Origin of the sequence: Acinetobacter lactucae (assembly GCF_013122135.1) — a bacterium.
Classification (GTDB): Bacteria; Pseudomonadota; Gammaproteobacteria; order Pseudomonadales; family Moraxellaceae; genus Acinetobacter; species Acinetobacter lactucae.
Genome location: NZ_CP053391.1, coordinates 3,229,259 through 3,344,601, shown reverse-complemented (window position 1 = coordinate 3,344,601; position 115,343 = coordinate 3,229,259). Strand labels below are relative to the sequence as shown.

Below are 115,343 nucleotides of genomic sequence, written 5' to 3'. Positions count from 1 at the left end.
AACAGTGGTTAAAATTGACGAGCTATTGTGAAGGGGACGTGCTCAATACATGGTTTATTTATTTGCGTTGGCTCGTACTAAAAGGCCAATTGAATGCAGATGAACATGACCACTGGATTAGTTCGAGTATTGAATATTTACAGACTATGCCACAGCAGGCCGATTTCCTTGAAGTATGGGAACGTACTTCGAAACATACTGAATTTACTTCTCACTATTTTAATTCTTCAGATTTTTAGGTTCATCCTTTGAAACAACAAGCCAAATCTCGCAACCTGCCACAGCCCGAATATATTTTTCAGGTTGAAACACTTTCTCATGAGGGGCGGGGAATTGCGCATTATGGTTCTCATCCTGAGCATCCAGCAGATAAGCATGGTAAGAAAGTTTTTATTCGCTATGCATTGCCCGGAGAAACTGTAAAGGCTCGAATTACCCATCAAGCCAAGCGCCTTGAAGAGGCTGAGATGTTGCAGTTGTTAGGAGAACCTTCAGCACATCGTATCGAGGCAATTTGTCCTCACTATGGTATCTGTGGTGGATGTAGCATGCAGCATATCCATCCTGATGAGCAAATCCGTTTAAAGCAAAATGTACTCCAATCACATTTACAGCATTTCGCAGGTATTCAACCTGAACAGTGGCTAGAGCCGATTCGATCTTCACAAAGTGATTATCGTCGCCGAGCTCGAATAGGCGTGCGCTATTTGCCAAAACCAGATCGCTTAATTATGGGGTTTCGCGAACATCATAGTAATCGATTAACTTCGATCCATAGTTGTAGTGTTTTGGATAAAAATTTATCAAATAGTCTGCCTGAGTTACGCACTTTACTCCAAAGTCTAAAAGGCAAAGCACACATTGGTCATGTAGAATTAGCAAAAGGTGATAATGAAGTTTCTTTATTGGTTCGTCATGTAGAAAAATTAAACAATTCTGATGTCAACCAATTAAAGCAATTTGCGTTACACAAAGGGTGGCAGTTGTATTTGCAACCTAAGGGGCCTGAAAGCATTCATCGTATTGATGATGAACAAGGGGCTTTACGTTTACACTATGCCTTGGAGAGGTTTAATGTAAATTTTGCTTTTTCGCCATTGGATTTTACTCAGGTCAATGCCACAGTAAATGAACAGATGGTTCAATTGGCATGTGAATTGCTTCAATTGCAATCAGGTGAAAAGGTACTTGATTTATTTTGCGGTTTGGGCAATTTCTCACTCCCGTTAGCACGATGTGTTGGTGCGAGTGGTCAGGTTGTCGGGGTCGAAGGGAGTGAAGAAATGGTGCAGCGAGCAACAGCTAATGCGAAATGCAATGGTTTGGTGCAAGCAACCTTCTTTTCACAAGATTTAACAAAAGATTTTTCGCATCATTCTTGGGCAAATCAAGGATTTGATGCATTATTGATTGATCCTCCTCGTGCTGGTGCATATGAAATTATGCAGTATGTATCAAATTTTGGAGCAAAAAGAATCGTTTATGTATCATGTAATCCAGCTACACTGGCAAGGGATGCGGGTGTTTTGGTCCAATATGGTTACCAGTTAAAAAAAGCAGCGGTGATGGACATGTTTACGCATACCGAACATGTTGAATCCATTGCATTATTTGAAAAAATTCAAGAGATAAACGATTAAAAACATGAGTTACATATTGAGGAGAATGGTATGGTCACAGTACGTGAACAGTTACCTGAACAACTAACCGAGTTGTCAGAGGAAACGACTGTAGAGCATGCCGCCGAAACGCAAATCGGTTTAGCCTCATGGTTGGATCGGGTGCGTGAAATATTAGATGGGGCGGAGCTTGAACAACTTGAAAAAGTCGCTCATTTAACCCTGCAAAAAGAGTTAGATTCAACGGTTAATCATCGTTCCAATACTTTTGCTACAGGCGTTGGAATGGCCGATATTCTGGCACATCTGCATGTAGATGAAGATACTTTATCAGCAGCGATGCTTTATCGTAGTGTGCGTGAAGGCATTACCGATATAGAAGAAGTAAAACAGAAATTCGGGGAGCAAGTTTACAACCTTGTCAAAGGTACTTTGGCAATGGGTAAACTCTCAGAACTTATTGAGAAAAATAAACGGTTAGAAGATCACTTTAATAATAATCAACGAGAACATCTAAGTGGCATTTATAAAATGCTGATTTCGGTGACAGAAGATGTTCGTGTTGTTTTAATTAAACTTGCTGAACGTACTTATTCTTTGCGAGAGCTTGCAAATTCCTCTCGCGAACGCCAAGAACGTGTAGCACGTGAAATTCTTACTATTTATTCGCCACTTGCACATCGACTCGGTATTGCTCAGCTTAAATGGGAACTTGAAGATCTAGCATTTCGCTATTTGGCTCCAGATCGCTATAAAGAGATTGCTTCATTACTCAATGAAAAGCGTTTAGAGCGTGAGCATTATATTCAGTTCGTCATTGACCGTTTGAAAAATGAGTTAGCGTCTTACGGCATTGAAGCTGAAATTACAGGGCGTGCAAAACACATTTATTCGATTTATCGAAAAATGAAGAGCAAAAACCTGAGCTTCGACCAACTTTATGATATTCGTGCTTTGCGTGTGTTAGTCAATAGTGTGCCAGAGTGTTACCACTCTTTAGGTATCGTACATCAAATCTGGCGTCATATTCCGCATCAGTTTGATGACTATATTACTAACCCGAAAGCCAATGGTTACCGTTCTTTGCATACAGCTGTAATTGCTGAAAACAAATCTCTTGAAGTACAAATTCGTACTCACGAGATGCATGATGAAGCAGAGCTAGGCGTATGTTCGCACTTTAACTATAAAGAAGGTTCAAAGAATACCGATCATTCCTTTAATCATCGTTTGCATTCGTTGCGTGCTGTTTTAGAACACTATCAAGAACGTAATGAAACGACGGTACATCAAAACGAAGATGAAACAGAAGGCTTTGAACAGTTACAAGACTTTGAAGGCTTTGAGAAGATTTATGTTTTCAGTCGTGATGGTGATATTAAGGAATTGCCGCGTGGCTCAACAGTTTTAGATTTTGCCTATCATGTGCATACAGAAGTAGGGAATAAGTGTTATGCAGCGCGGGTCAACCAGCGTTATGTGCCACTTACCTATACTTTAAAAACGGGTGAACAGGTTGAAATTTTAACTAAAAAAGATCGTGAACCGAACCGTGACTGGTTGGTGAACTCTCTAGGTTATATTAAAACTTCTCGTGCACGTGACAAGTTGCGTCATTGGTTTAGACAGCAAGACCGTAGTAAGAATCTTGAAGTAGGCCGTGAACTGCTTAATAAAGAATTAGCTCGTCTTGCGATTCATCCAAAAAGTATCGACCTAAACGATTACTCTTCACACTTTAATGTGAAGACAGGCGACGACATTTTGGTGAATCTGGTCAGTGGCGATATTAGCTTACATGCCCTGATTAATCAGGTGAACCGCCAAATGCATCTAGATCAGGATGAGCCTGAGCTAGTACTTAAACCAACGTTAAATCCGCGTGCCAGCCATACGCTATCAGCACATGGCATTTTAATTGATGGTTTAGATAATGTAGAGCTGCACATCGCGCAGTGTTGTCAGCCGGTGCATGGTGAATCAATCGCTGGATATATTACTTTGAACCGTGGTGTCAGTATCCATAAAGTCATTTGTTCTGACTATCAGCGTATGATTAAGCAAGAGCCAGAGCGTGCTGTTGAAGCTGATTGGGAAATGCAGCCAACACGTGGTCAAAGCGTTCAGATTGTGGTGGAAGCTTATGATCGTCGTGGTCTGCTTAAAGACCTAACTCAAGTGATTTTCTCTGACCAAATCAATATTCGTCAGGTTAATACAATTTCTGAGGCAGATGGTATTGCCAATATGAAGTTGCTCATTGAGGTTAAAGGTTTAGCGCAGCTTTCTCGCTTATTGGCTCGCCTAGAGCAACAACCGGGAATTATTAGTGCTCGACGCATGATTCAAGGCGTTTAATAAATTGAGTAAAAAGGCTGTCAAATGACAGCCTTTTTTTATTTTGGATTATTTTCTCGATAAATAAATATTGGTAAGTCGGTTTAAAAACTGAGGGCTTAATGTTGAGAGCTGATAAAGCAGTTTGGTTTTTATACCCACTGGAGTATGGGTAGGCGTCCAAAAATGAGCTTTTTTCTCGACAAGTGTAAGCACCTGCTGAGCAATATCATTTGGAGTTAAATCTATCCCCATATTTTGAATGGTGCCTGCATCCATATTGTTAACCATTGCAGTCTGCACAAATAGCGGCATCACATCTAAAACACGAATACCATATTTTTTCCATTCCACATCTAAACCTTCAGTAATTCCGCGAACAGCAAATTTACTGGCTGAATAAGAGATTAAATCAGCTTGCCCATAAATTGCAGAAGCTGAAGATAGGTTGATAACGCGTGCAAAAGACGCTTGCTTTAAATAGGGTAGAGCAGCGTGACAGCCATTGATGACACCGTTTACATTAATATTTATTGTTCTTTGATGAGCTTTAATATCAGTCGTTTCAAACGCGCCAGAATACAAAATACCGGCATTATTTATCAATATGTTAAGTTCACCCGCCCAGTCAGTAAATTCTTTTAATCTATGTTGCCATTGGTCGTAATCACTTACATCTAGATAGCCGGCACGGGCATTTGCCCCTAAGTCATTTGCCAATTCTTGAGCAAGCGATTCATTAATATCATAAATGCCTACTTTATATCCTTGTTTGTAGAATACTCGTGCAATTTCAGCCCCAATACCTTGAGCGGCACCACTAATCAGAATACTGTATCCCATATTTTTTCTCTTTCTCAGTACAATAGTGCGACTGATTTAATCGCTTTGATTTTGATCATAGCAAATTAAAATCTTAGTTTGACTGACCGATTTTTAAAACTTGAGGGTTACCATGGATAAATTGCTTAAAATTATGCAAGAGTTACGTGAAAGATGTCCGTGGGATCAAGAACAAACCCCAATGTCACTGACTAAATATGCAATTGAAGAGGCATATGAAGTCGAGGCGGCTATTCGTCAGGGCGATATTAACGAGATTCGAAGTGAGCTAGGCGATTTGTTATTGCAAGTTGTATTTCAATCACAGATGTTTAGTGAGCAAGGTGCTTTTAACTTTCAAGATGTTGTTGAGGCAATAAGTGAAAAGTTAATTCGCCGTCATCCACATGTTTTTCAGGCAGATCAATTTAATAACTTAACACCAGAACAAGTCAGTGAATTATGGAAACAAATTAAACAGCAAGAGAAGCAAGGAAAGCCGCAATCAAGATTAGATGAAATAAAGCATGGACCAGCGCTATTGCAGGCACAAGAAATTCAAGCAAATGTCGCTAAGGTTGGCTTTGATTTTGAAACAGTAGAAGATGCTTATGAAAAACTAGAAGAAGAGTTGGATGAGTTTAAGCAGGCCCTTAAAAATCAAAATATTGATGAAATTCAAGATGAATTTGGAGATTGCTTGTTTTCATTAGTCAATGTTGGACGTAAACTTGCGATTTCAAGTGAAACATCACTTTTATCAACAATACATAAATTTAGAAGTCGTTTTGCTTTTATTGAAGATCAAGCGCGAAAACAGCAAAGAACATTAGAGGACATGACCTTGTCTGAAATGGATGAATTGTGGAATCAGGCAAAGCGGCAGTTAAAGTCAGGGGAAAAAACACATGCAGCTCAGCATGAATCTTTGGAAGAATAAACACTATATTTTTATTACTCTATTTTGGAGCCTGATTTCATCAAGCTTTGTTCAGGCTCAATCTTTTGATCAAAATTTTAGGGAGTGGAAGGCTAAGCAACAGATATACGATCAGAAGTTGAGTATGCAACATTCCTCTCATTCTAGTGTTTCAAAAAGCTCAGCTATGACTGATTCGTCAGGGCAAATTCACTTGAATCAAGCTAATCTTGATGAGCTGCAAAAGCTAAAAGGTATTGGTGAGAAAAAGGCTCAGGCGATTGTGGAATACCGTCAAAAGAATGGTGGCTTTAAAAATATTGATGAATTTAAAAACGTAAAGGGCATTGGTCCAGCCATTTTTGAAAAGAATAAAGCACGTTTGACTTTATAAATTATCTGTCTGTCAATTGTCATTTCATGCGCAAACTACAGAGAATCAAATTGCCCTTTGTGTGCGTTAGAGCTATGATTAGCGACAACTTGTTATTTACGTCCTGACGTAGGAGACAGCGTCTTTTGCAAACCTTGCGAGCGTCAAAATGTGGTTTGTCCACAGCCCAACTTCCTTCTTCGATTTTAGATGTGATCGATAGCCTGACTAAAGCTGGCTATGAAGCTTATATTGTTGGGGGTGGTGTCCGTGATTTAATGCTAGGGCTTAATCCTAAAGATTTCGATGCAGTCACTAATGCAACACCTTCCCAAATTAAAGAAGTTTTTGGTCGACGTTGTCGAATCATTGGCCGTCGATTTGAATTAGCACATGTCTATTCAGGACGTGAGCTTATTGAAGTTGCTACTTTCCGTGCTCCTCCTAAAAAAGCAGTCACCAGTGCTTCAGGCATGATTTTACGTGACAATAACTGGGGTACTATCGAACAAGACTTTGCTCGCCGTGACTTTTCAATCAATACGCTATATTACCAACCGCGTAAGGCTATTGTGCTCGATTTCTGCAAAGCAATTGACGATGTAAAAAATAAAACCTTACGTTTATTGGGTGATCCGGCACAGCGCTTTGAAGAAGACCCGGTGCGTATGCTGCGAACTCTACGTTTTGCAGCTAAATTAAATTTCAAAATTGATTCAGATATTCTCGATATATTTGATGCAGAGATGACGCAGCTCTTGCGTGATGTTTCTCCGCATCGTTTATATGATGAATCTCAGAAGCTCTTTACAATGGGGCATTTGGCGCGTGTTTTGCCAATGTTGATTGAGTTTGGTGTCTGGAAACAACTTTTTGCAGATATCCAGCCGAACCTCACTCCGTTTATTCTAAGAGCAGCAAAGAATACAGATCAGCGTATCCAAGTGGGTAAAACAATTAACCCAGCATTTTTCTATGCAGTCTTATTGTGGCAACCATTTTTAGAGCGTTGTGAATTTTATTTCTCTAAAGGTGTTGTACCAGCAGAAGCGCGTGCACAAGCTGGTCTAGATGTATTAAAGCGTCAAGCAACACGCACAGTGATTCCGCGTTTTGCAGAAACTTTTATTCGTGAAGTTTGGGAAATGCAGACTCGTTTGCTTAATCCGAAACCACAGCAAATTGAAGCATTGGCTGGACATGCGCGTTTCCGTGCTGGTTTTGACTTCTTATTACTTCGTGAAAAGTCAGGTGATGACACAACACAAGGGATGGGAAGCTGGTGGGAAGCCTACCAAGAAATGTCGAATGACGAAAAAGAAGCTGCAATTAGCCAGTACAATCGTCAGAAAGCTAGAAACCGTCGTAAAGTCGCTGCTGAACCTATTGAAAATAATAAAGTCGAGACGGAAATTGAACCTTTGGTTGATATTCCTGAACCACGCAGCCGTCGTGGGAAAAAAGAACGTGTTCGACAAGAACAATCGATGGGGCGTTTCGTTGAAAAAGCCACTGCTTCAGAAACAGGAGTGATGGGCGACCATCCGATTTTGAAGCGTAAGCGAGTTCAACGCGATTTAAGCCAAGTTATTTTTGGGCCAACGCAATGACAACGAAGACCTATATTGGTTTAGGAAGTAATTTGGGCGATTCACGCCAAATCTTATCTGAAGCCATTGCTAAGCTTAAAACTTTAGGTGGAGTAAAAGTTTCTAAACTTTATCAAAGTCCACCCATGGGGCCTCAAGATCAACCAAATTATTTAAATGCAGTTGTAGAGCTAAACACGGATCTCACGCCTTTAGATTTACTAGACCAGTTACAGCAATTTGAGAAAGAAGCTGGTCGTGTACGCCTTCGTCGTTGGGGTGAGCGAACGTTAGATCTGGATTTGCTTATATATGGCAATGAAAAAATTCAAAATGAGCGCTTAACGGTGCCGCACATTGGAATTCTAGAGCGAGATTTCGTTGTAATTCCTTTATTAGATTTAGACGCTGATTTACATATTAATGATCAGCCACTTAAAAATTTAGAACTGATACAGCAGCCGACGCTGACTGTACTTGCTGATGAGTCTTGGGCTTAAAACCTGACTTATTACGTTCTGCAAACTCCTGTAGAGGATACCATCATGATTAGTCTAAGTGACTTAAGAAAATTTAAAGCCGAAGGACGTAAGTTCTCTTGTCTAACTTGTTACGATGCGAGTATGGCAAAAGCAATGGAACTTGCTGAAATTGATACAATCTTAATTGGTGATTCTCTTGGAATGGCAATTCAAGGTCGTGACTCAACTTTACCTGTAACTGTTGAGGACATGGCTTATCATACGGCGGCGGTGCGTCGTGGTAACCAGCATGCTTTGATTATGACTGACTTACCATTTATGAGTTATGCAACCTTAAATGATGCTTTGCAAAATGCAAGAACAGTCATGCAAGCTGGTGCCCAGATGATCAAAATCGAAGGTGGCGCGTGGCTAAGTGAAACTGTACAAGTTTTAACACGTAATGGTGTACCTGTATGCGTACATTTAGGTTTAACTCCTCAATCTGTACATGTATTTGGTGGTTATAAATTACAAGCTAAAACGCGTGAAGCTGCAGATCAGCTTATTGCTGACTGTACCGCTGTGGTTGAGGCTGGTGCGGCAGTTCTATTACTTGAGTGTGTTCCTGCTCAGTTGGGACAAGAAATTGCTGAGTTATTCCCAAATACACCTGTGATTGGTATTGGCGCGGGTAATGCGACTGATGGCCAAGTACTTGTAGTACAAGATATGTTGGGTTTAACTTTTGGTCGAGTTGCGCGTTTTGTCCGTAACTTTATGAAAGAGCAATCTGGTGAAACTGCCATTTTAGACGCTTTTAAAGCTTTTCATGCTGCTGTGCAGGATCAGTCATTTCCAGCCAAAGAACATACTTTCCACGTTGAGCTGTAATTCATGAAAACAGAAACCACCATACAAGGTCTTGCAGCTTCTTTAAATCCTGCTAGAGCTACACGTAAAATTATTGGTTTTGTCCCAACAATGGGAAATCTACATGAAGGACATCTCACACTTGTTCGTGAAGCGAAAAAGTTATGTGATGTTGTGGTTGTTAGCATCTTCGTAAATCCAACTCAATTTGGACCGGGTGAAGATTTTGATAACTATCCTCGTACTTTAGAACAAGATAGTCGTCTATTAGCTGATGTAGGCTGTGACATTATTTTTGCACCATCAGTTGAGCAAATGTACGGTACTCAGCCACGTTTAACCAACATAAGTGTTAGTCAAATTACTGATGCTTTATGTGGTAGTTCACGTCCTGGACATTTTGATGGGGTGGCTTTGGTGGTCACCAAACTCTTTAATATTGTGCAACCTAACTATGCTTTCTTTGGTCAAAAAGATTATCAACAGTTAGCAGTGATTCGCCAGTTTGTACAAGACTTAAATATCCCACTAGAAGTCATTGGCGTACCAATTGTTCGTGCAGCCGATGGCTTGGCTCTGAGTTCAAGAAATGGTTATTTAAGTCCTGAGCAACGTCAAGTCGCTCCGGTTATTTATCAAAGTTTGAAACAAGCTGAACAGCAGTTACATCAAGGTAAAGATCTACAACAAGTTTTAGAAGATATCAAAACTCAGTTGACAGATAATGGGTTTGTTGTGGATTATGTCGAAGCTCGTCAGTCAAATCTGTTACCTGCTACTCAGTTTGATCGTGATATTGTGTTGTTTATCGCGGCAAAATTGGGTGCAACTCGTTTGATTGATAATTTAGAAGTTGCCTTTACACCTCAATAAACAGATCAAAGGACAGCCATGCCATGAAGCGTATACTTATCGTGACAGGACAGTCTGGTTCAGGAAAATCTTCGGCTCTTCAAGTGTTAGAAGATTTGGGCTATTACTGTATTGATAATTTGCCTTTGGCATTGCTGCCCGAAATTGTGGCAAAGCTAGATCATGAAAATAATCTAGAGCAGTTGGCATTAGGTGTGGATGTTCGAAGCACTCGTGCAGATATGCAAGAGTTCGATCATGTTTTTGAGCAATTACAAAAACATGGCACAGTTGATGTGATTTATCTCACTACGCAAGATCAGGATTTGATCGCACGTTTTAGTGCATCGCGTCGTCCACATCCTTTGGCCAATCGTTTTAAAAGTCTGTTGCAATGTATTCATGAAGAAAAGCAGTTACTGCTCCCAATTCAGTTCCGTGCTACGGTTCATATCGATACAACAGATAAAAGTGTTCATGATTTAAAGCATATTTTACTGTCTAAATTGGGGCAGTCAGATAAGCTTATTGTCATATTGCAGTCATTTGGATATAAACATGGCATTCCTTTAGATGCTGATTATGTTTTTGATGTACGGCATTTACCAAATCCACATTGGGATTTAGAATTACGACGTTTTTCTGGTTTGGATGAGCCAGTAAGACAATTTTTAGAAGCAAGTCCACAAGCAAACGAAATGTTTGATGATATTCTTCACTTCTTAAAAAAATGGCTTCCAGCATTTGCTGAAGGACATCGTCACTATATGACGATTTCTATTGGTTGCACTGGTGGTCAACATCGTTCCGTTTATATCGTAGATAGACTAAAACAAGCACTTGAGGCAGAATGGTCTGTTCAGGTCTTACACAGAGAAATGAAGCACTGGTCATGATAGACACAACTGTTGATGTAATTAATAAACTCGGTTTACATGCTCGTGCATCAGGAAAACTGATAGAGGTCACTACAAAATTTCGTTCGTCGATCCAAATTGGAAAAGGCGATCATTTAGTAGATGCAAAAAATATTATGTCTTTGCTGATGTTAGGTGCAGGTAAAGGGACCACTTTGCGATTGGTCATTGATGGTACCGACGAAGAGCAGGCATTAAATGAAGTACAGGCGTTATTCGCCGCAAAATTTTATGAGGCAGATTAATCGTGGCACGTCGTCCCCAACGTTATACTGAAGAAGATTTTGGCTCTTTAGAAGGACGTGCAAGTAAGACAGAACAGAAAAAAGCAGTTCAACGTATGGCTGCTTTAGGCGAGCAGTTAGCACAACTTTCTATTAAACAGATTCAAAAACTCCCAGTAGATGAACGTTTAATTGATGCGTTAATGGAAGTACAGAACATTAGTTCTTTTGAAGCTCGTCGTCGTCAGTTTCAACGTATTGGTAAATTATTGCGCAATGAAGATGAGACCGTTATTTTGTCTTATTTAACTCCGCAGCAAGGTGCAAAAAAGCAGGCTCAATTGATGCGTTGGGTTGATCGTATGATCGAACAAGGTGACCCTGCAATTAATGAATTTAGTAAAATTTATAATGCATCGGAACGCCACACCTTGCGTCAGCATGTGTTGAGAATCAAGCGTGATAAAACTCAAGAAGTGAGTGAAGCAGAGCTTGAAGCATCAAAAGGTAAATTTGTGAACTATGTGCAGCAAATTGCTTTATTGTCTGATCAAGGCTAAATGCGCTTAAATAAAAAAAGCGACGCTCAAGGCGTCGCTTTTTTATTTATATATTTTCAGCACGTTCTTTTGCCCATTCGCGCAAAATGAATTTCTGTAATTTGCCAGTCGATGTCTTTGGAATTTCTGTAATAACCACATCTTTAGGCACTTTAAAGCGCGCTAACTCTTTTTGGCAATGTGCAATAATTTCTTCAGGTGTTGCCGTAGTACCCATCTTTAATTCAATAAACGCACATGGTACTTCTTGCCAACGTGCATCGGGTTTAGCAACGACTGCAGCGGTTAATACAGCAGGGTGTTTATATAAAACATCTTCTACTTCTAAAGATGAAATATTTTCTCCACCAGAAATAATGATGTCTTTTGAACGATCAGTAATTTTTGCATAACCATCTGGATGACAAACGGCTAAGTCGCCCGTATGGAACCATCCACCTGCAAATGCTTCTTGAGTTGCTTGAGGATTCTTTAAATAACCTTTCATGACAATATTGCCACGGAACATAATTTCTCCCATGGTTTGTCCATCATTCGGGACAGGCTGCATTGTTTCGGGATCTAACACACGCATACTATCTTGTAATGGGTAGGGTACGCCTTGGCGGGAATGAAGCTGGGCTTGTTCAGCAATTGATAACTCATTCCATCCAGATTGAGAGGCGCATAGTGCAGAAGGTCCATAAGTTTCTGTTAAGCCATATACATGGTTTACGTTAATCCCCATGTTTCGCATCCCTTCAATAATGGCAACAGGAGGAGCTGCTCCAGCAACCATAACTTCAACATGATGATCAAAGCTGGTTTGTTTTTCTTTAGGTAAATTAAGAATCATTGAAAGAACAATAGGCGCACCACAGAAATAATCAACTTTATGTGCAGCAATCAATTGCATGACTAATTCTGGATCGACTTTGCGTAAACAAATATTGGTTCCACCACTTGCTGCGATACTCCATGCAAAACACCAGCCATTACAATGAAAGAGGGGTAGTGTCCATAAATACACAGCACGCGGTTTCATTCCACAAGCCAAGATATTACTCGCAGCATTAAGATAAGCCCCACGATGATGATAGACCACACCTTTAGGATTACCTGTAGTTCCAGATGTGTAATTTAAGCTAATCGCATCCCATTCATCTTCTGGTAAATGCCAAGAGAAGTTAATATCGCCTTGAGCGATCCATTCTTCATATTCAAAAGAACCTAAAAACTGGTTTTCACCTTCGTATTCCGTATCAGCTACATCAATTACAATAATGTGTTGGTTAGGAATCAGTGAGAGGGCTTCTCTTGCCAAATTTACAAATTCAGGGTCAACCAACAGTACTTTACTTTCTGCATGTTCCAACATGAAAGCGATTGTTTTTGCATCTAAACGTGTATTGAGGGTGTTGAGTACCGCACCAGCCATAGGAACTGCAAAATGCGCTTCAATCATGGCTGGAATATTTGGCAATAAGACAGATACCGTATCATTTTTTTCAATTCCCAATTGCTTGAGCTGAGATGCAAATTGGCAACAACGTTGGTAAGTTTCTTTCCATGATATTTGGCGCTTACCATGAATAATCGAAGCTTGATCTGGGTAAATATAAGCTGCACGCTCTAAGTAGCGTAGAGGTGATAATGCAACAAAGTTTGCGGGGGTGCGTGGTAACTCGTCATAAGCACTAACCATGTGAAACAACTCCGTGTTCTATTTTTAATTCATTCTTTGAAAATATGACTTAATATTAATCAAAGCATTTATGCTTTAGTCTTAAAGGGCGATACCTTCCAGTCAAAAAATGAGCAGAAATGCTATTTTCTTCATCTTAAACCACTTGTGCTAAATATATTTAAAAATCGCCTCAATATATTTTTTAAGTCATTTATTGCTGTTTACCTGATAAGCAAAATGTATTTATGATTTTATGGACTCAAAGGTTTTCACATTGCTTGAACAAGTGTAAAATCTTTCAGGTTTTTTAACTTTGATTTACACCGTTTTTATATTTTGAGGTTCGCCTCGATCATAATCTCGCGGTGAAATGCTCCTTCGTATAGGGCATCACTCCTTAAGGATTTTTTTATGCCAATTATCACATTGCCAAATGGCGATCAAAAGAGTTTTGATCACGCTGTATCTGTTATGGAAGTTGCCCAAAGTATCGGGCCTGGTCTAGCAAAAAATACTGTTGCTGGCCGTGTAAATGATCGCTTAGTTGATGCATGTGACTTAATTACCGAAGATTCGACCTTACAAATTATCACTCCAAAAGATGAAGAAGGTCTTGAAATCATTCGCCATTCTTGTGCACACCTTGTAGGACATGCTGTTAAACAGCTTTTCCCTGAAGCTAAGATGGTGATTGGTCCAGTCATTGAAGAAGGTTTTTACTACGACATCTGGATGCCACGTCCTTTTACATTAGATGATATGGCAGCGATCGAAGAGCGTATGAAGAAGCTCATCGATCAAGATTACGATGTCGTTAAAAAAATGACACCGCGTGATGAAGTTATTGCTGAATTCACTGCGCGTGGCGAAGAATACAAATTGCGCTTGATTGCAGACATGCCTGAAGAAACACAAATGGGCTTGTACTACCATCAAGATTATTTGGATATGTGTCGTGGTCCACACGTACCGAATACTAAATTCTTAAAATCATTCAAGCTCACTAAAATCTCTGGTGCATACTGGCGTGGTGATGCGAAGAACGAACAGCTTCAACGTATTTATGGTACAGCTTGGGCAGACAAGAAACAGCTCGCTGCGTACATCAAACGTATTGAAGAAGCTGAAAAGCGCGACCACCGTAAAATTGGTAAAGCTTTAGACTTGTTCCATATGCAAGAAGAAGCACCGGGTATGGTGTTCTGGCATCCAAATGGCTGGACTATTTATCAAGTACTTGAACAATACATGCGTAAAGTTCAGCAAGACAACGGTTACCTTGAGATTAAAACACCACAAATTGTAGACTTTACATTGTGGGAAAAATCAGGTCATGCGGCGAATTATGCTGACAACATGTTTACGACTCATTCTGAAAATCGTAACTATGCGGTCAAGCCAATGAACTGCCCATGTCACGTGCAAGTGTTCAACCAAGGTTTGAAGTCTTACCGTGATTTACCAATCCGTTTGGCTGAGTTCGGTTCTTGTCATCGTAACGAACCATCAGGTTCTTTACACGGTATTATGCGTGTACGTGGCTTTACACAAGATGATGCGCATATCTTCTGTACTAAAGAACAGATCGGTCAGGAAGTTGCAGACTTTATTAAACTGACTTTAGATGTTTATAAAGATTTTGGCTTTGAAGAAGTGCAAATGAAACTTTCTACACGTCCAGAAAAACGTGTGGGTGATGATGCGCTTTGGGATATGGCTGAAAAATCTTTAGCAGATGCTTTAGATGCAGCGGGTCTAGAATGGGAATTACAACCAGGCGAAGGTGCGTTCTACGGTCCGAAAATTGAATTCTCATTGAAAGACTGTCTCGGACGTGTATGGCAATGTGGTACTATTCAGTGTGACTTCAACTTACCAGAACGTTTAGATGCGTCTTATGTGACTGAAGACAATGATCGTGATCAGCCTGTTATGTTGCATCGTGCAATTCTTGGCAGTTTTGAGCGTTTTATTGGTATACTAATTGAACACTACGCTGGTTTCATGCCACCTTGGTTGTCGCCGTTACAAGCATGTGTCATGAATATTACGGACTCTCAAGCTGAAGCTTGTGAGAACGTCGTAGCAAAACTCAAAGAAAATGGCCTTCGTGCTATTTCTGACTTGAGAAATGAAAAAATCGGATTTAAGATTCGTGAGCGTACTCTAGAGCGTATTCCTTACCTGTTAGTTCTTGGTGACCGAGAAGTTGAAGAAGGTACAGTGAATGTGCGTACTCGCTCAGGAAAAAATTTAGGTACTATGTCAGTAGATGCATTCATTGACTTAGTGAAGTCTGCCGTCGCCGAACGTGGCCGGTATATTGTGGAGTAAGAAAGATTAAACAGCCTGACCGTAACCAACAACAAGGTGCAAAAAGCAACCGCCCAGCAATTAACGACGAGATCCGTGCAAAAGAAGTACGCCTCGTTGGTGCTGACGGTGAGCAAAAAGGAATTGTTTCATTAAATGAAGCACTGCGCGCTGCTGAAGAGGCAGATCTTGACCTAGTTGAGATCGTTGCAAACGCCGAGCCGCCTGTTTGTAAAATTATGGATTACAACAAGCACTTGTTTGACCTTAAGCAGAAGCAAAAAGATGCGAAGAAAAAACAGCATCAAGTGCAAGTGAAGGAAATCAAACTGCGCCCTGCAACTGATGTTGGTGATTATCAAGTTAAGCTTCGTGCTATTTTGAAATTCCTTGAAGAAGGAAACAAAGTGAAAATCACCTTACGTTTCCGTGGTCGTGAAATGGCTCACCAACAACTTGGCTTAGCTCAATTACAAAAGATTGAAGCTGATGTTGCTGAGTTTGGGGTTGTGGAACAAGCACCTAAAATGGAAGGCCGTCAAATGGGTATGTTACTTGGACCGAAAAAGAAAAAGTAATACTCAAAAAAAGCACTGCTAAAGCAGTGCTTTTTTATATCCTTATCATAATAAAAAAGATGATTTAATTTTCTCTGTTCAGTTTTCTTTAAGACAATTACTATATCTTTTAAAAGAAATTCAATTCTTGAATTTTATGTATTTTTTTAGTGTTGGAAATTTCATCGTCCCTCTTAAAACATGCTATAACGCAAGACGCAGTCATGATAACGATGAATAGGAAAATAGAATGATTGATCTATATTATTGGGGAACTCCCAATGGACATAAAATCACAATTGCCTTAGAAGAAATGGGACTGGATTATACTCTTTATCCAATTAATATTTTAGAAAATGATCAATTTCAACCAGACTTTCTGAGAATTTCTCCAAATAATAAAATTCCTGCGATTGTTGACCAAGATGGACCTCGTGGTGAGCCAATTTCAATATTTGAATCAGGTGCTATCTTGCAATATTTAGGTCGGAAAACTGGATTATTTTATCCAACTGATGAGCAAGAGCGAGTTGAAGTTGAACAATGGCTCATGTGGCAAATGGGTGGGCTAGGGCCTATGCTTGGGCAGAATCATCATTTTAACCGCTTTGCACCAGAAAAAATCCCATATGCGATAGACCGCTATGTAAATGAAACTAAACGTTTATATGGTGTGCTGAACAAACAGCTGATTGGACAGAAGTTTGTTGCAGGTGAATACTCGATTGCTGATATGGCAATTTTACCTTGGATATTGCGCTATGAATGGCAGGGTATTCAATTAGAAGATTATCCTTACGTACAAGAATATATTGTTCGCTTGACGGCACGTCCTGCGATACAAAAAGCATTATCAATTAAAGTTATCTAATTCTTGTTGATACCGTAATGAATAAAGTGAAAGGTGATTTGGTCTAATTTAATATGCTAAGTTACTTTTTACTTTTTTTGAGTGCGTTCGGGGCGGCCACATTATTACCGTTACAATCCGAATCTGTGCTCGCCACCTTGTTATTAAAAAAAGAACATTCTGCTTTCCTTCTAATTTCTATCGCCACTTTCGGAAATGTACTGGGCTCGTGTGTCAACTGGTGGCTAGGTTTAAAAATAGAGCAGTTTAAACACAAAAAGTGGTTCCCGGTTTCTGAAAAACGTTTAGAACAAGCTCAACGTTTTTATCATAAGTATGGATTTTATTCGCTGCTTCTAAGTTGGACACCTGTGATTGGAGATCCAATTACTTTAGTTGCTGGTTTATTCAAAGAAAATTTTTGGCGCTTTTTAATTATCGTTTTGATTGCGAAGGCGGGGCGTTATATTTTTATCTATTGGGTGATTACAGACATTATTTAAAATAAAAGCATCCGAAGATGCTTAAATTAAAATGATTTCATTAGTCTTCTGAGCTTTTAGTAATATCGACTTTAAATAAGTCATTGGTTTTTAGCCAACAGAAAGTAACAACGACCAAAGTCATACAACCACCAAAAATAGTTGCTGTAATCGTTCCCAAATATTTTGCCGCCAAACCTGATTCAAATGCACCAAGCTCATTACTTGATGAAACGAACATTCCGTTTACAGCCGCAACGCGACCACGCATATTTTCTGGCGGGAAAATTTGCAAAATAGTTTGTCTAACTACAACCGAAATACTGTCACAAGCGCCTGTCATCGCCAGTGCAAATAGAGATAACCACATATTTTTCGAGAAGGCGAATAAAATAGTGAATACTCCAAAACCGGCTACGGCAAGTAACATGTTACGCCATGCATGCTGAGTTGGCGGGAATCGAGTCAAAGCAATCATAGTAACGAGAGCACCAATAGAAGGCGCCGCACGCAAATATCCAAGTCCTTCTGGACCAACTTTTAAGATATCTTCTGCGAAAATTGGTAATAACGCGATGACTCCACCAAATAAAACAGAAGCTAAATCAAGAGAAATTGCCCAAAGAACAATTTTGGTTTTCCAGATAAAACGGAAACCATCTCCTAAACTTTCTAAAACATTCGCAGTTTCAATTTTAGGGAAACTACGCTTATGCAATAGGTTAATTAAGATAAAACAAATACCAAGTAAAACAGCAACACTAAATAGACTTGTTTCTCGGCCTAAATAGGCAAGCATGAAACCACCAAGCATTGGCCCGATAATTACACCACTTTGCCAACCGATCGTCGTCCATGTTGCACCATTTGCATACAGTTCACGAGGAATCAAAAATGGTTTTAAAGACGTTGCAGAGGGATTATAAAACCCACGTATAGTACCTAATCCAAAAATGACTGCATAAATACCCCAAGAAAGGAAATTTACGCTGATATGACCTAAACCATGTAGATGGAACAGTGACCACAGAACTAAAGGGAGAGGAACCGAGAAAAATAAACAGATTTTCATAATAATCTGTTTATTAAATCTATCTGCAAAATAGCCACCCCAAAGGGAAAGGGTAATAAAAGGAATGGCTTCTGCGAGTCCAATTAAACCTAGAGTCAGAGGGTCTTTGGTGATTCGATAGAGTGAGTAAGCAACAATAATTTCTTGAATCAGAATTGCTAAAGTTAAGCAAAATTGATTAATCGTAACGATTGAGAAATCTCTGTAGCGTAAGGCAGCAAATGCATCGTGTTTCTGCATTAGGAATATCGTATGTTGATAATTTGATCATATTATAAATGGAAAAAAGGACAACTACTTTATTTATTATTGGTATCGCTGCCACAGTTAAAATCGAAAAGTCTTTCTTTGCACCCATAAAAACAGTAACTAATAGTTTTAATTTTAGTCAGCATGCTATAAAATACGCGCTTCCTTACCTGCAGGTCGATTTTGCAATGGTGCAATCGCGCCGAACAGGTGCCTAAAAGAGGTTACTATGGCTAAGTTAAAAACTCGCCGTGGTGCAGCTAAACGCTTCAAAGCGACTGCAAACGGTTTTAAGCGTAAACAAGCGTTCAAGCGCCACATCTTGACCAAAAAATCTGCTAAACGTATCCGTCAATTACGCGGCTGTGTAATGGTTCATGTTTCTGACATGAATTCAGTTCGTCGTATGTGCCCATACATCTAAGGAGATTATAAATGGCTCGTGTAAAACGTGGTGTAGTGGCTCATCGTCGTCACAAAAAAATTCTTGCTCGCGCTAAAGGTTACTATGGTGCTCGTTCACGCGTTTACCGCGTAGCGTTCCAAGCGGTAATCAAAGCTGGTCAATACGCTTACCGTGACCGCCGTCAAAAGAAACGTCAATTCCGTGCTCTATGGATTGCGCGTATCAATGCTGGTGCTCGTCAAAACGGTTTGTCTTACAGCCGTATGATCGATGGCTTGAAAAAAGCTCAAGTGATCATCGACCGTCGCGTATTAGCTGACATCGCTATGCATGATGCAGTAGCATTTGCTGCTTTAGCTGAAAAAGCTAAAGGCGCATTAGCTGCATAAGCTTAGAGATTCAAAAAAAGACCGCTTTTTAGCGGTCTTTTTTATTATCAGGAATATTATATTTTTCAGATAGTGTCGTAGACAGCTCTTGTACTCTAGAATTAGCTTGTGTGCATTGTTGTTTTAAGTCCATATTAATTGCATTTAAAGCGGTATTTGTTAATTCATTCTGAAAATATTGCATACATATTTGATTACGTTCTAAATAAAGTTTCTTTAAAGATAGGCCTTGTTCTGTTTTAATGTCTAACTGCGCTAGATTTATATTATTTTCTTTTAATAGACTAATTCTCATTTCATTAAGTTCTTGTTTAAGTTTTTTTGTTTTATCCAATTGCTTTTGTAATAATTCAAAATTTTCTTTTATTAATTGTGTTTTATTATTAAGCGGTGAAAATATAAAATCGTTAATTCTGGAGTTATTTTCAGACCATTGTTGAGCTAAGGCTGAATACTGGGGGTGCTCTTGATTTTCAATGGACTGTAATTGTTTTAATTCTTGTTGAATCTGACTCAGTGTAAATTCTATTACAGGGAAATTAATGGAACTTTTTTCTTGGTTTGAAATAGTTTGTTGTGCATATGCGTTAATGGAACATAATGCAATGAGCGTTAGGAGTAATCTTTTATATATCATTTTCATATATTCCTGTGGTTAAAGCCCAAAATAATAAGCCAGAGCACAAATAATAATCGTTAGAATAATCAGCTTAATAACGCCTGAACCAGTGCTTTTATGATGATGAGATTTCAAATGTTGTGGATTTTCATTTGATTGCTCGAATGGGGAGGCTTTAATTACAGGTACAATCTGAGCTGTTTGGTAGTGATTTGCAGTCTTAACAATAAGTTTGGCAAACAAATCATCAGTTTTTTGCGTAAAGTTTCTTAAATTGATGAGTTGCTCTTGGTCTAGCTCGTCTCCTAAAGGATCATTTGCAATATGTTTCTTTTGTTCTAAATAGTCGGTTAATGCTTGAGTACGAGATAAAAGTTGATGAGCATAATCTGCGGGATAACTTTCAGGAATTAATGCAAGTTTTTGCTCTAAGCTTTTAATATTTGTACCATCAAAAAGAACATTTTGAAGTTCTGGTTCTTCAAAGCCTGCTGCATATTTACTACGAAATAATTCACTATCCATAAAGTCGGCTATTTCTTGCCATGGCGGATTTTTTAAATCAGCTTCAATTTTTTTTGATAATTTTTCATTGAGCTCAAAACGCCAGAAAGTTTCTAAACGAAGCTCACAGGTTTGTGAGGCAGGGGCTTCAAACTCATTATCATTGTTATACCATTCGGCAAGCTCATGGCCAAAAATCCAAGCAAATTTCTTATCATTTTGATGACTCACAATAAAATGAGTATAAGGTAGGAGCTCGACATTACTGTTTGGATTTTGCTCTTCATTGAGAAGGCTTGATAAATGTAAGCTGAGCTTTGAGGTACCTTGTTTTTTTAATGCTTCTAGCCAGACTTGGAAGTGTTGAGCCAATAAATGTTGAGAAGTTAAGTCACGAAACTGAAAACTATGATGGTCGAAAATATGATGTTGTCGCCATTGGTTAAAGCTTAAATTCTGACGGAGGTATTCATTACCGTATGTCACAAGCGTAAGTTGTTGTTTCCAAATCTGATTAAGCGCCATAATAGTTGATCTCATTGACGATGCTATTATCTTATACGTTTTATCTTTTTGTTGCCTAATACATTTTTCATGATGGATAAACTTCATCAATTCGATGAAAAACTGTTAGAATGCAGTGTTTTATTATATTTTTTAAATTTGTTGCTTTGAGAGTTAATATGTCACTGGAAGCCCTGACCACAGAAGCGCTTGCTGCCATTGCAGCAGCTCAAGACCTTGTTGCACTTGATCAGGTGCGTGTGCAATTTACAGGGAAAAAAAGCCAGCTTGCAGAACAATCGAAAGCATTAGGGAAAATGGACCCTGAAGAACGCAAAGTACAAGGTGCTGCGATTCATGCTGTTCGAGAAACAATTAATACTGCATTAACAGAACGTCAAACTGCATTACAACAGGCTGCACTTGCGCAAAAGCTAGCAAGTGAAACGATTGATATTACATTGCCGGGCCGTGGTCAACGTATTGGTACAGTCCATCCTGTTACTCAGGTACAAGAGCGAATTTGTCAGTTCTTCACTAAAGCTGGTTTTACAGTGGCGACTGGTCCAGAAGTTGAAGATGACTATCACAATTTTGAAGCATTAAATATTCCTGGTCACCATCCAGCACGTGCTATGCACGATACATTCTACTTTGATGCCACTCACTTACTACGTACGCATACCTCTGGGGTGCAGATTCGTACAATGGAAACAAGTGAGCCACCAATTCGTATCGTGTGTCCAGGCCGTGTTTACCGTTGTGATTCAGATCAAACGCATTCACCTATGTTCCATCAGATTGAAGGTTTATACGTTGCTGAGAACACCAGCTTTGCTGAATTAAAAGGTTTATTGATTAACCTGCTTAATGAATTTTTTGAGAAAGATTTAAAAGTACGTTTCCGCCCATCATATTTCCCATTTACAGAGCCTAGTGCAGAAGTAGATATCATGGATGAGCGTGGACGTTGGTTAGAAGTATTAGGCTGTGGCATGGTACATCCAAATGTATTGCGTGCTGCGGGTATTGATCCTGATAAATACAAAGGCTTTGCTTTTGGTTTAGGGGTAGAGCGTTTTGCAATGTTGCGTTATGGCATTAATGATTTGCGTATGTTCTATCAAAATGATGTGCGTTTCTTACGCCAATTTGCCTAACAGTTTTTCAGGATTAAAAAAGGTTTATAAAGATGAAGATTAGCGAAAATTGGCTACGCACATGGGTTAACCCAGCAATTGATAGTGAGACATTGTCTGATCAGCTAACTATGCTTGGTCTTGAAGTTGATGAACTTGCACCTGTTGCCAAGCCATTTATTGGTGTTGTGGTCGGCGAAGTTTTAACAGTTGAGCAACACCCTGATGCAGACCGTCTGCGTGTAACAACAGTTAATATTGGTTCGGATGAGCCTTTACAAATTGTTTGTGGAGCACCGAATGTTCGCGCTGGCATGAAAGCGCCTGTGGCAACTATTGGCGCTGTGTTACCGGGTGATTTCAAAATCAAAAAAGGTAAACTTCGTGGAGTTGAGTCACAAGGCATGCTTTGTGGAGCTTCTGAAATTGATCTTGAAGATAAAATCGATGGTTTGCTTGAGTTACCTGCCGATGCTCCAGTAGGGGTAAACATCCGTGAATACTTAAAACTCGATGATAATGTCATCGATATCAGTATTACACCAAACCGTGGTGACTGTTTCAGTATCCGTGGTATCGCCCGTGAGATTGCAGTAATTAACCAACTGCAAATGAATGAGGCTGAAATCAAATCAGTTGATGCAACAGCTGCTGATGAAAAAGAAGTTGTGATTAGCACTGATGGTGCTCCACGCTACTTAGGACGTGTAGTTAAAAACGTTAATGTAAAAGCTGCAACACCAGAGTGGATGGAGCAGGCTTTAGCTCGTTCAGGAATTCGCACGCACAGTATTTTGGTTGATGTGACGAACTATGTCCTTATGGAACTGGGTCAGCCAATGCATGCTTTCGATTTAGCTAAAATCGAAGGAACTGTACATGTGCGTCAAGCTCAGCCACAAGAAAAGCTACAACTTCTTAATGATCAAGAAGTTGAGTTGCAAGAAGATATAATGGTTATTGCGGATGACCAGAAAGCTTTGGCAATCGCCGGAATTATGGGTGGTTTAGCATCTAGTGTAACCGATGATACAACTGACATTTTCTTAGAAAGTGCTTTCTTTGCGCCACTTGCTATTGCTGGACGTGCTCGCCGTTTTGGTTTACACACAGATTCTTCGCAGCGTTATGAACGCGGTGTGGATTTTGAATTACCATTAATTGCGATGAACCGTGCTTCTCAGCTTATTCAAGAGTTAGCAGGCGGTGAGTTTGGTCCAATTACTGTAGCTGAAAAAACTGATCTACTTCCTAAACGTGAAGCAATTGATCTTAAACAGACTCAGGTAGACCAATTGTTGGGATATCAAGTCGCTGGTGAGTTTATTGCGGATGCTTTAACTCGACTAGGCTGTGAGGTAACTGTTAAAGCTGAAGGTGAGTGGAGTGTAGTCCCTCCGTCACATCGCTATGACATGGCTATTTACCAAGACTTAATTGAAGAAGTAGCGCGTATAGATGGTTATGACAATATCCAAATTAGTTTACCAAGCATGGATGTTCAATTAGCTAAATATCAAGACCGCTTTGAAATTGCAGAGTTACGTCAAACTATCGTAAGTTTAGGTTATCAAGAAGCAATTAGCTTTAGTTTTGCCGATGCAAAACTTGAAAAGCAATTAAACCCGAAAGTAAATCCATTAATGCTGGCAAATCCAATTTCAAGTGATTTGGCTGCAATGCGTAGTACTCTACTTTCAAGTTTAATCCCTTGCGTACAATATAATCTCAACCGCCAGCAAAGCCGTGTTCGCTTCTTTGAATTAGGGCTACGTTTTGATTATCAAAATGCTAAAAGTATTGAAGATCTAAAACAGATTCCAACTTTAGCTTTGGTTGCAGTTGGCTCACAACAACCAGAATCTTGGCATGTTAAGCCTCAGCCAATGGATTTCTTCGACTTCAAAGGAGAGATTGAAGAGATTTTAGCTGCTGGTCGTGTCAAAGTTGAATATGTACGTTCTGAGCGTTCATGGTTGCACCCAGGGCAATCAGCTGAAATTTTAGTTGATGGACAATCAATTGGTTACTTAGGCCGTCTGCATCCATCTTTAGAAAATGAGCTAGATTTGAGCACGACTTGGGTAGCTGAACTTGATCAAACAGCTGTTTTGCAATCTTATGTATCTAATTTTACAGAATTATCACGTTTTCCTTCGATCAGACGTGATATTGCGCTTTTAATCTCTGATAATATAAATGTTAGAGATATTCAGCAGTTAATCGAAAAAACTGGTGGAGAGCTTTTAGACTCTACATGGTTATTCGATGTGTATACGGGGCAGGGTGTCGAAGAAGGTAAGCGCTCATTAGCGTTTGCGTTATTATGGCAACATCCTTCACGTACGCTTGAAGATGCTGAAATTAAATCTGGTATGGACAATATAATCCAAGTGTTGGAAAACACTTATCAAGCGACATTGAGGGCCTCATGACAGCATTAACTAAAGCAGACATGGCTGATCATTTAAGTGAGTTAACCAGCTTAAATCGCCGTGAAGCAAAACAAATGGTCGAGTTGTTCTTCGACGAAATTAGCCAAGCGCTTATTGCAGGAGAGCAAGTTAAGCTTTCTGGTTTTGGTAATTTTGAATTAAGAGATAAACGCGAACGCCCAGGACGTAATCCTAAAACAGGCGAGGAAATTCCAATTTCTGCACGCCGTGTAGTTACCTTCAGAGCGGGTCAGAAGTTTAGACAACGCGTTGGAAATGAGCAGATCGATTGATCTGCTTTTTTTTATTTATAATTTCAAATAAACCTAGAATAAATTTTGCTTATTATTAGAAAAGTATGGTTAGTCATTCATACATAAAATTTAGGGATAAAAAAAGAGGACAAAAGTCCTCTTTTTTTATCTAATCTAAAATATAGATTAGTGTGCAGCAGAAGCAGCAGCTTCAGAAGCAGCAGGTGCAGAAGCAGCAGCAGCAGAAGCAGCTTCAGATGCAGCAGCATCAACAGCTTGAGAAGCAGCAGTAGAAGCTTCAGAAGCAGCAGCAGTAGCTTCAGAAGCAGCAGCTACAGCTTCAGAAGCAGCAGCAGGAGCTTCTTCTTTCTTAGAACAACCAACGAAAGCTAAAGTAGCAGCAACGGCAGCAGCAACAGCAAATTTTTTGAATAACATGGCATCACTCTCACAAAAAAGATTTGAGATTAAAAAAACCTAAGTTGGACTGTTTTGCTTTTATTATTCCTAAAACGTAGCTAGGTAACAACGCATGGAGCAGTCTAACTGGTCTGCCGCTATGCTATCACTGCAAATGTTGAAATACTACTGCCGCCTATCAAAAAAACGTATGAAAAAGAGAAAAACAGACTGTTTTTTAACAGAAAAAAACAATTAACTAGCTCGGGTATATTGGAAAAGGTAGAGGTAAGCTACTAAAAAAACTGAGATTTTTTATGTAAAAATATTTATTATCAAAAACTTATAAATAATTTTACATAAAAATGAGCGAAATGTATTTTTGTGTAAAGCTTGTCAACCAAATAAAAAAGCCACTCAAAAGAGTGGCTTTTTTATTAAAGCTTTGATCAATTAAGTTGAAGCTTTGCGCTTCATTTGATCAAAGAAATCATCATTTGTTTTGGTTTCTTTCATACGGTCAAGTAAGAATTCCATTGCGGCCAACTCATCCATAGGGTGAAGGAGCTTACGGAGGATCCATACTTTACGTAATTTATCATCATCCATTAAACGCTCTTCACGACGTGTGCCAGATTTTTTGATGTTCATAGCAGGGAAGACACGTTTTTCAGCAATACGGCGATCAAGCGTAATCTCTTGGTTACCTGTACCTTTGAATTCTTCATAAATTACATCATCCATTTTACTGCCGGTTTCAATCAAAGCAGTTGAGATGATCGTAAGTGAGCCACCTTCTTCGATATTACGTGCAGCACCGAAGAAACGTTTAGGGCGCTCTAATGCATGAGCATCTACACCACCAGTTAATACTTTACCTGATGACGGAATAACAGTGTTATAAGCACGTGCAAGACGGGTAATAGAGTCAAGAAGAATCACAACATCTTTTTTATGTTCAACAAGACGTTTTGCTTTTTCAATGACCATTTCTGCAACTTGTACATGGCGAGCTGGAGCTTCATCAAATGTTGACGCAATAACTTCACCGCGAACAGTACGCTCCATTTCGGTTACTTCTTCTGGGCGTTCGTCAATTAGTAGAACGATCAAGAATACTTCTGGATTGTTTCTAACAATCGATTGAGCAATATTTTGAAGTAACATTGTTTTACCCGCTTTTGGCGGTGCAACAATAATAGAACGTTGGCCTTTACCAATTGGCGCAACTAAATCAACTACACGAGCAGTTAAATCTTCTGTCGTACCATTACCTAATTCCATAACCAATTGTTCGGTTGGGAAAAGGGGAGTTAAGTTTTCAAATAAAATTTTATTTCGAGAATTTTCTGGCGTGTCGTAGTTAATTTGGTTAACTTTGAGCAACGCAAAATAACGCTCACCTTCTTTTGGAGGGCGAATAGTACCTGTGATGGTATCACCTGTACGCAAGTTAAAGCGTCGGATTTGTGAAGGACTCACATAAATATCATCCGGACCTGCTAAATACGAACCTGCGGCAGAGCGCAAAAAACCAAAACCATCAGAGAGAATTTCGAGAACGCCATCACCAAAAATTTCTTCGCCATTCATCGCATGGCGTTTCAAAATGGCAAAGATAATATCTTGCTTTCTGTTACGAGCCATACCTTCCAGGCCCATAAATTCAGCAATTTTAATTAGTTCGCCGATTGGTTTTTTCTTGAGTTCAGTTAAATTCATAAGGGTCAGAATTAGGAAAGAGTAGAGTGTGGTTTAAAAAGAAGAAAAATCGCTCGCATACAAAAAAGATTATCGCAATTGTATTTACACAATAACAATTCAGAAGTCTGATTAATTGTTTCGAAGAGAAATGTGAAAAAACAATTTCTGTTGCCGAGTGGCGATCTTTATGTTTGTGTCTTGTAAGAAGCCGGACGAAGATGATTCCCTTCAGTGCCTCTTGAGCATGCAATATAAGCCAGCCTAGCTAATTTGTCAATTTATAGCCGAAAAAAATACGCTATAAAAAAGTATAGCGTATTTTCTTTTTTAGCATTTTGGCTTAAACGTTTTCATCAATAAAGCTAACAAGTTTCGAGCGAGGTACAGCACCAATTTGTTGAGCTACAACTTCACCATTTTTGAAAAGTAATAAAGCAGGAATATTGCGGATGTTGTATTTCACTGCAGTATCTTCGCAAGAAGTCACGTCAACTTTAACAATTTTTACTTTACCAGCATATTCGCTTGATAAGTCTTCAAGAACAGGTGCGATCGCTTTACAAGGTGCACACCATCCTGCCCAGAAGTCTACAAGTACAGGTGTTTCAGAATCTAAAACATCTGCTTGGAAGTTATCATCAGTTGTATTTACAATAGTCGCAGACATGGTACGGCTCCAATTTTTAGAAAAAAGTGCTATTACAGGAGAAAATTATCTCTATCAGTATTACATAGCTACTTAGTTCAATGTAAGGGTTTGATGCTATTATTCAAGGCTTATCTAAATTTGTCTAATGGATGCTCACGATATTCATCATCGACTTGTACAATCAACTTATAAATAGAAAAATTTAAATCACAGCTAATTGTTGATGAAAATGGCTTTTCAATTGCATTCTTGTGAATTACTCTAGGCGTGAATTGTTATGGGTTTAGTTCAATAATGTCTGACTTTCTGATTGATGAAGAATTACTTGCCGCCATAGATATGGGGTCGAACAGTTTTCACCTTGCAATTGCACGGGTAGACCATGGTGAAGTTAAAAAAGTTGCTTCGATGTCAGAAAAAGTACAGCTTGCAGCTGGTTTAGATGAGAATAAAAACTTAACAGAAGCGGCTCAGCAGCGTGGTTTAGCATGTTTAGCACGTTTTGTTGGAAGACTAAGTTCTGTTCAACCGAATCGCTTACGAATTGTGGCAACCAATGCTTTGCGTCAGGCAAAAAATGGTCATGAATTTATCCAAAAAGCAGCAGAGATTTTGCCTAAACCTATTGAGATTATTGCTGGGCGAGAAGAAGCGCGTCTGATTTATCTCGGTGTATCGCATACTATGGCAAATGGTGGTCGACGTTTAGTTGTAGATATTGGTGGTGGTTCTACTGAGTTCATTATTGGCGAAGAGTTCGAACCTATTTATACAGAGTCATTGCAAATGGGATGTGTGGCTTATACAAAAGCCTACTTTGCTGATGGTGAAATCACACAAAAAGCCTTTGATAAAGCAGTAGTTGCTGCGCGTAAAGAACTTTCAGCTATTGCAACAACTTATAAAATGGAAGGTTGGGATACTGTAGTTGGTTCTAGTGGAACCATTAAAGCTTGTCGCCAAATCATGGTGAATATGGGCTTGAGTGATGAACAAGAAAATGTCACTCGAGAGGGTTTATATAAACTCAAAGATAAGTTACTTAAGTTTAAAAATATTTCTGAAATTGATTTTGAAGGACTTCGAGAAGACCGACGAGCAGTTTTGCCAGCCGGATTGGCAATTTTGTACGCAGTTTTTGAAGTTTTAGAAATTGATCGTTTGGCATATTCTGATGGTGCATTACGTGAAGGAGTCATGTATGACCTATTAGGTCGTTTTAAACATGAAGACATCCGTGATCGTAGTGTACAGGCTTTAATGGGCCGTTATAATGCAGATCCAAAACAAGCAGAACGAGTTGTGAATACAGCACAACAATTATTTGATAGTGTTGCAGAGTCACTTAATTTAACCAGTGAAGACAGTGACTTACTGCGTCGATCTGCGTATTTGCACGAAATTGGTTTAGCAATTAGTCATGGTGGTTATCACCGTCATGGTGCTTATTTATTGCAGCATTCTGATATTCCAGGCTTCTCACAAATTGATCAAAACCATCTTTCACATTTGGTTGCTCACCACCGTCGTAAATTGCGAAATGATGTAAAAAACGAAATTTTGAAGGCTGGTGGAAATAAATTACTTTATCTATGTTTATTACTTCGCCTAGCAGTTTTACTCAACCATAGTCGAAGTGATCAGATGCTTCCTGCCATTGAACTGACCATCATAAATGATCAACAATGGCAGCTTAGTGTTTCTGGTGATGCCAAACAATGGCCATTGTTAGTTGCCGACTTGCATGATGAGCAAGAGCAGTTTAAGCATTGGGACATTGAATTGAATATTCAGTCGGAAAAATTTATCGATTAAAGGGATAATATTCGACCTATGAAAAAAGCTACTCAGTCCAAAGCGTGGACAACGGTTCAAATTGCACGTCATCCTGATCGTCCGCAGTTTCTAGATTATGTCGGTGAAATCTTTACAGAGTTTGATGCCTTGCATGGTGATCGTTTGTTTGGTGACGATGGTGCGATGGTAGGTGGTCTTGCTCGTTTTGATGGTCAGCCTGTGATGGTTATTGGCCAACACCGTGGTCGTAGTACCCGTGAAAAATTAAAGCACAACTTCGGTATGGCTAACCCAGAAGGTTACCGTAAATCTCAACGCCTATTAGATATGGCTGAACGTTTTAATCTTCCGGTTTTCACATTTATTGATACGATGGGTGCTTACCCGGGTGTTGGTGCTGAAGAGCGTGGACAAGCTGAAGCAATTGCTACGAGTCTTGCTCAACTTTCAAGTTTGAAAGTTCCTGTTGTTGCAACAGTACTCGGTGAAGGCGGTTCTGGTGGTGCTTTAGGTATTGGTGTTGCTGACCGAGTAATCATGTTGTCGCATAGTATTTATTCTGTGATTTCACCAGAAGGCTGTGCATCTATTTTGTGGAAAACTGCTGAAAAAGCAGCTCAAGCAAGCGAAGCTTTAGGTTTGACAGCAGATAAATTACAATCTCTAGGTATTGTTGAATATGTAGTAGATGAAGGTGAAGGGGCTCATTTAGACCCTGAGCAAGTCATGGAAAACCTAAAAGTAGTTTTGAAGCAAGCTTTGGAAGAGTTGCTACCAATGGATGCAAATGAACGATGCGAAGCACGTTATCAACGTTTAATGAAGTTTGGCAGCGAAAATTTAGGCATCACGTCTTAAAACAGGCTCAAGAGTCTTTAGAAAATAATACTTTTCTTATCGGATGTAGTGGCGGCATGGATTCAATGCTGCTGCTATATTTGATGTCTCAAATTTTCCCTCAAAAGATCCGAGTAATTTACATAGATCATCAACTGCAATCAAAAAGTGCAGAGTGGGGGGAACTTGTTGCTAAACAGGCTACGAGTTTAAATATTCCTTATATCATTCAAAAAGTTCAAGTTACTGATGGTAATTTGGAAGCTCAGGCACGTCAGGCGCGTTACCAAGCTTATCTACAACATTTACAAGCCAACGAAATTTTAGTGCTTGCTCATCATCAGCAGGACCAAGCTGAAACAGTGATGTTACGGTTATTATCGGGTGCAGGGGTTGATGGGCTGGCTGCTATGCAGTCTATTGATCATCGCGAAGATATGACAATTTGGCGACCTTTTTTAGATTTAACCCGTGAGCAAATTGTCGAATGGTCTGCTCAGCTTGAGATTGAGTATGTAGTTGACCCTACAAATTATGATATTCATTATGATCGGGCATGGTCGCGTGAAGAACTTTGGCCCTTATTACAAAACCGTTTTCCAAAAATGCAGCAAGCACTTAGTCGTACCAGCTATTTGATGCAAGATGCTTCTGAAATTTTAGAAGAAGTTTTAAAAATTGATTTGCAAAATTGTGGGACGGATGAATGTTTGGATTTAACTCAGCTATTAAAATTATCCTCTGCCCGTCAGCGTCAATTGCTTTCGGTTTGGATGAAAGGTGAGGGACAATATCGGCCTGCATTTGAAATGGTTGAGCGCTTAAAAAATGAAGTAATTGATTCAAAGTCTGATGCACAAGCAGCATTACACTGGAACCAGTTTTACTATGTACGTTATCAACATCATCTTTATAGGTTGAGCAAGCAAGTTTTTCTTGCTGAAAAATTAAACCCAATTGAAACCGAGACAGAGCATTATTTCCAAATGGGGGAAATAGTGGATTGCGCTTCAGGACATTTTCAAATTACACAAAAAAAAATGGGGTTATCTTCATCTTTATTGGCTAAAAAATTAAAAATAATTGGTCGTCAAGGTGGTGAAAAAATCCATTTATATGGTCGCGTTGGGCAATGGCCCTTAAAAAAAGCAATTCAAGAGGCACATATTTTGCCTTGGCTTCGTCATACAATTCAAATATTAGTCGTAGATAATGTTATGCTTGGGGTTTTTACACCGAAAGGATTTTGGTTGGCTCAGTCTCCGTATTGTGAGCAAGGAGGATGGCAACCAGATTTAATTTCTTATTCTTGTAATCTGGTAAATGGCGAATATGGTTATGACAAGTGCAGTAAATAGTAATATCTGTTTTATTGGTGGTGGGAATATGGCCCAAGCTTTGATTGGCGGGCTCATTTCAAGAGGTTTACCGCCAACACGTATTACCGTTTCAGATCCTGTTGAGCAAATCCGCCAATTATTGCAAGAAAAAGAAGTCCATGTGACACAAGATAATGTAGCTGCAATTAAAAATGCTGATGTTGTTGTACTGGCAGTAAAACCACAGGTTTTGGCAACTGTTTTACGTCCTTTAAAGGGTCTATTATCAGATAAATTGGTTATTTCAATTATTGCTGGTGCTGAAATCCAAACGATATCAAACTTAATTGATAGCAATCGAGTTGTTCGAGTTATGCCAAATACGCCAGCTCTAGTTCAGACGGGTGCGCATGGTATTTATGCAAATGAGATAGTTGGTACTTCGGATCGTGAATTAACAAGTCAGATTTTAGCAGCCACAGGCTTAACAATTTGGGTAAACTCCGAAGCTCAAATTGATGCGGTAACAGCGGTTTCTGGCTCAGGTCCTGCATATTTCTTTTATCTGATGGAAAGTATGATCCGTGCGGGTAAAAATTTAGGACTTGATGAAAAAGTTGCAACTGCGTTGACTCTTCAAACGGCATTAGGTGCAGCTCAAATGGCAATTACTAGTTCAAATACTCCTTCTGAACTTCGTAAGAATGTGACATCGCCAAATGGCACAACTCAAGCTGCACTTGAAGTTTTTGACCGTGCACAAATCTCCCAAAATATTCAATCTGCATTGGCTGCTGCACAGAAGCGTAGTCAAGAATTGGCTCAAGAATTGAGTGACAGTGCGAAATAGCTTAAATAGGATAAGACAACTATGGGTGCAAATTCTGCGCTAATTTTTGGAATTTTAATTAATGTCGCGATTTTATTGGTCTTTTTCCGTTTTTTAATGCAATTGGCGGCAGTAAGTCCTTATAATCCTGTGGTTTTATCGACTGTAAAGGCGACTAAAATTGTTGATATTTTTGGCCGAATTTTTCCGACGGTCGCAAAAGGCCGATTTAATTTGGCTGCGTTGGTTCTTTTAATTATTTTATATTTACTGAAAATTTTCGGTGTGATGTATCTTTCTGGTTCTATGCCAAATAGTCCAGTTCACTTAGTGATTCTGACATTTGTGACGATGATTCAAGATTTGATTCGTTTCTGCCGTTATTTAATTTTTGCAACAATCATTTTGAGTTGGGTGGTGATGTTCACTCAATCGCGTTCACCTTATATTGAAGTAATTCAAGATTTAGCTGAACCATTACTTGCACCATTCCGTCGTATATTACCTAATATGGGAATGATTGACCTATCTCCAATTTTAGCATTTTTGGCGCTTTATATTGCCGAGATTTTAATGAATGAAGTGGCTAAAGTTCTTTTAACTGGACTTTAAGTTAACGCAAGAAAAAAGGGCTGTATTTCACAGCCCTTTTTTTATTTCTGCTAATTAATGGGCGTCATCCCAGTTTTGCCCTTGCCCAACTTCAACAACTAAAGGCACAGAAATTCTTACTACTGATTCCATGACACTTGCGATTTGTTTTGAGAGTTCTTCGGCAATATTTTGATCTGCTTCAAATACTAATTCATCGTGTACTTGAAGAAGTAACTTAGCTTGATCTTTTGGCAAGATTTTATCAACCTCAATCATTGCAAGTTTAATGATATCAGCCGCACTACCTTGTAACGGTGCATTGATCGCAGCACGTTCAGCAGCTTTACGTACCATTACATTTCGGGCATCAATATCAGGCGTATAAAGGCGACGACCTAAAATGGTTTCAACAAAGCCTTGCTCTGATGCAACTTGACGTGTGCGTTGCATATATTCATAGATACCAGGGTAACGTTGGAAATATTGCTTAATATAGTTTTGCGATTCTTGACGTGTGAAACCTAACTGACGAATTAAACCAAACTCAGACATACCATACAGTAGGCCAAAGTTAACTGCTTTCGCTTGACGGCGTTGGTCATTGGTCACATCTTCAATTGCAATACCCAATACCTCGGCAGCAGTACGACGGTGAACATCTTGTCCATGCTGGAATGCATGTACTAAAGCATCATCTTGAGAAAAATGTGCCATTAAACGTAATTCAATTTGCGAGTAATCGGCAGCCAATAGTACTCGGCCTTCGGGTGCAATGAATGCTTTACGAATTTGACGACCAATTTGTCTACGAATTGGAATATTTTGTAAATTAGGATCAGAAGAGGAGAGGCGGCCTGTTGCTGTGAGTGCTTGATGATAACTCGTATGTACACGATGCGTATCGTTATGAGATTGCTCAACTAGACGATCTGTATAGGTACTTTTTAGCTTTGCTAAACCGCGATGCTCTAGAATAATTTCCGCTAAAGGATGTTCAATTTTTTCTAAAACACTTTCACTGGTGCTGTATTGTCCAGTTGCAGTTTTTTTACCGCCTTTAATTCCTAATTTATCAAATAGTATTTCGCCTACTTGTTTTGGAGATGCAATATTAAAAGTTTCATCTGCAATTTCCATCGCTTGATTTTCAAGCCCTTCCATCGTTTTTGCAAATTCAACGCTTAATTTATCTAAGAAAGCATGATCTAGACGAATACCATCTTCTTCCATACCCGATAAAATACGGGCAACTGGCATTTCGATGTTATATAAAATATTTTCTAGCTCAGGAAATGGCTTAAGTTTGTTTGAAAGCACTTCATACAAACGATAAGTCACATGTGCATCTTCTGCTGCATAGTGAGCAGCAACTTCAATCTCAATTTGATTGAAAGTCTTTTGTTTGGCACCCTTACCCGCAATTTGTTCAAAAGTGGTGGTTAAGTGGCTCAAGTAGACACGAGCTACATCATCCATGCCGTGACGAGTAGCAGCGGCATTTAGTACATAAGATGCCAGCATGCTATCGAAATACCAGCCTTTAAGTTCTATGCCATGATTGGCAAAGATATGGGCATCATATTTAAGGTGATGACCAATTTTTTTAACTGCTTCATTTTCTAGCACAGGCTTAATTTGAGCCAGAATTTGATCACGATCTAGTTGCTGCGGCGCATTTTCATAATTATGCGCTAATGGAACATAGTAGGCATCTTTCGCATCAAATGCGATTGAAAAACCGACCATCTCTGCAATACGATAGTCCAGACTTGTAGTTTCTGTATCAATAGCAAAATGATCGGCATTTTGCATGCATTGCCAGAGCTGATCCCATGCTTCTTGGGTTAAAACAGTGTGATAATTTGCTGTTCCAAGCTGGTCATCTTGACTAGTTAAGCTTGCTTGATCTTCAGTTTCTATAGATTCAGCAGGTTTAACTTCATTTTGAACAACAGTCTGTGAAGCTTGTTGTTTATAGCTCGAGCTATTTGGATTGTTGGGATGATCAAGCGACTGTAACTGATTTCTAAACTCGAGTTCAGTATAGAGATTGCGTAGAGCTTCTACGTTTGGATCGGTAAGCTTTAATTCATGCCAGTCGAGTTCTAAGGGAAGATCACAGACAATGCTAGCTAGCTGATGATCAAGCTTAATATTCTCTAAGTTATCTTTAATATTTTGACTAAGTTTGCCTTTAAGTTGGTCTGCATTGGCAATGATATTGTCTAAAGTGCCATATTCAGTTAGTAACTTAGCTGCTGTTTTTGCACCTACACCAGGCACACCCATGATGCCGTCAGATGCATCGCCCATGAGGGTTAAATAGTCGATAATTTGATTTGGCCAAACCCCAAATTTTTCAAATACACCGTCCGTGTCGAGTACGCGATCTTTAAAGCTATCTTCAAGTTTTACATGATCATTGACGAGCTGAGCCATGTCTTTATCTCCGGTTGAGATAAGTACATGATGGCCTTCGATTACGGCACGTTTAGCGAGCGTACCGATAATGTCATCTGCCTCTGCACCCGGAAGACTATATAAAGGAATTCCTTGCGCTTTAATCAATGCATGCAAATATGGAATCTGTTGAGATAACTCTTCCGGCATGGTTGGGCGATCGCCTTTATAAATAGGTGAAAGCTTATGGCGGAAAGTTGGCTCAGGCGTATCAAAAATGACAGCCATATGTGTTGGTTGCATACGACGCATCAATTTTTGAATGGCAGAAATTGCTCCACGTATTGCATTGGTATGTAACCCTGTAGAGGTCGTCAATGGTGGTAATGCATGATATGCACGAAATAAAAAATAGGACCCATCAACCAAGACAAATGGTGGCATTGAACAATTCCTTAATCTGAATTACGGGTATTTTACGTGAAAACGGCTATGAATGCAGGTTTATGATTTTTGCAGTATTTTGTATGTATAAATATACGCTTGTATTGGCTTGAAGTAAGATGACCTGTAATGAAGGTGTCATATTGCTAAGCCCATGTATAAAAAAGACAAACAGGGAATGATCATTGTTTTGATCGCTTTGACTTTGTTTTTAGCCATTTCAATTGGTTTTAAATTTCAGAGTGCTGTTGTTGCTTTATCTATTGCACTTACTGTCATTCTAGTTCAATTACTGTCAAATCTACATGAGCGCTTAACTCATTTAGAACAGCAGTTTTCTCATCAGAAAACGCCACTTTATTCTATTCACATGCAAAGAACAGTGATTTATGCAGCCGCCTTGGTTGCATTAGTTGCTTATATAAATCATTGGATGTGGATTGCTGGTGGGGCTTTACTGGTTTTATTGCTATGTTTAATTCAAACCATCAGCGCATTTCATACTCGACTGTTGTACCTCGAATCGGCAAAACAAACTGTTCATGCAAATGAGACCATACAGTCTGAAGTTATAAATCCAGCGCTAGAGCAGGTTGGCCTCAACAATACTGGCATGCTAGGCCCTGCCGAAACGGCAACTTTCAATCAAACAGAACAACCGACTCCTGTAAAAACTGCATGGTGGCAACCAGCTGTAGATTGGATGATTCATGGCAATCCAATTTTAAGAGTTGCTGTTGCTGTGCTTATGGTTGGGGTGGTGTTGTTATTACGTTTTGCAAGTGAGCACTGGCAACTTAGTTTGGGTGTCAAACTTGGTTTTATTGCCATTACTGGAGGTGTATTAACAGCATTTGGATATACTTTGCAAAAGAAAAACCAGCTTTTTGCTGTGGCCTTGCAAGGTGTTGGTTTAGCAGTTGTATTCTTAACGCTTGTGTTCTCTCATCATTTTGGTGTAATCGCCAACTTAACTACAGCGAGTATTCTGTTTGCGATTTTATTAGCTATTACGGTCTTCCTGAGTTTAAAACAACAAGCTATTTATTTAGCAATTTTAGCACTCGGTATGGCCTATGCGGCTCCTTTAGTTATTCCGCAATACCGCCCAGATGTAGTCTTCTTATTTAGCTACTATCTTGTTATTAATCTTGCGGTTGCCGCTGTTAATTTTATTCAGCCTTGGAAAATTTTAAATCAAATTTCTTTCTTTGCTACCATGTTTATTGGTGGTAGCGCAATCGCATTTTATGCAGAAGCAACAAAATTTGACACACTAGACTGGATCTTATGGCTTCATATAGCGCTGTTTATTTGGCTCAGTGTGCGTTATAGCCAAAATATATCTCGTGTTTCGGCACATGAAAAACAAGAGGGCATTCGTTTACCTCCACTATTAGATGTAGGCCTTATTTTTAGTGTTCCTGTACTGGGCTTTACATTACATGCCTATTTAGTACATGAGTCTACGCAAGCGTTGACGATTGGTGCTGCTGTTTTGGCTGGTACATATGCAATATTAACTTTCTGGATTAAAAAGACTCATCCTCAGCTTTCAGTTCTTGCAAAAAGCTTTTTCATTCTCGCGGTTGCATTTTTTGCCTTAATTTTCCCACTTGCAAAAGGAGCACACTGGACTGCCATTGGTTGGGTAGCTCAAGGTACGGCTTTAATTGTATGGGGAGTAACTGAACGCTACCGTTTAAGCCGATATATTGGTGTAGTTTTAGTCTTACTCAGCTCACTTGCACTGTTTTATCAGGTGTGGGCAAATGAAGAGTTCCCAACGCTAAGTACAAGCATATATGCACTTGCTCAATTTATTTCTGCCTTTTATTTATTGCAATACAACAGTAAAGAACAACGTTATTTTAGTGCCAGCATGATTAGTGGCATTTTCTTATGCTTAGGTATGTACGCGGGCGCCGTAGCTGGTGTAGAAATAATGACATGGCATCATCATGGTTTGAGTCCATATTTGATGTTTGCCACTGCTCTAATAGCAATATTTAGTGCAGTTGTTCACTATAAATTACGTGTGCAATGGCAAAGTTTGCAGTTAATTTTAATTAGCCTGTTACTGTTGTTAATTTTGGGTGAAGCCTTTACCAGCCAAGTATTCACGCTGTATAAATGGGCCGACATATTACGACAGGGTACTTTTCTTGTGAGTACCATTATTCTTAGTATTTTATTTATTATGGCTCAACCGCAGTCAGATGAATCTGGATACTTAAACGTCTGGGCTGGTTTAAGCTGGTTAGCATTAGCGATAGTTGGTTTGGCTATTTTTCCACAAATGCCAGTTGTTGCTCTGGCTTTCGTTCCTGTGGTTTATTCCCTATGGGCGTATAAAGCTTATAAAACGATACTGTTACATCAAATTCCAGTGTGGTGTTTGAGCCTACTGTGGTTGTTAGTCGTGAGTATTGATCGCCATTCTGCCGAATATCTTTATTTTGTTCCTTTGATTAACTTAACTGACTTTCTTTCAATTGTAGTATTTGCAGGTTTGCTCTTTATTATTTATCAACATACTTTTGATCAAGATAAGTCATTGGAATGGACTTTTAAAATCACAACCATTCTAGTGGGGTTATTGGTGTTTAGTAGTGTGGTTGTCAGGGGCTTGCACCATTACTGGGCGACGCCATTGTGGAGTGCTTCAATTTGGACAAATGGTGAAGTGCAGTTAAGTTTGACATTGCTTTGGGTTATTTTGGCATTTGTATTAACTACATTCTCTAGTCGTAAAATGATTCGTCAACTCTGGTTTGTAGGGGCTGCGCTTTTAGGTATTGTTGTATTAAAGCTAATTTTGCTTGATCTATCGCAAAGTGCGACATTAACTCGCGTCATCTCATTTATTGGAGCGGGTGGGGTAATGTTGATTATTGCTTATCTTGCGCCATTACCACCATCTTCTGTAGAGAAGAATCAAGAGCCTAAGCTTTAGGCTCTCGTTTTAATTCTTTTTGATTACTGTATTGATCGATATCATCTTCAGCAAAAGCGGTAGGTGGTCGATCAATTAAGCCCATTTTCGGTACAGGAATTTCAATTTGATTATCCAAAAATCCATTTCGGATACGTTCTTGCATTTCATCCCGAACTTTTAAAGAATTTTCTTGTCTACACCACATTGCAAATAAAAGTTCAATTGATGATTCTCTGAATGCCGTAACCGTAACAGCAGGTTTTGGGTCATCTAACACGAGCGGATAATTCGCTGCCACATTTAGTAGAACTTCGCGAACTTTAATAATGTCTTCGTGGAAGTTAATTGCAAGTGTAATTGGAATACGCCGTATCGGATATTTAGATAAGTTGTGTACGGGGGCACGAATGAGTTGTTCGTTTGGCAAACGAATATAGACATTGTCGAGTGTAAGTAACTTGACCGAAAGCAAATCAATGGAGATGACTTCGCCTTCAATTGTGTTGCCACGAATAAGGGTGATCTGAATCGTGTCACCGACTTCAAATGAACCTTCACCAATCAAAAATAAACCACTAATCAAGTTACTGGCAGATGTTTGCGATGCAAAACCGAGAGCTACAGTTAAAATCCCTGCTGCACCGAGGAATACACTAAGTTTGAACCCAGCTTCTTTCAAACTCGTCATGATGAAGAGTAAAAAAATAAAATAAAAAATACCACGGCGCCATACAAGGCGTTGGTGAGCATTAAAACGTGAGCCAATGGTTCTAATAAACGTATTCGAAATAATACGAGCAAGAACAAAGCCAATGAAACATAGTACAACAGCGACTAAAATTTCACTAATACGTTCGGTGTTGATATTGGTAAATATACTTTTGAGGCTATCAGCGATATCTTTTGGAATATTTGAATCGGCCATATAAACCTCTTAAAAGAATGAATCAAACATATTGAATAATGCTCCACCAGGTGAGCGTGGCGGGTGAACATAGGTCACTTCACCAGCAAGAGGTGGCGTACGATTTTCAATACGAATACGTGCAGGACGATCAGAACCCTCATAATAAACTTTAATTTGAGAAGTCCATAAACGACCAGTACTTTCACTATAAAAAAGAGGAAGAGCAGTAACTGGCACATTCATACGATCAAAGCGTAATTGATGATTACTTGTGTTGTGAAAGTCAATTGGAGTAACAGCACGGAAAGCGCGTGGTGTTAATAGATTTAAATCAGTACGTCCATCAACGGAAGTGGCATAACAGATTTCTCCTTGCTGCGCATTAGGACCAAACCACGTATCTTTAGGCTGAATTACAGGAATCTCAAACAAAGGTTCATGCTGACTTTCAACTAAGCCTGCAATCCATAATGGTGTACTTATATATAGAGTCCCACGTTGACCTGCTGGAATATAAATAGGATCAACAGGTTTAATAACCACAGAACGATCTGCCAGACGTGGCATCAGTAAAAATTCTGGGTTGGTCTTTCGAAACATGTAACGTTCTACTTGAACCGTATGCGGAAAGGCAAAATGTGGATCGGCAATTGGGTGCCAATCTTGTTCATTATCGTCTTGAAGAGAGGGACGATAATATTCGATGCGCCATTCTTTTATGCCACGTGTTAAACGAAAGAGCATTGAACCGAATTGCCATGCTTTGGACTGGTTAATTTCAAAGTGCTGTTCACCCCACCATTTTAAAGAATTCTGGGGGCGAGGCTGATATTCATTATTTTCAAACAAGACGCAAAATTCCTCTACCGAGTTGTTAAACAGACTTCACGCTGTAATCTGCTTAGAGTACACTCAAAATCATCTTACTCATCATTATAAATTGTGATGCAAATATTGAAACAAATACAAGTTCCATATAGTTTTGCCAAGCGTCATGGTGTTTTATTTCGTTATGACGGTGATCAGGTATTTATTATTAGACGTCAAAACACTGAAAAAATTGCATTGCAGGAAGCAAGACGTATCTTGGGTAAGCCAGCTCATTATCAATTATGTACTGAACAAGAATTTAATACGCTCTTAAGTACGAGTTATGCAGGTGATACAGGGGAATCACAACAAGTTGCAGCTGGTTTAGAAGACCATCCGGATTTATTGAGTTTGGCCGACCAGGTTCCCGAAACAGAAGATTTGATGGACCAAGAAGATGACGCACCTATTGTTCGTCTGATCAATGCACTACTCTCTGAGGCAATTCGAGTAGGGGCTTCTGATATTCATATTGAAGCTTTTGAAAAGAAACTATCTGTACGATTACGTGTAGATGGTCAACTACGTGAGATTGTACAACCACGCCGTGAGCTGGCGCCTCTACTGGTTTCGCGTATTAAAGTTATGGCGAAGCTCGATATTGCTGAAAAACGTGTACCACAAGATGGACGGATTTCTTTACGTCTTGCTGGTCGTGAAGTGGATGTGCGTGTTTCAACTTTGCCATCGTCACATGGTGAAAGGGTCGTTATGCGTTTGCTTGATAAACAAGCGGGCCGACTCAACATGACTCACTTGGGTTTAATGGCTAATGACTATGAGCGTTTAACTCAGTTAGTGCATCGTCCTCACGGTATTATTTTGGTCACAGGGCCTACTGGTTCGGGGAAAACGACCACCTTATACGCAGCTTTGTCTGATCTAAATGACAATACTCGTAATATCTTAACTGCTGAAGATCCAATCGAGTATCAACTCGAAGGTATTGGTCAAACACAAGTGAATACCAAAGTGGATATGACATTTGCTCGTGCTTTAAAAGCAATGTTACGTCAAGATCCTGATGTGGTAATGGTGGGGGAGATTCGTGATCTGGAAACGGCTGAAATTGCAGTTCAAGCATCTTTAACAGGACATTTGGTTTTATCAACACTACATACCAATACCGCTATTGGGGCTGTTACCCGACTTAAAGATATGGGAATTGAACCCTTTTTATTATCAAGTTCTTTAATTGGTGTGATTGCTCAACGTTTGGTTCGTACGTTATGTCCACATTGTATGACATGGCGTGAAGCCGATACTTTTGAGAAGCAGGTTTTTCAGCATATTCATAATGAACCGTTGTTGCAGTTACCTGAAGCCAAAGGGTGCGATCATTGCTCACATTTAGGTTTTAATGGACGTACAGCGATTTATGAAATCGTACCAGTTGATGAGCCCATGCGCCGTCTGATTCATGGTAATGCAGCTGAATATGAATTAGAAAATCATGCTCGTGAGTATTCAGGTTCTATTCGTGATGATGGTTTGCGCAAAGTACTTGCAGGTAAAACTACACTCGAAGAAGTGCTTCGTGTAACCAATGAAGCAAGTGAAGCATAATATTTAAGATGTAAAAAATGCCCGATTTGATTCGGGCATTTTTTAAATATCAAAACTTATTCAGTCACAATATTAAAGGTTACATCAATATTGTTGCGAGTTGCATTTGAATATGGGCAAACAATATGGGCTGCTGCAACTAACTTTTCAGCTTCTTCACGATCCATACCCACTAAGTAAACATTTAAAGTTACTTCGATGCTAAAACCTGTAGGAATTGGTCCAATACCTACTTCACCTTCTACATAAGCATCTTTACTAATATTAAATTTATCGCGGTTTGCAACAAATTTTAAAGCACCTAAAAAGCATGCTGAATAACCAGCTGCGAATAATTGCTCTGGATTTGTTACAGCACCACCAGCGCCACCCATTTCTTTAGGTACACCAAGTTGTACATCTAATACGCCGTCTGATGAAGTCGCACGGCCATCACGACCACCAGTTGCTTTAGCCTTTGCACGATAAACAACTTTTTCTAATGACATCTTTTTTATTCCTAAAATAAATTGAATACAAATATATCGTACACGACTTAATTATTTTGACAAGTCAATTTTGTAAAAAAATTGGTGATTATTTAGCTATATTTGTACGGAGTTTAGTAAGTTGATCTTTGAGGCCTATTAGCGTGGTCATATCACATGAACTTGCTTCTAGTACACCTGCCGGAATATGCATTGCTTGATCTTTTAATTTTTTTCCGTCATCACTCAACGTAATAATCACTTGTCTTTCATCTTGAGATGAACGGGTACGATGAAGCAAATGTTGGGCTTCTAATTTTTTCAAGATAGGGGTAAGGGTAGATGATTCTAAAAAAAGTTTAGCTCCAATTTCTGAAACAGTCACTTGATCCTGTTCCCACAACACTAACATCACTAAATATTGGGGATAGGTAATGCCCAAAGGCGCTAGAAGTTTTCTGTAGAGTTGATTAAGCGCTAAATTTGTTGAATAAATGAGGAAACATAATTGATTCTCAAGCTTTAAGTTTTGACAGTCTTGGTCCATATATTCCTCAAAGAAACTAATATTGCTTTTGTAGTATATCGCGTTCTATTCAGTTTCTTAAATGTTCATCAGAATAGGTTATGAATAAAACAAATTAACGCACATAAAAAATGGAATAATTACATCAATTATTCCATAAGATAAAAATATTCTAGATGAAAGTGTTTACCACAAATCTGCAATTTTTTTCATTAAACGCGCACGATATTTAGCGGTAGGATTATTTGCATTGCGTTGCTGCTCTTGTTCATAAAAGTCTTGCCATGCAGTAATCATTTCAAGCGTGGTGCCTTGTTTTTTAATCACAGAAACATCTGCAGGCTGAATATTTTCTAAACGTTGTCTTGCACCTTCTGCACCCGTACCCCAGCCAATAATTCTTTGGCCAAAAGCGGGTAAGGGGATATTTTTAGGAGTTGCTGGAAGAATATCTGAATTGAGTTGTGCAGCAGGCGAAACAAAATGATTTGTTGTACCAAACTCTGCATAACAATGAATATTTGCCCCCAAGCAAAAAATGCTAAATAAGTATTTCCACATGAATAATTAAACTTTTAATAATGAATCAATTTACGGTGAGTCATCAGAGGCATTGATGAGCGGGTGAGTTCTTGTGCTGTTAAATCAAAGGGGACAGTGATTAAACCACTCCCTTCATATCCAATCATACTTAAAATTTGGCCACGACTATCTGTTGCCCCAGAGTGTCCCCAAGTCTGTCGTTTTTCACCATGCCAGCCCTGTTGTGCTGCGCCTAAAACATAACATTGGCTATCCATTGCTCGAGCTTGTAGCAAAAGCTGCCAGTGCATTTGTCCAGTTGTATAGGTAAACGCAGCAGGAGCAGTAAGAATATGAGCGCCTTGTTGTCTCAGGGTGAGAGCAAGCTCTGGAAAACGTAAGTCATAACATACCATTAAGCCAATATTGCCAAAAGGGGTAGATGTGACTACTACGTCTGTTCCAGGTTCAAAGAAACGAGACTCTTGATAACCACCGACAGCATCACCCACTTGTACATCAAATAAATGGATCTTGTCATAACGTGCTTCTGTACGCTCAGGGCTGATACAAAGACTAACCGTCCGGACTCGACCATCTTGAATAGTAGATCCATCTGGACGAAATGGGCATGGTAAGGTGCCGGCCACAATCCAGATTTGATATTGATGCGCCAGTTTCTCAAGCCTTTGTTGAATAGACTCAAATTGCTTGGCTGTTTCGCGCTGTTTTCCAGCAGCAAAACATACAAAGTTTTCGGGGAAAACAATCAAGCTAGCATTTTGTGCCTTACTTTGTTGAATCAAAGACTCAATGACTTGAAAATTATTTTCAATATCATCTTGAGAGTTCATTTGAGCAACAGAAACAAGGGTCATATTCTAGTCCGGCTTAAAAATCAGGCATTTTGCTTGTCAGATACTTGTTCAAGCGTATCTTGTTCTTTCTGTAACTGCTTCACAAGTGGCTCAAACATGTTCTGATTGTTTGCATTGAGTTTCATCAATGTCTTATGTGCATCCAGAACAGTTCTTAGCATTGCATTATGAGTGATCTGTTCATCAGTTAACGTTAATGTGCAAACGTTAGGATCGCCACAGTAATTCAAAATGACAAAAACCTGCCCTAGCCCCATACTGTTGGCTAAGGTAGTGATATCTGGATTGGTAGATAGCATCACAGCTTGAATATGATGAGTTTGTTTAAGCTTTAAACCTAGCTTAGCCAGGATGCCTAATACCGTACTATCAATAAATGTTGTTTGGGTTAAATCAACGATTGCACCAACAACATTCTCTTGCTGTTCAATTCTGTTTAAAAGTTTGTCTAGACTTATACAAGAATGGGCTCGCACTTCACCAATAAGTTTGAAAATATGCGTTCCATTTAAACTTGCATATTCAACATGACCTGTTGACATATAAATGCCATTTTCAGAGAAGGATAGAAAAATTATCACATAGTGCCATCGCAGACTCAAGAGTCCTTAAGTCGTATATTATGTAATTAATTGATTCGTAAATTAATTCATTCGACAAAGACTAAAGATGGCAATGTCATCAGCTACATGATCGGGTGCTTGAAATGATTGATTTTGCAAATGATGAACCAATTGTTGGAACTGATCATTTAAGCCACCATCAAAAGGTTCAAGAGCTCCATCCGAGCAAACAATGAATCGTGATTGATGGTTTAATGTACAAACATGCTCTTCAACTTCGAGTTCATCAGTTAAGCCTAATGGAAAACTACTGGTTGTTAGAATTTTCGGAGCTTGATTAGGTTCAAAAATGATAGGAGGAGGGTAGTGCCCTGCACTTGACCAGCGAAGCGTATGTGTTTCTAGATTTAAAATACCGACCACAATGGTAATGTGCTTTTCAATATTCTCTTGAACCAACATCCCATTTAATTTTTTTATTAACTGTCTTGGTGTTTTAGAACGGCCATGGAAAGCTGCCATCCATGATGTTAATAAACTACTGGTTACGCCATGTCCTGAAACATCGGCAAGATAGAATAAAACTTCTTTATCATTTAATTTCCAGTAGTCATACCAGTCACCAGAAAGATAAGCTGAAGGCTGAAAAAAAGTTTCGACTTGATAATTTAATAGATCAATTGGATTGGGTAATAGTCTTTTTTGTAGTTCAGCAGCCGAAGGCAAATCACGACTATCTTGATTGCGTTTATATTGCGCATCAATTCTTGATAATGCTTTATTTAAATCGTTAGGTAATTGATTCCACACCCAACCTGCTAGAGCACCAGCCTCCCAAGCTTGAGCTAAAGCAGTACCTTCATGTTCAAAAGCAATCACAATTGTTGGTAAATTCCATTTATAAGTTAGGAAATCTTGTACATCTGCAATTGCAATGATGGTTGGATCATATAAATCTAAATCATCTATGTTAATGACTTGTAAGCCTGGCAATTTATCCAAAGCTTGCTCTAAATAAGGAATAGAGCGTGTCGGTTTAATAAAATACATAGAAGAGATGGTAGTCCTTTTATATGATCACTTTATTCATCATAGAGTATGTATGATCAAAATCAAGGTATTGCCAAACTCTTAATCCGAGCAATACCTTGATTTCATGTTTTAAGGGTTTTGATTCTCATCTGGTGTATCTTCTAAATCATCATCAATGAAAGATACATCAGCTGAGTCGCCCTTTTTTTCTGCAATTTGGAATGCTTTACGTTGGAGATATAAGTCTCGAATCATGGCATATTGATCACCCTGTAAGGTTTGATCTAAATCTAGATATTGAGCACGTGTATCAACAGCTTGTAACATATTACTTGACCAGTAAAGGCCGTCTTGATCATCCATAACATATTTCTGAGGACGAGCTTGGGCATCTACAGCTAAACCAAAACCATCACGTAAAGTACTTGGTCCAAAAAAAGGCAACATAAGAAATGGGCCAGAAGGAACACCATAGTAACCGAGCGTTACACCAAAATTCTCTTCTTCAGTCGGTAAACCTAAACGGCTTGCTGGGTCAGCTAAACCAAGAGTCGTTAATGTATTAATTGTAAAGCGACCTAAAGTTTTTGCTGCACGACCAGGACGACCTTGAATAAGCTGGTTAACTGCATTCCATGGTTCTCCAAGATTTTTACGGAACTGGCGATAAGAACCACGTACATCTTCTGGAGTTTTTTCTTTATATTGAACAGCAACAGGACGTAAAAAATTTCGATCCAACATATCATTAAATGAATAAATTGGACGATTTAATGATTGTAATGGATCTTTTACAGGATCTGGTTGTGCAGCATTTGCATTAATTTTTAAATCTTTAACTTTAATATTTTTTAAATCTTGAATAATTTGTGAGCGGTGATGAGTGGGCGCTGTATTTTCTAATGAGCTAGCATCAGAAGGGTCGCTTGTAGTAGTTTCTTGAGCATATATAGAGGTGCAAACACCTATAGATAACACGCTTAGTAAAATTAAATTAGAATAATTCATATAATTCCTTAACCGCCAGCCAGGCTAATACTTAATGTGCAGTTGGGTGGAGATATGTTTTAATACAAAATTGATAACCTATTATCAATGTAAAATTGATCAAATAATATAGATAAAATGCTAAAAAGCCTAAAAAGTATCCAGTTGATGATATTGATTTAAAAAAGGGGTTGCAAAGGAGTTAGGATGGTCTATAATGCACATCCATCGGCGGTGATGCAGATAGAAACTTGTTGAAAAACAGTTACTTGTGATTAGATTGGTTGCTTTAAGTGATGAATTTGATGAGAAGTTGGTTTAGAGGATAAGTTTTAAAAATATCGAAATTACCTGTTGACTTTTAAGAGATTAAGAGTAATATAGCCGACCTAGCTTGCTGGTGACGAACCAGTAAGAAGATCATTAAGAGAATTGAAGAACAACTTGTGTGGATTTTTACTGATTGATTAATCGAAATAATTTTCATTGATTGATTGGTTTAAATTACTCGAAGTTTATTTGAGCGAAATTTAAGTCAGTAATTGATGAGCCAGAATTGGCACCTTGTCTTTAATAAGGTGCAAAATGATTTTAACTGAAGAGTTTGATCATGGCTCAGATTGAACGCTGGCGGCAGGCTTAACACATGCAAGTCGAGCGGGGTGATGGTGCTTGCACTATCACCTAGCGGCGGACGGGTGAGTAATGCTTAGGAATCTGCCTATTAGTGGGGGACAACATTTCGAAAGGAATGCTAATACCGCATACGTCCTACGGGAGAAAGCAGGGGATCTTCGGACCTTGCGCTAATAGATGAGCCTAAGTCGGATTAGCTAGTTGGTGGGGTAAAGGCCTACCAAGGCGACGATCTGTAGCGGGTCTGAGAGGATGATCCGCCACACTGGGACTGAGACACGGCCCAGACTCCTACGGGAGGCAGCAGTGGGGAATATTGGACAATGGGCGCAAGCCTGATCCAGCCATGCCGCGTGTGTGAAGAAGGCCTTATGGTTGTAAAGCACTTTAAGCGAGGAGGAGGCTACTTTAGATAATACCTAGAGATAGTGGACGTTACTCGCAGAATAAGCACCGGCTAACTCTGTGCCAGCAGCCGCGGTAATACAGAGGGTGCAAGCGTTAATCGGATTTACTGGGCGTAAAGCGCGCGTAGGCGGCTAATTAAGTCAAATGTGAAATCCCCGAGCTTAACTTGGGAATTGCATTCGATACTGGTTAGCTAGAGTGTGGGAGAGGATGGTAGAATTCCAGGTGTAGCGGTGAAATGCGTAGAGATCTGGAGGAATACCGATGGCGAAGGCAGCCATCTGGCCTAACACTGACGCTGAGGTGCGAAAGCATGGGGAGCAAACAGGATTAGATACCCTGGTAGTCCATGCCGTAAACGATGTCTACTAGCCGTTGGGGCCTTTGAGGCTTTAGTGGCGCAGCTAACGCGATAAGTAGACCGCCTGGGGAGTACGGTCGCAAGACTAAAACTCAAATGAATTGACGGGGGCCCGCACAAGCGGTGGAGCATGTGGTTTAATTCGATGCAACGCGAAGAACCTTACCTGGCCTTGACATAGTAAGAACTTTCCAGAGATGGATTGGTGCCTTCGGGAACTTACATACAGGTGCTGCATGGCTGTCGTCAGCTCGTGTCGTGAGATGTTGGGTTAAGTCCCGCAACGAGCGCAACCCTTTTCCTTATTTGCCAGCGAGTAATGTCGGGAACTTTAAGGATACTGCCAGTGACAAACTGGAGGAAGGCGGGGACGATGTCAAGTCATCATGGCCCTTACGGCCAGGGCTACACACGTGCTACAATGGTCGGTACAAAGGGTTGCTACCTAGCGATAGGATGCTAATCTCAAAAAGCCGATCGTAGTCCGGATTGGAGTCTGCAACTCGACTCCATGAAGTCGGAATCGCTAGTAATCGCGGATCAGAATGCCGCGGTGAATACGTTCCCGGGCCTTGTACACACCGCCCGTCACACCATGGGAGTTTGTTGCACCAGAAGTAGCTAGCCTAACTGCAAAGAGGGCGGTTACCACGGTGTGGCCGATGACTGGGGTGAAGTCGTAACAAGGTAGCCGTAGGGGAACCTGCGGCTGGATCACCTCCTTAACGAAAGATTGACGATTGGTAAGAATCCACAACAAGTTGTTCTTCATAGATGTATCTGAGGGTCTGTAGCTCAGTTGGTTAGAGCACACGCTTGATAAGCGTGGGGTCACAAGTTCAAGTCTTGTCAGACCCACCATGACTTTGACTGGTTAAAGTTATAGATAAAAGATACATGACTGATGATGTAAGCTGGGGACTTAGCTTAGTTGGTAGAGCGCCTGCTTTGCACGCAGGAGGTCAGGAGTTCGACTCTCCTAGTCTCCACCAGAACTTAAGAGAAGTTCGGATTACAGAAATTAGTAAATAGAGATTTTAGGATCTTGGTTTATTAACTTCTGTGATTTAAGTATCACGGTATTAAGCATGACCTGACGAAGGCATGTTTATTCATTAACAGATTGGCAAAATTGAGTCTGAAATAAATTGTTCACTCAAGAGTTTAGATTAAGCAATTAATCTGAATGAATTGAGAACTAGCAAATTAACTGAATCAAGCGTTTTGGTATATGAATTTAGATTGAAGCTGTACAGTGTTTAAGTACACAGACAACAGATAGTAGCGATGAAGAATCGCACGGACAACACTCACTTGTAGGTGTTGACGACTGTTTGGGGTTGTATAGTCAAGTAATTAAGTGCATGTGGTGGATGCCTTGGCAGTCAGAGGCGATGAAAGACGTGATAGCCTGCGAAAAGCTCCGGGGAGGCGGCAAATATCCTTTGATCCGGAGATTTCTGAATGGGGGAACCCACCTACTTTAAGGTAGGTATTGCAACATGAATACATAGTGTTGCAAGGCGAACGAGGGGAAGTGAAACATCTCAGTACCCTTAGGAAAAGAAATCAATTGAGATTCCCTCAGTAGCGGCGAGCGAACGGGGATCAGCCCATTAAGTTATGTGTGTTTTAGTGGAACGCTCTGGGAAGTGCGAACGTAGAGGGTGATATTCCCGTACACGAAAGGGCACACATAATGATGACGAGTAGGGCGAGGCACGTGAAACCTTGTCTGAATATGGGGGGACCATCCTCCAAGGCTAAATACTCCTGACTGACCGATAGTGAACCAGTACCGTGAGGGAAAGGCGAAAAGAACCCCTGTGAGGGGAGTGAAATAGATCCTGAAACCGCATGCATACAAGCAGTGGGAGCCGACTTGTTCGGTGACTGCGTACCTTTTGTATAATGGGTCAGCGACTTATATTCAGTAGCGAGGTTAACCGTATAGGGGAGCCGTAGAGAAATCGAGTCTTAATAGGGCGTTTAGTTGCTGGGTATAGACCCGAAACCAGGCGATCTATCCATGAGCAGGTTGAAGGTTGGGTAACACTAACTGGAGGACCGAACCCACTGTCGTTGAAAAGCCAGGGGATGACTTGTGGATAGGGGTGAAAGGCTAATCAAGCCTGGTGATAGCTGGTTCTCCCCGAAAGCTATTTAGGTAGCGCCTCGGACGAATACCATAGGGGGTAGAGCACTGTTTCGGCTAGGGGGTCATCCCGACTTACCAAACCGATGCAAACTCCGAATACCTATGAGTACTATCCGGGAGACAGACTGCGGGTGCTAACGTCCGTAGTCAAGAGGAAAACAATCCAGACCGCCAGCTAAGGCCCCAAAATCATAGTTAAGTGGGAAACGATGTGGGAAGGCATAGACAGCTAGGAGGTTGGCTTAGAAGCAGCCACCCTTTAAAGAAAGCGTAATAGCTCACTAGTCGAGTCGGCCTGCGCGGAAGATGTAACGGGGCTAAAACTATGTGCCGAAGCTGCGGATTTGACATTAGTCAAGTGGTAGGGGAGCGTTCTGTAAGCCGATGAAGGTGTATTGAGAAGTATGCTGGAGGTATCAGAAGTGCGAATGCTGACGTGAGTAACGACAAAACGGGTGAAAAACCCGTTCGCCGAAAGACCAAGGGTTCCAGTCCAACGTTAATCGGGGCTGGGTGAGTCGACCCCTAAGGCGAGGCCGAAAGGCGTAGTCGATGGGAAATTGGTTAATATTCCAATACTTCTGTGTAATGCGATGAGAGGACGGAGAAGGTTAAGTCAGCCTGGCGTTGGTTGTCCAGGTGGAAGGATGTAGGTATGTATCTTAGGCAAATCCGGGGTACTCTATACTGAGATCCGATAGCAAGCTGTACTTGTACAGTGAAGTGGCTGATACCATGCTTCCAGGAAAAGTCTCTAAGCTTCAGTTACACAGGAATCGTACCCGAAACCGACACAGGTGGTCAGGTCGAGTAGACCAAGGCGCTTGAGAGAACTCTGCTGAAGGAACTAGGCAAAATGGTACCGTAACTTCGGGAGAAGGTACGCTGTTGTTGGTGATGGAACTTGCTTCCTGAGCTGACGACAGCCGCAGAAACCAGGCCGCTGCAACTGTTTATTAAAAACATAGCACTCTGCAAACACGAAAGTGGACGTATAGGGTGTGATGCCTGCCCGGTGCTGGAAGGTTAATTGATGGGGTTAGCGTAAGCGAAGCTCTTGATCGAAGCCCCAGTAAACGGCGGCCGTAACTATAACGGTCCTAAGGTAGCGAAATTCCTTGTCGGGTAAGTTCCGACCTGCACGAATGGCATAATGATGGCGGCGCTGTCTCCAGCAGAGGCTCAGTGAAATCGAAATCGCTGTGAAGATGCAGTGTACCCGCGGCTAGACGGAAAGACCCCGTGAACCTTTACTGCAGCTTGACACTGAACTTTGACCTTACTTGTGTAGGATAGGTGGGAGGCTTTGAAGTTGGAACGCTAGTTCCAATGGAGCCGTCCTTGAAATACCACCCTGGTAATGTTGAGGTTCTAACTCTGTCCCGTTATCCGGGACGAGGACCGTGTCTGGTGGGTAGTTTGACTGGGGCGGTCTCCTCCTAAAGAGTAACGGAGGAGTACGAAGGTGCGCTCAGCGTGGTCGGAAATCACGCGTAGAGTATAAAGGCAAAAGCGCGCTTAACTGCGAGACCCACAAGTCGAGCAGGTACGAAAGTAGGTCTTAGTGATCCGGTGGTTCTGTATGGAAGGGCCATCGCTCAACGGATAAAAGGTACTCTGGGGATAACAGGCTGATACCGCCCAAGAGTTCATATCGACGGCGGTGTTTGGCACCTCGATGTCGGCTCATCTCATCCTGGGGCTGAAGCAGGTCCCAAGGGTATGGCTGTTCGCCATTTAAAGAGGTACGCGAGCTGGGTTTAGAACGTCGTGAGACAGTTCGGTCCCTATCTACCGTGGGCGCTGGAAATTTGAGAGGATCTGCTCCTAGTACGAGAGGACCAGAGTGGACGAACCTCTGGTGTACCGGTTGTGACGCCAGTCGCATCGCCGGGTAGCTATGTTCGGAAGGGATAACCGCTGAAAGCATCTAAGCGGGAAGCCTACCTCAAGATAAGATTTCCCTAGGAATTTATTCCTCTAAAGAGCCGTTCGAGACTAGGACGTTGATAGGTTGGATGTGGAAGCATAGTGATATGTGAAGCTGACCAATACTAATTGCTCGTGAGGCTTGACTATACAACACCCAAGCAGTTGTATATGAAGCATCAATCGATTCATAAACATGCAAAGCAACTTGATTTAGTTATACTACTAGCTAAAATGAACAAATTCAGATTCAATCAGCCCGTCTGTCAAGATTTGGAAAACGCAACGTATCACACAGTGAATAAAACGAAGCAAGTATCCATACCAGTTGTGCTGGCGACCATAGCAAGAGTGAACCACCTGATCCCTTCCCGAACTCAGAAGTGAAACCTCTTAGCGCTGATGGTAGTGTGGGGTTACCCATGTGAGAGTAAGTCATCGCCAGCTCATTATTCAAACACCCCCACTCTTTGAGTGGGGGTGTTTTTTATTGCAGAAAGAAAAATAAAATAGAAACTATAGAACAGGAGGGTAATTAATTAAACAAAATTAAAAGAGAGCGAGTTCCTCCTAATTAACTTCTTATAACAAGATTTCATGTCTGACTTTTATGTGAACTATCTTTGATAGAATTAATTTAATAAGATTATTTTTATAATTGGAAAAACCTCTTTTTTCTTCTACAAATTTTAGTTGGATATGTATGACAAATGGAGACTATATGTTATAAATATTGAATAGGCATGATTTTTGCTTGTTTTATGGAAACTGAAATATATGAAATTATCTGTTGGATTGAAAGTTGCGAATTCTCTATCGTTAACACCTCAATTGCAGCAGGCGATTCGTTTATTGCAACTCTCTAGTTTAGAGCTTGAACAAGAAATTCAGATTCAATTAGATAGTAATCCTTTACTTGAAAAAATAGAAGAAGAGTCGTTAACGGAAAGTCTGTCTACATTAGAAAGTAAAGAATCAGATGATTTAACAACTGAACTAAATGCAGATCATTTACCTGATGATTTGCCCGTCGACACTGAGTGGGATGACGTATATACACATCAGTCAACGGCTTTAGCTACTCCAGAATTTGAAGAGCGAGAGGATAATCGCCAAGTTCAATTATCTTTAAAGGAACATATTTTAGAACAAGTTAATCTTTTGCATTTTTCTAAAATAGATCAATTAATTGCTTATTGTATTGTTGATGCATTAGATGACAAAGGTTTCTTAGATGCTGAAATAGAAGAAATAATTTTAGCAGCACAACAGTTGTTGAATGAAATGGATATTGAAGAAGAGATTGAAGAGGATGAAGTTTTAGTTGTTTTAAAATATATTCAACGACTTGATCCATTAGGAATTGGTTCGCGTAATTTAGCAGAATGTTTAAAGGTGCAGCTCGAATTTTTACCGAAAGATGTTGAATATTTAAGCGAGGCAAAAAGCTTATTGCAGTATTACGAACTTTTAATAGCAAATGACTTAAATAAATTACTTAAACAAACAGGTCTAACGAAAGAACAATTAAAGTTTGCAATCAATCTTTTAAAAACGTTGAAACCTTATCCAGGTATGGAATTTGATAAGCAAGAATCAGACTATCAAATTCCCGATGTAGTCGTTTCAAAAAAAGATTTACATTGGCAGGTTCAGCTAAACCCAGATGTGCTTCCTAAATTAAGAATTAATTCTTTTTATTCTAGTATGATTCGTAGAGCAGATCAGAGCGAAGATAATTTATATTTACGTAATCAGATGCTTGAGGCGAAAAATTTTATCAAAAGCATTGATGAAAGACATAAAACGTTATTAAAAGTAGCTTCATGTATTGTGGAACATCAAAAAGCCTTTTTGGAAATAGGACCTGAAGCAATGAAACCGCTAGTTCTTCGGGATGTGGCGGAAGAGGTCGAATTGCATGAATCTACAGTTTCTCGTGTAACTACAAATAAATACATGCTTACTCCACGTGGACTTTTTGAGTTGAAATATTTTTTCTCTAGTCATGTGGGAACAACTACGGGGGGAGAGGCTTCTTCTACAGCGATTCGTGCGATGATTAAGAAACTAGTCGCCAATGAAAATCCACGTAAACCCTTGTCAGATAATGTAATTGCTACATTATTAAAAGATGAAGGAATTGAAGTGGCTCGAAGAACGGTCGCAAAATATCGAGAATCGTTACATATTCCTTCATCGTCTGAAAGAAAAGTCTTGATCTGAAATTTGAAGTATGGCTATTCTAGAGATTCATTATGACGAAATAATGAAATTTCATTTTCACCAAGAGAGTAACTAAAATGGTTTAATTGTCCCAATTTTTCTTTTTGATCGCATTAAATCGTTTTAGTTCTTCTTTAGATAACCTAAAAAAGGTGAGGGATAGAATTATGCAAATAACGATTCGTGGACATCATTTAGCAATTACACCAGCTATAGAAGAAAATATTAAATCAAAATTTAATCAGTTAACGAAACATCTAGATCAGGTGAATAGTATGCAGATTAAATTAACAAAAGATCATCAAATTGATAAGCGCTCTCATAAAGGTAGTTCAAACCATGTTGCAGAGGCTATTATAAGATTGCCGGGAATTGAGTTGTTTGCTCAGGCAGCTGCTGATGACATGTATACTTCAATTAAAAAACTGACTGAAAAATTAAAAAAACAATTATTAAAATATCGGAAAATGCAGTGTACTTATTCACAAGTTGCTGTTTCTATTCAATAAGTTTTTTATAATTAAGAGGGGCTTGAAACATAGCCTCTTTTTTATTGATAAAATATAAACACGTACTGAATTCTTTGAAAAAGTTATAGTAAAATACTTCGTTTTACACCTTAGGTTGTGTCAGAGGTCTTTGCAATGAATAGTGAACAGCTCACTCAAATTTTAAAAGAAGCTTTCCCTGAAGCGGAAGTAGCGGTGAGCGGACAGGCCGGAAAATTTGACCTCCGTATTGTGGATGATCAATTTGACGGTAAGCGTACTGTTGCTCGTCAACAATTAGTTTATGCACCATTAAATACTTATATTGCAAGTGGCGAAGTTCACGCAGTAACAATTCGTGCAATGACCAAAGATGAATGGCGTAAAGCAAGCCTTTTCGGAGCTTAAATATTAATGGATAAATTTTTAATTACGGGTGGTGTTAAGCTCGACGGGGAAGTGCGCATTTCTGGTGCTAAAAATGCGGCTTTACCATTACTTGCTGCAACTATTCTTGCAGACTCTCCAATTACGATCACTAATGTTCCAAATCTTAAAGATGTAAATACTTTAGTCAAATTGATTGGTGGATTAGGGGTTACAATCGGCTATGAAAATGACACAGTAAAAGCTGATACCTCTACTTTAGATAATCAGTTTGCTCCTTATGAATTGGTAAAAACAATGCGTGCCTCAATTTTGGTTTTAGGGCCATTATTAGCACGTTATGGTAATGCAAAAGTTTCTTTGCCAGGTGGCTGTGCAATTGGATCACGTCCAGTTGATCAGCATTTAAAAGCTTTAGAAGCTTTAGGTGCGCATATTGAAGTTGAAAATGGTTATGTCCATGCTTCAGTTGAAGGGCGTTTAAAAGGTGGTGAAGTTGTTTTCGATATGGTTACCGTTGGTGGTACTGAAAACATCTTGATGGCTGCTGCGCTGGCTGATGGTGTTACGACTATTCGTAATGCAGCTCGTGAGCCTGAGATTACTGACCTTGCTCAAATGCTCATTAAAATGGGTGCTAAGATTGAAGGTCTTGATACCGATACTTTAGTTGTAACTGGTGTAGAAAGTTTACATGGCTGTGAATATGCTGTGGTAGCTGACCGTATCGAAACGGGCTCTTATTTGGCAGCTGCTGCAATTACGGGCGGTCGTGTCAAAACTACACATACTGACCCTGCATTGCTTGAATCTGTTTTGGATAAGTTTGAAGAAATGGGTGCTGAAGTCACTCGTGGTGATGACTGGATCGAACTTGATATGTTGGGTAAACGCCCTAAAGCAGTAAGTTTTAGAACTTTGCCACATCCGGAGTTTCCAACAGATATGCAAGCTCAGCTTATGGCTGTAAATGCTATTGGTCGTGGATTTGCAACGATTTCTGAAACGATTTTTGAAAATCGTTTTATGCATGTTCCTGAACTGTCACGCATGGGTGCTAATATTCAGGTTGAAGGTCACGATGCTGTCGTAACTGGTGTAGAAACTTTACAGGCAGCACCTGTAATGGCAACAGATTTACGTGCTTCGTTCTCTCTAGTTTTGGCTGCTTTAGTTGCAGAGGGAGATACCTTAATTGATCGTATCTACCATATTGACCGTGGTTATGAGCATGTCGAAGAGAAACTTCAAGGTTTAGGTGCCAAAATTAAGCGAGTAAGTTAATGAATGATGTAAGAAACGATGATCCTAATTTTGATGTGATGGGCAATTTTGATCATGGTTTGACCTTGGCACTCAGTAAAGGGCGTATTTTAAAAGAGACGTTACCTTTACTAGCTACAGCGGGTATTAATTTGCTCGAAGATCCGGAAAAGTCCCGTAAACTGATTTTTCCTACTACGCATAAGCAAGTACGTATTTTGATTTTACGTGCATCTGATGTGCCTACTTATGTAGAAAATGGCGCAGCAGATCTAGGTGTAGCAGGAAAAGATGTGTTGATGGAACACGGTGCTCAGCATGTATATGAGCTACTTGACCTGAAAATCGCTAAGTGTAAATTAATGACTGCTGGTAAAGTGGGAATGGAGCGTCCAAAAGGCCGTTTAAAAATTGCCACGAAATATGTCAATCTTACACGTCAGTATTATGCAAGCTTAGGTGAGCAAGTTGATGTAATTAAACTCTATGGTTCTATGGAGTTAGCGCCTTTGGTTGGGTTGGGTGATTACATTGTGGATGTGGTTGATACAGGTAATACGCTAAGAGCGAATGGTCTTGAGCCATTAGAGGAGATTTGCAAAGTCTCTTCACGTTTAATTGTAAATAAAGCTAGTTTTAAACGTAAGCAAGCTCTATTAAACCCAATCATTTCGCAGCTTGAACAAGCCGTTCAATCACGTTAAAAGCAATTTCCCATCATGCTTTTGTGATAGTTGCTTCAGATGATGCCCACAAGCGCTTAGAAAAAGAGTAAACTTGGTTTTTCTTTTTCGCCTTGTGGGTAAATTGATGCGACGTTTATCGACTCAAGATCAGAACTTCAAACAGGTTTTTGCTGAGCTTTTAGCATTTGAAACCGTAAATGATCTTAATTTAGTGCAAACAGTAGATCAAATTATTGCTGATGTTCGTCAGCATGGTGATGATCATGTTTTAAAGCTCACTCAACAGTTCGATCGACATCCAGCGCATCAATTCTCAGATTTAGAATTATCTCAACAACAACTTAAAACTGCTTTTGATAATTTAAATCCAGAAATTCGCGATGCTCTTCAGTTAGCAGCAGCTCGTATTCGTACATTTCATGAAGCTCAGAAACAAGATAGCTGGACTTATATAGATGATTTGGGCAATACCTTAGGGCAAAAAGTGACACCTCTAGACCGTGTAGGTATTTATGTACCAGGCGGTTTAGCCTCTTATCCATCTTCAGTTTTAATGAATGCTGTGCCAGCCCACGTTGCCGGTGTACCTGAAATTATCATGGTTGTTCCAGCACCTAATGGTGAACTGAATTCATTGGTCCTTGCCGCAGCTTATCTTGCTGGGGTTAGTCGAGTATTCACCATTGGTGGGGCTCAAGCTGTAGCAGCTTTAGCTTATGGTACTCAGACCATTCCACCTGTAGATAAAATTACTGGCCCTGGAAATCGTTTTGTGGCAGCTGCCAAACGCGCTGTATTTGGTCAAGTCGGCATTGATATGATTGCTGGACCTTCTGAAATTTTAGTATATGCAGAAGGCGAGAATAATGCAGATTGGCTAGCTATGGATGTTTTATCTCAAGCTGAACATGACACAGTTGCTCAAGCTATTTTTATTACTCCAGATGAAGCTTTGCTTAATGCAGTCGAGTTGGCAATTGAAAAGCATTTAAATGAATTGCCAAAGGCAGATATTGCTCGAACTTCAATTGAAAACCGTGGTGCTTTGGTATTAGTCAAAGACCGTGCAGAAGCAATTGAATTAATTAATCAGGTTGCGCCAGAGCATTTAGAACTTTGCTTAGATGATGCTGAAGCCATGAGCGAACATATTCGTCATGCTGGAGCAATTTTCATGGGGCGCTATACACCTGAAGCAATTGGTGACTATTGCGCGGGCCCAAATCATGTATTGCCGACATCTGGAACTGCTCGTTTTTCTTCTCCTTTAGGCGTTTATGATTTCCAAAAACGTTCGAGCTTAATTATGTGTTCGAAAGATGGAGTTAAAACGTTAGCTAAAACAGCCGACATATTAGCTGTACAAGAGAATTTAGATGCCCATGCACGCTCAGCTCGCTATCGTTATCAATAAGCTTATAAACCTTGTAGTGTTTTAATTATTACTCAGGGCTGATTTTCAGCCCTTTTTTGAGATAAGACCATGACTTTATCTACAGCACAAATGCGCTTTTGGAGTCCAGAAGTTCGTGAATTAGAGCCTTATGTTCCGGGTGAGCAGCCTAAAATTCAGAATTTATTGAAACTCAATACGAATGAAAATCCATATCCGCCATCGCCCAAAGTAGTTGAAGCAGTTCAAGCTGTTTTAACTCAGCAAGCTGATGCATTGCGTTTATATCCAGACCCAGATGCAACAGCTTTAAAGCAAGCAATTGCTAAACAACAGAATATTGAGGTGTCTCAAGTTTTTGTTGGTAATGGCTCCGATGAAGTACTTGCTCATATTTTTAAAGCATTTTTTCTTCAAGACGAACCGATTCTTTATCCAGATATTACTTATAGTTTTTATCCAGTTTATAGTCAGTTCTTTGGAACAAAAACTAAAGAAGTTCCACTCAATGATAATTTTGAGATAGAAGCTAAGGACTATATACAACCAAATGGTGGGGTTATTATTACAAACCCTAATGCACCCACAAGTATTGCCATGGGGTTGTCTGATATCGAGCAAATCTTAAAAGCTAACCCAGATCGAGTGGTTGTAATTGATGAGGCTTATGTTGATTTTGGTGCAGAATCCGCGGTGAGTTTAGTAAATCGCTATGAGAATCTAGTTGTATGCCAAACAACTTCAAAATCTCGTTCATTAGCTGGTTTGCGCGTTGGTTTTGCAATCGCTCAGCCACATTTAATTGCAGCGCTTGAAGCTGTCAAAAATAGTTTTAACTCATATCCTATTGACCGTTTTGCAATTGCAGCGGCAGTAGCCTCTTTTGAAGATCAGGCTTATTTTGAGGAACAATGTCAGAAAGTTATTTCTAGTCGTGAAAAGCTAGTAGATGATTTAACTGCTTTGGGCTTTAAAGTTTTACCTTCTAAAGCGAACTTTATTTTTGCTTCACATCCATCACATGATGCAGGTCAGCTTGCACAGCAATTACGTGAGCAGGGCATTATTGTGCGCTATTTCAATAAGCCTCGTATTAATCAATTCTTGCGAATTACTGTAGGAACTGATGAGCAAAATGAGCGTTTAGTACAGACCTTAAAAGAAGATATTCTCTAAATTTTACTCTGCTGTGCTGTTCATCAAGTTCAGCATAGCAGAGACTTTATCAAGACTTTCTTGATATTCTGCTTCAGCATTTGATGCAATCGTAATACCGCCACCAGCCCATAAAGAAAGCTGATTTTGATATTGTTGAAAACTACGGATAAGAATATTCCAGCGGCCAGTTCCATCAAAATTGAAGTAACCTAACGTCCCGCAATATGCACCTCTTGCTGATTCTTCTAACTCTTCAATGATTTGCATTGCCCGAATTTTGGGAGCTCCTGTGATTGAACCTCCTGGTAAGGCAGAGAGCAGCATTTGCATAGGATTAATATCATCTTTAAGCGTAGCGACAATCTCACTGACCATATGATGAACTTGATTAAAACTCTCAATTTCGAATAATTTTGTTGTTTTTACAGATCCTGTATTGGCATAAATGCTCAAATCATTACGTAATAAATCGACAATCATTACGTTTTCTGCTTGGTCTTTTTGAGAGTTTTTTAAGGTTTGTTTAGAAATAAAATCTTTTTCTATATTTTCATAACGAGGCATTGTGCCTTTAATTGGCCTAGTTTTAATTTGTTTATTTTGATTGAATTCGATGAAAAGCTCGGGCGAGCAACTTAATAATTCAAAATTATCTAATTTTAAATAACCTGCATATGGAGCATTTGTAAGTTGCCATAGGTCTTTAGCTTTATTTAATAAGGATCCTGAAAATTTAGCTTTAAACTCTTGGGTTAAATTAATTTGATAGCAATCCCCAGCCTTAATATATTCTTGTATTTTATAGAAAGCATCGAAATATTGTTTTTTAGACCATCTTGGTTGAATAGTGGTTTTTAAATCAAATGTATTTTTAGAATGACTATAAGTAGAATTGTTTATTTTATTTTCAATATATGAGAATAGACCGAGTGCATTTGATTCATCACTAAAAAAATACCAGTCATTATCTATATATTTTAAGAAAGATCGATATTGGCCTAAGAATAAAGAAGGTTGTATGTGATTTTCTATATCAATAAATTGATGTGCACTGAAATCGTAACTAATAAAGCCAATATATCCACCTGTAAAACTTGTTGTTGATTGAACATCTTTATTTAAATTTTTTTCTTTAAATTGAATAAAATCCAATAATTGACTTGATTTTAAGGTTTTTTTATATTCATTAATATTTTGATGTTGAAATTCTAAATAAATTTCATTTTGAATAATAATGTATTCTTGCGGAAGAAATCCGATAGTTGGGTTGTTGTTGTCATTTAAATAAATAAGCCCAGTTAAACCATCTAATTTTTTTAAAACATCGGCAGCATTTTTACTATGTAAAGAGATTTTTTTCTTTAACTGAGACATTTTTAAATAAGACAATGATTAATGAGAGAGTAATTAGTTTACTACAAGTTGCAGTTTGTCAGGAGGAAGTCTTTTAAGTAGTAAACTTTTTGCCGATAAAATGAACGAAACTCTAGCTTAGGTATGGTGTTTGGCAAAGTTTGTTTAGAAAAACTTGAGTGTACCGTTTGTCGGGTAGTTGGCAAAAAATGCACAACACTAGTTGAACAAAAAGTAACGTAGATGTAATTTAGTAATTGCTAAGCAAAACTACTCAAGGATTGGAAGTTTCGGTTGCCATATAAAGAAAAATGCAATTTGAGACAATGAGAGTGGTTAAAGTCAAAAAATAAATGCTCTTGGGAGAGTGCTCAATGAAAATGTTTACTAAACTTGCTTTAGTTTCTTCTTTAGCTATCAGCGCAAATGCAATGGCAATGCAGTCAATGGACGATGCTGCACTCAGTGCTGCTACAGGTCAAGATGGTATTAACATCGGTATCGCTTTAGGTTCTGGCGGTATTTCTATCGATAAAGTATTTATTCATGATAATGATGGTTTAAACCCTACTACAGGTATTGCTGGTGCTGCAGCAACTGCGGGTGCAATTGTAGTAAGCGGAGTAACAGTTAATCAAGTAGATCCAACAACGAATCTATTAGACCTTAAAATTGATAGCGTTGGTGCTTCAGGTACAAACGGCGCGTTTTTAAATGTTGCTGCAAATGTAGGTGCTGTTAATGTAAGTGTTGGTTCTATTGGTGTGGGTACTTCTGGTACTTTAAATACAACTACTGCTGTACGTGGTATTACTGAAACTGCTCCAACTGAAATTATCTCTGGTTTAGATTTGTCTCTAGGCGCAATTTCAGCGAATGTACAATTAGGTTCTACACCACAAGGTGCAATGATCAAAGTAAACTCAAGCTTACAAGGTGGTTTAACCTTATCTAACTTTGGTATTAAAGATGCTGCAGGTGGTGGTGAAATCTTCTTAGATAAAGTTATGGTTCGCGGTGCTGGTAATACGACTGGTGATTTAGATGTTGATGCTAACATTTCAGTTGTACCAACAGGCTTAAAAATTCAAAATAATAGTGCACAAGGCATGAATGTTTATGTACAGGGTGTACATTTAGGTGCCGCTGCTAATGCTTCAATTGGTGATGTTGAAATCCAAGGTTTAAATGTAGGAACTTCTACAATTACAATCTCAGGTCACTAATTTAAAATTAATAATTAAAAAAGCGCGTTTAATACGCGCTTTTTTAATTATTAATTCAGTCAATTTTGTTCTATAAAGTATATTTCTAATCGATAAAAATAAGCTATTAAATTAAAAATCGATTTAAATTAATCACACAAGTCTCTCTATTTTTATAAAACTAAACGTTCATCAAAAAAAATTAAAAAAAGGCTGTTTTTTTCAAAAAAAAAAGGTATCTTCAACACACAGGGATGTAGAGCTTTTGCTCTAAGAATAAAATGAATAAGGCCGGTTAGGCCACCATTTAGAACAAGTGCTTATGTTAGAGATTGCTTTGGGCTCAGCATTGATATATTACTTTGCGACAGAAGCCTTCGAAATAGAAAAAAAGCCACCGGGAACTGTCTATTATACAGAAACCGCCGATTCACGTAATTTATCTTTTCGCCGTAATCATATTGAACCAGTTCAGATTAAACCAGCTGTAGAAGATCAGTTTCGAGGTATCGTTCGACAAGCTTATGACTATAGCTGTGGTTCAGCAGCCCTCACTACACTTCTAAATGGTTACGTAGGGACTAGCTTGACTGAACAGCAGACGATGAGTGGTTTGCTACAGTATGGCGAATATCAACGTATTATTGAACGTCGAAGCTTTTCACTACTTGATATGAAGCGCTTTGTAACCGCAATTGGTTTAGAGAGTGGGGGGTATCGTGGAGAATTTTCTGATTTAGTTAATCTTGGACAACCTGCAATTGTTCCAATTTCTTATGCTGGTTTTAAACATTTTGTCGTATATAAAGCTTATAAAGATGGACGAGTCTATGTTGCTGATCCTGCATTAGGGAATATCAGCTTTGATGAAAATCGTTTTAAAGAGGTTTGGGATAATAATACATTATTTGTTGTTTCTGTTCCTGAATCTCAACGTAAAGACCTATTGGCCTTAAAAGACTCAGATATGCGTCATGTGGAAGATGCAACTGTTAACCGTTATGCCTTTGTGGATGTGCAATATCCAACATTCAATTATGACCGTTTAGCAAATAAAGCATCAACCATGCGCCGGGTACTGGATAAAGACCCAAATTCTGCAACCTATAATCAGCCAATTGAAACGTATATGCGTCTTTACTATAAGCGTAAATAATCAAATATGAATTGAGTAAAATAAATACATTAGGTGGGAAGAAATATGAATAATCGATGGATGAAAATGAGTGTGTTGGCATTAAGTATGAGTGCTATTACAGGCACACTTTATGCAAATGACCAAGTCGCACAAACTGAAGCTGAAGCACAAAACACCACTGTTGTTTCTGAAACGAGTACAGGATCGGTAGTAACATCAGCAACAGATTCAGTTCAAGAAGTGAGTACGCCCCCAACCGCAGATGTGGTCACTACTGAACCTGCGCCTGTTGTACCCGAAAATACTGGAGCTAATCAAGCTGCGACTGCCTTACAGAAAAAAGAAGGTGATGCGACTCAAGAAACAAATTTACAAGAAGTATTTACTTCAAATGAGCGCCAATATTCATTGATTAAAAGAGGCGTATTTTCAGCCTATTACGATCTCGATTATACCTATTATCGCGATACTCGAATTGATTTAGCTTTAGCTGATGATTCATCTCAACTCAACCGTTTACGTATTGAGGAAGATGCGAATCATACTTTGACGAATAGTTTTACTGTTCAATATGGTGTATTGGACAACTTAACATTATCTGCAACAGTTCCGTTCGTTGCTAAGTCTGAAATTGTTCGAGATACAACTGCAGCTGGTTTAGGTGATATTTCTTTAGGGGCACGCTGGGAACCTTTCCCATTAAAGCAAGGTCGTCTGCCATTAGTGTTGTTCGGTAACCTATCAACAAAAACTGGGGATAGCCCTTACGAAATTGGTTTAGATGAGCTTTCAACTGGTAAGGGTTATTACTCTGTTGGAGTGGGAGCAAGTACCCGTAAATATATTGATCCAGTGGTTTTATTTGCCTCGGCATCTGCCAATTATGGATTTAAAGAAACGGGTTTAAATCAGGCACGTGGTGGTGGGGCTAATGGTCCTCGTTATCTAGAGAGTTTTGATCCCGGTATTAGTGGTGGTTTCTCTTTCGGTTTTGCTTACTCATTTAACTATGACGTTTCATTAACAATGTCATATCAACAAAGCTTTAACATGGATGCTGAGTTTCAGTTTAAGAATGGTGAATCCTATCAGTCACCAGACCAAAGTAGTGCGATGTTGTCGTTTGCTTTAGGTGTACGTGTTTCACCTGAAACGATTGTTAATGGCACAGTGGGTATTGGTTTAACCGAAGATGCACCAGATGTTTCGCTTGGTCTGTCTTTCCCGCTAGATTTTATAGGCTTTGGCAAAAAAACAAAATAAGGAGATATGCAGGTGAGATATCCTAAATTATGTCCTTTAACGGCGGCAATTGTGATCTCCGGTTTTTCTAGCTTTGCCAATGCTCAATTAGGACAAAACCTAGCTGTTGATATTCGTTCACTATCAATGGGGAATGCTGTAACTGCAGATCCACCTGGTATTAGTGCAGTTCACTTTAACCCTGCGGCTTTAGCAAAAATTGATGGGTTACAGACAGATGTGCAAGGAATTTTAGCGAATTTTGATATTCAACGTGAGTTCTCTGCACCTCCTGGTTATAACGTGTTTGGCTACTCAGATGACCCTCTTGTTTGTAATGATGGTCCAGAAGTTGCAGCTAATATTTGTACTGATTTTAAGGGGCCTGTACGTGGTGATGTTGAATACGCTAGCTTATATGTGCCGATTCTAAAAAAAATGGTTGATTTAGGGGAGGGGTATCCACTCGCTGCTCCTACCGCAGGGATTGCCTATAAACCACCAGGTTCAAAGCTGACCTATGCTACTGCAATTTATGCACCTTTAATTGCAGGTTTTGGCGCTGAAAATGGTAACGCTGGAAACTTTATGGGGCAGCAGGTGGCTGTTGAGCGGATTACTTATTTGTCTCCATCTTTTGGTTATCAAGTAAATGACCATTTGTCGATCGGTGCGTCTGTGGGTATGTCTTATAACGCTCTTGCTATGAAAACCGATTTGCGATTTCCCAATGATATGATTGGGGTGTTGCGTATGGTTGATGACGTAGTATGTGGGCCTTTTAAAGATAATAACGATATGATTACTAATCTATTGTTATTTGGCTTATGTAATACTCAAGAAGGGATGGACCCTTTTAAGAAAATGGGATCACTTCAAGTTTCTATGGAGCAGTCTTTAAGCCCAAGCTATAACTTGGGATTAATGTGGGAACCAACGGACGATTTTGGCTTTGGTATGGTTTACCAAAGTGCAGCTAAAATGCGTATGAAAGGGAAATACCTAATTAATAATGCTAAGGCTCCTCAAGAATTAATTAAAGGCTTAAACTCATCAGCTACAGGTCAGGTTTTGGCGGCTATTCTCGGTTTACCAGGAAGTGTCCCAAACTCTGAATCTGGACTGGCGGCGATGGATCTTGAATATCCAGCACATTTCCAAGCAGGGATTAAATATAAAATATTCCCTGATTTGCAAGTTAATTTTGATGTGGGTTGGACTGACTATTCTGCTTGGGATAAGTTCAAATTTGAATTTGATCGGCAGATTACCTTACTCAAAGTCGCTAAACTTTTATCAAATGATGTTACAGATTCTTCACTAGGTTTACCTTTAAAGTTTACCTCGCCATGGAGTTGGGGGATTGGTTTAGAATATTCGGCAACAGATCGTTTGAAGTTACGGGCTGGTTATGAGCCGCGTGCTAGTGCTATTCCAAATGATAAACGTAATACCATGATTCCAATTAATAATGCGCAGTTATTTGGTTTAGGTATTGGATATCGATTTGATGCAGATACAGATCTGGATCTTTCAGTTGGATTCTTACGTAGTCGCGATAATATTCCAGCAGGGACTAGTACCTTATCTAATAAAACAGGAGTTGATAATATCCTGTTAAACCCTTATGCCGGTTTGGATGTTAAAACCAATACTAAAGTTACAGTACTCGGGTTAAATTATAGAACAAAATGGTAAAATTAAATTGCGAATGGATGTCTCGACCTAGGTTTGCTATTGCGATTTTTTTTGTTGCAATAGCAACTAACTCTGCTGTTTATGCGGATGGTTTCTATACAATTATTGGCCCTGATGGCCGTCCAATGATTGTTCCGAGTAAAAGGGTTGAACAAAATGTTAATCCGTCTAAGGTAGTAACAAATCCAGAGATAAAGGCGACTCGTCCAGAACAGCAGGTATTGCCAGAAACGTCTTTAAAATCAAAAGAATTGCCTAAAGTAATTACAAAATCGTCTAATACTGCACCAACTGCACCAACTGCACCAACTGCACCAACTGCACCAACTGCACCAACTGCACCAACTGCACCAACTGCACCAACTGCACCAACTGCACCAACTGCACCAACTGCACCAACTGCACCAACTGCACCAACTGCACCAACTGCACCAACTGCACCAACTGCACCAACTGCACCAACTGCACCAACTGCACCAACTGCACCAGTGCTAATGACAGAAAAATCTAATGACTCAAAACCGAGAAAAATAAGTAAAGAAAAGGCAGAAGTTATTGATCAAAAATCTACTTTAGAAACTAGTAAAGAAAAAACAGTAATAACGGATTCTGCTTCTCAACAAAGGAATGAAGAAAAAGTAAAGTCAAATCCAGATTCATCTTTGTCTAAGCAAGGGGTGACTTCATCAGCGACCACATCCAAAAAGGATGAGACGAAGTACACTACTATTGATGGTGTGGAATACGTCAATAATGAATATTTAGAAAATCAAGAATTTAATCTAGAAGGTAAAAAACGTTTTTATATTATGCCTGATGGGTTAGGCCGAACCGAATCTATTGAGCGCAAAAAAGGTGTTAGTCAGTCTATCCTCGATAATGTATTAAACCGATCACGAGAAGATCAAATCTCCCCTGTTGTATTGGCACCTACATATTTACGACTTTCACAACAAGAATTGGCAAATACTTTTGAAAATGATTTGTGTTTTATTAAAGGTTATAACAAATCAATTAAAAAATTGAGCCAGAATAAAGAAGTTGGGTTATGGCCCAGAAAACCTCTTAAAGAAAAGTTTGAATACGAAGTCGTAAAATTAGATTCTTCTATCAAAAATATACAAGTGGCTTCCTATGCTACAACTAATGATAAGCCTGTATATTATTGGCCACTGGCTGTTTTCTTGGATGAAAAGGGCTGTGTTTTAGAAGGTGCTAGTGGTTTTAAAAGTAAGTCGTATCCTGCGACGATTTTGCAACATGCATCGATTTTAGGTGTTTTACAAGTGCCAGAACGTACGCACTATATTATGTTAACGCCTTTATCTTCGGCCGTGGATATGCCGGATCAAGAACTATCTAATCAGGGACAAATTAAAATTTCAGTATTACGTTAAAAATAAATAGGAATGATGATGAGTAAAAAAATTTTATTACCTTTTGCATTATCCGCATTGGCAATTGTATTAAATGGGTGCGGCGGTGGTGGCTCAACAATTAATGAAGATCCTACACAAGGTGGAGGTGAGATTCCGACCACTAATTTGGATTGTAAAGCAACGGATGAGACATGTCTGAATTTTGAATTAAATTATCCAATAGCAGGATTGAATTTCGACTGTAGTTTATCTCCAAATCAGCGGTATATTACTAAATTGGTTGGTAACTCGGTTGGCGGTGCTTGTAGTATCAGCAGCAGTAAATCAGATGAAACAATTACGCTTTATCTACAAGGTACTAATACTCGCAAGATTGCGTTAGGTACTATAAAACTTGATACATTAGGAAAATATGGGACAACACATTTAACAGTTTTGGATATGGCTACCGCATTAACAGGCCAACCTCCTGCTTCAATGAGTAACGCTGATCCAACTATTAAAGTGGCTATGGCTTTAGTTAAGTTATTCCAAAGTATTGGTGTTGAACGTGGCGACAATGTGGTGGGTGATTTACAACCAACACAATTTACTCAAGATAAGAAAAATCTTTTAACTAGTTTGACACAAGATATAACCGCAACGGAATGGAAGAATGGACAATATGTAACTCTTCTAAAACCTTGGTTAGATGTAAGCAAAGTATCTGATGCACAAGCTTATGCACTCGTAGTTCAAGTAACGAATTTGGCAAACGCTGCATTATTCCAAGCAAATGAAGCAACTTATGCGGGTATTGTAGATTCTGCCAGTTCACCGTTACCACTCGGTTTTTATGGCTGTAATCAGGCATTAGCAGATTGCTTTAATAAATCTACCACTAATTTACGTCATATGATGGCTAACATGTTCATGTTGACTGACCGTGAAGGTTATGCAATGGGTTACGGTCTGCAATGGCGTGGTGATGCTACTTTATACAAAGATAAGGACGGAAACGTGACAGGCGTTGCTCCTCCAGTTTTATTGTGGACCAAAGCAAAACCAATGCAAATGCTGGTTGCTCCACAACAAAATGGTTGGCTTAACCCAATTTCAAAAGATATTCAATCGACTCAACCATTACGTTTAAGCGTTGATAACAATGCAAATAATGATTTGCAAATCTATCAAGGTAAGTTTATGAACGATTATGCTGTTGCGGGAAGTGAAGGTTTTTATAAACAGCTAACACGCTCGACAACAGGGAATATTCAGCATTATGGTTTATGGCGACAAACAGTAGGCACAGAAAACTATAAGGGTTCACTCGATATTATTAAAGCCAATCCAATTAGTTATCTTGGAAAAGAAATCTTTAAAACTGCAGCTAACGTGAGTTCTGGTCAGCGCTATGTCTTCCCATTATATGCAACTTTAACATTCAGATTTGATACTACAGGGATAGCTCCAATCGATTTAGGTATTGTTGTTAATGAAAAAGGAGATATTCGTACGGATATTAAACCAAATGCAACTGCAACAGATATGTCTGGTCAATGTGCAACAGTAGCGGACAATAGCTTAATTGATAGTAATGGAGTACAACAATATAGACTTGGTACTACGGGGGGAACAGAGTCATCTGATAATGATAGTTCTATTACTGTTCGTATGATTTTATCGAATCCACAGCTAGGTAACCTTAATGGGATCTTGATGGGACTTAACTCTGTAGTGAGACAGGATACTGATCCAGACGATAATGTAAATGATTCGATTTCAGTGGGTGGAGCCAAGATTAATCTCTATAACTTATTAGCAGGTCAAAACAGCAGTAATAGTATTAATTTAAGTGATTATGAGAACAAGACTGCGCGTTGGATTAATCTCTATGCTTTCTATCAAGCTGTCTATAATAATATTAAAGATATTAGTCCAGCACCAACTGATGAAGAAAAAGCTTTGGCCCAACGTCTGTCTGGAACAGTATCAATTAAACTAGCAAATCAGTCTATTCCAGCCTGTAATGCTATTAAGACTAAACCTTAAATAAAAGATAAATAAAAAAAGACCGCTTTCGCGGTCTTTTTTATTGTTTAACTGATTAACCTGTATGGTCTAAACGAGTCCCTAAAGTTTCCAGATGGGTTGGGAAAACTTGCTTCTTACGATCTTCAAAATAATGTCTTAACGTATGTTCGACACTAGGGAAAGCAAGCTCTCCCCATGGAATTTCATGTTCTTCAAACAGACGACTCTCGATACTTTCTTCACCTGCACCAAAAATGCCATCTTTCAGCTGCGCTTTGAAAAGAACATAAATTTGGCCAATACGAGGAATATTGTACATACAATAAAGTTGTTCTATTTCTATCTCGGCTTCTGCTTCTTCACGAGTTTCGCGTGCTGCACCTTGCTCCATGGTTTCGAACAATTCCATATATCCAGCGGGTAGTGTCCATAAACCATAACGAGGTTCAATCGCACGACGACAGAGTAATACTTTGTTTTCCCATAACGCTAAGGCACCGCAGATTACTTTGGGGTTTTCATAATGAATATTGCCACAATGAGTACAAACACGGCGTACTTTATGATCACCTAAAGGAATTTTTTGTTCGGTTTTATGCCCACACGCTACACAGAAACTCATAATTATCATCGAGTATAGAGATGCCTCAGCATAACTGAATTTTTAGACTTACGCATCAACTCTATTCCCTAACTTTGATTTTCAGATATGATGCAAAGAGAGACAGAATAATAGGTGAATGGTATGGAAGAGCACTTGCTAACACAAAAGTTACAGCAAAGATTGCGCTTTTCCACCCGCATACAAGAAGCACAAGCTGCAGTACTCATTGCCATTACGAATGAGAATGATCCTAAGGTACTGCTTACACGCCGTTCAATACATATGAACAACCATGCGGGGGAAGTCTCTTTTCCTGGGGGAAAGCGTGATCCTAGTGATACCAGTAACATTGTTGTAGCGTTAAGAGAAGCTCAAGAAGAGACAGCTTTAAACCCGTTTGATGTGCAGTTGTTAGGTGATTTGCCGATGCAACGTGCAAGAAGTGGCTTGTCTGTAAAACCGATCGTTGGGCTTATTCCTCCTGAGGTCACTTTAATACCTCAGCCTACCGAAATTGATCGAATTTTCTTTGTCCCGTTACAGCAACTTATTGAAACGCGTCCAATACCCTATGAAGTTCGATATGCTCATCAGTCTTTATATTTCCCAAGCCTACAGATTGATAATGAAATTATCTGGGGTTTAACTGCTCGTATGTTAGTTGCTCTGTTTAAATATGGATTAGGTTATCAAAAAGATTGGCCCTTTTTACTTAACTCACCAACCTTTGGAATGCCAAAGTTTTCTCATAAAAAATAAAGATCAGGATTGATAAATTATGATGTATAGCTATCAAGGTCAGCACCCAAAAGCCTTACATGAGCCATGGGATGGCTGGGTTGCTCCAACTGCAACGCTTATTGGGCAGGTAGAACTAGGCCGTCAGGTCAGTATTTGGTTTGGTGCTGTAGTGCGTGCTGATAACTGTGTAGTTCGAATTGGTGATTTTTCTAATATTCAAGAAAATTCGGTATTACATACCGATGCTGGACTTGAGCTAAATATTGGTGAATACGTCACGGTCGGTCATAAAGTCATGCTGCATGGTTGTACGATTGGTGATAATAGTTTGATTGGTATGAACGCCGTAATTTTAAATCGGGCTGTGATTGGTAAAAATTGTATTATCGGTGCGAATGCTTTAATTCCTGAAGGGAAGGTGATTCCAGATAATTCAGTGGTGATGGGCTCACCTGGCAAAATTGTCAAAACTTTAGATGACGATGGTGCCGCAAAAATACGTTTGAGTGCATTGCATTATGCTGAACACTTTAAGAACTATACGGATTTAAAAGAATTCCACTTTTAAAATTTGAGTAAGATATGTTCTATGCCAAGCACAAGCTTGACATTTTTATTTAGAGAGAGAACAACTCGCCTATCAGAGCCGAGTGGGGTATCATAACCCTCGTTTTTAATCTGATTTAATACTAAGGTTGTGCATGAAATTGCTGGCGTTGGAAACTGCAAATGAGCAGTGTTCTATTTCATTAGTCGATGAAACCCAAGAACTGTTTTTTCAGCTCGATACGCGGGCGAAAGCACAAACCCAGACCATTTTGCCCATGATCGAGCTAGGGCTACAACAAACAGGTCTTGAGGTTGCTGGTTTAGATGCAATTGCCTTTAGCCGTGGGCCGGGTTCTTTTAGTGGTGTTCGAATTAATGCTGCTGTTGCCCAAGCTTTAGCTTGGTCACAAGATTTACCTGTGGTTCCAGTTTCTACATTGCAAGCTTTAGCACAAGCGGCATACCGACTTGAAGGTTTGGAGCAGGTGACTGCGGTGCTCGATGCACGTATGAATGAAGTTTACATTGCAAGTTATATTTTAGATGAACAAGGAATTATGCAGTGTATTGATGAAGAAAAATTAATGAGCTATGAGCCAGCAGCTGCTTATGCAAAACATTGCTTAATTGGTTCGGGCGCCAAGCTACTTCAAGCTGATGCAGAGCATCAAACAATCACCGCAACTGCACAAGATATTGCTTCTATTGCACGTGTTTATGCAGAAGAAAAGCAGTGGGTTGATGCCGAACATGCTTTGCCAGTTTATTTACGTGATGATGCATGGAAAAAGATAGCGGATCAGGGTAAAGCAAAATAAAGGCAGTACTCATGCATATATATTTTGAAGAAGATTTTCAAGAACAAGCACAGCACTACCAAGCTGTGCTTTGTTCTAGAGGTGTGACTGTCGATTTACAGCCAATCGAAAAGCTGAATGCACGGTTTTTACGCTTCAATCCTGAAATTGCCCTTTGTGTAGATGAAAATGGATTATGGCTATCTGCAAATGGCATGAAAATGCAGCCCGACTGGAAAGCTGAAATTCCCCGTTTAAAGCGTGCAAGTCTTAAATCAGAAATGATTGCCCGTGCTTGTCAGTTAGGTGAAAAACCAATATTGGTTGATGCTACAGCAGGCTTAGGCCACGATAGCTTACTCATGGCTTACCTTGGCGCACAAATACAATTGGTTGAGCGCCATCCAATTTTATTTACCTTACTTGAAGATGCAAAAGCACAAGCTGAACAAGACAGCTTTTTAAGCCAGTTTATGGATCGGATTCAACTGATCTTTGCTGACTCTGCAAGTTATTTACAACAGTTACAGCAAACAGCTCAACTGGTTGATGTGGTTTATCTAGATCCGATGTTTCCACAGCGTGATCAAAACCATCAAGCAATCAAAAAACAAGCTCAAGTAAAAAAACAGATGCAGCTTTTACATCTTCTTTTACCCGAAGATGGTGAGATGGATCTGGGAGATAATTTGCTGGTTTTGGCACAGAAAGTTGCTAAACGTGTAGTCGTTAAACGACCGCGCCATGCTATTTTCTTGGCGAATCAAGAGCCAGCTCATCAATGGCAAGGAGATGCTTGTCGTTTTGATGCATATTTTCAGTAGGCTTATGTAAGGTTAGGTTTTATTGCTTGAATAATGCACAAATATATGTGATATAGTTCAAAAGCATGATTGCTAAAATTCTTAGCAGGCATACACTTAAGATGCCTGTCAAAAACGAAATTTTTGAAAACCTTCTATGATTGATCTTAAACCCTCCATTAACTTTTGGCATGATTTTAAAAGCAACCAAATTGCCGGAATGTGGCTGTTTTTGGGGTCAAGACGTTCTTTACAGATTGTGCATCCATCTATCCTTCAGCTCATTGTCTGGGGAATTTTAGGAGGGTGTACCAACTCTCTTTATAGCTGGCTTGTAGCAGGTCAAATCGGTGATTTCAATTCACAAGGTTTAATTGGTTATGCACTCTGGCCATTCATTGCTTTAATTGTCGGTATTTTCTTATCACAGCGAACCAATCAACCTCGCTTAATGCTAGTACCTGCTTTATTATGGTTGGTTCTAGATACGAATATCTTATTAATTCAATGTTTAATTCAATATTTGGGTTCTAACGGTTATCTCAACTTTATTCCCGATGCTATTTATAATGGAATTTTACCGAGCTTATTTGTAGCTTTGTTTGTATGGCAAAGTTTAGCGGTGATTTGGGTTTTCTCACGTGAACTCAAGTGGCCTTGGTGGGAACGTGCACTGGTTATGGTTGCGACTATTGCAACGATGGTGGTTTGGCAACTTTCTGTAAAAGACCAACCGATTTGGAAGGTCGAAGAGTCTGCTCCAACGTTTGCTGAAGATGCTTTTTATGCGCAAAGTAAACTATTAAATGATTCTTTAGAGCAAGTTCAATATGGTGAGCTCGCCAAAAGCCATTGGTATTTTTTAGGTGTTGCTGGCGATAGTTATCAAGATGTTTTTAAATCGGAAGTAGTCCGTATTAAAGAACAGTTTGATACACGTTTTGGAACAATTGGGCGCTCAATGATGCTGGTCAATAATCCAGACACCCGCACAGAAATTCCAATTGCCTCTAAAACCAGTATCGAGTTAGCCCTACGCCGTATGGGGCAGCAAATGAACCGTGATAGCGATGTCTTATTTCTATATATGACTTCACACGGTGAACAAAATCACTTTGAAATTGAAAATGCACCATTAGATTTAGGGCAAGTAGACCCTAAATGGTTGCGAGAAACACTTGATAAATCTGGTATTCGCTGGCGTGTGATTGTTATCTCAGCCTGTTATTCAGGAAGCTTTATTCCTGCTTTACAGTCTCCTGATACTTTAATTATTACTGCATCAGCCGCTGATAAAACTTCTTTTGGGTGTAATAACGAAGCTGACTATACCTATTTTGGACGAGCTTTCTTTGATTTGGCTATGCGAGAGCAATCGTCGATGAAAGATTCGTTTAACACAGCTAAGCAAACAGTCACCAAATGGGAAGTGGCTCAAGGTGTTGAACCTTCAGAGCCTCAGTGGATGATCGGTAAAAATATGGAACTTATGCTACCTCAGTTGGAAAAGTATCTATTTCCTCAACAAAATACGGGTAGTGTAGATATTGCTCAAACAAAAACAGAGGCTAAAAACGATGCAACTCCTGCAAAAAAACCGCTGCTTTGAGGGCGAGCAGCGTATATACCAATTTGAATCTTCTTATTTAAAAGGGCCAGCTAAGTTTGGTGTTTATTTACCACCAGCAGCTTTAGAAGGTAAAGCTTGCTCAACTTTGTTTTACTTAGCTGGGTTAACGTGTACTGAAGAAACTTTTGCCATTAAAGCCCATGCACAGCATATGGCAGCACAACTGAGCCTTATATTGATTACGCCTGATACTTCTCCTCGTGGAGAACAAGTCGCAGCAGGGGATCATTGGGATATTGGGCAAGGTGCGGGCTTTTATATTAATGCAACACAAACACCTTGGTCTGAGCATTATCAAATGGAAAGTTATTTAATAGATGAGTTATATCCACTCATTTTAAACAGCTTTCCTGTAAACGCTCAACAAGTCGGTATCTTTGGGCACTCAATGGGTGGCCACGGCGCATTAACTTTAGCGTTTAAATATCCAGAAAAATTTAAGTCGGTATCTGCTTTTGCTCCAATTTGTGCACCAACTGAATGTGCATGGGGCGACAAAGCCTTTAGCAATTATTTAGGTATAGACCGCGAAAGCTGGCTAGCTCATGATGCCACAGCGTTGGTCTCAAAAAATGGTGCAGTATTTGACGAAATTTTGGTTGATCAGGGATTAGATGACCAATTTTATGAACAACTTCACCCTGAAAAGTTTAAGCAAGCATGTTTAAAAGCAGGACAGCCTTTAACTTTAAGACAACATGCTGGCTATGACCATGGCTATTACTTTATTCAAACCTTTATGGATGAGCATTTACAGTTTCATGCGATCCAATTAGAAAAGGTCGCTGGCTAATTAGTGTTGCCATTCCACCTGAAATTCTTGTTGAGCCATACGGTTTAGATGATCAAGCACCACTTTTTCTAAGTGGTCGTGGTCATCTAATTGGCTATCAATAGCAACATTTAACTGCTCTGTTTCTGGTGCAAGTGTAATCGTTGCTGTAGGCATTAAAATTTTAAAATCTTGTTCAGTTTCTTGTACTTCGAACTTGTGTTTCCAATGATTAACCAGACGTTTTGCAATGCGTTTTCCATCGTTTGTTAATAGATGAGTTGTGCTTTTCATTATCAATCCTCACATTGGTTTAATGTACCTTAACAAATTCGTTTCGCCATTAGCATTCTATTGTTGCAACGTTACGTTGCAAGTTTGAAATGTTGTCATTTAAGCAAGGAAGGGCAGGCCAATTAGGTTCTTTTTTGTTATAATTTTCAGCCTCTCCTTAAATTTTTAGCCAGGTCATCCACCTATGTCCAAGCCTTACTTGATTGCTCCTTCTATTTTATCTGCCGATTTTGCTCGTTTAGGCGAAGATGTAGACAAAGTGTTAGCCGCAGGTGCAGATGTAGTGCATTTTGACGTGATGGATAACCACTATGTTCCAAATTTAACTTTTGGTGCAGGTGTATGTAAGGCTTTAAAAAATTATGGCATTACAGCTCCTGTTGATGTGCATCTAATGGTATCTCCAGTTGATCGTATTATTGGCGATTTCCTAGAAGCAGGCGCAGATATTATTACGTTCCACCCAGAAGCATCTCATCACATTGACCGTTCATTACAGTTGATTAAGTCTGGTGGTGCTAAAGCAGGGTTAGTTTTTAACCCTGCAACGCCATTGCATTATCTAGATTATGTACTTGATAAAGTTGATCAAATTTTAATAATGAGTGTAAACCCTGGTTTTGGTGGACAAAAGTTCATTCCAATGACTTTAGAAAAATTACGTGAAGCTCGTAAAATTATCGATACAAGTGGTCGTGATATTCGTTTAGAAGTTGACGGTGGCGTTGGCCCTGCAAATATCCGTGAAATTGCAGAAGCCGGTGCAGATATGTTTGTTGCAGGTTCAGCAATTTTTGGTCAACCAGATTATAAAGTTGTGATTGATCAAATGCGTGCAGAACTTGCAAAAGTAGGTAGCGTCGACGCTTAAAAAAGATATTTATCTGAGAATAAGCTTGTGGATAACTTTGTTTATAACTGTATGGATAACTGTGTTGATAACCGTATGGATAAGTTGTTGGTAAAATAAACAAAATTAGATCAACCGTTTATTCGCTAGACAAAAACGATGAAAAAAGAACGTTTTGGCGTTCTTTTTTTATGCGTGTTGAATAATTTATTAGCTGGTTTTTTATTAAGCTTTGCTAAAAAATAACCTGTGCAAAAAACGATGCAGCTCTGTGTAAAACTTTTTGTGCATACATACGTATAAAACTGTAAAAGTGTCATGAAAAATAAAGCTAAATTTGGTTTAATAAGTTTTTAGTAAGAGACCTTGATAATTAATGACAGTAAAAATTTTAGCGGTAGATATGGATGGGACTTTTCTTAATTCCAAAAAGCAGTACAACAAAGCACGTTTTTTAAAACAATACGAACAACTAAAACAAAATAATATTCATTTTGTGGTAGCCAGTGGTAATCAACTTGCAAAACTTGTTACCTATTTTCCAGAAATTAATCATGAGATTGCATTTATTGCAGAAAATGGCGCACATGTTGTAAATGCTGGGCAAGAATTAGCTTTTGCTCATTTAAGTCAGCAACAATACATTGAGATTTTAAAAACGATTGACCCCGTGTATACCTCAACAATGGTGATCTGTGGAAAACAAAGTGCTTACGTGCATAGCAGTATGAACGCAGAGGATTATGCCAAAGTTGCGAGATATTTTGAAAAGCTGACAGTTGTAGAGGACTTTTATGCACTAGATGACTTAGTGTGCAAAATTACTTTTACGGCTCAGGAAAATGAGAGCTTTGCAATTTTTGAGCATTTTCAGAAGCAAAGTTTTGTAGCAGATAAAGTTTTGGTACCTGTTTCAAGTGGTTTTAATTTTATCGATTTGATTCTTCCAGACCAACATAAAGCCCATGGTTTAAAGCTATTACTACAAAAATGGCAGGTTGAACCTGATCAGGTAGTCGCAATTGGTGATAACAATAATGATATTCAGATGATTAAAGCTGTGGGGTATGGGTTTGCAGTTGAAAATGCAGTAGATGCTTTAAAAGCTGTAGCTCCTTATGCAACTGTAAGTAATGAACAAGAAGGTGCATTAAAGGTGATAGATTTAGTACTCCAGCGTCAAACACCATTTTCTTAATCACTTAAAAACAAACAGTTAAGAATGAAAATTGTATCTGTTTTAAAACTTGGTTATGCTAATGGAATTAAGATTATTCATCGGCTCTAGGCTATAAACCACAATGGCTCTACAACACTTACGCAAGTATGCTTGGTTTGTGTTCCTAATGACTTTGGTCATTGGGTGGAGTGGTGTGTCTATTGCTCAGACGCCTATGCAGCATGATCTTCATGCTATGCCGTGTCATAGTGACAAAACTTCGCATAAGAATATGCATGTTCAAACAGATGATCAGACTGCATGTCATCAAAATATGACACAGTCTCTTCATTCGCATGGTGAACATTGTCAGGACTGTAACCCAGTCCATTGTCAAATTGTGAATTTGGCATTACAGCAAGCTGTACCAGATATTGACTCGCAATTCATTCCTATCTCGTCTCAATTTAGCAGTATTTATCAGGCTCAGCATTTAGCCGGATACTGGCAAGAAATTTTACGTCCTCCAAAAGCTTAATCCTTTCTTACTTATTTTTTTAGTTCAAAGGATTACAGCAATGCCTCATAAAACAATTAGCAGCTTCGTCGCTGTATTTGGTCTATTGGTTTCACCATGGACGCTTGCAGCAATTAAGGAATATCACCTTAATATTAATGAACAACAGGTCAATATTACGGGTCAGTCGCTCAAACGAATTACCGTAAATGGCAAGTTTACAGCACCACTCCTTGAGTTTGAGGAGGGAGATGAGGCTGTGATCCATGTTCATAATCAATTAAAGAATCAAGACACGTCTTTACACTGGCATGGTTTGTTATTGCCAGGATTAATGGATGGTGTACCTGGTTTCAATGGTTTTAAAGGAATCGCGCCAAACGGAGATTTTGTTTACCGTTTTAAGGTGAAACAAAACGGTACCTATTGGTATCACGCCCATAGTAAAGGCCAAGAGCAAGATGGTTTATATGGGCCGCTGGTGATTTACCCGAAAGGGAAAATACCCGTAGCTGCTCATGAAAAAACTGATCGTGATTATGTGGTGATGCTTTCAGATTTTCATAACTCTTCTAGCGATAGTATTATGAAGAATTTGAAGAAATCTCCTGAATATTATCAAAACCGCCGTGAAACTGTATCTGATGTCTGGAAGCAAGTTAAAGCACAAGGCTTAAAAGCAACTTGGCAAGATCGTTCGATGTGGAATCAGATGCGGATGTTAAAAACTGATATGTCTGATGTGACGGGCTATACCTTCTTAGTTAACGGCAAGACACCAGAGCAAAACTGGACAGGTAATTTTAAAGCGGGCGATAAGGTTCGATTACGATTTATTAACGCATCGGCAATGTCATTTTTTGATGTCAGAATTCCAAATTTGAAAATGACAGTTGTAAGTGCAGACGGACAGCCAGTTAAACCTGTGGCAATTGATGAGTTTCGTATTGGTACAGCCGAAACTTACGATGTGATTGTTGAACCTAAACAGCCAAATTATCAGATTGAAGCAGAGTCTATTGACCGCAGTGGTTTCGCTATCGGTACTTTGCACAATGAAAATACGCAAGCTGTGGGGCCAGTTCAAATGCCGCAGCCACGTCCACGTTCTTTGCTAACCATGGACGATATGGGCATGAGTCATGGCAATGGGGCGAGTGATGAACATGCTGGACATCAAATGAACATGCAACACGACATGTCGGCTATGCCTGAAATGAAAAAAGAAGAGAGCCAGACTAATCATGATCACACAATGATGAACATGAGCCATGACATGAAAAATATGTCATCTGAAGAACATAATCATTCTATGATGCAAATGAAGCATGACATGTCAGCAATGCCTGAAATGAAACATGATATGCAGGCAATGCCATCGAGCAAGCATGACCACGCTATGGTGAATATGAAGCATGAGATGCCTGCGCAATCTGAGAATAAAACTAAAAAAGATGAGCCTGTTTATGGCTGGGCAAATGCTTCGACACCAGAGGGTATGAAAGCGCTGCAATATAGTGATTTGCAATCTTTAACACCTCAGCCAGACACACGTGCGCCAGAACGAGAGCTTGTTATTCGTTTAGGCGGCAACATGGAGCGTTATATCTGGACCATTAATGGCAAGAAATTTAGCGAAGCTGAGCCATTGCAAGTTAAGTATGGCGAGCGTATTCGCTTGAAGTTCGTGAATGACAGCATGATGGCTCATCCAATGCATTTACATGGCATGTTCATGCAATTGGAAAATGGTCAGCAAGCTGAAAACTTGCCAAATAAACATACCGTTATTGTTCCACCAGGAAAGACAGTTACTGCGTTATTAACAGCCGATGCTTTAGGAGAATGGGCGATTCATTGCCATCTGCTTTATCACATGAGTGCAGGGATGATGAATAAGTTGATTGTGGCTCAAGTGAATGATGGAGCAGTAGATGTATCTCAAGCACCTGTTCAATCTGAAAATGAAAAAGGAGCTAGTCATGCGCATCACTAAGTTATTTTCTCAAATGATATGTTGCGGTGTTTTCTCTGGTGTATCAGTTCTTGCTTTGGCACAAGAGCCCTTAACGCATGATCATTTACGCGAACATGGTGGACAGATCTATCAAGCAACAAAAATTGATACTGGCTGGACTCAAAATGAAGAAGGAGAAGGTGGTTTTTCTTCTGAATTAGAAACTTGGGTGGGAACGGATGAAAATAAATTATTCATTAAAGCCCATGTTGATAAAGCCGAGTCAGAAGATGCTAATTACGGTGGTTCAGTACTTTATAGCCGAAATGTAGCTGATTATTGGGATGTACAGGCTGGGGTAAACTACGAGCGTTTACAGCGAGCAGACAACAAGCAAGATCGCTGGGCTGGTGTAGTAGGTTTACATGGCATGGCACCTTACTTTTTTGAAACCGATGCATATCTTTATGCAGGTGAAGACCAGCTATGGAAGTTAAGTTTAGAAACGGAAAGAGACTTACTCTTTACCCAAAAGTTAATTGGTAAACCTTATTTAAAAGCAGATGTTGTTTTGCAAGATGAATCTCGCTATGCCAGTAAAACAGGTTTATCAAGTTTACAAGTTGGTTTTCAAACCCGTTATGAAATCAACAAAAAGGTGATGCCATTTGTTGATGTGGGTTACGGCTATGAAAAAGGTTTAAAACAAACGGCTTGGCAAACTGGAACCGACTCTGAACATGGTTGGTATTATGGAGCAGGGTTAACACTTAAGTTCTAATTGCCGAACAAAAATTAAGCTTAATGACATGCCATTGGTTTATACTAATGGCATTGTTTTTTGTGTCAGTTATGGTGCACAGATGGCTTTAGAAAAACAACAGAATCAAATACATTTAAGTAAAACTAGTTCTAGCTGCGGGTGCTCAAGCGTACCGTCTCAGGAGTATTCCACTCCTAGTGAAGCTGTGCGTAAAAACAGCCAATGGGTAAGTTATTATCATATTCCTCGCATGGATTGTGCAGCCGAAGAGCAAATGGTGCGGATGGCTTTGGTCTCTTACGCTGACGATATTCAAGAGCTTCATTTTGACTTGCCAGCACGACATTTGGCGATTTATCACAGTGTTCAAGCTGAAATGATTACTCAAAGTCTACAGCGTTTAGGACTAGGGGCCGAACTACAACAAACACAGCCACATTATGAACCCGTTGAAAAACCAAAAAAGGTACGAGCCAGTTCTTCAAATGCAGCACAAAAGCAAGTTTTACAATGGTTGTTGCTGATTAATGGCGTCATGTTTGTCATTGAGTTGATGGCAGGCATTATTGCTTCATCGACAGGTTTAATTGCTGACTCGCTTGATATGTTTGCCGATGCTGCAATTTATGGCATTGCTTTATTTGTGGTAGGTAAAAATCTAAATGCACAATTAAGGGCTGCGCATCTTTCGGGTTGGTTGCAGTTTGGCTTAGCCATGGTTGTGTTAGTTGATGTACTGCGCCGTTTTATTTATGGCAGTGAACCAGTTTCAATTCTCATGATTTTAATTGGCGGATTAGCTCTTGCGGCCAACATTAGTTGTCTTTATTTAATGAGAGACCATAAGGAGAGCGGGGCACATATGAAGGCGAGTTATATCTTTTCTGCAAATGATGTCATCGTAAACTTAGGTGTGATTGTCGCGGGAATATTGGTTGCCATGACAGGCTCTCGTTATCCTGATTTGATTATTGGATTGATTATTGTTTTGTTTGTTTTAAATGGTGCACGAAAAATTTTACAGTTAAAAAATGAATAAGATTCTCTAAGACAGGTTTACTTCGAGTAGGGTTTGCCTTCATTTTTTATTTTAAAGTAAACTGAGTTCTTACATAAAGGAGGAACGACCTCCCCCATAATGGGTCATCATGTCGGGACGACCTGACGCTATAAAAATTAGTGAATGTTATGGCTTGGGCTATTTTAATTTTAGCAGGTGTATTCGAAATCATTTGGGCATATTCTATGAAAATGTCCGAAGGTTTTACCCGTTTAACCCCTAGTATTATTACCGTAGTTTTTATGATTTTGAGTGTAGTTCTACTTTCAATTTCAATGAAAACGTTACCCCTTGGCACTGCCTATACGGTTTGGACAGGAATTGGCGCAATTGGGTCATTTTTAGTCGGTATTTTCTTTCTTCATGAGCCTATTGGTGCTATGCGAATGATTGCCGCTGTCTTGATTGTGTCAGGTTTGGTTTTAATGAAAATTTCATCGCCGTCCTAAGAGAATGAACTATGTTGCTGTCTTATAAGTATATCAATTCGCCTGTTGGGCAATTAAAGCTGGTTGCGAATGAAAATGCTTTGGTGGCAGTACTTTGGGACAATGAAAATCCAAAACGTGTTCGGCTGGCCGAGCTGGTCGAACAACTTGAACATCCCGTTTTATTAAAGACCGAACAACAATTAGAAGAATATTTTGAAGGTAAGCGCCGTGAGTTTACATTGCCACTAGATTTTGAAGGAACCGCATTTCAAAAGCTGGTTTGGTCTGCTTTACTGACCATCCCTTATGGCGAAACAAGAAGTTATAAAGATATTGCTGTTCAAATTGGAAATGAAAAAGCGGTGAGAGCAGTGGGAGCGGCAAATGGCAAAAACCCGATTTCAATTATTGCACCTTGTCATCGAGTCATTGGTGCGGGTGGTGCTTTAGTGGGTTTTGCTGGCGGGCTTGATAAGAAAGATATTTTATTAAAACTAGAGCAACAATGAGCCGTTTTTGCGCTCGATTTTTTTAGACTTTTCTACTAAGCTGTCAATTATGATATTTCATAAGGCTGGTGCTTCATTGCATCGCTTTTTTTGAAATATTGATCTTATTCAACAAACTTTGGATGTTCTAAAAATGGCTGTCGGTGACGTAACAATGCCACAAATGCATGTGGTAAAAGGTGTAAAAATTGGCTCAACAGAAGCATATGTACGTTACCAAAACCGACGAGATTTAGTCATTTTTGAGTTTGCAGAAGGCTCAAATGTTGCTGGTGTATTTACTCAAAATGCATTTTGTGCAGCGCCTGTTCATGTTTCTAAAGCCCATCTTTCCGAAGGTAATCCTCGTTATTTAGTGATTAATACGGGTAATGCCAATGCGGGAACTGGGCCTACGGGTTTGAAAAACGCTCAAGATACTTGTGCGAAATTAGCGGAGATTGCTGGAGTTAACAGTTCTGAAGTACTTCCGTTTTCTACGGGTGTGATTGGTGAACAGCTTCCAATGGAGCGTTTACTTGCTGGGTTGCAGCCGACGTTAAATACTTTGCAAGATACGGCTTGGAACGATGCTGCATCTGGCATTATGACGACAGACACTGTGCCTAAAGGTGCATCTGAACAATTTGAGCTTGATGGCATTACCTATACCATGACAGGTATTAGTAAAGGCGCTGGAATGATCCGCCCAAACATGGCAACCATGTTGAGCTTTGTAGCAACAGACGCACCTATTCGCCGTGATTTAGTACAAAAGCTATTAAAGACCACGGTTGAGCATTCATTTAACCGTATTACGATTGATGGCGATACCTCAACAAATGACTCTTGTATTTTTGTAGCAACTGGTCAGGCGGGTGGCGCTGAAATTACATCAGACCACGATGCACGCTACACTAAAGTGCTAGAAGTACTTGCTCGTGTAATGAATCGTTTAGCACAGTTAATTGTCCGTGATGGTGAAGGTGCGACGAAATTTATTACTGTTGCTGTAGAAGGCGGCGCAAATACTCAAGAATGCTGTGACATTGCTTATAGCATTGCGCATTCACCACTTGTCAAAACTGCGCTTTTTGCATCGGACCCGAACTGGGGACGTATTTTAGCTGCGATTGGCTATGCAGGTGTTAAAGACCTAGACGTATCTAAAATTCAAGTGTGGTTAGACGACGTACAAATCTGTAAAGACGGCGGCGCAGCTGAGGACTATACCGAAGAAGCGGGCGCGCGTGTTATGGCTCAAACCGAAATTACCATTCGTGTTGATTTAGGGCGTGGTCAGGCCAAAGACACGGTATATACCTGTGACTTATCTTACGACTATGTCAAAATTAATGCTGATTACCGTTCTTAAATATCAGTTATAATCAAGCCTCGACAAAGAGGCTTTTTTATTAGCCCCATCTTTTGATATTAAATGATTCAATCCATAAATCATTTAAGCAGTAACGTTATATGCGAGCAGGTATGCCAGCATGAAGGATAGAGAAGACGTTTTATGAGTGATGCGACTTTAATTGCCAACGATGCAAAAAACATTGTACAAGCGCATTTAGACCGTTTAGGTGAGCCAAAAGACAATCGCTTAAGTGAAGAAGCAAAACAACAAAAGTTTGCACAGATCGAAGCAGAGCTCAAAAAACGTGATGCTGTCCTTGTTGCTCATTACTATTGCGACCCTGAAGTACAGGAGCTTGCCGAAAAAACAGGTGGATGCGTTTCTGACTCTTTAGAAATGGCTCGTTTCGGACGAGATCATGCAGCCTCTACACTGGTTGTGGCTGGTGTTAAGTTTATGGGAGAAACGGCTAAAATTCTGTCTCCTGAAAAAACAATTTTAATGCCGACACTTGAAGCAACCTGTTCACTCGACTTGGGCTGTCCAGTTGACGAGTTCACAGCATTTTGTGATCAGCACCCAGACCACACTGTAGTTGTTTATGCCAATACATCGGCTGCTGTTAAGGCACGTGCAGATTGGGTGGTAACTTCAAGCTGTGCTGTAGAAATTGTTGAGCATCTAGATAGCTTAGGCGAAAAAATTATTTGGGCACCAGATCAGCACTTAGGTCGCTATATTCAAAAGAAAACTGGTGCGGATATGTTGCTTTGGGATGGCGCATGTATTGTGCATGAAGAATTCCGTGCACGTGGCATTGCCAACATGAAAGCACTATACCCAGACGCTGCGGTATTAGTACATCCGGAGTCACCAGAGTCGGTTGTAGAAATTGCCGATGCGGTAGGTAGTACTTCTCAACTGATTAAAGCTGCGCAGACTCTACCAAATGAAAGACTCATTGTGGCAACAGACCGCGGTATTTTCTACAAAATGCAGCAAGCGGTGCCTAATAAGATTTTAGTTGAGGCACCAACAGCGGGTGAGGGGGCAACTTGTCGTTCATGTGCTCACTGTCCGTGGATGGCAATGAATGAACTCGACGGAATTTTAGAAGTTTTACAAAAAGGTGATCAGGAAATACACGTTGATCCAGCGCTTGCTGAACGTGCCAAAATGCCTTTAGATCGAATGTTAGCCTTTAGCGCATCGTTAAAACGTTAAAAAACCTCAAAATGCTTGTTAAATATACATTTGATAAGGATTTTTAACTTTTTTTGAGAATAGGTGTTGACGTCTGAGGGCGTCGCGCCTAGAATGCACACCGTACCGCACGATGTGCGATACAGCAAAAGCTGAGATAGATCGGAGCATAGCACAGCCTGGTAGTGCACCTGGTTTGGGACCAGGGGGTCGTAGGTTCGAATCCTACTGCTCCGACCACTTAAAATATTATTTTAAGATCGGCGAAGTATCGCATGATAAGCATCATCGGTTAAGCGCCTGTAGCTCAGTTGGATAGAGCATCCGCCTTCTAAGCGGATGGTCACAGGTTCGAATCCTGTCAGGCGCGCCATTCGGTAGCTTGGTACATAGAACTTATTTGATGGTGGATGTAGCTCAGTTGGTAGAGCCCTGGATTGTGATTCCAGTTGTCGCGGGTTCGAATCCCGTCATTCACCCCAATTTCGGAGCATAGCACAGCCTGGTAGTGCACCTGGTTTGGGACCAGGGGGTCGTAGGTTCGAATCCTACTGCTCCGACCATATTTAAAAGCGTTTAAGCTTTCTAAAATATCCCATATATTAAAATCATTTCTTCTTATCTTATAGATAGAAGGAATTTTTTTGTTTTCTATAATAAAATTTTTATTCCAAATTGCTCCAATATCTGAACTTATTTATATAAGCTCTGTTCTCTGTTCTCTGTTCTCTGTTCTCTGTTCTCTGTTCTCTGTTCTCTGTTCTCTGTTCTCTGTTCTCTGTTCTCTGTTCTCTGTTCTCTGTTCTCTGTTCTCTGTTCTCTGTTCTCTGTTCTCTGTTCTCTGTTCTCTGTTCTCTGTTCTCTGTTCTCTGTTCTCTGTTCTCTGTTCTCTGTTCTCTGTTCTCTGTTCTCTGTTCTCTGTTCTCTGTTCTCTGTTCTCTGTTCTCTGTTCTCTGTTCTCTGTTCTCTGTTCTCTGTTCTCTGTTCTCTGTTCTCTGCTATTGATATTTCTGTCTTAACTCATCTTTTTCTTGTTCTGATAAAAATGCGATTTTAAGTCCATTTTCTTGAGCTGTATAAATTTGCTCAGGACTTAAACCTGCTAATGGGGCAACAGTTAAATATTCATGCTGTATTTCAATGCCTTCTACCGCAGGGTCATCTGTATTAATAGTGGCAAGCACACCATGTTCTAAAAATGTCTTTAATGGGTGCTCTGCTAAAGAAGGCACTGTGTTAGTTTGAATATTTGAGGTGAGACAAGATTCAATACCAATCTGGTGTTTGGCCAAATAATCTAAAAGTCTTAAATCCTGAACTGCTTTAACACCATGTCCAATTCGTTCAGCGCCTAATTCTTCAATGGCTTGCCAAATACTTTCTGGGCCAGCAGCTTCTCCTGCATGTACCGTAATGTGCCAACCTGCATCACGCGCCTCTTTAAAGTGTTCAATAAATAAATTGCCCGGAAAACCAAGCTCATCTCCAGCGAGATCCAATGCTTTAATATCATTTTTATAGGCAAGTAGGGCATTTAATTCTTTTTCGCAGGCTTCTTGGCCAAAAGTACGACTCATAATGCCAATTAAATTCGCTTTTACCCCGTAAGCTTGACTGCCTTCTTTCACACCAGCAATAACTGCTTCAACAACACCTTCAAGGGGAAGTTGATGTGTCATTCCCATATAACCCGGTGAAAAACGCAGCTCTACATAGTCTAGCCCTTGTTGGGCAGCGTCTTGCATGTTTTCAAATGCAATACGTTTGCAGGCATCTAAACTTGCTAATACTTTTACGCCCCAATCCAGCTTCGATAAAAAACTTAATAAGTCGGGTTGGTTATCCATCACTTGTACGTGTGGTCGTAAAGATTCAATGTCGTAAGCAGGCAAATCTAAATTGTATTTTTGCCCCAATTCTAAAATGGTTTGAATGCGGATGTTGCCATCAAGATGACGGTGTATATCTGTAAGAGGGAGCGTTTTTGTAATCATAAATTTCTTCTTATCTGTTGCTACTAATTCATCATGCCTGTTTAAGACTGCTGATAAAAGTTTGGATTTGCTATGTTTTTGTGAAAAGCGTTGAGTTGAGTTTTTTGAACTTACTATATTTGTATAAGTTTTAATTTTGATGACATTGTTCTGGCCTACGAAGATAACGCAGTCTGTGTAAGATACAAGCATCAAGGTTTTTATTGTTTTTAATTTCGCTGAGCCTGTTTTGTTGACTCGTCAAGAGTGGATTGGCTGAAGAATGGTCATTGGTATTTTGCCTTTTACTTGTAAAGATGAATAAAGGCTTGCTAAAGACCAAACTGATAAAGCGATTAATTTATCTGTAGAAATCTATTTCTGGCAAGTAAATGAAAAAGAAGAAATAGGAAGCGCTCAAATGAAGTCGGTACTTTGTCATCAAGCAACATTGCAAGTCGTGGACCAACCGAACTTAACGCCTGCAAAAGGGCAGGTGTTATTGGAAGTGGTGCGATGCGGGATCTGTGGTTCTGATTTACATATGCAGCACCACTGTGACCACATGCATGATTTGGCTGCACGTGTTGGATTTAATGGTTTAGCGAAGTCTACAGACCCATTTGTATTGGGACATGAGTTCTGTGGCAAGGTTTTAGACTACGGCCCAAAAACACGTCATAAATTTAAAGCCGATACACTTGTTTGCGCAATGCCGCTTTTAAATGTGGATCAGCATGGTTATTTATCTACAGGGCTTTCTCCAAATGCATCTGGTGGTTATGCCGAGCAAGTACTGGCTCAGTCGAGCTTGATGTTTGAAGTACCGAATGGCTTAGATGCAGATAGTGCTGCCATGACTGAACCTATGGCGGTTGCATTGCATGCCGTTCGCCGTAGCCGTGTGAAAACCGGTGAGCCTGTGATTGTAATTGGCTGTGGTCCTGTCGGGTTAGGTGTCATATTAATGCTTAAAGCTGCTGGGGTTAAAACCGTAGTTGCCAGTGACTTTTCTCCAAACCGACGTAAGCTTGCCGAGCAATGCGGTGCCGATATTGTGGTAGACCCTAAAGAAACATCGCCATTTGCTAACTGGAAAGAGTTTGGTTTACTTGGCAATGTTTCTGACGCGATTAATATGGGTATGGGGCTGTTTGATAAGTTACAAGCGACTCGCTTACCGTGGTGGCATGGATGGCGTATGATTGATAAATTGGGCGCTCTGCCAAAACGTCCTGTTATTTTTGAGTGTGTGGGCGTACCGGGTGTTTTGCAGCAAATTATTGAAGGTGCACCTTTGTTTTCCCGAATTGTCGGGGTGGGTGTGTGTATGCAAAGTGACAAAATAGAACCAGCACTTGCGATTAATAAAGAGCTAGAAATTCAGTTTGTGTTAGGCTATACACCGCTTGAGTTTAGAGATGCGCTGCATATGATTGCAGAAGGTAAAGTGAACTGCTCACCGCTCATTACTGGTGTTGTCGGCTTAGAAGGTGTTACCAATGCATTTCAAGCATTACGTGACCCTGAACAGCATGCCAAAATCTTGATTGACCCTAAACGTAGCGGTTCTGATATTCAATTGATGAGTCATTAATTCAAAGATATTTATGCTTAACTAAAAGGTTGTGATCTCATCAATCACAATCTTTTTTTATGCGTATAGAACGCAATATATGGCATAAATCAAACTCGGTGGGCTAATTTGTATTGGTCTTTAGTTGTTCTAGTTCTTGGTAAATCCACTCAACAAATTTTTGAATAGTCGGTGATACATCTTGGCTTGAGTGAATGAGATAGTACTTTCGGCTGCCTTTTAGTTTTTTATTGGAAACAATCACCAGTTCTTTTTTTTGTAGTTCAGATTCAATCAACATTTGCGGAATTAGAGCCATTCCCATGTCGTGACTGGCAGCAACTGCAAGCATTGAAAATAACTCATGGCGTTGTCCATCAAAAGGTTTCGGGTGCTGCATGTGATGAGTCAAAAACCATTCTTGCCAAATGCTAGGCCGAGTGGTTTGTTGTAGTAGGGGAATTTTCAGCAAATCTTCCGAGCTTAGATCATAGGTATTTTCATTGATCATCACAGCATCTGGAAAATACTTTTCGATGAGTCTTGGTGAGCACACAGGTACAATTTCTTCATCCATTAAATAGTGTGCTTGTATGCCGGGCCAATGGTCAATTTGTTGCTGCGTACCTGCAAAAATAGCGGCATCAAAAATATTGTCATTAAATAAAAAGGGCTTGGTACTGGTTTCTAAATGAACGGTAATTTCAGGATATTTTTGATTTAAAAGATGAAGTTTAGGTAACAGCCAGCGCGTTGCAAAGGTAGGAACAACACCTAACTTTAATGTTCCACCTAAACCTTTGTGAGAAATCACATCGGCCGTACATTTCTCTAAACCTAATAAATAGGGCTTAATACTTTTAAAATACTGCTGACCTGCAATGGTCAGCTCGACGCCATGCCGAGTACGTATAAAAAGTTCGACACCCAAGAAATCTTCTAACTGCTGAATTTGGCGCGAAACTGCACTTTGAGTAATGCATAGCTCTTGGGCAGCATAGGTATAACTTAGATGTTTTGCTGCACTTTCAAAGCAAATCAGGCCCTGAATGGACGGGATACTTCTTCGCATAAATAAATCCTTTTATTTGTCGTCATATTTCAAAACAGCATATGACCTAAATGCAGATATCAAAGTTTAGTATAAAAATAAGCCATTTTTAATGAAATACAACGAATTAAATAGTTAAATTTAACGTGACTCATTTTAAATATGCGTAAGTTGCATATCTGCATGAACATTTATCGTTTGATTACTGCATTTTTCACGCATAACATCGAGTTAAATAAAGAAGATCAAATCAAGCAGAGGATGCGATGAATCACATGGTGACAACAAAAAAAGCAAAAGTTCAATTTAACTGGCAAGACCCATTTTTAATTGAACAACAGCTTACCGAAGATGAGCGCATGATTCGTGATGCGGCTCATGCCTATTGCCAAGAACGTTTGCAACCACGTGTACTTGAACAATTCCGTCATGAAAAAACAGATCCTTCCATTTTTCGTGAAATGGGAGAGCTTGGCTTACTTGGTCCAACCATCCCTGAGCAATATGGCGGCGCGGGTTTGAACTATGTGAGTTATGGTCTGGTTGCGCGTGAAATTGAATATGTCGATTCAGGCTACCGCTCTATGGCGAGTGTGCAAAGCTCATTGGTCATGGTTCCGATTCATGAATTTGGTACCGAAGAGCAAAAGCAGAAGTACTTACCTAAGCTAGCTACAGGTGAATACATTGGTTGTTTTGGTTTGACTGAACCAGACCATGGTTCAGACCCGGGCAGTATGATTACCCGTGCTAAAAAAGTTGACGGTGGTTACCGCTTAACGGGCGCAAAAATGTGGATTACCAATAGCCCAATTGCTGACGTATTTGTCGTCTGGGCAAAAGAAGTTTCTGCTGAAGGTAATGTGGGTGATATTCGAGGCTTCATTTTAGAAAAGGGCTGGGAAGGTCTATCTGCACCAGCCATTCATGGCAAGGTTGGTTTACGTGCATCGATTACGGGTGAAATCGTAATGGATAACGTATTTGTACCTGAAGAGAACGCATTCCTTGAAATTCGAGGTTTAAAAGGCCCATTTACCTGTTTGAATAGCGCCCGCTATGGCATTGCATGGGGTGCAATGGGTGCTGCTGAGTTCTGCTGGCATACCGCACATCAATACACCATGGACCGTAAACAATTTGGTCGTCCGTTGGCTGCAAATCAGTTAATTCAAAAGAAACTGGCAGATATGCAAACTGAAATTGCATTAGGTTTGCAAGTGGCTTTACGTTTTGGCCGCATGAAAGATGAAGGCATTGCTTCAGTTGAAGGTACATCTCTAATTAAGCGTAACAACTGTGGAAAGGCGCTTGATATTGCCCGCATGGCACGTGACATGATGGGTGGAAACGGTATTAGTGACGAGTTTGGTGTAGCACGTCATTTGGTTAACCTTGAAGTCGTAAATACCTATGAAGGTACACATGACGTTCATGCCTTAATTTTAGGTCGTGCGCAAACGGGTATCGCGGCATTTAGTAACTAACTCATTAATTTTTAAAAGATCGAGGTGTTCTTTCGAGAGCACCTTTAGGGATTTTTACGCAAAAATTTATGGATAATGACAAGATTCATCGTAAGGATACTCATGTAAAGATGTGCCTCTGTGTACTTAAAACCAAATGTAAGATGATGAAAATATAGAAGATTAAGTCATACAGAAAACATAAGTAGGCTACCGATGACTCATTTGGGAAAATGAGGAACTAAAGATGAACAATGATGTTCAAGTAATATCGAAAGAGTTAAAAATTACATTTCCAAGTAACCTTGGAACATATGAAAAGATTGGACCAAATACATGGAAATGGGCATTGTTATTTGCCTATTTTGCGATGGTGGTCGATGGCATTGATATTATGCTGCTGTCTTATAGTTTGACCAGTTTAAAGGCAGAGTTTGGTTTAAGTACCTTTCAAGCGGGTGCCTTAGGCAGTGCCTCTTTGGCGGGTATGGGTATTGGCGGTATTTTGGGTGGTTGGGCATGTGACAAGTTTGGCCGTGTAAGAACCATTGCGAACTCGGTAACCTTCTTTTCGGTAGCGACTTGTTTGTTAGGCTTTACGCAAAGCTTCGAGCAATTTATGGCTTTACGTTTTATTGGTGCTTTGGGAATCGGAGCACTTTATATGGCTTGTAATACCTTAATGGCTGAATATGTGCCAACCACTTACCGTACAACAGTATTGGGCACGCTACAGACAGGGCAAACCGTAGGTTATATTGCAGCGACACTCTTAGCTGGCGCGATTATTCCAGATCATGGCTGGCGTGTTTTATTCTTCCTGACTGTAGTGCCTGCTTTCGTTAATATTTTCCTGCAACGATTTGTGCCGGAGCCAAAATCTTGGCAGCTCACTAAAATTGAAAGCTTACAAGGCAACAGACCACCGAAAGAAATGGTCGTGGCTGAAAAGCCTAAAAGTGGCAGTATTTATAAGCAAATTTTTAATAACTTTAAGCACCGTAAAATGTTTTTGTTGTGGATGACCACAGCATTCTTCTTGCAGTTTGGTTATTACGGCATTAACAACTGGATGCCAAGTTATTTAGAAACAGAAGTACATATGAACTTTAAAAACTTAACCAGTTATATGGTGGGTTCATATACTGCAATGATTCTAGGCAAAATTTTAGCGGGGTATCTTGCGGACAAATTTAACCGCCGTGCTGTTTTTGTGTTTGGAACAATTGCCAGCGCTGTGTTTTTGCCAATCATTATTTTCTTCAATACCCCTGACAATATTCTGTATTTATTGATCACTTTTGGCTTCTTATATGGCATCCCATACGGTGTGAACGCGACTTATATGGCTGAAAGTTTTTCAACCGATGTACGCGGAACAGCGATTGGTGGTGCCTATAACATTGGTCGTGTCGGGGCAGCTATTGCACCAGCCACGATTGGTTTCTTGGCATCGGGTGGTACGTTTACCATGGCTTTTATTGTGATGGGCGCTGCGTATTTTGTTGCAGGTGTATTGCCAGGCTTATTTATTAAAGATCGTCAGTACGATCCGCAAAAACAATCATAAACAATGACAAGAAGGTGCTTTGAGCGCCTTCTCAAAGATAAGGGTAGCGTTATGGGTGCATTACAAGGAATTCGAGTTTTAGATTTAAGTCGTGTACTTGCAGGGCCGTGGTGTGGACAAATCTTGGCAGACCTTGGCGCAGAAGTCATTAAAATTGAACGTCCTCGAGTCGGTGATGACACCCGCATGTGGGGACCACCATGGATGCCCGATCAAGATGGAAACATGACCCGTGAATCTGGCTATTTTCAGTGTACCAACCGAAATAAATATTCGGTTGCGGTGGACATTACTACACCCGAAGGTCAGGCCTTAATTTATGAAATTGCCAAAACTGCCGATGTGGTGATTGAAAATTATAAGACAGGGTCTTTGGCTAAATATGGCTTGGACTATGCTTCATTAAGCGAGTTGAACCCAAATATTGTGTATTGCTCGATTACGGGTTTTGGACAAGATGGCCCACGTGCAGAAGAACCCGGTTATGATTTTATTATTCAGGGTATGTCTGGCTTAATGAGCATTACTGGTGAGCCCGATGATGTGGCAGGTGGTGGTGCACAAAAAGTTGGTGTGGCTGTTGTCGATATTCAAACGGGGTTGTATTCAACTATTGCTATTCAAGCTGCCTTGATTGCACGGTCGCACACGGGACGCGGTCAATATATTGATATGTCACTGCTTGATGTGCAGGTAGCAGCACTGGCAAATCAGGGAATGAATTATTTAGCCTCAGGTAAAGCACCACAGCGCATGGGTAATCAACATCCAAGTATTGTTCCGTACCAAACTTTTAAGGCCAAAGATAAAGAATTTATTATTGCTTGTGGTAATGACAAGCAGTTTAAAGATTTGTGCATGGCGATTGGTTATCCAGAGCTACTCGAAAATGAAAATTTTGTACGCAACCAAGACCGCGTAAAGTATCGAGATAAACTGATTCCTTTATTATCGGAGCACTTTTTGCAGAAAACTGCTAAAGAATGGGTCGACATGATTCATATACTTAAAGTGCCTGTAGGTGTCATCAACTCTATTGAAGATGCTTTGGCTGAACCACAAATCGTACATCGCAATTTAGTGGTGAACATTCCTCATCGTTTAAATGAAAACTTCCAAACGATTGGCTCACCAATCAAGCTGTCTGATACTCCAGTTGAATATCATCACGCACCGCCAGAGCTAGGTGAACATACGGCTCAAATCTTATCGAGATTTAAAACAGCAGAAGAGCTAGCTGAGTTAAAAGAGAAAGGCATTATTGATGGGAAAATTGCTTAAGCTATTGTCGTTTTTAATGTAATTCAATTTAAATGGAAATTGTGATTTGCAATAAATCACAGTTTTTTTATTAAAAAATAAGACTCTTAATATTTAAAAATAAGGGGCAGCTCTGGTCTGAAATCATGAATCATTCCTTGAGGCTCATAATCAAAACTAATTTCCATTAAATGTTCTAATCCATCAGTCACTTCAAAACCATCAAGCGAATTGAACAGTAATGAAGTTGGGTGCTGCTCTAGGTTTGGTATAGAAACCTTAATCGCGGTGATTTCTGATAAATCTTTGCTATGTACAAGAGGTTGTTGTTTTTCTTTTGCGGCTAGATCTGGTCGTGAAGCAAATGAGAGGAAGAACCACATTGGCTCAGATACAATAGAGTCTTTGGCAACATTTACTTCTAAGTTGGTTGGCAAATAGCTTGGCTTATAAACCCAATTAGGAAATTTTGCGACGTTATCATCTTTATTTTTAGGTCTAAAGCAAATTCCAAAAGGGGATGCGATATTATCTTTAGCACTGAGTCGTTCAAAAAGCAGAGTTGGTTTGGTGAGATTGCTTGAGGCTTCTTCTTGATTATTTAAAAAGATTAACTCGATAAAACTGTTTTTAAAGAAAAAGCGTCTGTTTTCTGTACCTTGACCTGGGTGATTATTGGATGAACCTTCTGTTAGACCGAATTTTTTTAAAGTTTCAGCTTCGGGAGCGCCTGATTGTACACAAATAAAAATATGGTCCACTTCCATTTTAAGTTCTCATGCTAAAGTTTATGAATATTAAATAATTGATTAATAGAATTTTTCATGTTTATCGCAAGTGTTTCATCGAAACCATCGACTAAAAAGCGGCTAATGAGCCCTTCAATCACCGTATAGATCAGCTCAGATAAAGCTTCACCATTTGGCATATTACAGTTTGCTGCTATGAGCTCTTTAATCCATTGTTTATGGGCTTTAGAAATAGAAATGATGTCTTGATCATCTTGGTTAGATTCAGCGACAGCTCTTACAAATAAACAGCCTTTAAAAAAATCTTGTCTAAACCAGTTGGTATGCCAATCCAGAATCTTATTGATGGCTTCCAATCCCGTTGCTTCTCCCACATAACTCAAAAGGCTTTGCTTGAATCGCTCATCACGTGCAACGAGCACAGATTTAACCAGTTGATTTTTATTTTTATAGTACGTGTACATGGTGGTTTTAGAGCAGCCGGATTCATCGCGAATCAGGTCGACGCCAACCCCGACAAAACTATTTTCATTAAATAACTTCTCGGCTGTATCTAATATTTTTAAGGCAGATTTTGACATAAAACTTTTCCAAAAAATTAAATAGTACAGATCTGTACTATTTGAAATTTTATCTATATGCTTTTTAAAAAGCAACTTTTTGTTAGAGGAATAAAACCATGTTCTCGATCTTTTATGGCAAAGAAAAACTGGCTCCTTCGCCCAATAAAATTGAGATTTTGAGAAGCCTTGTTGGGGGTACGCTCAGTATTTTTATACTTCTGTGGTTGAGCAAGCTCACACACAATATTTTTATCATGGCACCGTTTGGTGCAACCTGTGTATTGCTTTATACGGCGTCGCAGTCACCTTTGGCACAGCCCAGAAATATTATATTTGGGCATCTCATCTCGGCTTTTGTTGGTTTATTTTTTCTAAAATTTATCGGTGTTTCCATTTTTACAATTGCTTTTTCAGTGGGCTGTGCAATAGCACTCATGCAAGTTTTTAAATGTGTTCATCCACCTGCTGGGGCCAATCCTTTGGTTATTTTACTCACTGCAAGCAGCATATATTACGAGTGGAGTTTCTTAATTTTCCCTGTTTTGGTCGGTGCAGTGTCTTTAGTTTTGGTGGCGATGCTGATTAATAATATTAAAGCGAGTACGAAGTGGCCGATGTATGGTTTAGGAATTTTAAATAGTAAAAAGTAGGGATGGCATGAAGTGTTTTGAGCTTAAAAATAATAAAAGTATTCACTACGCCAAGATAGTGAATACTTTTGAATGAAATTATGACTTCTTAGAAATACGTTCTTCGATGGCAAATTTGAGTAAAGAAGCACTGCGGTAAAAACCGTGTGCGAACTTTCCAAATGGCATGGTAATAAAGAAGGTCATGACCGTAGCTAAATGGAAAATCAGTAAAAGTGCCATGTAAGGGGTATTGCGAAATGCCATGAGTGCTAGCCCTGAAGCGCTAACGATAAGTAGAAGGAAAATAAAGCCTCGATCTACAGGTTTTTGCTCACGGTCACCATGCAACGGATGACGTTTAAGATTTAAATAGAGCAAGCCAGATGGTCCAATGACTAAGCCAATTCCACCCAAAGTGCCCAAAATAACGGGCAAGCTTAGATAAGGATAAGGTGCGTGTAAGTCAAGAAAATAGTGATATAACGTCGCTACACCTGTGGCTGCAAAGCAAAGCATAAAGCCATAAAACGTCAGGTGATGGAACACACGACGAATTTGTGTGTAACGGTCATCTTGTTCATTACAACCTTTGCCATGTCCACCATCTAAATATTTAAGCGTTAATACATTTTGGGTGGCTTGAACTAGATCGGGTTTTTCAACTTTGCCATGGATAACTTTAGAAGTTTGTCGCCAAAATTTGCTGATCCCAATAAGTAGTAAAATGATTGCAACCGTAAAGGTAAATCCAAACAGTAGTGCTAAAAAGTTATGTGGGAAAATTGCATAAAAATTACCTTGGTAACCTGCAAATAGGTCGGTGTCTTTGTACCACACCACGGCTAACATGCAAAAAAAGAAAATAAGTGTTAACACTGAAACAAAAGGAATTCCCACAGACTTATAAAGTCGTCCTAGAGGCTGAGGGGTCGCAAACTCTTGGTAAGTTTCTAAACGTACTTGTGCCATCGCTTTTGGAATATTTACACCAAACTCGTGGGGTGGAGCATATTGGCAAGCATGTAAACATGCACCACAGTTATGGCAAAGGTTTGCCATGTAATGAATATCGGCTTGGTTAAACTCTAGGCGCTTGGTCATAGCCGAAAATACAGCACAGAATGATTCACAGTAGCGACAAGCATTACAAATCTGTAGGGCTCTTTGGACTTCTTGTTCGTGATCAGAGAGCTGAACAACTGGAATTAGGGCTTTGCTATTAGCATTCATGTTCAACTCCTTGTGATAGTGCATAGTGGGCTGCATTTTTTCCGGCAATGCGTCCAAACGTCGTTCCGATCGACATGCCAACGCCTGCGGTATAACCCTGACCGAGTACGTTACCTGCCATCATTTCACCTGCGACAAATAGGTTTGGGCTTGCTTTATTGTTAAAACGTACCGCAGCATCATCTTCGACTTTTAAGCCTAAATAGGTAAAGGTAATGCCGGGTTTAAGGGCATAGGCATAAAAGGGTGGGCGATCGAGAGGAACGGCCCAGTGGGTTTTGTTGGGAACAATATTTTGGGTGGTGCAGTCATCTAAAACGGTATGGTTAAAGGTGCCTTGCACACAAGCTTGGTTAAATTCTTCTACCGTGTGGCATAAGGTTTTTGCATCTAGTCCGATTTTTTCAGCCAGTTCTTGAATGCTATTAGCTTTTACACCTGCAAACACAGGCGGCATAAAGCGACCAATCGCTTTTGAATCAATAATCGAATAAGCAATTTGCTGTGGCTGTTGTGCCACAAGCCGGCCCCAAATCGCATAACGTTTTGGCCAGAAATCTTCGCCTTCATCGTAAAAACGTTCAGCTTTGTTATTGACCACAATTCCCAATGAAACGCAGTCAATACGAGTACAAATACCGCCGTCATATAGAGGTGCGCGTGCATCTACGGCTACGCAATGTGATTGTGATGGGTCACCAATAATATCGGCACCTTGATCTATCATAAATTTAAGTAAGTTGCCCTGATTAAAGCGCGTACCACGGATAATGAAATTATCGGCAGGCCATTCGCCGTTTTCATTTTGTCCCCATGCTTCTCTTAACCATTCCAGATTTGACTCAAAACCGCCTGCGGCCAATACACAGCTTTTTGCTTTAAATACACGACCATCTTCAGCAATTGCCGCTTCAAAATGCCCTTGATTTAACTTTAGATCTTTAATTTTTGTGTTGTATAAAATTTCGATACCAAGTTCTTGGGCGCTACGGTAGTAGGCATTAATGAGGGCTTTACCGCCACCCATAAAAAAGGCATTAGTACGTGCAACATGCAAAGCACCCGATAGCGGGGGCTGAAAATTCACACCATGTTTACGCATCCAGTCGCGGCAGGAGGCAGTGCTACGAATGACCAAACGGGCTAAATGTTCATTGGTTTTTCCAGCAGTTACTTTAAGTAGGTCTTGCCAATATTCTTCTTCGGGGTAGGCATCAACCAATACGTCTTGAGGAGCATCATGCATGCAGCGAAGGTTACGAGTGTGTTGTGAGTTACCCCCACGCCACTCTTTAGGGGCTGCTTCTATGACAAGCACAGACGCGCCACTTTCTTTTGCTGTGAGCGCGGCACACAGTGCGGCATTCCCACCACCAATTACAATCACATCATGCATGGATTTCTCCCTTTCTCAGCTAGGGCTAATGTAGCTTTAAAAAGAAAGGTGAAGTGAGAGGCTAGGCTTGAATAGGTGTTTAGTAAAAATAAACACTAATCGCTTAAGTGTTTATGAGTTTCGCACCAGGCCAGCGACTTTCATTAATCAGGTTGGTGACACAGGCACGAATTACGACTTTAGTGGCTAAAGTAGCAGGCGAGAGTTCTTCTTCAGAGAGACTGATTAAATAGTTAATACGCTCAATAGCAGGTTCTATAACGCGTAGCAGGCATAAGTCTTGTCGTGAGTTTAATGATGCACCTGCGGGTTGAATGGTTGCCATTTCGAGTTGGCTAATGCTTTCCATTAATAAATGCAGCCCATCAATTTCATATGCCACTTTAAGCTGATGAATTTTCTGTTCGAGCAACAAACGCAGTCCATGTCGTTGGCTCGGTAAAATAAGAGGAAGCTCTTTAAGCTGCGAATGAGTAATCGTTTGAGTGTTAATACAGCTTTCAAGGTTGTACTGACTCAGCACTTCTTTCGGTGAGATTAAAAACATTTGTTCTTTGACTAAAGGCTGTATGGCCCACTGTGGGTCGACATCGTCACTAAAGATGATGGCAACATCGAGCTGTCTTGCATTGACTAAGGCTTTGAGATCTCCCGATAACCCTTCAATTAAACGGACTTTAATGTCGGGGTAACGATTTCTCATGAGTTTTAAAAAATGTGTACCAATAACTGCTGCAACACTGGGTGAAAACCCCACGGTGACATGACCACTTAAACGTGAAGAGTGCGCAGAGTCTACTGCATGGTCTAAGTGCCTAAGTGCCAGTTGAACCTGTTGAAAAAAAGCTAAACCCGCAGGAGTGGGAACTGTACCCAAAGCAGTACGTTGTAAAAGGCGAATAGAAAGTTCGCTTTCTAATTTTGAGATTTGCTGACTTAATGCAGAAGTTCCAATATCGAGATTTTTTGCAGCTTTACCCAAGCTTCCTGACTCGATCACTGCAATAAAATACTTTAATTGTTTGAGTTCCACGGCAAATACTACATTAACCTTTATGGATTAATTCTACACTGGTTTATCACTCAACATTTTATTCTATTATGCTGACTGAACTACTAAAAGAGAAAAGGCAACATCACCCCAAGATACTGCCTTTTAGGGCTTTTATTGTTTAACCTGCTCAAGACCCTGTTCTTCAATAATGTGTGTGGCTTGAGGTGATTTCACAAACTTGATTAACTCTTTTGCGGCTTTTTCATGTTCCGAGCCTTTACCAATACCAGCAGCAAATACGGTAACTTTTTGATAAGGTGCTGGGATTGGGCCGACTAATTCAACTTGACCATATTTGCCGGTAAAAGGTTTGATTTCACTAATTTGCTGGAAACCGATATCAAACTGGCCTTCAGCAATGCGTTTTGCAACACGATCGCCGATTACTTTTTCTGCCTTGCTTGAAATGATTTTATATTCCACAGGTGGGAAGCTTGGGAACACATCTTTTTCAAGATGTGTACCGCTCGCACTTGCTGAATAGCCTATGTGCTTGGCACTTAATAAAACTTTTTCGAATTTTTCCGCAGAGCTGATATCTGGTTTTGGCGCGCCTTTTGGAACAGCCATACCAATGCTTGAATTTACTAAAGGACTTTGTGAATTTGGGTCTACATAACCCTTTTCTGCAAGCTTGTTGAGTTCAGGAGCAGCCAAGACCACCACATCAAAACGTTCACCGCGATCAAGTCGATTTGGAATTGCAGTTGGTGATGCACCCATTGATGAACCAGACGAAAGGTGAACAGTGTGACCAGTTTGTTTTTCAAATAATGGAATGAGTTTTTCCATAGATGAATAGAAACCACCTGAGCTAATCACTTCGATTGTATCTGCGTTAGCAAGGGTTGAGCCTAAGCCTACACCAGCTAGGCAAATGGTCATGAAGATAGGGGACTTTTTCATAGTATCTCGCTTTAATGACAGGAGAACACAGTACGGAGACGTAAGATCTGCCGTACTGTTCATTAAAATTTCAGGTTAAGTCGTTTTTTGTTTTAAGCGCTGATTTTTGCAGTTTCAGCAATCGAGTCAGTTTTCTTCTGTTTAGAACCACGGCATAGATATAAGCTTGAGATTAAGCTACATACCGCAGCGAGCATGAGCCACAAAGCTGGTGTACTTGCATTGCCTGTATTTTCGACAAGGAAGGTGCAAGCCATTGGGGTCATACCGCCAAAAATAGCGGCTGCAAGGCTGAATGCTAAAGAAAAGCCAACTGTACGTACACGTTTTGGCATCACTTCGGCAAGTGTTGCGACCATGGTTCCGTTATACATACCAAAGAAGAAAGAGAAGTAAGCAAGCGTAATTAGAAGGTTCGTGAAGCTAATATCGCTGACTAACCAGCTTAAAACTGGATAACTTGTGAAGATCGCAAGTGTGGTAATGCCTACGAGAACCGGACGACGACCAATTTTGTCTGAAAGTAAGCCACCCATTGGTAACCATATGAAATTAGACAAACCAACAAACACAGTTGCTAAAAGACTATCTGTGACTGACATTTCTAAAGTACGTTTTGCATACACCGTGGTGTAAACCGTAATAAAGTAGAAAGTGGTCGTAGTCATCGCACTCATCATCATACCTGCAAGTACGATGCGCCAGTTGTTCGCCAGTGTGCTGAAAATTTCTTTGGTTGAAGGATGAGTCTTTTGCGATTTAAAGTCTTCAGTTTCTTCTAAAGTACGACGGAACAAAAAGATTAAAGGAATAATCAAACAACCAATTAAGAAAGGAATACGCCAGCCCCATTCACCTACTTGAGCAGTAGTTAAAATGGTGTTGAGCCAGTAGCCAAGTAATGCGGCAAATACAACGGCAACTTGTTGGCTGCCAGACTGCCAGCTGGTAATAAATCCACGGTTTTTATCTGTTGCAATTTCAGCTAGATAAATAGATACACCGCCAGATTCAACACCTGCCGAGAAGCCTTGTAATAGACGGCCAATCACCACCAAGATCGGTGCGATAATACCTATGGTTTCATATCCCGGCACAAAGGTAATTAAGATGGTACCGATTGCCATAAGGCTTAAAGTAACAATGAGACCTTTACGACGACCAACTCTATCGACATACGCGCCCAAAAAAATAGCGCCGAGAGGACGCATAAGAAAGCCCGCAGCAAACACTGTAAATGTCATCATTAAAGAGACATATTCATTTTCAGAGTGGAAAAATTTTGCCGCGATATAGGTGGCGTAGAAACCGAAAAGAAAAAAATCGTACTGCTCTAAAAAGTTGCCACTCGTTACATTTAATATTTTTTTAAAAGTAGCCCTACGGTTATTCACGACATCCATTGGAGACCTCCTTGGCCTGACAAAATGGAAACATTCACGATCTTCAATGCATGGATTTAAATAGACTTTAGTAAACCTCAAGAGCAAATGGGCTAGAGATGAGATTTAAAGAGATCCTTCAGAGAAAATGTGATGCCTTGTTTCCAGTTCAAACTACACATCTATATTTCGATAAACAGAAAGCCATTTATCATTCGACAGAAAATGTAATCTCAAACAGTACAGAGGAGTGAGAGGACAAAATTAATTAGGTATTTAATAAAATTAATGGGTTTTTATAAAATAATTTCAGAACACGGCCAAATTTGATTTTGAATTAGTTCTTTTACACAGGCCTTAATGGCTGACTTTGCAGCAAGTGCAGCAGGTGATAATTCTTCTTCGGCAAGGCTCACCAAGTAATTGATTCGCTCAACTTCGGGTTCTACCAATTTCAGCAATTGAAGCTTATGTTTGTACTCTTGCAGACAAGCACTACCCGGGCGAACACTGGCAAGATCAAGGTGAATCAGGCTGTCCATAAGTAAGTGTAGCCCATCAATTTCATAGACGACATTAAGCTGTCCAATCTTATGTTCAAGCAGCTTTCTTAAACTATGGCGCTGACGTGGCAATACTAAAGGAATGTCACCAATTTGCTGTGACTGAATAATTCCACTTTTAATGCATTCGGCAAGGCCATATTCTTCTAGTACTTCCTTTCGTGCCATTAAATACATTTGCTCGCGTACCAAGGGTTGTATTGACCACTGTTTATCAATTTCATTGGTAAAAATAATGGCAATATCGAGCTGACGGGAGTTAATGGCTTGAATGAGGTTACCCGAAAGCGTTTCCACAATCTCTAAACGAATGTCTGGGTAGCGTTCAGACATTAATTTCATTAAAGGGATCCCAATTAAAGCGGTAATGGTCGGTGGAAAACCAAGGCTGACATGACCAGAAAGCCGTGCAGAATGCGCCGCATCTATGGCGAAGTTCACTTGACGTAAAATGAGTTGAGAGTGTTTTAAAAAGGCGAGACCTGCGGGAGTAGGGGTGACACCAAAAGCATTACGTTGTAACAAACGAATGCTTAGCTCCTGTTCGAGCTTACTAATTTGCTGACTAATGGCTGAAGCGCCCACATCAAGTTTCTGGGCTGCCTTACCAATACTGCCTGATTCAACGACTGTCAAAAAATACTTAATTTGCTTGATTTCCATATATAAATTTCCGTATTAATTTTAGTAAGCGTCAAACCTGCTCGATTTTTTGTATATTAACAGCTGTATATTCTCTTATAAATAATTACCCATTCTTATGAAATTAATCTTTAGCTTAATATTCCAAGAACAATAAAAACGATCTTTTTTTAGTTCCCAGCTTCCCATTAAGCGGCATAGCTATTTAATTTTACTAATGCCCCCTTTAAATTGTTGGTATCACGATGATTTATTGTTCTGTGCTTTAATCCTCCTAAGTTCGAAAGGGAGAAGATTAAATGCATGATGCACTTTGTTTTTTATCAATATTATTAGCCCCAGCATTTTAAGCTGTTCTGCAAGTGTTTGATTGCTCATTTATAAACTTACTGAATGTCAGGATTTTTCCTTCACTAGGCCAGTTGTTTTAGCAGCTTAATTCATAATTTTTATTGTAACGCAGCATTGTTGAAGTTCGCAGCCGAAGAGTGCAGCGAAACATCAGATCAAAACTAAATAACCAGTAAGCATAATCGCGCCAAGGAGGCCGATGCTGATATTGGTAAAACCAAAATATGAATAGATGAAAAACGTTATAAGGATGTATGTAACATGAAAAATTTAAAATTACTCGCATTGGCATGTGTCAGTGTGACCATGGTTGGCTGTGGCTCCGGAAATGCCTCTAAAGAAGCTGGACAACCAAAACGACCAGAATGTATCGCCCCAGCCAAACCAGGTGGCGGCTTTGATATGACCTGTAAACTCATACAATCTGGCTTTCAAAAAACAGAGCTGATCAAAGATCCAATCCGCGTAACGTATATGCCAGGAGGAGTAGGTGCTGTAGCCTACAATAAGATTGTAAATAGTGATCCTGCTAATAATAATGCCGTAGTTGCTTTCTCGACGGGTTCACTCCTGAATCTAGCACAAGGAAAATTCGGGCACTTTACTGAAAAAGATGTGAAATGGTTGTCGGGAGTCGCCGTCGATTATGGTCTAGTTTCGGTACATAAAGACTCACCATTGAAAAACCTTGATGACTTGATGAAAGCACTTCAAGAAAATCCAAAAGCACTTAGCTTTGGTGGTGCAGGAAGTGTGGGTGGTCAAGACTGGATGCAAACCGCAATGTTGGCCAAAAAAGCAGGTATTAGTCCTGCTGAATTAAGATTTGTCGCACTTGAAGGTGGAGGGGAAGTGCTGACTTCATTACTGGGACAGCACATTCAAGTCGGCGTAGGTAATGTCAGCGAAGTAAGCTCATACCTAGAGTCTGGCGATATTCGGGTTTTAGCAGTTTTTGCAAACAAGCGTTTAGATGGGAAATTCTCAAAATTACCTACGGCAAAAGAGCAAGGCTATGACATAGAGTGGCCAGTCATCCGTGGTTTCTATATGGGGCCACAGGTCAGTGATGAAGCGTATGGCTGGTGGAAAAATGCCTTTGATAAAATGATGGTAGACCAGAAATTTAAAGCAGTACGTGAAAAACAAGATTTGCTCCCATTTCAACTGACAGGTGAAGAACTCACCGCTTATGTATATAAACAGACCGAGGAAATGCGTCAGTTGTCGCAAGAATACAAATTATCAAAATAACAAATGAACTGAGTTGAGAAGTGATTTTTCAGCTCAGTTTTTTTTTGAGGATAGATGATGAAATCTGAACGGATTCTTACCGCCATTATTACGGTTTGTGGGTTATTTTTGTTGATCTACGCAAGCAATTTTGAAGCACCAATTTCCTACGATCCAGTAGGACCAAAAGCTTTTCCCATTCTATTAATGGGGTTGATCACAGTGAGTGCAATCTATCTCACTGTACGGCCTGCCATTATGTTCGAACCCGTTGAGCTGGGGTGGACAAAACATCTGGTTGTGAAGTTAGCGTTGTGTGCAGTGGCTTTAACGCTATATGCATTGGTTTTTGAATGGCTCGGCTTTATTGTGGCGACCCTGTTGATGACCATTGCAGTGGGCAAACTTTTCCATGGCAAAACCATACCAGTTTTGGTGACAAGCATAGTACTCAGCTTGAGTACCTACTATATGTTTGATCGTTTCTTGGATGTGCCGTTACCACTTGGATTTTTTGGTTAAGGATGACCCGATATGGATGTATTAAGTTTTTTGATGATGGGGTTTGAGGTTGCCTTGCAACCGCAGAATCTTTTAATTGCTTTTATTGGCGCATTTATTGGAACGATTGTAGGGCTATTGCCGGGTTTAGGTCCAATTAATGGTGTGGCAATTTTATTGCCGTTTGCTTACGCCTTGGGTTTACCTGTAGATAGTGCCTTGATTTTATTGGCAGCAGTTTATTTGGGTTGTGAATATGGCGGACGTATTTCAGCGATTCTGTTAAACGTACCCGGAGATGCTGGGGCCATTATGACCACATTAGATGGTTATCCATTGGCACAGCAAGGAAAGGCTGGCATCGCATTGTCTTTGTCATCGGTCAGTTCCTTTGTTGGAAGTACTGTCGCCTTTATTGGAATTGTATTGTTTGCTCCGATATTGGCGAAATGGGCAATTGCATTTGGTCCAGCTGAATATTTTGCTCTGATGGTCTTTGCAATTGTTTGTTTAACAGGCTTAGTCAGTACACAGCCTTTTAAAACTTTAATTATGGCACTCATGGGTTTAGCTCTTGCAACGGTGGGAATGGATGCCATTACAGGGGTGTATCGCTTTACTTTTAACAGTGTGGGTTTAAGTGATGGAATTGCTTTCACAACGTTAGTGATTGGATTATTTAGCGTAAGTGAAATTTTATTACTACTCGAACGCACGACAATTGGTCAAGTTGCTTTAAAACAAGGAAAACGTTCCCTTTTTAATCTTAAAGAGTTCTTTTTCTCTTTAGCAGCTATCATCCGCAGTTCAGTGATTGGTTTCTTCTTGGGTATTCTCCCGTGTGCAGGTGCAACAGTTGCAAGTGCAATGGCCTATACCACTGAACGAAAAATGGCAAAGGATAGTAGCAAGTTTGGTAAAGGTGACTTACGTGGTCTTGCTGCACCAGAAAGTGCGAATAATGCAGCAGCTTGTGGTTCATTTGTACCCATGTTGACACTAGGTGTTCCTGGTTCAGGTACTACGGCGGTAATGATGGGTGCATTGCTTATGTATAACATCGCGCCAGGTCCACAGTTATTTGTTCAGCAACCTGTACTCGTGTGGTCACTCATTGCATCGCTTATGGTGGGTAATATCATTCTGTTGGTATTGAACTTGCCATTGGTGGGTTTCTTTGCCCGCATGTTGAGTATTCCTAATTATATTTTGATCCCGATCATCGCAAGTGTTAGTTTTGTTGGTGTGTATGCTATTCATAGCAACATCTTTGACTTGCTGTTATGCATGGGCTTGGGTGTGGTTGGATATATTCTACGAAAATTTGATTTCCCATTAGCACCACTGATTCTTGGTTTTGTACTAGGAGAGTTGATGGAGTCAAACTTACGTCGTGCTTTGTCGATTTCTCAAGGGGAACTTGATGTCTTATGGAGCAGTAACATTAGTATGGGTCTTTGGATTATGTCGGGATTGTTGTTGATCTTGCCAATTGTTCGTAAGTACTTGTTTATCAAAAAGCAACAAGCTTAATAGGACAGCAATAATAGTCAGCATTGGTTGACTGTTATTGCTCAGAATTATGGAAAAAATAAGCTCAAATCTCAAAGGATTAGCAATTGCTCTGATCGGGGCTTTAATTGCCAAATATGTGCATATTCCCTTGCCTTGGTTGCTTGGGCCTTTATTGACGGCTTTATTGTTCGGTAGCGTTGGTCATCCACTTGTCTGTGACTCTCGTTGGCGACGCATAGGGCAGGTCATTATTGGTATGGCCTTGGGTCTATACTTTACACAAGCGTTGGTACAGGCAGTGGCATCATATTGGGGCTTTATTCTCATTGGGATGGTGTGGTCACTTGTATTGGGTACATTGCTGGCCGGATTGCAATATCGAGTTAATGCCTTGGATTGGGCAACTGCATGGTTTTCTTCGGCCATTGGCAGTGCTAGTGAAATGGTCAATATTGCAGAGCGGTACCAAGCTCAAGTCGATAAAGTCGTTGCTGCCCATAGTTTGAGAATTGTGATTCTGGTGGTGCTGGTTCCAATTTTTATGGAACTTTATTTTCATGTCGAATGGACTGGTTTAAAAATACTTGCGTCCGATCAATTTAGCTTTTTTCAGGTCGTATTACTGTTTTGTCTGGCCCTATTGATAGGTCAAGTTTTTCAATTTTTTAATATTCTGAATGCTTGGATTTTGGGGCCACTCGCGATTATCGGGTTCTTATCATTCTTTGGGATACTTCAGATGAGATTGCCTGAATGGTTTACTGCCTTTGGTCAAGTCTGTATTGGGTGGTCATTAGGTAGCAAATTTCCATTTAGCTTTTTAAGAAAAAATAAAAAATTTATTGGAATCACACTGATATTCAATTTACTGGCTTTAGTGTTATCGATCAGCATTGCTTTATTACTCGTCAATTTAAGTCATACAGAAAAACAAATCTTGATTTTAGGCCTTTCACCCGGAGGCATTGCAGAAATGTCACTGATGGCTAAAGCGTTAGGACTTGCAGTGCCAATCGTGGTTGCCTTTCAACTTTCTAGATTAATTTTCGTAATTCTCACTACACGCTTTTTTTATCAATACAGTCTGCAATTGTTTTTTAAATCTAAAAAGTAAGCCCTTTTTTAATATAAAAACTTTGTTGTGCTTACCGCTATACAAACCATAACTTTTCAATATGGCATCTACGGTCAAATCATTGGCGTTTGGAGCTAAGCAGAAGCATTCAAATCTACATAAAGTGAGGAATCAAAATAAAAAATATCCAGGATGGATCTATGAATTTTGTTGTGAATAAAAAAATATTGATATTAGGAATAACTTCAATTTGCACAAGCACATTACATGCTGCTGCATTTGATAAAACAGGGCAGTCTGTAGCGGCATTTTTACAATCAGGCAATTATTTTGAAGCAAGTTTAGGAATCACAGACACCGATTTAAGTGGTGTAGAGTCGGGTACAAACCCGTCACATCATTCAATTTCAGATATCGCCAATACAGACTATCGACCTACCGCAGCGTTAAAACTACAGTTAGCACCGCAGTATTCATTTGGCTTGCTGTATGATCAACCATTTGGTGCCGACACTGAGTATTCAGGTCTAAATGGCTTTGTCGCAACGCCAAGAGACACAGTGATGTTACCCGGCATTACAACCGCGGGGCTTGCCAATGCTACTTCTGGTCAAGTGCCCACAGGAAATGCAAAATCAGAATTTGATATACAAAATTTAAGCTTTATTTTGGGATATCAACCCACAAAAAACTGGAATCTTTATGCAGGGCCAGTTTATCAGAGCTTTAAAAGTCAGGTTGAATTAAGAGGTAATGTATTTAGTCTTTACAACGGCTATGACTTTCACACCAAAACTGTAGGTGACTTGGGATGGTTAGCGGGGCTTGCCTACCAGATTCCTGAAAAAGCTGTGAAAGTCTCATTAACTTATCGCTCGGCCATTACTCATAAAGTAAATGCCACTGAAAACGCTCCCCTTATTGATATGTTAAACACTCAACAAGGTCGTGATTTAGTTAATCAGCATTTAGACTACATGATTTCTATTGGGCAGATGACTTCACAAAAGAAGGCTTACTTAAATCAGATTATTGCCAATTTGCCCAAACAAGAAGATACAGGTACAACAAAGTTTAAGTCTCCAGATTCAGTAAATTTAGAGTTTCAAACAGGACTTCGTCAGGGGACCTTATTGTTTGGGAGCATACGCTGGGTAAATTGGAGTGATCTTGCTCTACAGCCTTATCGCTTTGGTGAAATTTCAAAAGTTGTTGGAGTGTTATCGACGCCAAGCCGCCCAGAAGGCTTTAATTTGGTTCGCTACTATGATGATCAATGGTCTTTAAATTTAGGGGTTGGACAACGCTTTTCACCTAAATGGTTAGGTTCTGTATCGGTAGGTTGGGACTCGGGAGCAGGCGATAAGGTGTCAACAGGTGGGCCAAGTAAGGGATATTACAATTTAGGCATGGGTGCTCAATATAGCCCGACATCACAATACTTTATTTCTGGTGGCGTGAAGTATTTCTGGTTAGGCGATGCAAAAGCTCAGCTTGGCGCGCAGGCAGGTAGTGATTATTATGTAGGAGAGTTTAAGGATAATCACTCTTTAAGCTATGGATTAAAAATAGGATATAAATTCTAAATAATACAAAAAATTAAAAGAGGAAATAGAGAATGGATTCAATGATAATTACCGTATTCTTACCCATAGCCTTGGCTATTATTATGGCAGGTATGGGGCTGGAATTAACCCTCAAAGATTTCCAACGTGTTCGCCAGCACCCTAAAGCCGTATTTATTGCATTGTTTTGTCAGCTCGTTATTTTAGTGGCTATTGCTTTCATCATTTGTAAGGTCTTTGCTTTACCACCAATGATTGCTGTCGGGCTGATGTTACTTGCTGCCTCACCAGGAGGGGCCACTGCAAATTTATTTAGCTATTTATATAAGGGTGATATTGCACTTAATATTACTTTAACAGCGATAAATTCAGTGCTTGCTGCTTTTACCTTGCCCCTAATTGTGAACTTTGCACTACTACATTTTGTGGCAAGTGAACAACATGTCGGATTGCAATTTTCTAAAATAATTCAAGTGTTTGTTATTATTTTATTTCCAGTCATTATTGGAATGTTAATTAGACATTTCTCACCAAAATTTGCAGAAAAGTTAAATAAACCCGTTCGTGTGTTCGCCATCGTATTTTTACTTTTTATTATTGCGCTCGCGATTGCAAAAGACTATCAAAAACTTCTCGATTACATTGGACTCGTTGGTGGAGCTACCTTACTTTTCTGTGTTTGTAGTCTTGCAATTGGATACTGGTTGCCACGTTTATTTGGCATTAATAGTTTTCAAGCCAAAGCATGTGCATTTGAAATCGGCATTCATAACAGTACCTTGGCCTTAACGATTGCTTTGACTGTGATGGCAAGTTCGGATGCGGCCATGCCAGCAGCAGTGTATTCAATATTAATGTATGTGATGGCAACCTTATTCGGCACATTGTTAAATCAATTAGAAAAGAAAGAGTTAACTAAAAACAAAATAATGATTAACTAGCTGTAAAGATGATTAAAACGGAGCTTCATACATAATGAACAAATTTTTTAAAAACAGTCTATTTTTAGGTTTGTCGACTTTCATTGCGGGTTATGGAACGGTTCTGCATGCAGAAGCAAGTCCAACAACTTTGCCAGCGGTTTCACAAAAGGCGTTAACCATTATTGATGGGCAAACAGAGTGGTTAAATAAGGTCTATAAAGACATTCATGAACACCCTGAACTCGGGTTTATGGAAACCCGCACTTCTGCCATTGTTGCTAAAGAGCTTAAGTCATTAGGGTTTGATGTTAAAACGGGAATAGCCAAAACAGGCGTGGTCGGCATTTTAAAAAACGGTGAAGGGCCAACGGTCATGTATCGTGCCGATATGGATGCCAACACTGTTGAAGAAGCGACTGGTTTACCATACGCGAGTAAAGTACGCGTAAAACTCGATGATGGAACCGAAACACCTGTAGCACATATGTGCGGTCATGATGCACATGTGACATGGATGCTCAGTATGGCAAAAACCTTAGTTGCTTTAAAAAAGGAATGGAGCGGAACCATTATTTTAGTTGCACAACCTGCCGAAGAGCCGATCACAGGTGCAAAAGCTATGGTGACTGATGGCTTATGGACCAAATATAACTTACCAAAACCTGATTATTTCTTTGCAGTGCATACCACACCTGCACCTGTGGGCGTAGTCATCAATGCACCGGGGCCACGTATGGCAGGAACCGATCAGCTTGATGTTTTATTTAAAGGTGTGGGTGGGCATGGCTCATTACCGATGCTCACCAAAAACCCAATTAGCATGGCGGCCAATGCAGTAAATCAATATCAAACCATTATGGGTAACGCAGTTGATCCACAACAAGCGGCAGTGTTATCAATTGGTTCAATCCAAGCTGGAAATTCGAATAATGTGATTCCTTCTACTGCATTGGTCAAAATGAACTTGCGCTGGTTTGATCCAAAAGTACGCGAGACCATGTTAAATAACATTAAGGCTATGAGTGAAGGTGCGGCGCAAATGCAGGGGATGGGTAAAGATCAATTGCCGACCTTTACTTTTAAAGGTTCAAGCACACCAGTAATTAACAATAAAGAATTTTCCGCACGTTTAAATGGGCCTTTAAAAGCACTATTGGGCGATAAACATGTTCTAACTGAGTATCCTGCGGTTATGGGGTCAGAAGATGTTCACCATTTATTAGGTGACCAAAAAGATATTCCTTTTAACTTTATGTTTATTGGTGTGGCGGACCCAGTTGTGTTTGCCAATGCAGTAAAACAAGGAAAACCGGTGCCTTATATTCCGCATAGTCCTAACTACATTGTTGACTTAAAAGCTTTACCAGTGGGAGCCAAAGTCACAACGGTTTCCATGTTAGAGCTGCTCACTAAAAAGTAAATTGACCATAAAAAAGATGCATTCATATGCATCTTTTTTTGCTTAAATTTTTAAAAAATTAAGAGCAAGCCAGATGTTTTTCTCGATAGTGAACTGGTGATAAATCAGTCCAGCGACGGAATGCACGTGTAAAGCTACTCACGTCGGTAAAGCCAAGAATATAAGCAATTTCAGTAATATTGTGGCTTGAGTTCTTAATATACGACAAAGCCAGTTCATGCCGAGTCTGATCAAGTAACTCACTATAAGAGGTGTTTTCGGCAGAAAGTTTGCGTTGCAGACTCCGTATGCTTAAGCCCAGACTTTTCGCAACGTCTTGCTGTTGAAAGTCACCTGTAGATAATTTTTCAATAAGTTTTACTTTCACACGAGCCAATATATTTTCTTTATCGAACCGTGCCAGATAACGATTAATAATTTCATCATATTCTTGGGTGAGGGTCGGATTTGCACCTTCTAGTGGCTGTTCAATCGTTGCTGTATCAAACACAATCATGTCTTTGGGTGCATTAAATACGATCGGAGCTTTTAAAATACTCTGGAATGTTTCTAAATCTTCGGGCTCTGAACGTCTAAGTTCAATGCGTAATGGCGAAAAAACAGATCCTTGTAAGGCACGGCTTGAACGAATAAAAACGGAAATAAATGCATCTATTGATTCGGGCTGAACTTCGTCGGGAACATGAATAACGAAATAATGGTTATTTCCTTGCCCATAAAACTCGAGTTCAGGAATATCCGTAACCACACGAAAATAACGAATAATTCTTAGAAACATCTCTTTTAGGGTAGTGCTGGTAATCAGTGAATGCCCTAACACATGAAAAGTATTTTGGTTGACTTGGCTGGCAACTTTAAGACCAAAGCACGAGTCTTCAGTCGCTTGAACGGCTAATTTCCATAAATTCGCAGTTTGTTTTAATGAATAGCGTGCATCTGGATCGTTTAGGGCCTGAATATCTAAACCTGCTTGTTCTAATAAAGGTTGACTATCAACACCGGCTTTTTCGAGCGCTTTTTGAATCGCTTTCACCCAGCTAGCCAGTGCCGTTGCTGTCTGTGGCATGTTATGTCCTATAACTTGTGACTCATATTCCTGTGAACAGTATAAAAGATTCAAAACTAAAAAATCTTTTGTTTATTTTGAATCTTTTTATTTTGGCATCCATAGCCAATAGATTGGCGTTTCGAGCTAAGCACACTTTGGGGGATCTAAATAAAGTAGGGGCATGAAAAACTGAGGAATAACGGATGACCTATATTTATAAAAATCCTGCCGGAATGACCGATAGCGAAAAAACGGAACATATTAAAAAAGTAGTCACAGCAGAAGGCGTGGATTTACGCAAACGCCATCCTATTTTGAACCATCAAAATGCAATAGGGGCGATGATTCTATTGATATCTTTGGTGGGCATGATCGTGACTGCCGTGCTCTATATCAATCATCAACTTTCAGCTTGGTTTGCAATTCCCATTATTGCTTTTTTTGCATCGCTCACCCATGAGTTAGAGCATGACCTGATTCACTGGATGTATTTTAGAAAGAAACCATGGGCACATCATTTAATGATGGGCTTAGTCTGGTTAGCTCGACCAAGTACCATTAACCCATGGAAACGCCGTGAGTTGCATTTTAACCATCATAAAAACTCAGGCACTGAAGTTGATTTAGAAGAAAGAGCTTTAACCAATGGAGAGCAGTGGAGCATACGTCGTCTCATCGCGATTGGTGATAACGGCTTGGCGGTCTTGTTCCGTATTATTTCTGCAAATAATTGGACGGTTAGAAAAGTTATTTTTAAACGTGCATTTATGGCCTATTTCCCGCTAGGGATTATTCACTGGTCATTGTGGTATATCTTTTTAGGATTTCATGCAGTAGATGCCGTTTCAAGTTGGGCAAATGTACCAATTGCTTGGTCGGCGACCACTTTAAATATCATGCATGTGATTAATATTTTGACTGTGGTTTGGATTGCACCAAATGTGCTGCGTACATTCTGTCTGCACTTTGTGACCAGCAATATGCATTACTACGGTGATGTTGAATTGGGCAATGTGATTCAACAAACGCAAGTGTTAACACCGTGGTGGATGATGCCGTTCCAATTGTTTTGCTTTAACTTTGGTTCAACGCATGCCATCCACCATTTTGTGGTGAAAGAACCATTCTACATTCGCCAAATGACTGCGCCAGTTGCCCATAAAGTCATGCGTGATATGGGCGTGCGGTTCAACGATGTCGGAACCTTTAAAAGAGCAAACCGTTGGAACGTAAATGATTTATCAGAGTCAAAAAGTTAAAACATAGCTGTTTATCTCATTCAAATGGACTAAGTTCTCTATGAAGGCCTCTTAGTCCATTTATCATAATTTCACTATACAGTTTCTTAAAAATAACGAGCTCTACTGAAACTTGGTAAAAAGCAGAA

General features: G+C 39.8%; 104 protein-coding genes, 6 tRNA genes, 3 rRNA genes and 1 pseudogene (2 of these 114 running past the window's edge). 81 read left to right on the top strand and 33 right to left on the bottom strand.

Translation table 11 applies throughout. The features are described from left to right. The 3 genes in view from HLV59_RS15630 to HLV59_RS15620 are tightly spaced (at most 30 nt apart) and all read left to right on the top strand, a layout consistent with a single transcriptional unit that may run on beyond the window. A protein-coding gene (locus tag HLV59_RS15630) for a 3'-5' exonuclease (RefSeq protein ID WP_016144351.1) crosses the window boundary here: on the top strand, positions 1-239 show its end. Its footprint begins 580 nt before the window's first position; 239 of the gene's 819 nt are visible here — the last part of the coding sequence; its start codon lies off the left edge, out of view; the stop codon is at positions 237-239. Positions 240-248: 9 nt separating this feature from the next. Then, entirely contained in the window at positions 249-1,640 is a 1,392-nt protein-coding gene (gene rlmD, locus HLV59_RS15625) for a 23S rRNA (uracil(1939)-C(5))-methyltransferase RlmD (RefSeq protein ID WP_171430339.1), read from the top strand. 30 nt (positions 1,641-1,670) lie between these two features. Then, positions 1,671-3,977: a RelA/SpoT family protein gene (locus HLV59_RS15620; RefSeq protein ID WP_002117181.1), complete on the top strand. Its 2,307-nt coding sequence runs from the start codon at positions 1,671-1,673 to the stop codon at positions 3,975-3,977. 48 nt (positions 3,978-4,025) lie between these two features. On the opposite strand, the gene HLV59_RS15615 is transcribed toward HLV59_RS15620, so the two are convergent. Further along, the gene (locus HLV59_RS15615) at positions 4,026-4,799 is read right to left on the bottom strand and encodes an SDR family oxidoreductase (protein WP_062849721.1); all 774 of its coding nucleotides are present in this window, start codon (positions 4,797-4,799) and stop codon (positions 4,026-4,028) included. A gap of 112 nt (positions 4,800-4,911) precedes the next feature. Here HLV59_RS15615 and mazG point away from each other — a divergent pair, with 112 nt between their 5' ends. From mazG to yjgA, 9 genes are all read left to right on the top strand, one after another. After that, positions 4,912-5,718, top strand: coding sequence for a nucleoside triphosphate pyrophosphohydrolase (gene mazG, locus HLV59_RS15610; RefSeq protein ID WP_171430338.1), 807 nt, complete (start codon positions 4,912-4,914; stop codon positions 5,716-5,718). Then, positions 5,687-6,091 carry a ComEA family DNA-binding protein gene (locus tag HLV59_RS15605; RefSeq protein ID WP_081175237.1) on the top strand — a complete coding sequence of 135 codons (405 nt, stop codon included), beginning with the start codon at positions 5,687-5,689 and terminating at the stop codon, positions 6,089-6,091. The genes mazG and HLV59_RS15605 overlap by 32 nt, the downstream gene beginning before the upstream one ends. Before the next feature lie 125 nt (positions 6,092-6,216). Continuing rightward, on the top strand, positions 6,217-7,680 hold the full coding sequence (pcnB, locus tag HLV59_RS15600; protein WP_016144357.1) for a polynucleotide adenylyltransferase PcnB: 1,464 nt from the start codon (positions 6,217-6,219) through the stop codon (positions 7,678-7,680). After that, a complete protein-coding gene (gene folK, locus HLV59_RS15595) occupies positions 7,677-8,159 on the top strand; it encodes a 2-amino-4-hydroxy-6-hydroxymethyldihydropteridine diphosphokinase (RefSeq protein WP_171430337.1) in 483 nt (160 codons plus the stop codon). Before pcnB ends, folK begins: the two co-directional genes overlap by 4 nt. 45 nt (positions 8,160-8,204) lie before the next feature. Next, the gene (panB, locus tag HLV59_RS15590) at positions 8,205-9,014 is read left to right on the top strand and encodes a 3-methyl-2-oxobutanoate hydroxymethyltransferase (RefSeq protein ID WP_002117298.1); all 810 of its coding nucleotides are present in this window, start codon (positions 8,205-8,207) and stop codon (positions 9,012-9,014) included. A gap of 3 nt (positions 9,015-9,017) precedes the next feature. After that, on the top strand, positions 9,018-9,866 hold the full coding sequence (gene panC, locus HLV59_RS15585) for a pantoate--beta-alanine ligase (RefSeq protein WP_031947380.1): 849 nt from the start codon (positions 9,018-9,020) through the stop codon (positions 9,864-9,866). 23 nt (positions 9,867-9,889) lie between these two features. Then, on the top strand, positions 9,890-10,741 hold the full coding sequence (rapZ, locus tag HLV59_RS15580) for an RNase adapter RapZ (protein ID WP_005066272.1): 852 nt from the start codon (positions 9,890-9,892) through the stop codon (positions 10,739-10,741). Continuing rightward, positions 10,738-11,007 carry an HPr family phosphocarrier protein gene (locus tag HLV59_RS15575; protein WP_000567533.1) on the top strand — a complete coding sequence of 90 codons (270 nt, stop codon included), beginning with the start codon at positions 10,738-10,740 and terminating at the stop codon, positions 11,005-11,007. The genes rapZ and HLV59_RS15575 overlap by 4 nt, the downstream gene beginning before the upstream one ends. A 2-nt stretch (positions 11,008-11,009) precedes the next feature. Continuing rightward, a complete protein-coding gene (gene yjgA, locus HLV59_RS15570; RefSeq protein WP_019767969.1) occupies positions 11,010-11,546 on the top strand; it encodes a ribosome biogenesis factor YjgA in 537 nt (178 codons plus the stop codon). A gap of 46 nt (positions 11,547-11,592) precedes the next feature. Here yjgA and HLV59_RS15565 read toward each other — a convergent pair whose 3' ends face one another. Further along, positions 11,593-13,230: an acyl-CoA synthetase gene (locus tag HLV59_RS15565; protein ID WP_171430336.1), complete on the bottom strand. Its 1,638-nt coding sequence runs from the start codon at positions 13,228-13,230 to the stop codon at positions 11,593-11,595. A 393-nt stretch (positions 13,231-13,623) separates the two neighbouring features. Here HLV59_RS15565 and thrS point away from each other — a divergent pair, with 393 nt between their 5' ends. The 4 genes from thrS to HLV59_RS15545 all read left to right on the top strand — a co-directional run bounded on the left by thrS (position 13,624) and on the right by HLV59_RS15545 (position 17,435). Beyond that, positions 13,624-15,546, top strand: a complete 1,923-nt coding sequence (thrS, locus tag HLV59_RS15560) for a threonine--tRNA ligase (RefSeq protein WP_016144362.1) — start codon at positions 13,624-13,626, stop codon at positions 15,544-15,546. 5 nt (positions 15,547-15,551) lie between these two features. Next, positions 15,552-16,103: a translation initiation factor IF-3 gene (gene infC / locus HLV59_RS15555; protein ID WP_075383312.1), complete on the top strand. Its 552-nt coding sequence runs from the start codon at positions 15,552-15,554 to the stop codon at positions 16,101-16,103. Positions 16,104-16,332: 229 nt separating this feature from the next. Then, complete coding sequence (locus HLV59_RS15550; protein WP_031947382.1) at positions 16,333-16,953, top strand: glutathione S-transferase N-terminal domain-containing protein; 621 nt, start codon at positions 16,333-16,335, stop codon at positions 16,951-16,953. 53 nt (positions 16,954-17,006) lie between these two features. Beyond that, a complete protein-coding gene (locus tag HLV59_RS15545; RefSeq protein ID WP_171430335.1) occupies positions 17,007-17,435 on the top strand; it encodes a YqaA family protein in 429 nt (142 codons plus the stop codon). A 40-nt stretch (positions 17,436-17,475) separates the two neighbouring features. On the opposite strand, the gene nreB is transcribed toward HLV59_RS15545, so the two are convergent. Further along, entirely contained in the window at positions 17,476-18,726 is a 1,251-nt protein-coding gene (nreB, locus tag HLV59_RS15540; protein ID WP_171430334.1) for a nickel resistance MFS transporter NreB, read from the bottom strand. A gap of 38 nt (positions 18,727-18,764) precedes the next feature. Between nreB and HLV59_RS15535 the strand changes: the two genes are divergently transcribed. The 3 genes from HLV59_RS15535 to rplT are packed head-to-tail and all read left to right on the top strand — an operon-like array spanning position 18,765 to position 19,530. Further along, positions 18,765-18,953 carry a hypothetical protein gene (locus HLV59_RS15535; RefSeq protein WP_025470549.1) on the top strand — a complete coding sequence of 63 codons (189 nt, stop codon included), beginning with the start codon at positions 18,765-18,767 and terminating at the stop codon, positions 18,951-18,953. 11 nt (positions 18,954-18,964) lie between these two features. Then, positions 18,965-19,159, top strand: a complete 195-nt coding sequence (gene rpmI, locus HLV59_RS15530; protein WP_002054552.1) for a 50S ribosomal protein L35 — start codon at positions 18,965-18,967, stop codon at positions 19,157-19,159. Positions 19,160-19,170: 11 nt separating this feature from the next. Continuing rightward, on the top strand, positions 19,171-19,530 hold the full coding sequence (gene rplT, locus HLV59_RS15525) for a 50S ribosomal protein L20 (protein ID WP_000124858.1): 360 nt from the start codon (positions 19,171-19,173) through the stop codon (positions 19,528-19,530). A 28-nt stretch (positions 19,531-19,558) separates the two neighbouring features. On the opposite strand, the gene HLV59_RS15520 is transcribed toward rplT, so the two are convergent. Together HLV59_RS15520 and HLV59_RS15515 are read right to left on the bottom strand one after the other, a co-directional pair. After that, complete coding sequence (locus HLV59_RS15520) at positions 19,559-20,173, bottom strand: hypothetical protein (RefSeq protein WP_228721987.1); 615 nt, start codon at positions 20,171-20,173, stop codon at positions 19,559-19,561. Between the two features lie 12 nt (positions 20,174-20,185). Beyond that, positions 20,186-21,178, bottom strand: coding sequence for a hypothetical protein (locus HLV59_RS15515; protein ID WP_171430665.1), 993 nt, complete (start codon positions 21,176-21,178; stop codon positions 20,186-20,188). 158 nt (positions 21,179-21,336) lie between these two features. Between HLV59_RS15515 and pheS the strand changes: the two genes are divergently transcribed. Genes pheS through HLV59_RS15500 form a run of 3 tightly spaced genes read left to right on the top strand, consistent with a single transcriptional unit; the run spans position 21,337 to position 25,024 of the window. Further along, complete coding sequence (pheS, locus tag HLV59_RS15510) at positions 21,337-22,317, top strand: phenylalanine--tRNA ligase subunit alpha (protein ID WP_005066295.1); 981 nt, start codon at positions 21,337-21,339, stop codon at positions 22,315-22,317. Between the two features lie 32 nt (positions 22,318-22,349). After that, positions 22,350-24,731, top strand: coding sequence for a phenylalanine--tRNA ligase subunit beta (gene pheT, locus HLV59_RS15505; RefSeq protein WP_171430333.1), 2,382 nt, complete (start codon positions 22,350-22,352; stop codon positions 24,729-24,731). Next, complete coding sequence (locus tag HLV59_RS15500; RefSeq protein WP_000126166.1) at positions 24,728-25,024, top strand: integration host factor subunit alpha; 297 nt, start codon at positions 24,728-24,730, stop codon at positions 25,022-25,024. Before pheT ends, HLV59_RS15500 begins: the two co-directional genes overlap by 4 nt. Positions 25,025-25,171: 147 nt before the next feature. Here HLV59_RS15500 and HLV59_RS15495 read toward each other — a convergent pair whose 3' ends face one another. Continuing rightward, a complete protein-coding gene (locus HLV59_RS15495; protein ID WP_171430332.1) occupies positions 25,172-25,423 on the bottom strand; it encodes a hypothetical protein in 252 nt (83 codons plus the stop codon). A 94-nt stretch (positions 25,424-25,517) separates the two neighbouring features. On the opposite strand from HLV59_RS15495, the gene HLV59_RS15490 reads away from it, so the two are divergent. Continuing rightward, positions 25,518-25,643: a hypothetical protein gene (locus HLV59_RS15490; RefSeq protein WP_002117184.1), complete on the top strand. Its 126-nt coding sequence runs from the start codon at positions 25,518-25,520 to the stop codon at positions 25,641-25,643. 194 nt (positions 25,644-25,837) lie between these two features. On the opposite strand, the gene rho is transcribed toward HLV59_RS15490, so the two are convergent. Together rho and trxA are read right to left on the bottom strand one after the other, a co-directional pair. After that, complete coding sequence (rho, locus tag HLV59_RS15485; RefSeq protein WP_016144371.1) at positions 25,838-27,106, bottom strand: transcription termination factor Rho; 1,269 nt, start codon at positions 27,104-27,106, stop codon at positions 25,838-25,840. A gap of 322 nt (positions 27,107-27,428) precedes the next feature. Next, a complete protein-coding gene (gene trxA / locus HLV59_RS15480) occupies positions 27,429-27,755 on the bottom strand; it encodes a thioredoxin (protein ID WP_016142169.1) in 327 nt (108 codons plus the stop codon). Positions 27,756-28,031: 276 nt separating this feature from the next. On the opposite strand from trxA, the gene ppx reads away from it, so the two are divergent. From ppx to HLV59_RS15455, 5 genes are read left to right on the top strand one after another with little or no spacing between them, the layout of a single operon-like run. Further along, positions 28,032-29,552: an exopolyphosphatase gene (gene ppx, locus HLV59_RS15475; protein ID WP_031947390.1), complete on the top strand. Its 1,521-nt coding sequence runs from the start codon at positions 28,032-28,034 to the stop codon at positions 29,550-29,552. 18 nt (positions 29,553-29,570) lie between these two features. Further along, positions 29,571-30,392 (top strand): acetyl-CoA carboxylase carboxyltransferase subunit alpha, encoded by an 822-nt coding sequence (locus tag HLV59_RS15470; RefSeq protein WP_031947391.1) that lies wholly within the window; start codon positions 29,571-29,573, stop codon positions 30,390-30,392. Positions 30,393-30,448: 56 nt separating this feature from the next. Beyond that, entirely contained in the window at positions 30,449-31,729 is a 1,281-nt protein-coding gene (gene tilS / locus HLV59_RS15465) for a tRNA lysidine(34) synthetase TilS (RefSeq protein WP_267313498.1), read from the top strand. Next, on the top strand, positions 31,704-32,540 hold the full coding sequence (gene proC, locus HLV59_RS15460; protein WP_080648644.1) for a pyrroline-5-carboxylate reductase: 837 nt from the start codon (positions 31,704-31,706) through the stop codon (positions 32,538-32,540). Before tilS ends, proC begins: the two co-directional genes overlap by 26 nt. Before the next feature lie 21 nt (positions 32,541-32,561). Next, positions 32,562-33,131, top strand: coding sequence for a YggT family protein (locus HLV59_RS15455; RefSeq protein WP_016142164.1), 570 nt, complete (start codon positions 32,562-32,564; stop codon positions 33,129-33,131). Positions 33,132-33,185: 54 nt separating this feature from the next. On the opposite strand, the gene polA is transcribed toward HLV59_RS15455, so the two are convergent. Beyond that, entirely contained in the window at positions 33,186-35,957 is a 2,772-nt protein-coding gene (gene polA, locus HLV59_RS15450; protein WP_171430330.1) for a DNA polymerase I, read from the bottom strand. Positions 35,958-36,111: 154 nt separating this feature from the next. On the opposite strand from polA, the gene HLV59_RS15445 reads away from it, so the two are divergent. Next, on the top strand, positions 36,112-38,913 hold the full coding sequence (locus HLV59_RS15445; RefSeq protein WP_171430329.1) for a DUF2339 domain-containing protein: 2,802 nt from the start codon (positions 36,112-36,114) through the stop codon (positions 38,911-38,913). On the opposite strand, the gene HLV59_RS15440 is transcribed toward HLV59_RS15445, so the two are convergent. After that, positions 38,903-39,820, bottom strand: coding sequence for a mechanosensitive ion channel family protein (locus HLV59_RS15440; protein ID WP_057105225.1), 918 nt, complete (start codon positions 39,818-39,820; stop codon positions 38,903-38,905). The two genes, HLV59_RS15445 and HLV59_RS15440, sit on opposite strands and share 11 nt — an antisense overlap. A gap of 9 nt (positions 39,821-39,829) precedes the next feature. Continuing rightward, positions 39,830-40,651 carry a hypothetical protein gene (locus HLV59_RS15435; RefSeq protein ID WP_002117309.1) on the bottom strand — a complete coding sequence of 274 codons (822 nt, stop codon included), beginning with the start codon at positions 40,649-40,651 and terminating at the stop codon, positions 39,830-39,832. A 96-nt stretch (positions 40,652-40,747) separates the two neighbouring features. On the opposite strand from HLV59_RS15435, the gene gspE reads away from it, so the two are divergent. Then, the gene (gene gspE / locus HLV59_RS15430) at positions 40,748-42,238 is read left to right on the top strand and encodes a type II secretion system ATPase GspE (RefSeq protein ID WP_002117200.1); all 1,491 of its coding nucleotides are present in this window, start codon (positions 40,748-40,750) and stop codon (positions 42,236-42,238) included. A gap of 56 nt (positions 42,239-42,294) precedes the next feature. Here the strand turns inward: gspE and HLV59_RS15425 are convergent, their stop codons facing one another. The 7 genes from HLV59_RS15425 to HLV59_RS15395 form a co-directional block, all read right to left on the bottom strand. Then, on the bottom strand, positions 42,295-42,726 hold the full coding sequence (locus HLV59_RS15425) for an organic hydroperoxide resistance protein (protein ID WP_002117290.1): 432 nt from the start codon (positions 42,724-42,726) through the stop codon (positions 42,295-42,297). 88 nt (positions 42,727-42,814) lie between these two features. After that, entirely contained in the window at positions 42,815-43,252 is a 438-nt protein-coding gene (locus HLV59_RS15420) for a MarR family winged helix-turn-helix transcriptional regulator (protein ID WP_171430328.1), read from the bottom strand. Positions 43,253-43,417: 165 nt separating this feature from the next. Beyond that, positions 43,418-43,792, bottom strand: coding sequence for a DUF4951 domain-containing protein (locus HLV59_RS15415; protein ID WP_005804300.1), 375 nt, complete (start codon positions 43,790-43,792; stop codon positions 43,418-43,420). A 14-nt stretch (positions 43,793-43,806) separates the two neighbouring features. Continuing rightward, entirely contained in the window at positions 43,807-44,631 is an 825-nt protein-coding gene (locus tag HLV59_RS15410; RefSeq protein WP_171430327.1) for a carbon-nitrogen hydrolase family protein, read from the bottom strand. Positions 44,632-44,651: 20 nt separating this feature from the next. After that, entirely contained in the window at positions 44,652-45,173 is a 522-nt protein-coding gene (gene gigB, locus HLV59_RS15405; RefSeq protein ID WP_002117273.1) for an anti-anti-sigma factor GigB, read from the bottom strand. Positions 45,174-45,275: 102 nt separating this feature from the next. After that, entirely contained in the window at positions 45,276-46,244 is a 969-nt protein-coding gene (gene gigA / locus HLV59_RS15400; protein WP_016144383.1) for an RsbU family protein phosphatase GigA, read from the bottom strand. A 111-nt stretch (positions 46,245-46,355) separates the two neighbouring features. After that, on the bottom strand, positions 46,356-47,234 hold the full coding sequence (locus tag HLV59_RS15395; protein ID WP_062849703.1) for an MlaA family lipoprotein: 879 nt from the start codon (positions 47,232-47,234) through the stop codon (positions 46,356-46,358). A 571-nt stretch (positions 47,235-47,805) separates the two neighbouring features. On the opposite strand from HLV59_RS15395, the gene HLV59_RS15390 reads away from it, so the two are divergent. The 12 genes from HLV59_RS15390 (at position 47,806) to hisC (ending at position 60,324) form a co-directional block, all read left to right on the top strand. Continuing rightward, positions 47,806-49,343: ribosomal RNA gene (locus HLV59_RS15390) — 16S ribosomal RNA — on the top strand. 59 nt (positions 49,344-49,402) lie between these two features. Next, a tRNA-Ile gene (locus tag HLV59_RS15385) sits at positions 49,403-49,479 on the top strand. 55 nt (positions 49,480-49,534) lie between these two features. Continuing rightward, a tRNA-Ala gene (locus HLV59_RS15380) sits at positions 49,535-49,610 on the top strand. Between the two features lie 354 nt (positions 49,611-49,964). Then, positions 49,965-52,855: ribosomal RNA gene (locus HLV59_RS15375) — 23S ribosomal RNA — on the top strand. A gap of 182 nt (positions 52,856-53,037) precedes the next feature. Next, positions 53,038-53,152, top strand: a 5S ribosomal RNA gene (gene rrf / locus HLV59_RS15370). The 16S, 23S and 5S rRNA genes sit together here with 2 tRNA genes alongside, the layout of an rRNA operon. A gap of 330 nt (positions 53,153-53,482) precedes the next feature. Next, a complete protein-coding gene (locus HLV59_RS15365; protein WP_171430326.1) occupies positions 53,483-54,931 on the top strand; it encodes an RNA polymerase factor sigma-54 in 1,449 nt (482 codons plus the stop codon). A gap of 167 nt (positions 54,932-55,098) precedes the next feature. Beyond that, on the top strand, positions 55,099-55,440 hold the full coding sequence (gene hpf / locus HLV59_RS15360; RefSeq protein ID WP_171430325.1) for a ribosome hibernation-promoting factor, HPF/YfiA family: 342 nt from the start codon (positions 55,099-55,101) through the stop codon (positions 55,438-55,440). 135 nt (positions 55,441-55,575) lie between these two features. Then, positions 55,576-55,827 carry a BolA family iron metabolism protein IbaG gene (gene ibaG, locus HLV59_RS15355; protein WP_002115399.1) on the top strand — a complete coding sequence of 84 codons (252 nt, stop codon included), beginning with the start codon at positions 55,576-55,578 and terminating at the stop codon, positions 55,825-55,827. A gap of 6 nt (positions 55,828-55,833) precedes the next feature. Beyond that, positions 55,834-57,090 carry a UDP-N-acetylglucosamine 1-carboxyvinyltransferase gene (murA, locus tag HLV59_RS15350; protein WP_002115380.1) on the top strand — a complete coding sequence of 419 codons (1,257 nt, stop codon included), beginning with the start codon at positions 55,834-55,836 and terminating at the stop codon, positions 57,088-57,090. Further along, entirely contained in the window at positions 57,090-57,773 is a 684-nt protein-coding gene (gene hisG, locus HLV59_RS15345; protein WP_016144387.1) for an ATP phosphoribosyltransferase, read from the top strand. Before murA ends, hisG begins: the two co-directional genes overlap by 1 nt. Positions 57,774-57,879: 106 nt before the next feature. Beyond that, positions 57,880-59,169 (top strand): histidinol dehydrogenase, encoded by a 1,290-nt coding sequence (hisD, locus tag HLV59_RS15340; protein ID WP_171430324.1) that lies wholly within the window; start codon positions 57,880-57,882, stop codon positions 59,167-59,169. A 69-nt stretch (positions 59,170-59,238) separates the two neighbouring features. Continuing rightward, positions 59,239-60,324, top strand: a complete 1,086-nt coding sequence (gene hisC, locus HLV59_RS15335; RefSeq protein ID WP_171430323.1) for a histidinol-phosphate transaminase — start codon at positions 59,239-59,241, stop codon at positions 60,322-60,324. Positions 60,325-60,327: 3 nt separating this feature from the next. Here the strand turns inward: hisC and HLV59_RS15330 are convergent, their stop codons facing one another. Beyond that, positions 60,328-61,680 carry an anthranilate synthase component I family protein gene (locus HLV59_RS15330; protein WP_171430322.1) on the bottom strand — a complete coding sequence of 451 codons (1,353 nt, stop codon included), beginning with the start codon at positions 61,678-61,680 and terminating at the stop codon, positions 60,328-60,330. Positions 61,681-62,033: 353 nt separating this feature from the next. Between HLV59_RS15330 and filA the strand changes: the two genes are divergently transcribed. The 6 genes from filA to filF all read left to right on the top strand — a co-directional run bounded on the left by filA (position 62,034) and on the right by filF (position 70,352). Then, positions 62,034-62,885, top strand: coding sequence for a putative pilus system protein FilA (gene filA, locus HLV59_RS15325; protein WP_216606735.1), 852 nt, complete (start codon positions 62,034-62,036; stop codon positions 62,883-62,885). Between the two features lie 301 nt (positions 62,886-63,186). Continuing rightward, positions 63,187-64,020, top strand: a complete 834-nt coding sequence (gene filB / locus HLV59_RS15320) for a putative pilus system C39 family peptidase FilB (protein ID WP_032004351.1) — start codon at positions 63,187-63,189, stop codon at positions 64,018-64,020. 45 nt (positions 64,021-64,065) lie between these two features. Then, complete coding sequence (filC, locus tag HLV59_RS15315) at positions 64,066-65,265, top strand: putative pilus system protein FilC (protein WP_171430321.1); 1,200 nt, start codon at positions 64,066-64,068, stop codon at positions 65,263-65,265. 12 nt (positions 65,266-65,277) lie between these two features. Continuing rightward, positions 65,278-66,942, top strand: a complete 1,665-nt coding sequence (filD, locus tag HLV59_RS15310) for a putative pilus system OmpP1/FadL family transporter FilD (RefSeq protein ID WP_171430320.1) — start codon at positions 65,278-65,280, stop codon at positions 66,940-66,942. A gap of 17 nt (positions 66,943-66,959) precedes the next feature. After that, positions 66,960-68,339, top strand: a complete 1,380-nt coding sequence (gene filE / locus HLV59_RS15305; protein ID WP_171430662.1) for a putative pilus assembly protein FilE — start codon at positions 66,960-66,962, stop codon at positions 68,337-68,339. A gap of 12 nt (positions 68,340-68,351) precedes the next feature. After that, positions 68,352-70,352 carry a putative pilus system protein FilF gene (gene filF, locus HLV59_RS15300; protein ID WP_171430319.1) on the top strand — a complete coding sequence of 667 codons (2,001 nt, stop codon included), beginning with the start codon at positions 68,352-68,354 and terminating at the stop codon, positions 70,350-70,352. Between the two features lie 55 nt (positions 70,353-70,407). Here the strand turns inward: filF and HLV59_RS15295 are convergent, their stop codons facing one another. After that, positions 70,408-70,956, bottom strand: coding sequence for an NUDIX hydrolase (locus HLV59_RS15295; protein WP_057104773.1), 549 nt, complete (start codon positions 70,954-70,956; stop codon positions 70,408-70,410). A 114-nt stretch (positions 70,957-71,070) separates the two neighbouring features. On the opposite strand from HLV59_RS15295, the gene HLV59_RS15290 reads away from it, so the two are divergent. From HLV59_RS15290 to fghA, 6 genes are all read left to right on the top strand, one after another. After that, complete coding sequence (locus tag HLV59_RS15290) at positions 71,071-71,697, top strand: CoA pyrophosphatase (protein WP_171430318.1); 627 nt, start codon at positions 71,071-71,073, stop codon at positions 71,695-71,697. Between the two features lie 22 nt (positions 71,698-71,719). Beyond that, positions 71,720-72,247 carry a gamma carbonic anhydrase family protein gene (locus HLV59_RS15285; RefSeq protein ID WP_081176045.1) on the top strand — a complete coding sequence of 176 codons (528 nt, stop codon included), beginning with the start codon at positions 71,720-71,722 and terminating at the stop codon, positions 72,245-72,247. 133 nt (positions 72,248-72,380) lie between these two features. Continuing rightward, positions 72,381-73,046, top strand: coding sequence for a tRNA (adenosine(37)-N6)-threonylcarbamoyltransferase complex dimerization subunit type 1 TsaB (gene tsaB, locus HLV59_RS15280; RefSeq protein WP_171430317.1), 666 nt, complete (start codon positions 72,381-72,383; stop codon positions 73,044-73,046). A gap of 11 nt (positions 73,047-73,057) precedes the next feature. Next, the gene (locus HLV59_RS15275) at positions 73,058-73,849 is read left to right on the top strand and encodes a class I SAM-dependent methyltransferase (protein ID WP_087090335.1); all 792 of its coding nucleotides are present in this window, start codon (positions 73,058-73,060) and stop codon (positions 73,847-73,849) included. Positions 73,850-73,985: 136 nt separating this feature from the next. Then, positions 73,986-75,437 carry a C13 family peptidase gene (locus HLV59_RS15270; RefSeq protein WP_016144399.1) on the top strand — a complete coding sequence of 484 codons (1,452 nt, stop codon included), beginning with the start codon at positions 73,986-73,988 and terminating at the stop codon, positions 75,435-75,437. Continuing rightward, the gene (gene fghA / locus HLV59_RS15265) at positions 75,406-76,251 is read left to right on the top strand and encodes an S-formylglutathione hydrolase (protein WP_171430316.1); all 846 of its coding nucleotides are present in this window, start codon (positions 75,406-75,408) and stop codon (positions 76,249-76,251) included. Before HLV59_RS15270 ends, fghA begins: the two co-directional genes overlap by 32 nt. Here the strand turns inward: fghA and HLV59_RS15260 are convergent, their stop codons facing one another. Next, positions 76,252-76,524, bottom strand: coding sequence for a DUF2218 domain-containing protein (locus HLV59_RS15260; protein ID WP_000843452.1), 273 nt, complete (start codon positions 76,522-76,524; stop codon positions 76,252-76,254). 184 nt (positions 76,525-76,708) lie between these two features. On the opposite strand from HLV59_RS15260, the gene rpe reads away from it, so the two are divergent. The 14 genes from rpe to HLV59_RS15190 all read left to right on the top strand — a co-directional run bounded on the left by rpe (position 76,709) and on the right by HLV59_RS15190 (position 86,875). Then, positions 76,709-77,395 carry a ribulose-phosphate 3-epimerase gene (gene rpe, locus HLV59_RS15255; RefSeq protein WP_171430315.1) on the top strand — a complete coding sequence of 229 codons (687 nt, stop codon included), beginning with the start codon at positions 76,709-76,711 and terminating at the stop codon, positions 77,393-77,395. 355 nt (positions 77,396-77,750) lie between these two features. After that, positions 77,751-78,572: a Cof-type HAD-IIB family hydrolase gene (locus HLV59_RS15250; protein ID WP_171430314.1), complete on the top strand. Its 822-nt coding sequence runs from the start codon at positions 77,751-77,753 to the stop codon at positions 78,570-78,572. Between the two features lie 103 nt (positions 78,573-78,675). After that, positions 78,676-79,071 (top strand): hypothetical protein, encoded by a 396-nt coding sequence (locus HLV59_RS15245; protein ID WP_031947425.1) that lies wholly within the window; start codon positions 78,676-78,678, stop codon positions 79,069-79,071. A gap of 40 nt (positions 79,072-79,111) precedes the next feature. Continuing rightward, positions 79,112-81,046 carry a copper resistance system multicopper oxidase gene (locus HLV59_RS15240; protein ID WP_171430313.1) on the top strand — a complete coding sequence of 645 codons (1,935 nt, stop codon included), beginning with the start codon at positions 79,112-79,114 and terminating at the stop codon, positions 81,044-81,046. Then, a complete protein-coding gene (locus HLV59_RS15235; RefSeq protein ID WP_216606734.1) occupies positions 81,033-81,788 on the top strand; it encodes a copper resistance protein B in 756 nt (251 codons plus the stop codon). The genes HLV59_RS15240 and HLV59_RS15235 overlap by 14 nt, the downstream gene beginning before the upstream one ends. A 28-nt stretch (positions 81,789-81,816) precedes the next feature. Then, positions 81,817-82,809 carry a cation transporter gene (locus tag HLV59_RS15230; RefSeq protein WP_216606733.1) on the top strand — a complete coding sequence of 331 codons (993 nt, stop codon included), beginning with the start codon at positions 81,817-81,819 and terminating at the stop codon, positions 82,807-82,809. 149 nt (positions 82,810-82,958) lie between these two features. Continuing rightward, a complete protein-coding gene (locus HLV59_RS15225) occupies positions 82,959-83,279 on the top strand; it encodes a DMT family transporter (RefSeq protein WP_004703760.1) in 321 nt (106 codons plus the stop codon). Positions 83,280-83,290: 11 nt separating this feature from the next. Beyond that, a complete protein-coding gene (locus tag HLV59_RS15220) occupies positions 83,291-83,770 on the top strand; it encodes a methylated-DNA--[protein]-cysteine S-methyltransferase (RefSeq protein ID WP_016144407.1) in 480 nt (159 codons plus the stop codon). Between the two features lie 133 nt (positions 83,771-83,903). Then, positions 83,904-85,124, top strand: a complete 1,221-nt coding sequence (argJ, locus tag HLV59_RS15215) for a bifunctional glutamate N-acetyltransferase/amino-acid acetyltransferase ArgJ (protein ID WP_171430312.1) — start codon at positions 83,904-83,906, stop codon at positions 85,122-85,124. Positions 85,125-85,268: 144 nt separating this feature from the next. Further along, complete coding sequence (nadA, locus tag HLV59_RS15210; RefSeq protein ID WP_002115913.1) at positions 85,269-86,333, top strand: quinolinate synthase NadA; 1,065 nt, start codon at positions 85,269-85,271, stop codon at positions 86,331-86,333. Positions 86,334-86,475: 142 nt separating this feature from the next. Then, positions 86,476-86,552, top strand: a tRNA-Pro gene (locus HLV59_RS15205). 56 nt (positions 86,553-86,608) lie between these two features. Next, positions 86,609-86,685, top strand: a tRNA-Arg gene (locus tag HLV59_RS15200). 33 nt (positions 86,686-86,718) lie between these two features. Then, positions 86,719-86,794, top strand: a tRNA-His gene (locus HLV59_RS15195). Between the two features lie 4 nt (positions 86,795-86,798). Then, positions 86,799-86,875, top strand: a tRNA-Pro gene (locus HLV59_RS15190). Positions 86,876-87,310: 435 nt separating this feature from the next. On the opposite strand, the gene add is transcribed toward HLV59_RS15190, so the two are convergent. Further along, positions 87,311-88,306 (bottom strand): adenosine deaminase, encoded by a 996-nt coding sequence (gene add / locus HLV59_RS15185; protein WP_171430311.1) that lies wholly within the window; start codon positions 88,304-88,306, stop codon positions 87,311-87,313. Positions 88,307-88,706: 400 nt separating this feature from the next. On the opposite strand from add, the gene HLV59_RS15180 reads away from it, so the two are divergent. Beyond that, positions 88,707-89,882 (top strand): zinc-binding dehydrogenase, encoded by a 1,176-nt coding sequence (locus HLV59_RS15180; protein ID WP_171430310.1) that lies wholly within the window; start codon positions 88,707-88,709, stop codon positions 89,880-89,882. A 103-nt stretch (positions 89,883-89,985) separates the two neighbouring features. Here the strand turns inward: HLV59_RS15180 and HLV59_RS15175 are convergent, their stop codons facing one another. Further along, a complete protein-coding gene (locus HLV59_RS15175) occupies positions 89,986-90,933 on the bottom strand; it encodes a LysR substrate-binding domain-containing protein (protein WP_171430309.1) in 948 nt (315 codons plus the stop codon). A 245-nt stretch (positions 90,934-91,178) separates the two neighbouring features. Here HLV59_RS15175 and HLV59_RS15170 point away from each other — a divergent pair, with 245 nt between their 5' ends. The 3 genes from HLV59_RS15170 to HLV59_RS15160 all read left to right on the top strand — a co-directional run bounded on the left by HLV59_RS15170 (position 91,179) and on the right by HLV59_RS15160 (position 95,229). Then, on the top strand, positions 91,179-92,399 hold the full coding sequence (locus HLV59_RS15170; protein WP_171430308.1) for an acyl-CoA dehydrogenase: 1,221 nt from the start codon (positions 91,179-91,181) through the stop codon (positions 92,397-92,399). Positions 92,400-92,625: 226 nt separating this feature from the next. Beyond that, positions 92,626-93,948 (top strand): MFS transporter, encoded by a 1,323-nt coding sequence (locus tag HLV59_RS15165; RefSeq protein WP_171430307.1) that lies wholly within the window; start codon positions 92,626-92,628, stop codon positions 93,946-93,948. A 51-nt stretch (positions 93,949-93,999) separates the two neighbouring features. After that, positions 94,000-95,229, top strand: coding sequence for a CaiB/BaiF CoA transferase family protein (locus HLV59_RS15160; protein WP_171430306.1), 1,230 nt, complete (start codon positions 94,000-94,002; stop codon positions 95,227-95,229). A gap of 86 nt (positions 95,230-95,315) precedes the next feature. Here HLV59_RS15160 and HLV59_RS15155 read toward each other — a convergent pair whose 3' ends face one another. Both HLV59_RS15155 and HLV59_RS15150 read right to left on the bottom strand, forming a co-directional pair. Next, positions 95,316-95,975 (bottom strand): VOC family protein, encoded by a 660-nt coding sequence (locus HLV59_RS15155; protein WP_031947437.1) that lies wholly within the window; start codon positions 95,973-95,975, stop codon positions 95,316-95,318. Between the two features lie 14 nt (positions 95,976-95,989). Continuing rightward, positions 95,990-96,538 carry a TetR/AcrR family transcriptional regulator gene (locus HLV59_RS15150; RefSeq protein WP_171430305.1) on the bottom strand — a complete coding sequence of 183 codons (549 nt, stop codon included), beginning with the start codon at positions 96,536-96,538 and terminating at the stop codon, positions 95,990-95,992. Between the two features lie 98 nt (positions 96,539-96,636). Here HLV59_RS15150 and HLV59_RS15145 point away from each other — a divergent pair, with 98 nt between their 5' ends. Further along, positions 96,637-97,170 (top strand): HPP family protein, encoded by a 534-nt coding sequence (locus HLV59_RS15145; protein ID WP_171430304.1) that lies wholly within the window; start codon positions 96,637-96,639, stop codon positions 97,168-97,170. Between the two features lie 78 nt (positions 97,171-97,248). Here the strand turns inward: HLV59_RS15145 and tcuB are convergent, their stop codons facing one another. The 6 genes from tcuB to HLV59_RS15115 form a co-directional block, all read right to left on the bottom strand. Further along, positions 97,249-98,382, bottom strand: coding sequence for a tricarballylate utilization 4Fe-4S protein TcuB (tcuB, locus tag HLV59_RS15140; protein WP_171430303.1), 1,134 nt, complete (start codon positions 98,380-98,382; stop codon positions 97,249-97,251). After that, positions 98,372-99,778 carry an FAD-dependent tricarballylate dehydrogenase TcuA gene (gene tcuA, locus HLV59_RS15135; protein WP_171430302.1) on the bottom strand — a complete coding sequence of 469 codons (1,407 nt, stop codon included), beginning with the start codon at positions 99,776-99,778 and terminating at the stop codon, positions 98,372-98,374. Before tcuA ends, tcuB begins: the two co-directional genes overlap by 11 nt. A 103-nt stretch (positions 99,779-99,881) precedes the next feature. After that, complete coding sequence (locus HLV59_RS15130; protein WP_081175163.1) at positions 99,882-100,811, bottom strand: LysR family transcriptional regulator; 930 nt, start codon at positions 100,809-100,811, stop codon at positions 99,882-99,884. 132 nt (positions 100,812-100,943) lie between these two features. Continuing rightward, complete coding sequence (locus HLV59_RS15125; protein WP_216606732.1) at positions 100,944-101,738, bottom strand: substrate-binding domain-containing protein; 795 nt, start codon at positions 101,736-101,738, stop codon at positions 100,944-100,946. Positions 101,739-101,830: 92 nt separating this feature from the next. Next, entirely contained in the window at positions 101,831-103,141 is a 1,311-nt protein-coding gene (tcuC, locus tag HLV59_RS15120) for an MFS transporter (RefSeq protein WP_171430301.1), read from the bottom strand. A 275-nt stretch (positions 103,142-103,416) separates the two neighbouring features. Beyond that, complete coding sequence (locus tag HLV59_RS15115) at positions 103,417-104,346, bottom strand: LysR family transcriptional regulator (RefSeq protein ID WP_016144423.1); 930 nt, start codon at positions 104,344-104,346, stop codon at positions 103,417-103,419. 554 nt (positions 104,347-104,900) lie between these two features. On the opposite strand from HLV59_RS15115, the pseudogene HLV59_RS15110 reads away from it, so the two are divergent. The 7 genes and pseudogenes from HLV59_RS15110 (at position 104,901) to HLV59_RS15080 (ending at position 112,908) form a co-directional block, all read left to right on the top strand. Continuing rightward, positions 104,901-105,930: pseudogene (locus HLV59_RS15110) on the top strand (Bug family tripartite tricarboxylate transporter substrate binding protein). Between the two features lie 54 nt (positions 105,931-105,984). Further along, entirely contained in the window at positions 105,985-106,431 is a 447-nt protein-coding gene (locus HLV59_RS15105; protein ID WP_171430299.1) for a tripartite tricarboxylate transporter TctB family protein, read from the top strand. Positions 106,432-106,443: 12 nt separating this feature from the next. Beyond that, a complete protein-coding gene (locus HLV59_RS15100; protein ID WP_171430298.1) occupies positions 106,444-107,943 on the top strand; it encodes a tripartite tricarboxylate transporter permease in 1,500 nt (499 codons plus the stop codon). A gap of 49 nt (positions 107,944-107,992) precedes the next feature. Then, complete coding sequence (locus HLV59_RS15095; protein ID WP_171430297.1) at positions 107,993-109,039, top strand: AbrB family transcriptional regulator; 1,047 nt, start codon at positions 107,993-107,995, stop codon at positions 109,037-109,039. 161 nt (positions 109,040-109,200) lie between these two features. After that, the gene (locus HLV59_RS15090; protein ID WP_171430296.1) at positions 109,201-110,586 is read left to right on the top strand and encodes an outer membrane protein transport protein; all 1,386 of its coding nucleotides are present in this window, start codon (positions 109,201-109,203) and stop codon (positions 110,584-110,586) included. Between the two features lie 32 nt (positions 110,587-110,618). After that, positions 110,619-111,506: a bile acid:sodium symporter family protein gene (locus tag HLV59_RS15085; RefSeq protein WP_016144429.1), complete on the top strand. Its 888-nt coding sequence runs from the start codon at positions 110,619-110,621 to the stop codon at positions 111,504-111,506. Between the two features lie 34 nt (positions 111,507-111,540). Further along, positions 111,541-112,908 (top strand): amidohydrolase, encoded by a 1,368-nt coding sequence (locus HLV59_RS15080; protein ID WP_171430295.1) that lies wholly within the window; start codon positions 111,541-111,543, stop codon positions 112,906-112,908. Positions 112,909-112,966: 58 nt separating this feature from the next. Here HLV59_RS15080 and HLV59_RS15075 read toward each other — a convergent pair whose 3' ends face one another. Then, positions 112,967-113,974: an AraC family transcriptional regulator gene (locus tag HLV59_RS15075; protein ID WP_171430294.1), complete on the bottom strand. Its 1,008-nt coding sequence runs from the start codon at positions 113,972-113,974 to the stop codon at positions 112,967-112,969. 215 nt (positions 113,975-114,189) lie between these two features. Here HLV59_RS15075 and HLV59_RS15070 point away from each other — a divergent pair, with 215 nt between their 5' ends. Then, complete coding sequence (locus HLV59_RS15070) at positions 114,190-115,215, top strand: fatty acid desaturase (RefSeq protein ID WP_171430646.1); 1,026 nt, start codon at positions 114,190-114,192, stop codon at positions 115,213-115,215. 102 nt (positions 115,216-115,317) lie between these two features. On the opposite strand, the gene HLV59_RS15065 is transcribed toward HLV59_RS15070, so the two are convergent. Beyond that, positions 115,318-115,343: the end of a LysE family translocator gene (locus tag HLV59_RS15065; RefSeq protein ID WP_171430293.1), read on the bottom strand. 583 nt of this gene lie beyond the right edge of the window; 26 of the gene's 609 nt are visible here — the last part of the coding sequence; its start codon lies beyond the right edge, outside the window; it ends in the stop codon at positions 115,318-115,320.

What these genes read in the sequence shown, in the direction of transcription:
- HLV59_RS15295 (WP_057104773.1), bottom strand. Translation starts at nt 70,956, where the DNA reads ATGAGTTTCTGTGTAGCGTGTGGGCATAAAACCGAACAAAAAATTCCT.
- gigB (WP_002117273.1), bottom strand. Translation starts at nt 45,173, where the DNA reads ATGTCAACAGGTCATGTTGAATATGCAAGTTTAAATGGAACGCATATT.
- HLV59_RS15535 (WP_025470549.1), top strand. Translation starts at nt 18,765, where the DNA reads ATGGAAAAAAGGACAACTACTTTATTTATTATTGGTATCGCTGCCACA.
- HLV59_RS15075 (WP_171430294.1), bottom strand. Translation starts at nt 113,974, where the DNA reads ATGCCACAGACAGCAACGGCACTGGCTAGCTGGGTGAAAGCGATTCAA.
- murA (WP_002115380.1), top strand. Translation starts at nt 55,834, where the DNA reads ATGGATAAATTTTTAATTACGGGTGGTGTTAAGCTCGACGGGGAAGTG.
- ppx (WP_031947390.1), top strand. Translation starts at nt 28,032, where the DNA reads ATGTCTGACTTTCTGATTGATGAAGAATTACTTGCCGCCATAGATATG.
- HLV59_RS15165 (WP_171430307.1), top strand. Translation starts at nt 92,626, where the DNA reads ATGAACAATGATGTTCAAGTAATATCGAAAGAGTTAAAAATTACATTT.
- HLV59_RS15470 (WP_031947391.1), top strand. Translation starts at nt 29,571, where the DNA reads ATGAAAAAAGCTACTCAGTCCAAAGCGTGGACAACGGTTCAAATTGCA.
- HLV59_RS15270 (WP_016144399.1), top strand. Translation starts at nt 73,986, where the DNA reads ATGATTGATCTTAAACCCTCCATTAACTTTTGGCATGATTTTAAAAGC.
- panC (WP_031947380.1), top strand. Translation starts at nt 9,018, where the DNA reads ATGAAAACAGAAACCACCATACAAGGTCTTGCAGCTTCTTTAAATCCT.
- HLV59_RS15500 (WP_000126166.1), top strand. Translation starts at nt 24,728, where the DNA reads ATGACAGCATTAACTAAAGCAGACATGGCTGATCATTTAAGTGAGTTA.
- HLV59_RS15515 (WP_171430665.1), bottom strand. Translation starts at nt 21,178, where the DNA reads ATGGCGCTTAATCAGATTTGGAAACAACAACTTACGCTTGTGACATAC.
- hpf (WP_171430325.1), top strand. Translation starts at nt 55,099, where the DNA reads ATGCAAATAACGATTCGTGGACATCATTTAGCAATTACACCAGCTATA.
- HLV59_RS15615 (WP_062849721.1), bottom strand. Translation starts at nt 4,799, where the DNA reads ATGGGATACAGTATTCTGATTAGTGGTGCCGCTCAAGGTATTGGGGCT.
- HLV59_RS15620 (WP_002117181.1), top strand. Translation starts at nt 1,671, where the DNA reads ATGGTCACAGTACGTGAACAGTTACCTGAACAACTAACCGAGTTGTCA.
- HLV59_RS15170 (WP_171430308.1), top strand. Translation starts at nt 91,179, where the DNA reads ATGAATCACATGGTGACAACAAAAAAAGCAAAAGTTCAATTTAACTGG.
- HLV59_RS15125 (WP_216606732.1), bottom strand. Translation starts at nt 101,738, where the DNA reads ATGAAAAAGTCCCCTATCTTCATGACCATTTGCCTAGCTGGTGTAGGC.
- HLV59_RS15455 (WP_016142164.1), top strand. Translation starts at nt 32,562, where the DNA reads ATGGGTGCAAATTCTGCGCTAATTTTTGGAATTTTAATTAATGTCGCG.
- HLV59_RS15085 (WP_016144429.1), top strand. Translation starts at nt 110,619, where the DNA reads ATGGATTCAATGATAATTACCGTATTCTTACCCATAGCCTTGGCTATT.
- rpe (WP_171430315.1), top strand. Translation starts at nt 76,709, where the DNA reads ATGTCCAAGCCTTACTTGATTGCTCCTTCTATTTTATCTGCCGATTTT.
- HLV59_RS15550 (WP_031947382.1), top strand. Translation starts at nt 16,333, where the DNA reads ATGATTGATCTATATTATTGGGGAACTCCCAATGGACATAAAATCACA.
- HLV59_RS15175 (WP_171430309.1), bottom strand. Translation starts at nt 90,933, where the DNA reads ATGCGAAGAAGTATCCCGTCCATTCAGGGCCTGATTTGCTTTGAAAGT.
- HLV59_RS15155 (WP_031947437.1), bottom strand. Translation starts at nt 95,975, where the DNA reads ATGGAAGTGGACCATATTTTTATTTGTGTACAATCAGGCGCTCCCGAA.
- HLV59_RS15245 (WP_031947425.1), top strand. Translation starts at nt 78,676, where the DNA reads ATGGCTCTACAACACTTACGCAAGTATGCTTGGTTTGTGTTCCTAATG.
- filB (WP_032004351.1), top strand. Translation starts at nt 63,187, where the DNA reads ATGTTAGAGATTGCTTTGGGCTCAGCATTGATATATTACTTTGCGACA.
- HLV59_RS15260 (WP_000843452.1), bottom strand. Translation starts at nt 76,524, where the DNA reads ATGAAAAGCACAACTCATCTATTAACAAACGATGGAAAACGCATTGCA.
- HLV59_RS15070 (WP_171430646.1), top strand. Translation starts at nt 114,190, where the DNA reads ATGACCGATAGCGAAAAAACGGAACATATTAAAAAAGTAGTCACAGCA.
- HLV59_RS15220 (WP_016144407.1), top strand. Translation starts at nt 83,291, where the DNA reads ATGTTGCTGTCTTATAAGTATATCAATTCGCCTGTTGGGCAATTAAAG.
- add (WP_171430311.1), bottom strand. Translation starts at nt 88,306, where the DNA reads ATGATTACAAAAACGCTCCCTCTTACAGATATACACCGTCATCTTGAT.
- HLV59_RS15330 (WP_171430322.1), bottom strand. Translation starts at nt 61,680, where the DNA reads ATGTCTCAGTTAAAGAAAAAAATCTCTTTACATAGTAAAAATGCTGCC.
- rplT (WP_000124858.1), top strand. Translation starts at nt 19,171, where the DNA reads ATGGCTCGTGTAAAACGTGGTGTAGTGGCTCATCGTCGTCACAAAAAA.
- rapZ (WP_005066272.1), top strand. Translation starts at nt 9,890, where the DNA reads ATGAAGCGTATACTTATCGTGACAGGACAGTCTGGTTCAGGAAAATCT.
- HLV59_RS15105 (WP_171430299.1), top strand. Translation starts at nt 105,985, where the DNA reads ATGATGAAATCTGAACGGATTCTTACCGCCATTATTACGGTTTGTGGG.
- fghA (WP_171430316.1), top strand. Translation starts at nt 75,406, where the DNA reads ATGCAACTCCTGCAAAAAAACCGCTGCTTTGAGGGCGAGCAGCGTATA.
- pheS (WP_005066295.1), top strand. Translation starts at nt 21,337, where the DNA reads ATGTCACTGGAAGCCCTGACCACAGAAGCGCTTGCTGCCATTGCAGCA.
- HLV59_RS15495 (WP_171430332.1), bottom strand. Translation starts at nt 25,423, where the DNA reads ATGTTATTCAAAAAATTTGCTGTTGCTGCTGCCGTTGCTGCTACTTTA.
- filA (WP_216606735.1), top strand. Translation starts at nt 62,034, where the DNA reads ATGAAAATGTTTACTAAACTTGCTTTAGTTTCTTCTTTAGCTATCAGC.
- HLV59_RS15445 (WP_171430329.1), top strand. Translation starts at nt 36,112, where the DNA reads ATGTATAAAAAAGACAAACAGGGAATGATCATTGTTTTGATCGCTTTG.
- rpmI (WP_002054552.1), top strand. Translation starts at nt 18,965, where the DNA reads ATGGCTAAGTTAAAAACTCGCCGTGGTGCAGCTAAACGCTTCAAAGCG.
- hisC (WP_171430323.1), top strand. Translation starts at nt 59,239, where the DNA reads ATGACTTTATCTACAGCACAAATGCGCTTTTGGAGTCCAGAAGTTCGT.
- HLV59_RS15230 (WP_216606733.1), top strand. Translation starts at nt 81,817, where the DNA reads ATGCCATTGGTTTATACTAATGGCATTGTTTTTTGTGTCAGTTATGGT.
- HLV59_RS15575 (WP_000567533.1), top strand. Translation starts at nt 10,738, where the DNA reads ATGATAGACACAACTGTTGATGTAATTAATAAACTCGGTTTACATGCT.
- HLV59_RS15160 (WP_171430306.1), top strand. Translation starts at nt 94,000, where the DNA reads ATGGGTGCATTACAAGGAATTCGAGTTTTAGATTTAAGTCGTGTACTT.
- polA (WP_171430330.1), bottom strand. Translation starts at nt 35,957, where the DNA reads ATGCCACCATTTGTCTTGGTTGATGGGTCCTATTTTTTATTTCGTGCA.
- HLV59_RS15425 (WP_002117290.1), bottom strand. Translation starts at nt 42,726, where the DNA reads ATGTCATTAGAAAAAGTTGTTTATCGTGCAAAGGCTAAAGCAACTGGT.
- nreB (WP_171430334.1), bottom strand. Translation starts at nt 18,726, where the DNA reads ATGCAGAAACACGATGCATTTGCTGCCTTACGCTACAGAGATTTCTCA.
- HLV59_RS15285 (WP_081176045.1), top strand. Translation starts at nt 71,720, where the DNA reads ATGTATAGCTATCAAGGTCAGCACCCAAAAGCCTTACATGAGCCATGG.
- filF (WP_171430319.1), top strand. Translation starts at nt 68,352, where the DNA reads ATGATGATGAGTAAAAAAATTTTATTACCTTTTGCATTATCCGCATTG.
- HLV59_RS15080 (WP_171430295.1), top strand. Translation starts at nt 111,541, where the DNA reads ATGAACAAATTTTTTAAAAACAGTCTATTTTTAGGTTTGTCGACTTTC.
- HLV59_RS15095 (WP_171430297.1), top strand. Translation starts at nt 107,993, where the DNA reads ATGGAAAAAATAAGCTCAAATCTCAAAGGATTAGCAATTGCTCTGATC.
- HLV59_RS15440 (WP_057105225.1), bottom strand. Translation starts at nt 39,820, where the DNA reads ATGGCCGATTCAAATATTCCAAAAGATATCGCTGATAGCCTCAAAAGT.
- HLV59_RS15180 (WP_171430310.1), top strand. Translation starts at nt 88,707, where the DNA reads ATGAAGTCGGTACTTTGTCATCAAGCAACATTGCAAGTCGTGGACCAA.
- HLV59_RS15565 (WP_171430336.1), bottom strand. Translation starts at nt 13,230, where the DNA reads ATGGTTAGTGCTTATGACGAGTTACCACGCACCCCCGCAAACTTTGTT.
- filC (WP_171430321.1), top strand. Translation starts at nt 64,066, where the DNA reads ATGAATAATCGATGGATGAAAATGAGTGTGTTGGCATTAAGTATGAGT.
- gigA (WP_016144383.1), bottom strand. Translation starts at nt 46,244, where the DNA reads ATGTATTTTATTAAACCGACACGCTCTATTCCTTATTTAGAGCAAGCT.
- filE (WP_171430662.1), top strand. Translation starts at nt 66,960, where the DNA reads ATGTCTCGACCTAGGTTTGCTATTGCGATTTTTTTTGTTGCAATAGCA.
- HLV59_RS15520 (WP_228721987.1), bottom strand. Translation starts at nt 20,173, where the DNA reads ATGAAAATGATATATAAAAGATTACTCCTAACGCTCATTGCATTATGT.
- HLV59_RS15545 (WP_171430335.1), top strand. Translation starts at nt 17,007, where the DNA reads ATGCTAAGTTACTTTTTACTTTTTTTGAGTGCGTTCGGGGCGGCCACA.
- HLV59_RS15240 (WP_171430313.1), top strand. Translation starts at nt 79,112, where the DNA reads ATGCCTCATAAAACAATTAGCAGCTTCGTCGCTGTATTTGGTCTATTG.
- argJ (WP_171430312.1), top strand. Translation starts at nt 83,904, where the DNA reads ATGGCTGTCGGTGACGTAACAATGCCACAAATGCATGTGGTAAAAGGT.
- HLV59_RS15100 (WP_171430298.1), top strand. Translation starts at nt 106,444, where the DNA reads ATGGATGTATTAAGTTTTTTGATGATGGGGTTTGAGGTTGCCTTGCAA.
- ibaG (WP_002115399.1), top strand. Translation starts at nt 55,576, where the DNA reads ATGAATAGTGAACAGCTCACTCAAATTTTAAAAGAAGCTTTCCCTGAA.
- folK (WP_171430337.1), top strand. Translation starts at nt 7,677, where the DNA reads ATGACAACGAAGACCTATATTGGTTTAGGAAGTAATTTGGGCGATTCA.
- HLV59_RS15090 (WP_171430296.1), top strand. Translation starts at nt 109,201, where the DNA reads ATGAATTTTGTTGTGAATAAAAAAATATTGATATTAGGAATAACTTCA.
- HLV59_RS15115 (WP_016144423.1), bottom strand. Translation starts at nt 104,346, where the DNA reads ATGGAAATCAAGCAAATTAAGTATTTTTTGACAGTCGTTGAATCAGGC.
- tcuA (WP_171430302.1), bottom strand. Translation starts at nt 99,778, where the DNA reads ATGCATGATGTGATTGTAATTGGTGGTGGGAATGCCGCACTGTGTGCC.
- gspE (WP_002117200.1), top strand. Translation starts at nt 40,748, where the DNA reads ATGCAAATATTGAAACAAATACAAGTTCCATATAGTTTTGCCAAGCGT.
- HLV59_RS15250 (WP_171430314.1), top strand. Translation starts at nt 77,751, where the DNA reads ATGACAGTAAAAATTTTAGCGGTAGATATGGATGGGACTTTTCTTAAT.
- HLV59_RS15605 (WP_081175237.1), top strand. Translation starts at nt 5,687, where the DNA reads ATGCAGCTCAGCATGAATCTTTGGAAGAATAAACACTATATTTTTATT.
- tcuB (WP_171430303.1), bottom strand. Translation starts at nt 98,382, where the DNA reads ATGAATGCTAATAGCAAAGCCCTAATTCCAGTTGTTCAGCTCTCTGAT.
- HLV59_RS15275 (WP_087090335.1), top strand. Translation starts at nt 73,058, where the DNA reads ATGCATATATATTTTGAAGAAGATTTTCAAGAACAAGCACAGCACTAC.
- HLV59_RS15225 (WP_004703760.1), top strand. Translation starts at nt 82,959, where the DNA reads ATGGCTTGGGCTATTTTAATTTTAGCAGGTGTATTCGAAATCATTTGG.
- HLV59_RS15235 (WP_216606734.1), top strand. Translation starts at nt 81,033, where the DNA reads ATGCGCATCACTAAGTTATTTTCTCAAATGATATGTTGCGGTGTTTTC.
- HLV59_RS15490 (WP_002117184.1), top strand. Translation starts at nt 25,518, where the DNA reads ATGGAGCAGTCTAACTGGTCTGCCGCTATGCTATCACTGCAAATGTTG.
- tilS (WP_267313498.1), top strand. Translation starts at nt 30,449, where the DNA reads ATGGATTCAATGCTGCTGCTATATTTGATGTCTCAAATTTTCCCTCAA.
- hisD (WP_171430324.1), top strand. Translation starts at nt 57,880, where the DNA reads ATGCGACGTTTATCGACTCAAGATCAGAACTTCAAACAGGTTTTTGCT.
- hisG (WP_016144387.1), top strand. Translation starts at nt 57,090, where the DNA reads ATGAATGATGTAAGAAACGATGATCCTAATTTTGATGTGATGGGCAAT.
- pheT (WP_171430333.1), top strand. Translation starts at nt 22,350, where the DNA reads ATGAAGATTAGCGAAAATTGGCTACGCACATGGGTTAACCCAGCAATT.
- HLV59_RS15365 (WP_171430326.1), top strand. Translation starts at nt 53,483, where the DNA reads ATGAAATTATCTGTTGGATTGAAAGTTGCGAATTCTCTATCGTTAACA.
- thrS (WP_016144362.1), top strand. Translation starts at nt 13,624, where the DNA reads ATGCCAATTATCACATTGCCAAATGGCGATCAAAAGAGTTTTGATCAC.
- HLV59_RS15420 (WP_171430328.1), bottom strand. Translation starts at nt 43,252, where the DNA reads ATGGACCAAGACTGTCAAAACTTAAAGCTTGAGAATCAATTATGTTTC.
- HLV59_RS15150 (WP_171430305.1), bottom strand. Translation starts at nt 96,538, where the DNA reads ATGTCAAAATCTGCCTTAAAAATATTAGATACAGCCGAGAAGTTATTT.
- rho (WP_016144371.1), bottom strand. Translation starts at nt 27,106, where the DNA reads ATGAATTTAACTGAACTCAAGAAAAAACCAATCGGCGAACTAATTAAA.
- HLV59_RS15145 (WP_171430304.1), top strand. Translation starts at nt 96,637, where the DNA reads ATGTTCTCGATCTTTTATGGCAAAGAAAAACTGGCTCCTTCGCCCAAT.
- panB (WP_002117298.1), top strand. Translation starts at nt 8,205, where the DNA reads ATGATTAGTCTAAGTGACTTAAGAAAATTTAAAGCCGAAGGACGTAAG.
- mazG (WP_171430338.1), top strand. Translation starts at nt 4,912, where the DNA reads ATGGATAAATTGCTTAAAATTATGCAAGAGTTACGTGAAAGATGTCCG.
- tcuC (WP_171430301.1), bottom strand. Translation starts at nt 103,141, where the DNA reads ATGGATGTCGTGAATAACCGTAGGGCTACTTTTAAAAAAATATTAAAT.
- HLV59_RS15410 (WP_171430327.1), bottom strand. Translation starts at nt 44,631, where the DNA reads ATGACCCTTGTTTCTGTTGCTCAAATGAACTCTCAAGATGATATTGAA.
- HLV59_RS15415 (WP_005804300.1), bottom strand. Translation starts at nt 43,792, where the DNA reads ATGTGGAAATACTTATTTAGCATTTTTTGCTTGGGGGCAAATATTCAT.
- HLV59_RS15395 (WP_062849703.1), bottom strand. Translation starts at nt 47,234, where the DNA reads ATGAATTATTCTAATTTAATTTTACTAAGCGTGTTATCTATAGGTGTT.
- trxA (WP_016142169.1), bottom strand. Translation starts at nt 27,755, where the DNA reads ATGTCTGCGACTATTGTAAATACAACTGATGATAACTTCCAAGCAGAT.
- tsaB (WP_171430317.1), top strand. Translation starts at nt 72,381, where the DNA reads ATGAAATTGCTGGCGTTGGAAACTGCAAATGAGCAGTGTTCTATTTCA.
- proC (WP_080648644.1), top strand. Translation starts at nt 31,704, where the DNA reads ATGGTTATGACAAGTGCAGTAAATAGTAATATCTGTTTTATTGGTGGT.
- nadA (WP_002115913.1), top strand. Translation starts at nt 85,269, where the DNA reads ATGAGTGATGCGACTTTAATTGCCAACGATGCAAAAAACATTGTACAA.